General features: G+C 31.8%; 108 protein-coding genes, 8 pseudogenes and 1 riboswitch (2 of these 117 only partly in view). Of the genes and pseudogenes, 89 read left to right on the top strand and 27 right to left on the bottom strand.

Annotation, left to right across the window (positions count from 1 at the left end; genetic code table 11):
• The 5 genes from B9N53_RS09590 to B9N53_RS06505 all read right to left on the bottom strand — a co-directional run.
• Nucleotides 1–1,242, bottom strand: the 5' portion of a protein-coding gene (locus B9N53_RS09590; RefSeq protein WP_094204212.1) for a Y-family DNA polymerase. It extends 177 nt beyond the left edge of the window; the window shows 1,242 of its 1,419 coding nt (coding positions 1–1,242); its start codon is at nucleotides 1,240–1,242; its stop codon lies off the left edge, out of view.
• 10 nt (nucleotides 1,243–1,252) lie between these two features.
• Entirely contained in the window at nucleotides 1,253–1,714 is a 462-nt protein-coding gene (locus tag B9N53_RS06520) for an ImmA/IrrE family metallo-endopeptidase (RefSeq protein ID WP_242432431.1), read from the bottom strand.
• Nucleotides 1,715–1,835: 121 nt separating this feature from the next.
• Nucleotides 1,836–2,669: an IS3 family transposase gene (locus B9N53_RS06515; protein WP_094204211.1), complete on the bottom strand. Its 834-nt coding sequence runs from the start codon at nucleotides 2,667–2,669 to the stop codon at nucleotides 1,836–1,838.
• Nucleotides 2,670–2,692: 23 nt separating this feature from the next.
• Nucleotides 2,693–3,286, bottom strand: coding sequence for a helix-turn-helix domain-containing protein (locus B9N53_RS06510; RefSeq protein ID WP_094204210.1), 594 nt, complete (start codon nucleotides 3,284–3,286; stop codon nucleotides 2,693–2,695).
• A 121-nt stretch (nucleotides 3,287–3,407) separates the two neighbouring features.
• Nucleotides 3,408–3,812 (bottom strand): helix-turn-helix domain-containing protein, encoded by a 405-nt coding sequence (locus B9N53_RS06505; RefSeq protein ID WP_094204209.1) that lies wholly within the window; start codon nucleotides 3,810–3,812, stop codon nucleotides 3,408–3,410.
• Between the two features lie 178 nt (nucleotides 3,813–3,990).
• Between B9N53_RS06505 and B9N53_RS09500 the strand changes: the two genes are divergently transcribed.
• A complete protein-coding gene (locus tag B9N53_RS09500) occupies nucleotides 3,991–4,116 on the top strand; it encodes an LDCC motif putative metal-binding protein (protein ID WP_002839787.1) in 126 nt (41 codons plus the stop codon).
• Between the two features lie 328 nt (nucleotides 4,117–4,444).
• Nucleotides 4,445–5,098, top strand: coding sequence for a hypothetical protein (locus tag B9N53_RS06500; protein WP_094204208.1), 654 nt, complete (start codon nucleotides 4,445–4,447; stop codon nucleotides 5,096–5,098).
• A 39-nt stretch (nucleotides 5,099–5,137) separates the two neighbouring features.
• On the opposite strand, the gene B9N53_RS06495 is transcribed toward B9N53_RS06500, so the two are convergent.
• Together B9N53_RS06495 and B9N53_RS06490 are read right to left on the bottom strand one after the other, a co-directional pair.
• Nucleotides 5,138–6,496, bottom strand: coding sequence for a YjiH family protein (locus B9N53_RS06495; RefSeq protein WP_094204207.1), 1,359 nt, complete (start codon nucleotides 6,494–6,496; stop codon nucleotides 5,138–5,140).
• Nucleotides 6,497–6,689: 193 nt separating this feature from the next.
• Nucleotides 6,690–7,946 carry a hypothetical protein gene (locus B9N53_RS06490; RefSeq protein WP_094204206.1) on the bottom strand — a complete coding sequence of 419 codons (1,257 nt, stop codon included), beginning with the start codon at nucleotides 7,944–7,946 and terminating at the stop codon, nucleotides 6,690–6,692.
• A 134-nt stretch (nucleotides 7,947–8,080) separates the two neighbouring features.
• Between B9N53_RS06490 and B9N53_RS06485 the strand changes: the two genes are divergently transcribed.
• From B9N53_RS06485 to B9N53_RS06445, 9 genes are all read left to right on the top strand, one after another.
• Nucleotides 8,081–8,842 carry an AIM24 family protein gene (locus B9N53_RS06485; protein WP_094204205.1) on the top strand — a complete coding sequence of 254 codons (762 nt, stop codon included), beginning with the start codon at nucleotides 8,081–8,083 and terminating at the stop codon, nucleotides 8,840–8,842.
• A gap of 323 nt (nucleotides 8,843–9,165) precedes the next feature.
• Entirely contained in the window at nucleotides 9,166–9,447 is a 282-nt protein-coding gene (locus B9N53_RS06480; protein WP_094204204.1) for a hypothetical protein, read from the top strand.
• A gap of 15 nt (nucleotides 9,448–9,462) precedes the next feature.
• Entirely contained in the window at nucleotides 9,463–10,638 is a 1,176-nt protein-coding gene (locus tag B9N53_RS06475) for a hypothetical protein (protein ID WP_094204203.1), read from the top strand.
• An 87-nt stretch (nucleotides 10,639–10,725) separates the two neighbouring features.
• Complete coding sequence (gene moaA / locus B9N53_RS06470) at nucleotides 10,726–11,673, top strand: GTP 3',8-cyclase MoaA (RefSeq protein ID WP_094204202.1); 948 nt, start codon at nucleotides 10,726–10,728, stop codon at nucleotides 11,671–11,673.
• Nucleotide 11,674: 1 nt separating this feature from the next.
• Nucleotides 11,675–12,589 carry a cyclic pyranopterin monophosphate synthase MoaC/MOSC-domain-containing protein gene (locus B9N53_RS06465; protein ID WP_094204201.1) on the top strand — a complete coding sequence of 305 codons (915 nt, stop codon included), beginning with the start codon at nucleotides 11,675–11,677 and terminating at the stop codon, nucleotides 12,587–12,589.
• Between the two features lie 19 nt (nucleotides 12,590–12,608).
• Nucleotides 12,609–12,703: riboswitch (TPP riboswitch) on the top strand.
• 66 nt (nucleotides 12,704–12,769) lie between these two features.
• Complete coding sequence (gene thiC, locus B9N53_RS06460; RefSeq protein WP_094204200.1) at nucleotides 12,770–14,071, top strand: phosphomethylpyrimidine synthase ThiC; 1,302 nt, start codon at nucleotides 12,770–12,772, stop codon at nucleotides 14,069–14,071.
• 157 nt (nucleotides 14,072–14,228) lie between these two features.
• The gene (locus B9N53_RS06455) at nucleotides 14,229–14,705 is read left to right on the top strand and encodes a MarR family winged helix-turn-helix transcriptional regulator (protein ID WP_094204199.1); all 477 of its coding nucleotides are present in this window, start codon (nucleotides 14,229–14,231) and stop codon (nucleotides 14,703–14,705) included.
• Entirely contained in the window at nucleotides 14,680–16,440 is a 1,761-nt protein-coding gene (locus B9N53_RS06450; protein ID WP_094204198.1) for an ABC transporter ATP-binding protein, read from the top strand. Before B9N53_RS06455 ends, B9N53_RS06450 begins: the two co-directional genes overlap by 26 nt.
• Complete coding sequence (locus B9N53_RS06445; protein WP_094204197.1) at nucleotides 16,433–18,229, top strand: ABC transporter ATP-binding protein; 1,797 nt, start codon at nucleotides 16,433–16,435, stop codon at nucleotides 18,227–18,229. The genes B9N53_RS06450 and B9N53_RS06445 overlap by 8 nt, the downstream gene beginning before the upstream one ends.
• A gap of 46 nt (nucleotides 18,230–18,275) precedes the next feature.
• On the opposite strand, the gene B9N53_RS06440 is transcribed toward B9N53_RS06445, so the two are convergent.
• Nucleotides 18,276–19,133 carry a DUF6544 family protein gene (locus tag B9N53_RS06440; RefSeq protein WP_094204196.1) on the bottom strand — a complete coding sequence of 286 codons (858 nt, stop codon included), beginning with the start codon at nucleotides 19,131–19,133 and terminating at the stop codon, nucleotides 18,276–18,278.
• Nucleotides 19,117–19,584, bottom strand: coding sequence for a hypothetical protein (locus tag B9N53_RS06435; protein ID WP_094204195.1), 468 nt, complete (start codon nucleotides 19,582–19,584; stop codon nucleotides 19,117–19,119). The genes B9N53_RS06440 and B9N53_RS06435 overlap by 17 nt, the downstream gene beginning before the upstream one ends.
• 175 nt (nucleotides 19,585–19,759) lie before the next feature.
• Here B9N53_RS06435 and rlmD point away from each other — a divergent pair, with 175 nt between their 5' ends.
• The 4 genes and pseudogenes from rlmD to B9N53_RS09380 form a co-directional block, all read left to right on the top strand.
• A complete protein-coding gene (rlmD, locus tag B9N53_RS06430) occupies nucleotides 19,760–21,250 on the top strand; it encodes a 23S rRNA (uracil(1939)-C(5))-methyltransferase RlmD (protein ID WP_094204194.1) in 1,491 nt (496 codons plus the stop codon).
• Between the two features lie 147 nt (nucleotides 21,251–21,397).
• Nucleotides 21,398–23,407, top strand: a complete 2,010-nt coding sequence (locus B9N53_RS06425) for an Eco57I restriction-modification methylase domain-containing protein (RefSeq protein ID WP_094204193.1) — start codon at nucleotides 21,398–21,400, stop codon at nucleotides 23,405–23,407.
• Complete coding sequence (locus B9N53_RS06420) at nucleotides 23,404–24,093, top strand: hypothetical protein (protein WP_094204192.1); 690 nt, start codon at nucleotides 23,404–23,406, stop codon at nucleotides 24,091–24,093. The genes B9N53_RS06425 and B9N53_RS06420 overlap by 4 nt, the downstream gene beginning before the upstream one ends.
• Nucleotides 24,094–24,289: 196 nt before the next feature.
• A pseudogene (locus tag B9N53_RS09380) lies at nucleotides 24,290–24,559 on the top strand (transposase); the annotation flags it as partial.
• A gap of 185 nt (nucleotides 24,560–24,744) precedes the next feature.
• On the opposite strand, the pseudogene B9N53_RS09585 reads toward B9N53_RS09380, so the two are convergent.
• A pseudogene (locus tag B9N53_RS09585) lies at nucleotides 24,745–24,819 on the bottom strand (relaxase); the annotation flags it as partial.
• 17 nt (nucleotides 24,820–24,836) lie between these two features.
• Nucleotides 24,837–25,193 (bottom strand): plasmid mobilization protein, encoded by a 357-nt coding sequence (locus B9N53_RS06410; protein WP_000370325.1) that lies wholly within the window; start codon nucleotides 25,191–25,193, stop codon nucleotides 24,837–24,839.
• Nucleotides 25,194–25,714: 521 nt separating this feature from the next.
• On the opposite strand from B9N53_RS06410, the pseudogene B9N53_RS09525 reads away from it, so the two are divergent.
• The 25 genes and pseudogenes from B9N53_RS09525 to B9N53_RS06290 all read left to right on the top strand — a co-directional run.
• Nucleotides 25,715–25,819, top strand: a pseudogene (locus tag B9N53_RS09525) (TetR/AcrR family transcriptional regulator); the annotation flags it as partial.
• Nucleotides 25,820–25,927: 108 nt separating this feature from the next.
• Nucleotides 25,928–26,326, top strand: a complete 399-nt coding sequence (locus B9N53_RS06405; RefSeq protein ID WP_223420581.1) for a hypothetical protein — start codon at nucleotides 25,928–25,930, stop codon at nucleotides 26,324–26,326.
• Between the two features lie 171 nt (nucleotides 26,327–26,497).
• Nucleotides 26,498–27,091, top strand: coding sequence for an MptD family putative ECF transporter S component (locus B9N53_RS06400; protein WP_005957903.1), 594 nt, complete (start codon nucleotides 26,498–26,500; stop codon nucleotides 27,089–27,091).
• On the top strand, nucleotides 27,092–27,778 hold the full coding sequence (locus B9N53_RS06395; protein WP_094204190.1) for an energy-coupling factor transporter transmembrane component T family protein: 687 nt from the start codon (nucleotides 27,092–27,094) through the stop codon (nucleotides 27,776–27,778). It begins immediately after the preceding gene.
• A gap of 12 nt (nucleotides 27,779–27,790) precedes the next feature.
• The gene (locus B9N53_RS06390) at nucleotides 27,791–29,206 is read left to right on the top strand and encodes an ABC transporter ATP-binding protein (RefSeq protein WP_094204189.1); all 1,416 of its coding nucleotides are present in this window, start codon (nucleotides 27,791–27,793) and stop codon (nucleotides 29,204–29,206) included.
• A 3-nt stretch (nucleotides 29,207–29,209) separates the two neighbouring features.
• Nucleotides 29,210–30,922, top strand: coding sequence for an ABC transporter ATP-binding protein (locus tag B9N53_RS06385; protein WP_094204188.1), 1,713 nt, complete (start codon nucleotides 29,210–29,212; stop codon nucleotides 30,920–30,922).
• A gap of 1 nt (nucleotide 30,923) precedes the next feature.
• A complete protein-coding gene (locus B9N53_RS06380) occupies nucleotides 30,924–32,666 on the top strand; it encodes an ABC transporter ATP-binding protein (RefSeq protein ID WP_094204187.1) in 1,743 nt (580 codons plus the stop codon).
• A 467-nt stretch (nucleotides 32,667–33,133) separates the two neighbouring features.
• Entirely contained in the window at nucleotides 33,134–33,271 is a 138-nt protein-coding gene (locus B9N53_RS09205) for a hypothetical protein (protein WP_192867306.1), read from the top strand.
• Nucleotides 33,272–33,326: 55 nt separating this feature from the next.
• The gene (locus tag B9N53_RS06375; protein WP_094204186.1) at nucleotides 33,327–35,081 is read left to right on the top strand and encodes a recombinase family protein; all 1,755 of its coding nucleotides are present in this window, start codon (nucleotides 33,327–33,329) and stop codon (nucleotides 35,079–35,081) included.
• A gap of 175 nt (nucleotides 35,082–35,256) precedes the next feature.
• Nucleotides 35,257–35,727: pseudogene (locus tag B9N53_RS06365) on the top strand (GNAT family N-acetyltransferase).
• A 194-nt stretch (nucleotides 35,728–35,921) separates the two neighbouring features.
• A complete protein-coding gene (locus B9N53_RS06360; RefSeq protein ID WP_094204185.1) occupies nucleotides 35,922–36,539 on the top strand; it encodes an SAP domain-containing protein in 618 nt (205 codons plus the stop codon).
• Nucleotides 36,540–37,006: 467 nt separating this feature from the next.
• Nucleotides 37,007–37,360, top strand: coding sequence for a recombinase family protein (locus B9N53_RS09370; protein WP_335341177.1), 354 nt, complete (start codon nucleotides 37,007–37,009; stop codon nucleotides 37,358–37,360).
• A gap of 186 nt (nucleotides 37,361–37,546) precedes the next feature.
• Nucleotides 37,547–37,912 (top strand): recombinase family protein, encoded by a 366-nt coding sequence (locus B9N53_RS09365; protein WP_242432430.1) that lies wholly within the window; start codon nucleotides 37,547–37,549, stop codon nucleotides 37,910–37,912.
• A 15-nt stretch (nucleotides 37,913–37,927) separates the two neighbouring features.
• Complete coding sequence (locus tag B9N53_RS06350; protein ID WP_094204184.1) at nucleotides 37,928–38,536, top strand: DUF6037 family protein; 609 nt, start codon at nucleotides 37,928–37,930, stop codon at nucleotides 38,534–38,536.
• A gap of 365 nt (nucleotides 38,537–38,901) precedes the next feature.
• A complete protein-coding gene (locus B9N53_RS06345; RefSeq protein ID WP_094204251.1) occupies nucleotides 38,902–39,609 on the top strand; it encodes a hypothetical protein in 708 nt (235 codons plus the stop codon).
• Between the two features lie 849 nt (nucleotides 39,610–40,458).
• A complete protein-coding gene (locus B9N53_RS06335) occupies nucleotides 40,459–40,827 on the top strand; it encodes an EXLDI protein (RefSeq protein ID WP_094204183.1) in 369 nt (122 codons plus the stop codon).
• Between the two features lie 649 nt (nucleotides 40,828–41,476).
• Nucleotides 41,477–41,734 carry an AbrB/MazE/SpoVT family DNA-binding domain-containing protein gene (locus B9N53_RS06330; protein ID WP_044567017.1) on the top strand — a complete coding sequence of 86 codons (258 nt, stop codon included), beginning with the start codon at nucleotides 41,477–41,479 and terminating at the stop codon, nucleotides 41,732–41,734.
• Complete coding sequence (locus B9N53_RS06325; protein WP_094204182.1) at nucleotides 41,731–42,849, top strand: alpha/beta fold hydrolase; 1,119 nt, start codon at nucleotides 41,731–41,733, stop codon at nucleotides 42,847–42,849. The genes B9N53_RS06330 and B9N53_RS06325 overlap by 4 nt, the downstream gene beginning before the upstream one ends.
• 406 nt (nucleotides 42,850–43,255) lie before the next feature.
• Nucleotides 43,256–43,717, top strand: a complete 462-nt coding sequence (locus B9N53_RS06320) for a flavodoxin (RefSeq protein ID WP_094204181.1) — start codon at nucleotides 43,256–43,258, stop codon at nucleotides 43,715–43,717.
• Between the two features lie 293 nt (nucleotides 43,718–44,010).
• Entirely contained in the window at nucleotides 44,011–44,631 is a 621-nt protein-coding gene (locus tag B9N53_RS06315; protein ID WP_242432429.1) for a DNA-binding protein, read from the top strand.
• A gap of 306 nt (nucleotides 44,632–44,937) precedes the next feature.
• Nucleotides 44,938–45,132 (top strand): annotated as a pseudogene (locus B9N53_RS06310) (DNA-binding protein); the annotation flags it as partial.
• Between the two features lie 18 nt (nucleotides 45,133–45,150).
• Nucleotides 45,151–45,288, top strand: a complete 138-nt coding sequence (locus tag B9N53_RS06305; protein ID WP_094204179.1) for a glycine zipper family protein — start codon at nucleotides 45,151–45,153, stop codon at nucleotides 45,286–45,288.
• A gap of 32 nt (nucleotides 45,289–45,320) precedes the next feature.
• Nucleotides 45,321–45,593, top strand: coding sequence for a hypothetical protein (locus B9N53_RS06300; protein WP_094204178.1), 273 nt, complete (start codon nucleotides 45,321–45,323; stop codon nucleotides 45,591–45,593).
• Nucleotides 45,594–45,609: 16 nt separating this feature from the next.
• Complete coding sequence (locus tag B9N53_RS06295; protein WP_094204177.1) at nucleotides 45,610–46,323, top strand: ABC transporter ATP-binding protein; 714 nt, start codon at nucleotides 45,610–45,612, stop codon at nucleotides 46,321–46,323.
• Nucleotide 46,324: 1 nt separating this feature from the next.
• Complete coding sequence (locus B9N53_RS06290; RefSeq protein WP_094204176.1) at nucleotides 46,325–47,074, top strand: hypothetical protein; 750 nt, start codon at nucleotides 46,325–46,327, stop codon at nucleotides 47,072–47,074.
• A 143-nt stretch (nucleotides 47,075–47,217) separates the two neighbouring features.
• On the opposite strand, the pseudogene B9N53_RS06285 reads toward B9N53_RS06290, so the two are convergent.
• Nucleotides 47,218–48,553 (bottom strand): annotated as a pseudogene (locus B9N53_RS06285) (relaxase/mobilization nuclease domain-containing protein).
• 1 nt (nucleotide 48,554) lies between these two features.
• On the bottom strand, nucleotides 48,555–48,911 hold the full coding sequence (locus B9N53_RS06280) for a plasmid mobilization protein (protein ID WP_094204175.1): 357 nt from the start codon (nucleotides 48,909–48,911) through the stop codon (nucleotides 48,555–48,557).
• A gap of 677 nt (nucleotides 48,912–49,588) precedes the next feature.
• Between B9N53_RS06280 and B9N53_RS06275 the strand changes: the two genes are divergently transcribed.
• The 7 genes from B9N53_RS06275 (at nucleotide 49,589) to B9N53_RS09200 (ending at nucleotide 57,007) form a co-directional block, all read left to right on the top strand.
• On the top strand, nucleotides 49,589–50,170 hold the full coding sequence (locus tag B9N53_RS06275) for a TetR/AcrR family transcriptional regulator (RefSeq protein ID WP_094204174.1): 582 nt from the start codon (nucleotides 49,589–49,591) through the stop codon (nucleotides 50,168–50,170).
• Between the two features lie 13 nt (nucleotides 50,171–50,183).
• Nucleotides 50,184–50,789 (top strand): MptD family putative ECF transporter S component, encoded by a 606-nt coding sequence (locus tag B9N53_RS06270; protein ID WP_199797386.1) that lies wholly within the window; start codon nucleotides 50,184–50,186, stop codon nucleotides 50,787–50,789.
• Nucleotides 50,786–51,484 carry an energy-coupling factor transporter transmembrane component T family protein gene (locus B9N53_RS06265; protein WP_199797385.1) on the top strand — a complete coding sequence of 233 codons (699 nt, stop codon included), beginning with the start codon at nucleotides 50,786–50,788 and terminating at the stop codon, nucleotides 51,482–51,484. The genes B9N53_RS06270 and B9N53_RS06265 overlap by 4 nt, the downstream gene beginning before the upstream one ends.
• Nucleotides 51,469–52,950: an ABC transporter ATP-binding protein gene (locus B9N53_RS06260; protein ID WP_094204172.1), complete on the top strand. Its 1,482-nt coding sequence runs from the start codon at nucleotides 51,469–51,471 to the stop codon at nucleotides 52,948–52,950. The genes B9N53_RS06265 and B9N53_RS06260 overlap by 16 nt, the downstream gene beginning before the upstream one ends.
• A gap of 3 nt (nucleotides 52,951–52,953) precedes the next feature.
• Nucleotides 52,954–54,669, top strand: coding sequence for an ABC transporter ATP-binding protein (locus B9N53_RS06255; protein ID WP_094204171.1), 1,716 nt, complete (start codon nucleotides 52,954–52,956; stop codon nucleotides 54,667–54,669).
• Nucleotides 54,669–56,405 (top strand): ABC transporter ATP-binding protein, encoded by a 1,737-nt coding sequence (locus B9N53_RS06250; RefSeq protein ID WP_094204170.1) that lies wholly within the window; start codon nucleotides 54,669–54,671, stop codon nucleotides 56,403–56,405. Before B9N53_RS06255 ends, B9N53_RS06250 begins: the two co-directional genes overlap by 1 nt.
• Before the next feature lie 464 nt (nucleotides 56,406–56,869).
• The gene (locus B9N53_RS09200) at nucleotides 56,870–57,007 is read left to right on the top strand and encodes a hypothetical protein (protein ID WP_192867071.1); all 138 of its coding nucleotides are present in this window, start codon (nucleotides 56,870–56,872) and stop codon (nucleotides 57,005–57,007) included.
• A gap of 235 nt (nucleotides 57,008–57,242) precedes the next feature.
• Here the strand turns inward: B9N53_RS09200 and B9N53_RS09245 are convergent, their stop codons facing one another.
• Complete coding sequence (locus B9N53_RS09245; protein WP_275542211.1) at nucleotides 57,243–57,518, bottom strand: IS110 family transposase; 276 nt, start codon at nucleotides 57,516–57,518, stop codon at nucleotides 57,243–57,245.
• A gap of 261 nt (nucleotides 57,519–57,779) precedes the next feature.
• Nucleotides 57,780–58,310 (bottom strand): IS110 family transposase, encoded by a 531-nt coding sequence (locus B9N53_RS09235; RefSeq protein WP_199797382.1) that lies wholly within the window; start codon nucleotides 58,308–58,310, stop codon nucleotides 57,780–57,782.
• A 191-nt stretch (nucleotides 58,311–58,501) separates the two neighbouring features.
• Between B9N53_RS09235 and B9N53_RS06240 the strand changes: the two are divergent.
• The 8 genes and pseudogenes from B9N53_RS06240 to B9N53_RS06205 all read left to right on the top strand — a co-directional run.
• Nucleotides 58,502–58,990 (top strand): annotated as a pseudogene (locus B9N53_RS06240) (terminase TerL endonuclease subunit); the annotation flags it as partial.
• Nucleotides 58,991–59,039: 49 nt separating this feature from the next.
• On the top strand, nucleotides 59,040–59,660 hold the full coding sequence (locus tag B9N53_RS06235; RefSeq protein ID WP_094204169.1) for a DNA alkylation repair protein: 621 nt from the start codon (nucleotides 59,040–59,042) through the stop codon (nucleotides 59,658–59,660).
• Nucleotides 59,661–59,959: 299 nt separating this feature from the next.
• Nucleotides 59,960–60,574, top strand: coding sequence for a TetR/AcrR family transcriptional regulator (locus B9N53_RS06230; RefSeq protein ID WP_094204168.1), 615 nt, complete (start codon nucleotides 59,960–59,962; stop codon nucleotides 60,572–60,574).
• A 110-nt stretch (nucleotides 60,575–60,684) separates the two neighbouring features.
• Nucleotides 60,685–62,451: an ABC transporter ATP-binding protein gene (locus B9N53_RS06225; RefSeq protein ID WP_094204167.1), complete on the top strand. Its 1,767-nt coding sequence runs from the start codon at nucleotides 60,685–60,687 to the stop codon at nucleotides 62,449–62,451.
• Nucleotides 62,451–64,172 (top strand): ABC transporter ATP-binding protein, encoded by a 1,722-nt coding sequence (locus B9N53_RS06220; RefSeq protein WP_094204166.1) that lies wholly within the window; start codon nucleotides 62,451–62,453, stop codon nucleotides 64,170–64,172. The genes B9N53_RS06225 and B9N53_RS06220 overlap by 1 nt, the downstream gene beginning before the upstream one ends.
• A 30-nt stretch (nucleotides 64,173–64,202) precedes the next feature.
• On the top strand, nucleotides 64,203–64,793 hold the full coding sequence (locus tag B9N53_RS06215) for an MptD family putative ECF transporter S component (protein ID WP_044566331.1): 591 nt from the start codon (nucleotides 64,203–64,205) through the stop codon (nucleotides 64,791–64,793).
• Nucleotides 64,793–65,521, top strand: a complete 729-nt coding sequence (locus tag B9N53_RS06210; RefSeq protein ID WP_094204165.1) for an energy-coupling factor transporter transmembrane component T — start codon at nucleotides 64,793–64,795, stop codon at nucleotides 65,519–65,521. Before B9N53_RS06215 ends, B9N53_RS06210 begins: the two co-directional genes overlap by 1 nt.
• On the top strand, nucleotides 65,518–66,909 hold the full coding sequence (locus B9N53_RS06205; protein WP_094204164.1) for an ABC transporter ATP-binding protein: 1,392 nt from the start codon (nucleotides 65,518–65,520) through the stop codon (nucleotides 66,907–66,909). Before B9N53_RS06210 ends, B9N53_RS06205 begins: the two co-directional genes overlap by 4 nt.
• Nucleotides 66,910–67,081: 172 nt before the next feature.
• Here B9N53_RS06205 and B9N53_RS06200 read toward each other — a convergent pair whose 3' ends face one another.
• Both B9N53_RS06200 and B9N53_RS06195 read right to left on the bottom strand, forming a co-directional pair.
• Entirely contained in the window at nucleotides 67,082–68,404 is a 1,323-nt protein-coding gene (locus B9N53_RS06200) for a Na+/H+ antiporter NhaC family protein (RefSeq protein ID WP_094204163.1), read from the bottom strand.
• Complete coding sequence (locus tag B9N53_RS06195; protein WP_094204162.1) at nucleotides 68,391–69,464, bottom strand: uroporphyrinogen decarboxylase family protein; 1,074 nt, start codon at nucleotides 69,462–69,464, stop codon at nucleotides 68,391–68,393. Before B9N53_RS06195 ends, B9N53_RS06200 begins: the two co-directional genes overlap by 14 nt.
• 382 nt (nucleotides 69,465–69,846) lie before the next feature.
• Here B9N53_RS06195 and B9N53_RS06190 point away from each other — a divergent pair, with 382 nt between their 5' ends.
• The 13 genes from B9N53_RS06190 (at nucleotide 69,847) to B9N53_RS06130 (ending at nucleotide 82,514) form a co-directional block, all read left to right on the top strand.
• On the top strand, nucleotides 69,847–70,725 hold the full coding sequence (locus B9N53_RS06190) for a GTP-binding protein (RefSeq protein ID WP_242432428.1): 879 nt from the start codon (nucleotides 69,847–69,849) through the stop codon (nucleotides 70,723–70,725).
• The gene (locus B9N53_RS06185) at nucleotides 70,718–71,500 is read left to right on the top strand and encodes a uroporphyrinogen decarboxylase family protein (RefSeq protein ID WP_094204160.1); all 783 of its coding nucleotides are present in this window, start codon (nucleotides 70,718–70,720) and stop codon (nucleotides 71,498–71,500) included. Before B9N53_RS06190 ends, B9N53_RS06185 begins: the two co-directional genes overlap by 8 nt.
• 1 nt (nucleotide 71,501) lies before the next feature.
• Nucleotides 71,502–72,155: a corrinoid protein gene (locus B9N53_RS06180; RefSeq protein ID WP_094204159.1), complete on the top strand. Its 654-nt coding sequence runs from the start codon at nucleotides 71,502–71,504 to the stop codon at nucleotides 72,153–72,155.
• 7 nt (nucleotides 72,156–72,162) lie between these two features.
• Nucleotides 72,163–73,191 (top strand): MtaA/CmuA family methyltransferase, encoded by a 1,029-nt coding sequence (locus B9N53_RS06175; protein ID WP_094204158.1) that lies wholly within the window; start codon nucleotides 72,163–72,165, stop codon nucleotides 73,189–73,191.
• Complete coding sequence (locus B9N53_RS06170; protein ID WP_094204157.1) at nucleotides 73,172–74,749, top strand: ASKHA domain-containing protein; 1,578 nt, start codon at nucleotides 73,172–73,174, stop codon at nucleotides 74,747–74,749. The genes B9N53_RS06175 and B9N53_RS06170 overlap by 20 nt, the downstream gene beginning before the upstream one ends.
• A gap of 2 nt (nucleotides 74,750–74,751) precedes the next feature.
• Nucleotides 74,752–75,198 (top strand): DUF4430 domain-containing protein, encoded by a 447-nt coding sequence (locus tag B9N53_RS06165; RefSeq protein WP_225559912.1) that lies wholly within the window; start codon nucleotides 74,752–74,754, stop codon nucleotides 75,196–75,198.
• Nucleotides 75,198–75,707: a hypothetical protein gene (locus B9N53_RS06160; protein WP_002835680.1), complete on the top strand. Its 510-nt coding sequence runs from the start codon at nucleotides 75,198–75,200 to the stop codon at nucleotides 75,705–75,707. The genes B9N53_RS06165 and B9N53_RS06160 overlap by 1 nt, the downstream gene beginning before the upstream one ends.
• Nucleotides 75,708–75,799: 92 nt before the next feature.
• Entirely contained in the window at nucleotides 75,800–76,543 is a 744-nt protein-coding gene (locus B9N53_RS06155) for a YdjY domain-containing protein (protein WP_094204156.1), read from the top strand.
• 12 nt (nucleotides 76,544–76,555) lie between these two features.
• Nucleotides 76,556–77,740, top strand: coding sequence for a TVP38/TMEM64 family protein (locus B9N53_RS09580; RefSeq protein WP_242432427.1), 1,185 nt, complete (start codon nucleotides 76,556–76,558; stop codon nucleotides 77,738–77,740).
• A 185-nt stretch (nucleotides 77,741–77,925) separates the two neighbouring features.
• The gene (gene brnQ, locus B9N53_RS06145) at nucleotides 77,926–79,221 is read left to right on the top strand and encodes a branched-chain amino acid transport system II carrier protein (RefSeq protein WP_094204154.1); all 1,296 of its coding nucleotides are present in this window, start codon (nucleotides 77,926–77,928) and stop codon (nucleotides 79,219–79,221) included.
• A 156-nt stretch (nucleotides 79,222–79,377) separates the two neighbouring features.
• Nucleotides 79,378–80,316: an ABC transporter ATP-binding protein gene (locus B9N53_RS06140; protein ID WP_094204153.1), complete on the top strand. Its 939-nt coding sequence runs from the start codon at nucleotides 79,378–79,380 to the stop codon at nucleotides 80,314–80,316.
• A gap of 1 nt (nucleotide 80,317) precedes the next feature.
• Nucleotides 80,318–81,415: an ABC transporter permease gene (locus B9N53_RS06135; protein ID WP_094204152.1), complete on the top strand. Its 1,098-nt coding sequence runs from the start codon at nucleotides 80,318–80,320 to the stop codon at nucleotides 81,413–81,415.
• Entirely contained in the window at nucleotides 81,402–82,514 is a 1,113-nt protein-coding gene (locus B9N53_RS06130) for an ABC transporter permease (RefSeq protein ID WP_094204151.1), read from the top strand. Before B9N53_RS06135 ends, B9N53_RS06130 begins: the two co-directional genes overlap by 14 nt.
• 48 nt (nucleotides 82,515–82,562) lie before the next feature.
• Here B9N53_RS06130 and B9N53_RS06125 read toward each other — a convergent pair whose 3' ends face one another.
• Nucleotides 82,563–83,828, bottom strand: a complete 1,266-nt coding sequence (locus B9N53_RS06125) for a GntP family permease (RefSeq protein WP_094204150.1) — start codon at nucleotides 83,826–83,828, stop codon at nucleotides 82,563–82,565.
• Between the two features lies 1 nt (nucleotide 83,829).
• Nucleotides 83,830–84,960, bottom strand: a complete 1,131-nt coding sequence (locus B9N53_RS06120) for a glycerate kinase (RefSeq protein WP_094204149.1) — start codon at nucleotides 84,958–84,960, stop codon at nucleotides 83,830–83,832.
• A gap of 103 nt (nucleotides 84,961–85,063) precedes the next feature.
• Here B9N53_RS06120 and B9N53_RS06115 point away from each other — a divergent pair, with 103 nt between their 5' ends.
• Nucleotides 85,064–86,146, top strand: a complete 1,083-nt coding sequence (locus tag B9N53_RS06115) for a CdaR family transcriptional regulator (protein WP_002835670.1) — start codon at nucleotides 85,064–85,066, stop codon at nucleotides 86,144–86,146.
• A gap of 257 nt (nucleotides 86,147–86,403) precedes the next feature.
• On the opposite strand, the gene B9N53_RS06110 is transcribed toward B9N53_RS06115, so the two are convergent.
• The 3 genes from B9N53_RS06110 to B9N53_RS09360 are packed head-to-tail and all read right to left on the bottom strand — an operon-like array spanning nucleotide 86,404 to nucleotide 89,159.
• On the bottom strand, nucleotides 86,404–87,258 hold the full coding sequence (locus B9N53_RS06110) for a YihY/virulence factor BrkB family protein (RefSeq protein ID WP_094204148.1): 855 nt from the start codon (nucleotides 87,256–87,258) through the stop codon (nucleotides 86,404–86,406).
• A 3-nt stretch (nucleotides 87,259–87,261) separates the two neighbouring features.
• Nucleotides 87,262–88,725 (bottom strand): alpha/beta hydrolase family protein, encoded by a 1,464-nt coding sequence (locus tag B9N53_RS06105; protein WP_242432426.1) that lies wholly within the window; start codon nucleotides 88,723–88,725, stop codon nucleotides 87,262–87,264.
• Complete coding sequence (locus B9N53_RS09360; RefSeq protein ID WP_242432425.1) at nucleotides 88,722–89,159, bottom strand: hypothetical protein; 438 nt, start codon at nucleotides 89,157–89,159, stop codon at nucleotides 88,722–88,724. Before B9N53_RS09360 ends, B9N53_RS06105 begins: the two co-directional genes overlap by 4 nt.
• Before the next feature lie 384 nt (nucleotides 89,160–89,543).
• Here B9N53_RS09360 and B9N53_RS06100 point away from each other — a divergent pair, with 384 nt between their 5' ends.
• The 5 genes from B9N53_RS06100 to B9N53_RS06085 all read left to right on the top strand — a co-directional run bounded on the left by B9N53_RS06100 (nucleotide 89,544) and on the right by B9N53_RS06085 (nucleotide 94,342).
• A complete protein-coding gene (locus tag B9N53_RS06100) occupies nucleotides 89,544–90,143 on the top strand; it encodes a hypothetical protein (RefSeq protein WP_094204147.1) in 600 nt (199 codons plus the stop codon).
• A 105-nt stretch (nucleotides 90,144–90,248) separates the two neighbouring features.
• Nucleotides 90,249–91,997: an ABC transporter ATP-binding protein gene (locus B9N53_RS06095; protein ID WP_094204146.1), complete on the top strand. Its 1,749-nt coding sequence runs from the start codon at nucleotides 90,249–90,251 to the stop codon at nucleotides 91,995–91,997.
• A gap of 103 nt (nucleotides 91,998–92,100) precedes the next feature.
• Nucleotides 92,101–93,084, top strand: coding sequence for a GspE/PulE family protein (locus B9N53_RS06090; RefSeq protein WP_242432424.1), 984 nt, complete (start codon nucleotides 92,101–92,103; stop codon nucleotides 93,082–93,084).
• Nucleotides 93,085–93,105: 21 nt separating this feature from the next.
• Nucleotides 93,106–93,261, top strand: a complete 156-nt coding sequence (locus tag B9N53_RS09355) for a hypothetical protein (RefSeq protein WP_242432423.1) — start codon at nucleotides 93,106–93,108, stop codon at nucleotides 93,259–93,261.
• Nucleotides 93,251–94,342, top strand: a complete 1,092-nt coding sequence (locus tag B9N53_RS06085) for a type II secretion system F family protein (RefSeq protein ID WP_094204145.1) — start codon at nucleotides 93,251–93,253, stop codon at nucleotides 94,340–94,342. Before B9N53_RS09355 ends, B9N53_RS06085 begins: the two co-directional genes overlap by 11 nt.
• Nucleotides 94,343–94,507: 165 nt before the next feature.
• Here B9N53_RS06085 and B9N53_RS06080 read toward each other — a convergent pair.
• From B9N53_RS06080 to B9N53_RS06070, 3 genes and pseudogenes are all read right to left on the bottom strand, one after another.
• Nucleotides 94,508–95,374, bottom strand: a pseudogene (locus B9N53_RS06080) (IS3 family transposase); the annotation flags it as partial.
• Nucleotides 95,365–95,904 carry a helix-turn-helix domain-containing protein gene (locus B9N53_RS06075; protein WP_094204144.1) on the bottom strand — a complete coding sequence of 180 codons (540 nt, stop codon included), beginning with the start codon at nucleotides 95,902–95,904 and terminating at the stop codon, nucleotides 95,365–95,367. The pseudogene B9N53_RS06080 and the gene B9N53_RS06075, both read right to left, overlap by 10 nt.
• Before the next feature lie 58 nt (nucleotides 95,905–95,962).
• On the bottom strand, nucleotides 95,963–98,863 hold the full coding sequence (locus tag B9N53_RS06070) for an insulinase family protein (RefSeq protein WP_094204143.1): 2,901 nt from the start codon (nucleotides 98,861–98,863) through the stop codon (nucleotides 95,963–95,965).
• A 173-nt stretch (nucleotides 98,864–99,036) separates the two neighbouring features.
• On the opposite strand from B9N53_RS06070, the gene B9N53_RS06065 reads away from it, so the two are divergent.
• From B9N53_RS06065 to B9N53_RS06030, 8 genes are all read left to right on the top strand, one after another.
• Nucleotides 99,037–99,798, top strand: coding sequence for an exodeoxyribonuclease III (locus B9N53_RS06065; protein ID WP_094204142.1), 762 nt, complete (start codon nucleotides 99,037–99,039; stop codon nucleotides 99,796–99,798).
• A gap of 9 nt (nucleotides 99,799–99,807) precedes the next feature.
• The gene (locus tag B9N53_RS06060) at nucleotides 99,808–100,653 is read left to right on the top strand and encodes an SDR family oxidoreductase (RefSeq protein WP_094204141.1); all 846 of its coding nucleotides are present in this window, start codon (nucleotides 99,808–99,810) and stop codon (nucleotides 100,651–100,653) included.
• A gap of 36 nt (nucleotides 100,654–100,689) precedes the next feature.
• Entirely contained in the window at nucleotides 100,690–101,955 is a 1,266-nt protein-coding gene (locus B9N53_RS06055; RefSeq protein ID WP_094204140.1) for a dicarboxylate/amino acid:cation symporter, read from the top strand.
• A gap of 86 nt (nucleotides 101,956–102,041) precedes the next feature.
• Entirely contained in the window at nucleotides 102,042–102,725 is a 684-nt protein-coding gene (locus B9N53_RS06050) for a TVP38/TMEM64 family protein (RefSeq protein ID WP_094204139.1), read from the top strand.
• A gap of 290 nt (nucleotides 102,726–103,015) precedes the next feature.
• Nucleotides 103,016–103,408: a hypothetical protein gene (locus tag B9N53_RS06045; protein ID WP_094204138.1), complete on the top strand. Its 393-nt coding sequence runs from the start codon at nucleotides 103,016–103,018 to the stop codon at nucleotides 103,406–103,408.
• A 2-nt stretch (nucleotides 103,409–103,410) separates the two neighbouring features.
• Nucleotides 103,411–104,160: a hypothetical protein gene (locus B9N53_RS06040; protein WP_094204137.1), complete on the top strand. Its 750-nt coding sequence runs from the start codon at nucleotides 103,411–103,413 to the stop codon at nucleotides 104,158–104,160.
• 532 nt (nucleotides 104,161–104,692) lie between these two features.
• On the top strand, nucleotides 104,693–105,643 hold the full coding sequence (locus B9N53_RS09140; RefSeq protein ID WP_148131324.1) for a hypothetical protein: 951 nt from the start codon (nucleotides 104,693–104,695) through the stop codon (nucleotides 105,641–105,643).
• Complete coding sequence (locus B9N53_RS06030; protein ID WP_094204135.1) at nucleotides 105,631–106,272, top strand: ABC transporter ATP-binding protein; 642 nt, start codon at nucleotides 105,631–105,633, stop codon at nucleotides 106,270–106,272. The genes B9N53_RS09140 and B9N53_RS06030 overlap by 13 nt, the downstream gene beginning before the upstream one ends.
• Nucleotides 106,273–106,311: 39 nt before the next feature.
• Here B9N53_RS06030 and B9N53_RS06025 read toward each other — a convergent pair whose 3' ends face one another.
• Both B9N53_RS06025 and B9N53_RS06020 read right to left on the bottom strand, forming a co-directional pair.
• A complete protein-coding gene (locus tag B9N53_RS06025) occupies nucleotides 106,312–107,676 on the bottom strand; it encodes a UDP-N-acetylmuramoyl-tripeptide--D-alanyl-D-alanine ligase (RefSeq protein ID WP_094204134.1) in 1,365 nt (454 codons plus the stop codon).
• A 2-nt stretch (nucleotides 107,677–107,678) separates the two neighbouring features.
• Nucleotides 107,679–108,731: a D-alanine--D-alanine ligase family protein gene (locus tag B9N53_RS06020; RefSeq protein WP_094204133.1), complete on the bottom strand. Its 1,053-nt coding sequence runs from the start codon at nucleotides 108,729–108,731 to the stop codon at nucleotides 107,679–107,681.
• A gap of 172 nt (nucleotides 108,732–108,903) precedes the next feature.
• Here B9N53_RS06020 and B9N53_RS06015 point away from each other — a divergent pair, with 172 nt between their 5' ends.
• The 7 genes from B9N53_RS06015 to B9N53_RS05985 all read left to right on the top strand — a co-directional run.
• Nucleotides 108,904–111,282 carry a glycogen/starch/alpha-glucan phosphorylase gene (locus tag B9N53_RS06015; protein WP_094204132.1) on the top strand — a complete coding sequence of 793 codons (2,379 nt, stop codon included), beginning with the start codon at nucleotides 108,904–108,906 and terminating at the stop codon, nucleotides 111,280–111,282.
• Complete coding sequence (locus B9N53_RS06010) at nucleotides 111,269–111,601, top strand: thioredoxin family protein (protein ID WP_094204131.1); 333 nt, start codon at nucleotides 111,269–111,271, stop codon at nucleotides 111,599–111,601. The genes B9N53_RS06015 and B9N53_RS06010 overlap by 14 nt, the downstream gene beginning before the upstream one ends.
• Before the next feature lie 12 nt (nucleotides 111,602–111,613).
• A complete protein-coding gene (corA, locus tag B9N53_RS06005; RefSeq protein WP_094204130.1) occupies nucleotides 111,614–112,663 on the top strand; it encodes a magnesium/cobalt transporter CorA in 1,050 nt (349 codons plus the stop codon).
• A 15-nt stretch (nucleotides 112,664–112,678) separates the two neighbouring features.
• Complete coding sequence (locus tag B9N53_RS06000) at nucleotides 112,679–113,233, top strand: hypothetical protein (RefSeq protein WP_094204129.1); 555 nt, start codon at nucleotides 112,679–112,681, stop codon at nucleotides 113,231–113,233.
• Nucleotides 113,233–113,721, top strand: coding sequence for a dihydrofolate reductase (locus B9N53_RS05995; protein ID WP_242432422.1), 489 nt, complete (start codon nucleotides 113,233–113,235; stop codon nucleotides 113,719–113,721). Before B9N53_RS06000 ends, B9N53_RS05995 begins: the two co-directional genes overlap by 1 nt.
• Nucleotides 113,722–114,023: 302 nt before the next feature.
• Complete coding sequence (locus B9N53_RS05990; RefSeq protein ID WP_094204127.1) at nucleotides 114,024–115,202, top strand: zinc ribbon domain-containing protein; 1,179 nt, start codon at nucleotides 114,024–114,026, stop codon at nucleotides 115,200–115,202.
• Between the two features lie 8 nt (nucleotides 115,203–115,210).
• On the top strand, nucleotides 115,211–115,343 hold the 5' end (the start) of the coding sequence (locus B9N53_RS05985) for a 1-phosphofructokinase family hexose kinase (protein ID WP_094204126.1). The gene runs 782 nt beyond the window's last position; the window shows 133 of its 915 coding nt (coding positions 1–133); it begins with the start codon at nucleotides 115,211–115,213; its stop codon lies beyond the right edge, outside the window.

The following is a 115,343-nucleotide window of genomic DNA, read 5'->3' as shown; positions in this document are numbered from 1 at the left end:
GTCTTCGAAAAGTGAAAATGATATGCACGCTTCGTCCACCAAATTTTCATAACTTACGCCAAGTCTTCTCACAGATCCTCCCTGATATTTCTTGTGAAACAAATCCATAACATGAGCTGTTAGTCCTGCTGTTGATTGGGAAGGGGGGATGGTTTTTTGTGCGTGGATGGATTTTTTGTTTTCCTTGTAGGAATATCCAACATAAATCGACACCACAGTCGCTTTCTTTCTGATTCTTCTAATTCTTATAGCAACTTGTTCTGCGATTTCTTTGATAACTATTTCGATTTCACTTTTCTTGGAGTAATCTCTGGGAAGAACTTGTGAATTGCCCAGTCCCTTGGATTTTTCTTTGTAAGGTTGTGTGACTTTGGATTCATCTACGCCGTTCGCGTGAAACCATAACTGCACGCCCATAATTCCGAATTCTCGTTTCAAAATATCTGGATTGGAATTTGCGAGATCTCTCACCGAGAAAATACACAATTTATTCAGCCTTCTTTTCGTTCTTTCGCCGATTCCCCAAAAATCTGTTAAATCAGGAATGTTCCACACTTTTTGTTCTACATCTTCGTAAGACCAATTCGCCCTCATATTCACAGTTTTCTTAGCTTCGTTGTCCAGCGCAAGCTTAGCCAACAGAGGATTGGAATTACTCATTCCAACTGTAGAGTACAAACCAGTTTTGTTTCTGATTTCGTTTTGGATTCTAGAAGATATCAAATCCAATTTGTCCTTACGCGAGATTGTTGTGTCGGGAACGAAATAATTTAAACTAGTAGTCAAATCGATAAACCCATCATCGATAGAATAGGGAAGAATCTCGTCTTTCGCTGCGTAATTCATAAAAATCTTCTGGATTTTCAAATTTTCTTCAATGTACAAGGCCATTCTTGGAGGAACGATGACGGTGTTTTTCGCCCGCGTTTCGATGTAATTGATATATGAATCAGTTATTGGTAAATTCTGTCTGAGAGCTAATTGGAAGTTAAACTTCCTATCATGGATATGAAAAGGCAAATCAAAAGCCCTGCCGACATTCTTCTTTCCAAAAACTTTCTTGAAAGTGGGAGAACTTGCAAGAATTAATCCACTCGCATTGTCGGAATTACTCATAACGCAGAGAGAAGTTGTCAAGGGATTCAGATTTCTCTTGACGCATTCAACACTCGCGTAAAAACTTTTGATATCCACAAAAGCAATATCAGATTTTGGCTCCAAAGAGTAATCTATAAGTCCCATAACAACCTCCTTACTCGTCATCCAACGGACTGTAATCTTCCAAAAAAGTAGATTTTGGATTTTCAATATAGCCAATATCAGAAGGAAACTTGTTCAGCTTCACCATTTCAGATATTTTCAAATTCAACAAATTAATATCCACACCCAGCTTGTATGCCGTAGTCTTGTCGTCGGTGTACTCGCGCATAGTTTTAATCAAATCTTCATCAAAAATCAAAAGATGAGCCGCGAAAATATTCGCCTCATTTTCAAAAACATCCGTAGGATTGAACACCTTGTTCTCATGAAAAGCGTGACCATCAATGCAGTATTTCCTGTGGAGTTGGTCGTGGCCAATCTCGTGAGCCAGTACGATTTTTTTCAAACTTCCGATGTTATTCGCAATCAAAATAACCCTGTTTCGAAGAATTACCTGATACACACCAAAAAGTTTGGACGGACTATCGATATAATGAAGCTTAATTCCCAACAAATCCAAAAACTCCTCGGGATTTTAAAGTGACCCCAAAAAGTTGGACTTTGTACCAGAGACATTTAAAAATATTTGTCTCTGGTTTTTTTGTTCTAAAGATTTCCACTAGGGGAAATCGAAGCTAAGCCGCATTTAATTTTCTATATTCTACTGGTGATAAATATCCTAGTTTTTCTTTTATCCTTTCTTCATTGTAATATTTTATGAAATCTTCTATTGTTTGTTTTAAGTGTTCGTATGAATAGAATTTATTTCCGTAGTATACTTCTTGTTTTAATATTCCAAAGAAGTTTTCCATTGGAGAGTTATCTAAGCAATTTCCTTTTCTTGACATGGATTGAGTGATACCGTTAGATTCTAGTTTTGATGTGTATTGATCTATTTGGTATGCCCAGCCTTGATCTGAGTGAAATATTCTTTTTTCTTTTGTTTTGTTAGTTATTTCTATGGCTTTGTTTAAGGCTTTTAGGATTGGTTCTAGAGTTGGTTGTTTCGATATTTCATAGCTTAGTATTTCACTGTTGTACATATCTAAATATGGATTTAGATAAAGTTTCTTTATTTGGTAGGTCCCTGATTTATCTTTTTCAAAATACTTGAATTCTGTTGTGTTAGTTGTTATTTGTGTATATGGTTTTTCTACTTTAAAGTTTCTTTTTATTTTGTTGTCTGCTACTTTCCCTACTTGTCCTTTGTAGGATGAGTATTTTCTTGATTTTCTTGAAAAACTTTTTACTTGAAGTTTTAGATTTTGAACTAATCTTTGTACTTTCTTTTTGTTTATTTTTAGTCCTAATCTTTTTAACATCGCAGTTATTCTTCTGTATCCATAGTTTGGATTTTCTTTTCTAATTTTGAGTATTTTGTTTTCTATTTCCATATCTTTATTTGGGCTATTTATGCGTTTTTGCCAATACATATATGTTGATTTTGGAAGATTGAAGTATTTTAACAAGTCTTTTAATTTGTATTTATTTCTTAAAATCCCGATTGTTTCAGTAATTGTCTTATTTCTGCATCTGTCATTTGAGACAATTCTATCTTTTTTTTAATTGCATCATTTTCTAATTGAAGCCAATAGTTTTTTTCTTCTAATTTCTTTATTTTTTCTTTTAATTGTGCCTGTGTTAATGAATTATCTTCTAAATTAGTTAATTTTTCTGATGAATCTACTTTGATATCTTTTGATTTATTTGTTGACTTTGGCATTTTTGAAGGTCTTCCTCTCTTTTTGGGTTTTAGTCCTTCTATTCCTTGTTTTCTAAAGTCATTTACCCATCTTGTTATTATCGCTGGATTGCTTATCTTTAATTCGTTTGCAAGGCTTTGATAGGACATTTCTCCTGTTAAGTACAAGTTTACTACATTCAACTTGAATTCCAAAGGGTATTTGGTATTTTTTCTTTTTACTTTTAGTCCTTCTATGCCTTGAGATTTGTATGCGCATACCCATCTTCTTATCATGCTTTTATCCGGTATACAATATTTATTTACTAAATTTTGATATGAACTGTTAGATTCTAAATATTCTTTTACTATTTTCGTTTTGAATTCTGTGCTATATTTTGCCATTAAAAAACTGACCTCCTTAAGTTAGTTTTTAGGTCTAACTTTTGGGGGTCAGTTCATTTCTGGTGTGGTATTTTTCAACCAAATTATTTACCTTATCGTATATCCATCTATTGTACATAAACTACCTTTTATTCTTGTGTTTTCCGTATTTTTTATTCTCCAACTTGGCTTCGTAATAGGCTTCAGCAATCGCGTTGAAAAGTTTGTCCTTGTCCTCTTCTGGAAGAGAACCACCAGCGAAAAGCCTCGACAAATTATCCACCAAATTCTCAGCATCCTTCTTACCAGAATACCCGAATTTTTTAGCAGAATCCAGCACGAAATTATCCTCGACAGTCAACAAAAAATTGATGTCGACATTGAAAAATTCCGCAATTTTCTTGTACATATCTTGCGTGCGTGGGCGAGTGCCCTTCGTTTCGTAGTTGCTTATAGTCTTCAAAGTCACGCCAAGCTTGTCTGCAAGTTCCGTCTGCGTAAGACCTCTGTCTTCTCTGAGTTGTTTTAATTTAGCACCAAAGCTCATTGATTTCCTCCATAAATGAAATTAGAAGTTCAAATACAAAATATGAACTTTAACTACTAATATTATAATTTAAACTTCCAATCACGTCAAATTTTTGTGGGATTTGAAAATGAAACTCAATAGATGTATAATATAAATGTAAAAAAGTTGACATTGAAACTAAAAAGGTAGTGATCAAATGAAAATTTTTAATAAAATAAAGAAAAATTTTGAAGAATTTTTGAAAAAATTGGGCAACGAAAATAAAAATACTTTTGGAGAAGAAAGATTGGACTGTTGCACAATGAACAAAAAAGACAAATAGAACATCACGAATCGGATTTGATAATTCAAGTCCGATTTTTATATGTGAATAAATGAATAATTGAATTTCATAAATTAAATTATGCACAATTAGAACTAAAGGGATCAAACTTTTGCTTTATTTTTTGCAGAGATAAAATAGTGTAATTCTGAATAATAATTTTTTTGGTATAATAATGATTAAGAAGATAGGATGAATATATGAAATTATTACTGAATCTTATATCTAACGAGAAATTTATTAACAAAAGGAGATTATTATGGAAAGGACTATTCACGTAAAGGAAAAAGGAAGAGACTGTTACAATTAAGTGGATAATAGAATAAATATGAATCATACAAAAGAAGTAACGAAAAAAATATATATGTTATCTGGTTTAGGATGTGATACATCAAACGTAAATGAGCTTGAAATTGAATTAAATAAATTCAGTTATACTATTGAATATATCAATTTACCTGGACAATTTTCTAATATAGATGTGAAGGTAGAAAACGAAGAAGATTTTGAAAAATGGATAGAAACTCAGATACCGAAAAATTCTATAGTTATTGGATATTCACTAGGTGCAGATTTATTGGTTAGAAATATTGAAAGGATAAAACCAGATAAACTAATTATTTTAGATGGCGCAATAATTACGAATGATTTCACGAAAACAACAGTTGAAAAAGAAGTTGAATTTAGTAGAAGGTATATAAAAGAAAATAGTCTTGAGATGAATGCTGACACAATTTCTAATTTACTTTATATAAAGTTCAAAGAAGATAAGGATATTTTTGATATGGATATAAAAGTAAAGACGCTGTTGTTATTAGCCGATACACCAGATGATTTATATGAATATAAGAAAAACAAGATAGAGAAAAATAATAATCAAGAAAATATAAAATCATTATTTATCCCAAATACATCACACAATTTTCACACTGAAAAGCCAGTTGAAATAGCCGAATGTATTGATAAATTTTTAAATGAATAAATCAAAAAAACCAGAGAATCATTCTCTGGTTTTGTTTATTTAAAACAACAAATGTGCGATTGGGACTACGATCAAAAGTGAGATTATTGTTCGTTCGATAAAAATGACGAATAATTCGAACAAATTAACTGGGATTGATGAAGCGAGGATTAGTCCACCGACTTCTGATAGATAGATCAATTGTGTTACGGAGATTGTCGCTACTATGAACTTGGTCATTTGTGATTGAATTGTGCTTGCAGCGATGATGGATGGTGTGAACATGTCGCTGAATCCTACAATCATTGTCTTAGAGGCTTCCAAACTTTCTGGAACTTTCAGAAAATTCAACAGTGGCAAGAAAGGCTTGCCCAAGATTTCAAAAACTTGCGTGTTGTTTGCAAGTACAAGTGATGCTGTTCCGATTATCATAACAATCGGCATTACTGAAAACCACATTCCAAATGCGTTTTCGATTCCGTTTTTCAAAAATTCTCCGATTCCTTTGTGAGACTCTGCACGTTTGATTGCCAAATCTAGTCCGTATTGTACCGATGAAGAATAATTCTCTGCAATATCTTCGTTATCATGATTAGAGTCTACAACGTAGTCGTCTTTTTTGAGTGATAATGGTGGAATTCTTGGGACTATAATCGCACAGACAATTCCAACTAAGCAGACCAAAAGGTAGTACACTCCGAAATAGTCGACCATGTCAACTTGGGATAAAACGATAAGGCTGAATGTGATGGAAACTGCAGAGAAATTCGTAGAAATAATTGCAGCTTCTTTTGCAGAATAATATCCAGATTCGTATTGGTTTGAAGTCAGCATGACACCCAATGTTCCATCTCCAATCCAACTTGTGATGCAATCTACTGCGGCACGTCCAGGAATCAAAAATACTGGGCGCATTATTTTTGTGAAAATCGCACCGATAAATTCCAAAAGTCCGAAATCTAATAAAAGTGGAAGAAGCATGCTTGCTATTACGAAAATAATTACAAGTGATGTCAACAAATCGTTGAGTATAAATGTCGCAGATTCATCGGCAACTATCATATCGAAAAACGGCCCAAGGTTAAGCTTGTCCTTTAACACAACCATCCACACGACTATAAATCCTAGAATTCTAAGTACTAGCCAGACAGGCGTTACAGAAAATGTTTGATCTAAAAGTTTGTTTTTCTTGATGAATTTTACATTGAAACTTGCCAAAACACTCATTACAAAAGATATCGTAATTATTATTGTGCAAAGTGCTGGCAGATAATCGCCGATGGTTTTGGCTATAAAATCAGCGAAAATTTTGACAATTATAGTCCATTCGCCATCGAATTTTACGGGAATCATGAAGATAATTATCCCGATAATCGATGGAATCAGAAAATTCAGTAGTGATTTTTTGTTGGTTTTCATATTATCTCCTCGCTTTAAAATATTTCAACTAGTATAACACTTATGAAAATATGATGCAAGAAAATAACAAATAAAATTAATTAGGAGAAGCAAGAAATCATATGGCACGAAGAATTAGAAAAATCCTCTAGCACGAATATCTAATCTACAAAATCTCCAACAAAAAAAGGCTACCGATATAGTAGCCCGTAAATTATTCTTCAGTATCTTCTTCATCATCATTTGATTGATTTTCTTCAGCCATTGTTTCCATTTCTTCTTTCAAAACTTTGTTGTCCAAGTTAGAATCTTCAATCATGGATTTTACTTTTCGTTCATCTTTTTTACTGTAATGTTGATCGTCGTCATATTTCTTTTCCAATAAATCCAAGATTTTGAATCTTCTTTTGGATTCTTTTTTGATTTTTTGGAAATCTCTAATGTATGCGTAAATCAAGAATATTATCAAAATTATTCCGGCGTAACCAATTATAGGGTATGTGATGCTGATAAGTTTTCTGAATCCTAAAAAGCTTAGGAAAAATCCTATCGTTACAAATCCAATCAAATACATTTTGTATTTTGTAGGATTGTCCTTGGAAGCTCTTTTAGCTAACGAATAATACAAGCCGATAGCTGTGTTGAAAATCATTCCAAATATTACAAAACTCATTATCAAACCTAAAACTGGATTGATTTCTTCGATTAGAGTTTGTGTTGGAAGATCTGCATCTTTTAATATATCGACTCTCATGAATAGTACAACTGCCAAAAGAGCTGTTACTGTTCCTGTGATAAATCCTCCCAACAATCCACTAATTTTGGCCTCTTCTGATAAAACGTGATTGCCACCGATTGCAAACGCCGTACTTAAACCAACCATCATACACAATGAAAAATAGTTCACTACAGAAAGCCAAGGATTGCCGAAATTTTTCGGAATAGTTCTTGCAATTGGATCTAATTGGTCAAAACTTCCGTCAAATTTTATAATTGTATAGACCGATGCGATTAAAATTAACGCAACGATAATTGGCGTGAATGCTCCGATAATTCTTGTAACTTTTTCAAAATCCATCATTCCCACGAAAATTACAAGTAGTGCGCAAATCAAAGACCCTATCCATGGAGCTAGTCCGAATTGTTGGTTGAGATTGGATCCTGCACCTGATAGCATTACGAATCCGATTATAAATCCTGTCAAAATAAGTAAAATGTCGAAAATTCTAGTGAATTTTTTGGATGCTATCTCGTCCAAAACATCGCTGTGTTCATCTGCAAAATAATACGAACCCAACTCTAAAATAATCGCTCCAATAAATGTATGCAACAACAAAACAAATAGCGCAGTCCACAAACCAGATTTGCCATAAGCTGTGAAATATTGCAAGATTTCTTGTCCACTTGCAAGGCCAGCGCCAGTTAGCACTGCGACGTATGCAAGGGATGTGCTTAATATTTTCTTTTTCATAGTTCTCTCCTTCTTTTGTAAAATTATATAATAAAATTTAAAAATAGCCAAGATGTAATTATATAACAAATTTTACAAAAAGCAAATTAGCGAATTGAACAATATGGTATAATATTCATGAAAAGAGGTGCTATATGTTTAAAGTTAAAAATTTTGAAGATAATGATGATGTCATAATCAAAGAACAAAATGGAGCGTTTAAAGTTGTAGAATACAAGAGGGATTTGTCGGTTGATTACGAACAAGCACAAAGCTCTTACTTTGCATCTGAAATGAATGTCAGAAGAAGACAATTGGTGTGTGATGTTTCCAAATCAAACATAACTGTGCAAGCAGGTGCTATGCAATGGATGCTAGGAAATGTCAGCTCAACTACTGGAATAAAAGGAGCTGGAGATTTCTTCAAAAAAGCTTTGCGTGGTTCTGTAACGGGTGAAGGTGCCATAAAACCAGAATACACAGGAGACGGGCTTTTGGTGTTGGAACCGACATACAAGCACATTTTATTGTTGGATGCAGATGATTGGAACAACGAAATCATAATAGAAGATGGATTGTTCTTGGCTTGTGATTCTGAATTGGAACACAAAGCTATTATGCAATCTAATATTTCATCGGCTGTTGCAGGTGGCGAAGGTCTATTCAACTTAGGATTACATGGAACGGGAATTGTCGCGTTGGAATCTTATGTACCAAGAGAAGAATTGATTGAAATAACGCTTGAAAATGACGTGTTGAAGATAGATGGAAATATGGCGATTGCTTGGAGTGGCTCATTGAATTTTACAGTTGAAAGAGCTGGAAAATCATTGATAGGTTCTGCGACAAGCGGCGAAGGACTTGTGAATGTGTACAGAGGAACTGGAAAAGTTCTAATGGCACCAGTTTTGGAATAAAATGGTGAGTATTTAATAGCAAACCGTTAATGCTAAGAATATCATACGGAATAAATTGTTTTGATTTCAAATCGAAAAAATCCGTCAAAATCGCATTTGCGTAAGCGTTAGCGTGCTTACGATTTTAGGATTTTGAGATTATGAAATCTTCAATTTGTGTAGTCTAGATATTCGTGCATTAAGGTTTGTTATTTACTTTGTATAGAAAAAATCGTGAAAGTTTGCAAAAATTTTCGCGTTTTTTTATTCGGACAAAACGAATATGGTATAATAAAGAAAAGTATATTCAAAGTAATGTAAAGAACATCTTGGGAGGCACTACTATGAATAAATTGAGAAACAAATTATACAAATACGAATTTAGGACGATTATTGTGGGTGTAATTCTATTTATTATGGAATTGAAACTTAGAATGAGTTATCCGAAACTTGTAAGCGTTTTGATATCACCGTTATCAAGCATTTTCATCTATGCTTCTATAGCTATTGTGTTGATGTTGATGGTTTTGGAGATGTTGGCAGCGATTAAAAATAGAGATTTCGATATTTTGTTTTTCATTTTAATCATTTTAGCGGGACTTTATTTGATGTATCGTATTATTTAAAATTTGGAGGATATTATGGGTATATTTGATAAATTAAAAAGCGTTTTTTCTTCAGAAGAAAAGGAAACTAACAGTCAAGCTCACAAAAATGATTGGTATGTTTTTGAATGGAGTGTAAAGGACACTGGAGAAATCTTCTACGTTGGTTATGGTTATGGTGAGGATTCTAAGTCTTTCGGATTTGAAAGTTATCACGGAGAAAGAATCAAGGAAAAATTAGATGTGGAATCGAAAATCATCAAGGACAACTTGGAAGAAGATGAAGCTCGCGATTTGCAACAAGAAGAATTGAAGAGAGTGTTGAAAGAAACTGACAATGTGATTATCAATCGTGTGACTCCTAATATGATTACTAGAAAATCGGGATTGTTAAAGTCAGAAACTACACCAAACTATAGATTTGAACAAGCACCGGTGTTATATGTTGCTGAATATGAACAACATTATTTGGATATGGATTATGATGATTTCGAAAAAGTTGACTTGGATAATTTGAAGTCTGTGTACTTAGTTGAAAAGGGCGTTGATGATGAAATTATCGCGAACATTTACAAGGATGATTTGGATAAATATTTGAACCAAACAAAATCTTTGTTGGAACACGAAAACATTAAAATCGTCGATGACCAATTTGCAAATGATGTAACTGCTTGGATTTACATTGGAGATGATTCCATTGCAAAGGTTAAGGAATACGAAGATAAAGCCCAAGAAAAACTTTCTAAGAAAATTCCTGTATATCACATGATGGATGTGTTGAAGAAATTAAAAGAAAAGAACAAGGATAACTTGGATGAGATTTTCAATAAAATCAAGACTACAAAAGAAGTTGTAATTCACCCACACAACAGTAGGGTTGCTGTGTTTGATATCAAAAATTTGGACGATCCAGCGAAGGGTGCGAAGGAAGGTTTGAGATATTGGAACGAAGGAGAAAAATTCAGAAAGGATTCTCACTTCCAATCTGCAATCAAAAATTACGACACTGCTCGTGAAAACGGATTGTGTACTCCTGCACTTTACAGCTCTTATGCCAGTGTGTACAGAAGCATGAAGGATTACGACAACGAAATTGATATTTTGCAAGAAGGTATCAAGAGATTGTCCGATCAAGATAACGTGTCTGAATCCCACATCAATTCTATGAAAGAAAGATTAGAAAAAGCAAAGGAACTTTTATTAAAAGAATAATTTGAACGAATTTCCCAATTTGAGAAATCAAGTTGGGGAATTTTTTACCCTTAAGCGTTATATGATATAATATACAAAGGTGGTAAAATGAAAGACGCTCTCGGAAGAAAGATAGATTATTTGAGAATTTCGGTGACTGACAAGTGCAATTTGAGATGCAAATATTGCATGCCAGAAGAAGGAATCACGCATTTGAATCACGACGAAATTCTAACTATAGATGAAACTTTGAAAATCGTAGAAGTTTTCAAAGATTTGGGAATAAAAAAAGTGCGTTTAACTGGAGGAGAACCTCTTGTTAGAAACGGAATATTGGATTTGGTAAAAGGCATCAAGGACATGGGAATTGAAGAAATCTGCATGACTACCAACGCCATCAAATTGTACGACATGGCTGACGATTTAAAGGAAAGTGGCGTGGACAGATTCAATATTTCGCTGGATACTTTGGATGCGGATAAATTTCGTGACATAACGCGTGGTGGAGATTTGAAAAAGGTACTGAAATCCATCGAAAAATTAAAACAAATGGATATGAAACCAATTAAAATCAACACCGTTGTGATGAGACATTTCAACTACGATGAGATAGAAGATTTTGTGAAATTCGCAGAGAATGGTGTGATTGTAAGATTTATCGAACTGATGCCAATTGGTGAAGCGATTGGAAAATCTGATGATTACGTGTCAAACGAAGAAATTATCAAAAAAATCGGCAATCTTCAAAAAATTGACACCGATTCAAAAAAATCGAAGGTTGCAGAATATTACACCAATCCAAATGGTGTGATTGTGGGATTTATCAATCCGATTTCTCACAAATTCTGCTCAGAATGTAACAGAGTTAGGTTGGATTGCAAGGGCAATTTGCTGATGTGTTTGCATTCTAATAAGTCGATTAATTTGAAAGATTGTATTCGAAATGATGAGGATATACGACAAATTATTACACAAGAAATATACAATAAACCAGAAAGACATTATCTCGAAGAAGGTAACTTCAACAAAAGGGATATGAATACTATAGGAGGTTAATGTGGATTTAACTCATTTTAACGAAGATGGTTTGCCAAGAATGGTGGATGTATCTGAAAAGGAAACTACTAAAAGAGTTGCTGTGGCTCATAGTAGGATTTATATGAAAAAAGAAACTATGCAAAAAATCACAGAAAAATCCATCAAAAAAGGCGACGTTTTGAGTGTCGCACAAACTGCTGCGATTATGGCTGCGAAGAAAACATCGGAAATTATTCCAATGTGTCACAATATTTTCATCACAGGTGTTGATGTTAAATTCGAATTAGCAGATGATTTTATAGATATTTTCGTCCAATCAAACACCGAATCAAAAACAGGAATTGAGATGGAAAGTTTGACGGCTGCAAGTGTGGCGGCTCTTACGATTTACGATATGTGCAAGGCTATTGACCGTTCAATGCGAATTACAAATGTTGAGTTACTTCACAAAGAAGGCGGTAAAAGCGGCGTTTACAACAGAAGTGTCGACAGTGATGAGGCGGTTGTAATCGATGTGAATATCAGTGAGAAAAAAGGCGCTGTGAAAACTCCTGTAGAATTTGCAGAACTTAGAGTGGATCACGGATTGGCTGGAGATGCACACGCTGGAAATTGGCACAGACAAGTGTCGCTTTTGGCAGAAGAATCCATCAATAAAATGCGAGAAATGGGTCTTGATTTGAAAGACGGAGATTTCGCTGAAAATATTACAACGAGAAACATTGAACTATTTACACTTCCTGTCGGTCAAGTGTTGACGATTGGAGAATGTGTTCTAGAAGTTACACAAATCGGAAAAGAATGTCACAAAGGTTGTGCGATAAAACAAAAAGTCGGCAATTGTATTATGCCAACGGAAGGAATTTTCTGCAAAGTTTTAAAGGGCGGAATTATTAAGAAAAACGACAAAATCAAGCTTGTAGAATTAAATTAAAAGTTTGTGTTATAATATATTCGGAGTCTGGGGGTGCTTTACGCTGAGATCTTTTTAGAAACCCTTATACCTGCTCATGATAATGCATGCGAAGGGAAGAACTTAGAATGTTTTTTGCGGATACATGGGTTATGTATCCGTTATTTTTTTCCAGTCTCCAAATCAACATAGGAGGTATTTATGGAATATACAACTCAATTAGATGCTGCAAAAAAGAAAATCATTACAAAAGAAATGAAAAGAGTAGCGGAAAAAGAAAATATAGACGTAGAAATTCTTAGAGAAAAAGTTGAAAAAGGATATGTGGTTATTCCTGCAAACAAAAACCACAAATCATTGGATGCTCACGGTGTTGGTGAAGGTTTGAAGACTAAAATCAACGTGAACTTGGGAATTTCAAAAGATTGCTACAACATTGAAAAGGAAATGGAAAAAGTTAGAGTGGCAATCGACATGGACGCAGAAGCGATAATGGATTTGTCAAATTACGGAAAGACTAGACAGTTCAGAGAAGAGCTTATAGACTATTCTCCTGCAATGATTGGAAGTGTTCCGATGTACGATTGCGTTGGAATGTTAGATAAAGAATTGAAGGATATCACTGAAGAAGAATTCTTACAAGTTGTGGAACAACACGCAAAAGACGGTGTGGATTTCATTACAATTCACGTTGGACTTACAAGAGATATCGCTGAACATTTGAAAACAACAGACAGAATTACAAAAATCGTATCACGTGGTGGATCATTATTATTCGCGTGGATGATTGCTAATAACAAGGAAAACCCACTTGTAACAAGATACGACGATGTACTTGAAATCTGCGAAAAATACGACGTCACACTTAGCTTGGGAGATGCTTTAAGACCGGGTTGCATCAATGATGCGACAGATGATTTGCAAATTCAAGAGCTAATCAATTTATCCAGAATGGCAAAAAGAGCCTACGAAAAAAATGTCCAAGTAATGATTGAAGGACCAGGCCACGTTCCAATCGACCAAATCGAAGCGAACATGAAAATCGAAAAAACAATCTGCAACAATGCACCATTCTACGTGTTGGGACCTTTGGTTACAGACATTGCACCGGGATACGACCACATCACATCAGCAATTGGTGGTGCAATCGCAGCAAGTACTGGAGCTGATTTCTTGTGCTATGTAACTCCGGCAGAACATTTGAGACTTCCTAACTTGGAAGATATGAAAGAAGGAATCATCGCTACTAAGATTGCAGCCCATGCTGGAGATATCGCAAAGAAAATCCCTGGAGCAAAAGAAAGAGACGACGAAATGAGCAGAGCCCGATTCAACTTGGATTGGGAAAAAATGTTCGAACTTGCAATTGACAGCGAAAAACCAAAAAAATACAGAAAAGAATCTCAACCAATCGAAGAAGATAGCTGCACAATGTGCGGCAAAATGTGTTCAATGAGAACTGTGAAGAAAGTATTGAACGGGGAAGATGTCAATTTAATTTAGAAAAAATTGATTTAGATAATTTTATGAATTCAACCATCAAGAATATCTTGGTGGTTGTTTTAAATTTGAACGAAATAAAAAAATATTCGAGAAAATCATTGACAATGGTTATTGTTAAGCGTATAATTCTAATAGTATTAGGTAAAAAGGTGATATTATGAATGAAAAATTAGCAAAAGAAGTTATAAGATGCGTGCACAGTATTGGAAAACACCATCCTCACAAACAAATCAACGATTCTGTCAGAGGAGAAAAAATGGCTTTGGGATTTATCAAATCGGAAGGCGGCTCGACTTATCCCAAAGATATTGAGCTTGCTATGGGAATTTCCAGCGCGAGAGTTGCAGCTATTATTAAAAAACTGGAACAACGCGAACTTGTAACAAGAACTGGAGATAAAATCGACAGAAGAAAAACTTTGGTAAGTTTAACTGAAAAAGGAGAAAAAGTCGCCCGAGAAACTGAGGACAAGATAATGTATGCTCTTGGTCAAATGTTTGATGTTTTGGGAGAAGAAGATTCTGAAAATTTCGTCAGAATAATCGACAAACTTATTAAAAATCTGCCAAGGATTAGTAAAGACTGCGAAGAAAAATTTAAAGAAATGGATGATAGTTTTGATAAAAATAATTAGATATTTGAATAAAAAACAATGGATGCAGATACTTTTGAGTTTTGTGTTTATCGTTACTCAAGTGTATTTGGATTTGAAAATTCCGGATTATATGTCGAAAATCACGATGTATGTAGAAAGTCCAGGTCACAGTGTAAGTGATATTATCGGCGAAGGAAAATGGATGCTATTGTGTGCATTCGGATCTTTGATTTCAGCAATTATCGTAGGATATTTAGCGTCGAAGGTATCGGCGTCATTCTCCAAAGATTTGAGGTCTAAAATATTTTCGAAGGTGGAAAGTTTTTCCATGAAAGAAATCAACGAATTTTCCACAGCAAGTTTGATAACTAGATCTACGAATGATATTACTCAAATTCAAATGGTAATAGTGATAGGATTACAAATTTTAATTAAAGCTCCAATAATGGCTGTGTGGGCTATCACGAAAATCTACAACAAGGGATTTGAATGGACAATGGCAACGGCTGTCACTGTGTTGATTTTAATAGTTTTTGTGGCTATTCTTATGATTTTGGTTATGCCGAAATTCAGAATAATGCAAACTTTAACAGATAATATCAACAGGATTTTGCGTGAAAACTTGACAGGACTTGCAGTTATAAGAGCGTATAATTCTGAAGAATTTAGAGAAGGAAAGTTTGAAGAAGCAAATGTTGAATTGACAAATACTCAACTGTTCACAAGTCGTGCAATGAGTACGATGTTTCCTGCGATTAATTTGGGGATGTCTGTTCTAACTCTTGTGATTTATTTTATAGGAGCAGGACTCATCAATGCTGCGAATATGATGGACAAATACGTTTTGTTCTCAAACATGGTTGTGTTCAGTTCGTATGCAATGCAAGTTATCTTGTCATTTATGATGATGAGTATGATATTCATAATGATTCCAAGAGCGAAAATCTCTGCCAATCGTATCAACGAAGTGTTGGATACAGAGCTTTCTATAAAAGATGGAGATGTTGATAGCTCAAATGAAGATTACGAATATGAAATTGAGTTTGACAATGTATCATTCAAATACACAGATTCTGAGCAATATATTTTAAAGGATATTGATTTTAGGGTGAAAAAAGGAGAAAAGGTAGCTATAATAGGTTCCACAGGCTCTGGTAAAAGCACTATCTTGAATTTGCTTTTGAGATTTTATGATGCAACTGAAGGCGTTGTGAAAATTCAAGGAATCGACATTAGAAAGTATAAGCTTAAATTTTTGTACGAAAAAATAGGAGCCGTTTTCCAAAAATCATTCTTATTCAAAGGAAATGTAAAATCGAACATTTCATTTTCAGAAGATGGTATGGATAATAAAAAAGTAGAACAAGCGGCAGATACTTCACAATCTATAGAGTTTATCGACAAATTTGACGAAAAATTTAATCACGAAATCGCACAATTAGGTAAGAATGTTTCTGGGGGACAAAAACAGAGATTGTCCATAGCTAGAGCAATCTACAAAAAGCCAGATATTTTTCTGTTTGACGACAGTTTCTCGGCACTTGATTTCAAAACAGATAGCGAACTTAGACATCAATTGAGAGAAAAAAGCCCATACGCTACAACTATTATTGTCGCTCAAAGGGTTGGTTCGATAATGGATTCAGATCAAATAATCGTACTTGAAAACGGAGAAATAGCAGGAATAGGTAAACACAAAGATTTATTGAAAAATTGTGAAGTGTACAAGGAAATAGCCTACTCGCAATTAACAGAGGAGGAATTAAATGCCTAGACAAACTGTAAATGAAAAACCGAAAAAATTCAAAAAAACATTAAAAGAAATGGTAAGGTATTTGAAGCCTTATTTTCCATTGATATTGATAGCAGTTGTGGCAAGCGTAATAGCGACAATTTTGCAAATAATTGGACCTGATAAATTAAAACTAATCACAGATGAAATCACAAAAGGACTTCCTAAAATTGTCAAAGGAAAACCCGTTGTAACTGCGATTGACATGGATAGCGTAAAATCAATATCGTTGATGCTGTTGATATTTTATCTATCTTCACTTGTGTTGAATTTGTTGCAAAGATTTATCATGGCAGATGTTACACAAAAAATCTCCAAATCATTCAGAGAAGAGATAGCAAAAAAAATCAATAGATTGCCATTTAGCTATTTTGACAACACAACTTTTGGAGACATTCTAAGTAGAGTAACAAATGACGTAGACACAATCAGCCAAAGCTTGAACCAGTCTGTTGGAGCATTGTTAACAAGTATCGTAATGCTTATTGGAACTGTAGTGATGATGATTTATAATTCGGGAATCTTGACGATAACGACGATTTTGTCATCGCTTGTGGGATTTGTGTTCATTACAATAATAATGAAAAAATCACAAAAATATTTCAAAGAACAACAACAAAACTTGGGTGATATCAACGGCCAAATCGAAGAAGTATACACTGGTCACAACGTCATCAAAGCTTACAACGCAGGAGCAAGAGCCGTAGGTGAATTCGAACAAACAAACACGAAACTTTACACTAGTGCATGGAAATCACAATTTTTGTCAGGACTTATGATGCCAATCATGCAATTTGCCGGAAACTTTTCATACGTAATGGTCTGCATAGTCGGAGGAGCATTGGCAATCAACGGCAAAATATCATTCGGAGTTATCGTAGCTTTTATGATTTACGTTAGACTATTTACAAATCCTTTGGCAGATATCGCACAAAGCTTCAACACTTTGCAAAGAGCTGCAGCAGCAGGAGAAAGAGTGTTCGAATTTTTGAATGAAGATGAATTAGAAGAAGAAAACGTCACAGAAAAATTAGAAAAAGCAAAAGGCGAAGTTGAATTCAAAAATGTTAGGTTTGGATATAATCCAGACAAAATCATCATCAAAGATTTCAGCGTAAAAGTAAATCCAGGAGAAAAAATCGCGATCGTTGGTCCAACTGGAGCCGGTAAGACTACGATTGTAAATCTATTAATGAGATTTTACGAAATAAACGACGGACAAATATTGATAGACGGAATTGATACGAAAAACTTATCCAGAGAGAATTTGAGAGACCAATTCTGTATGGTACTTCAAGATTCGTGGGTATTCGAAGCAAGTGTCAGAGAAAACATAACATTCGGAGAAAAAGATATAACTGACGCAGAATTGATAGACGTGTGCAAACGCGTAAACTTGGATCACTTTATCAGAACACTTCCAAATGGATATGACACTATTTTAAACGACAAACAATCATTGTCTCAAGGACAACTTCAACTACTCACAATCGCACGTGCAATGGTAAGTCACGCGCCAATGTTGATACTAGATGAAGCCACAAGCTCCGTGGATACAAGAACTGAAATAATCGTTCAAGATGCAATGGATGAACTTGCAAAAGGAAGAACATCATTTGTAATCGCACACAGATTGTCCACAATCAAAAACGCAGATTTGATACTTGTAATGAAAGATGGAGACATCATAGAAAAAGGAAAACACGACGAATTATTGGCACGAGACGGATTCTACGCACAATTATACAACGCGCAATTTGAAAGAAAATAGCGGTAAATTAAAATAGAGATTGGGAACAGGGAGTCCCAATCTTTTTTTATCTATATTCAAAATTTTTAATAGTGCCTTTAAAATAGACCAAATCATTTTCTGGATAATTCCATACTGCTTCTAAAATTGTTGGTAATTTAATTCCATTTTCGTAAATTTTATACTGGCCACATCTAGCAGTCCATGGTATGTGTTCTATAGAACCATCGGATTTTACAACTGCGCGGTCTTTTGTATAGAATTGAATCATTTCAAACTTATCATTAAAAGTAAAAATACCACTAGCGCTATTTCCATTATAATTTATAGTGGCTCTAATGTTATAAAGATCGATTTCTTCAAAAACTATATTATTTTCCAAAAGAGATGTTGGAATAAATAAAGCTTCTGCTAAATAAGTGCATAACGATGCTTTATCCATTTCAAGTCCTTTTTCGTTGAAAAGGGTAATATTCTTTGCGATAATTCCTGTCATTCTACCTTTAGCATTCATAAAACCATCATAACCTTCAAAAGGTATCCCGTAGAGAGAGCTATCAATAAATGCAATTCTCGATGGATTCTTGGCAAAATTATACTGGTTGTAGTCTATTTTTAACTTTGGCTTTTTTGTATCCTGAATAAAATCAGCGTTCTCGAAGAAAATATTCATATATGACATTTTACTCTTGCCGATAAATCCACTATTTTTGACAAAATTTTTAATTGCAGTTGGATATTTTTCAAAATCGTCATTAGAAATTAAACCATTTTCGATTGATGATTTTTCAATTAATGATTTCAAATCGTGATTAAATGTCGATTTAAGAGGAGAATATGACAAGTTAAAATAGACGATTAAAACTCCTACTAAAGAAATAATAATGCCTATTATGATCATTAACGGTTTATAAAATATATTCATTAGTGCTGTCTCCATATTTTTCAACTTCTTGTAGTCCGGATTCCAACTTATTTAGTAAAACAAAAAAGCTCTGAATATCTGAGTCACTAAAATCTCTAAATAAAAGATTTAATGTATTCAAATGAGAATTATTCATAGTCTCGAAATACTTGTAACATTTATCTGTAAGAACTATTTGCACCGAATTGTTATTTCCTCTTAAAAAATTTATATAACCTTTATTCTTTAGAGGCTGAGCAAGCTTTTTAATATTTTGTCTAGAGCAACCCATCAATTTTCCTATTTGCGTTAAGCTTTTTTTTTCATTTGTAGACGAAGAAATCGCGAGCATTAACCATTGCTTCATTGTTATATCTGTTTGTATTTTTTCGCAAGCGGTTTTTAAACGATTAGAAATAATAAAAATATTAGCAAATATAAACTGCTGTTTTTCAAGTGTTTCCATTGGCATAAATCCTCCTTGGTTCATGTAGTAACTAGTTACTACAATATTAACAAAAGTCATTATAGATGTCAATTATTAAAATTAAAAAAGAAACAAATTTTTAAACTTACAATAAAGTTTTTACTTACTGGGATATTCTAAAATAAAATTTGATATAATAAAAAGATAAAGAGGTGATTAAATGAAACTTGAAATAATAGACATGATAGATGACGGAAGATGTGTCGCAAAATACGAAGGAAAAACAGTGTTCGTGGATGTAGGAAGCGTAGGAGAAATAATCGAAGCAAAGAAAATAAAAGAAAAAAAGAATTTGATATTCGCTACAAAAACAAAAACAATACAACAATCACCTCATAAACAAGAACCGCTTTGCCCACATTTCTACGAATGTGACGGATGCAGCATGCAAGACATTACATATGAAAAAGAATTGGAAATCAAAAAAAATTCCGTACTCAATAAATTGCAACGAATCGCGAAACTAGATATAAAAGATGTCGACATACTCACAAACGCGGAGTATTATTACAGAAACAAAGTAGATTTGAAAGTGGAAAATGGAAAACTTGGATATTACAGCAGAAAAACACACAACCTAACACAAATATCCACTTGTAAAATCGCATCAAAAGCAATAAATGAAATGATAAATTGGTTGGAAAATCAGGATTTGAATGGAATTTCGGAAATCAAAATCAGATCCAATTACAACGACGAAATCCAAATCTCCATGGATTATTTATCAGATGAAATTCTAGAAAATTTAAAATCTGTAGAAAGCATCGTAGAAATTTATACGAAAAATAAAAACTTTGATTTGATTTATAGGAAGAAACAATTTGTGGATAAAATTGGAGACTTATCATTCATAATAAGCCCCAAATCATTCTTCCAAGTAAATAAATATAACACAAGTTTACTCTATGACACAGCAAAACAAATGATGAATGCAAAAGCAAATGACAGAATATTGGACCTTTACTGCGGCATAGGAACAACAACAATGTACATTGGAAATGGCAACAACACAATAGGAGTCGAAGTAGTAAAAGATGCAGTAAAAGATGCCAACCAAAACAAAAAACTGAACAATCTTCAAAGCATTCAGTTTATTGAAGAAAAATCAGAAAACGTCGTAGGAAAACTCACAAAAGAGCACTTCGATATAATACTCGCCGACCCACCACGAAAAGGAATGGACGAAAAAGTCATAGACGCAATAATTAAATCCACCGCAAAAAAACTCGTCTACATCTCCTGTGACCCAGCAACACTATCCAGAGATTTGAAGATGTTAACAGAAAACGGATTTGGAGTTAGAGATGTCAAATTGGTCGATATGTTCGCGAAGACAATGCATGTGGAGACGGTAGCTCTGTTGTCCAAACTAAATACAGAACATCATTTAGATATAGAAATAGGGGAAGATGAATTATCTGAAATTGACTTTTCAAAAGACGCAACTTATGGAGAAATTAAAAAGTATGTGTTAGATAAATACGGACTAAAAGTTTCAAGCCTATATATTGCACAAATAAAAAGGAAACATGGTCTAATAGAGAGAGAAAATTATAATTTTAGTAAGAAAGAAAATCAAAGAGTGCCAAATTGCCCAGAAGAAAAAGAAAAAGCAATCGAAGATGCTTTAGAGCATTTTGGAATGATTTAAATAATATCTAAGATTAAAATTTTTAAAATTAAGACTTAAAAACTTTAAGATTAAAAAGATATGTACTTCTTATATAACCTAAGAAGATTAATTGAAAATCAGGGGAACGATGATGGTAAAATAAAAAATTTTAACAACTAAAGAAGAATTAGGCATTATTGCCAAAGAGGTTTTTATGAAGTTAAAAATACTGAAAAAGACTTGTTAGAATTGAAAATTTTAGATCATTGTGCAGGTTCAGGGGTATTTTTAGTTGATAGTTACCGACGTATAGTAGAAGAAAACTTAAATGGAAAAATGTATTGTGATGATGATAATTTACTTAAATCTCTTTTAACTGATAATATTTATGGTATAGATATTAATGAGGAAGCAATTGATGTTACAATATTTTCTCTTTATTTAACTGTTTTAGACTACAAAGATCCAAAATCATTATCAACTTTTACTTTACCGAATTTAAAAGGAAAAAATTTATTTGTTAGTGATTTTTTTGATGAAGAGAAACTTAGATGGTTAAGCCACATTAACTTTGATTTTGTTATTGGTAATCCACCTTGGGGTAATGTAAAAACAGGTCTTCATTTAGAATATTGTAAAAAAAATGGATACTTTGACAAACAACAAAATAATGAGATTTGTAGAAGTTTTGTTTTCAGAGCTAAAGACTTTTGTAAAGAGCATACTGTTTGTTGTTTTATTTTACATTCTAAATTATTGTATAACCAAAAGAAACCTTCAAAAAGATTCAGGAAATTTTTGCTAAATAAAACTAAAATTCATAGCATAATTGAAATGTCTTCGGTAAGAAAATTAGTTTTTGAAAATGCCGATGCACCCGCAGTAATAATTTCTTTTAGTTACTCAGAAGAAAACAACTTAGACAATATTATAAATTATACATCTATAAAGCCAAATATCTTCTTCAAGCTATTTAATGTTATTGTCATTGAAAGATATGATATAAAGTATGTAGCACAGAATATGCTTATGAGATTTGATTGGGCTTGGAAAACTATTGTATATGGGTTTTCAACTGATTTGACTCTGATTATGAAACTTAAGAATCGTTTTTGTACAATTTCAAATGCTATCGAAAAACAAGAACCTCCTATTATTATGGGGGCAGGAGTAGAATATCAAGATGGTGATAAACAAGACGCTTCTCATTTACTAAACAAAAGGCTTCTTGATTCGTATAAAGGAGTAGACCACTTCTTTGTGAACTCAAATAAAACTACATTGTTTTCGAAATCTAAAGTACATCGTCCTAGGGAAAAAGCGTTGTTCTCTCCTCCTTATGTATTAACTCCAACTGGAGTGAACTGCAATAATTATAAATTACGAGCAGCTTTTAGTGATGAAACATTTGTTTGTAAAAAGACCATGTATATTATTAAAGGAAGCGAGGAGCAAAGACCATTCTTTATGAACTTGGTAGGATTGCTAAACTCATCATTTTATTCTTATTTGAATCTAATGCTTGGAACTTCAATAGGAATAGAACGAGAGCAGCGATTTATGGGGGAAATATTAGAATTTCCTTATATTTTTTCTGAAGATATTGCACATAAAACAGAGCACATTCAGAGTGAAAAAAAGAAAGATGAATTTCTGTGCTTATCAGATTTAGATTCTGAAATCGAAAACCTGGATAATTTAGTATTACAGGAGTTTGGATTGAAAGATAATAAATTTATTGACTATGCAATAAAAATCCAGATACCGGAACTTACGAATAAAGACATTGAGAATATTTACAGAAAGGTATCTGCCGAGGAATTAGTTGATTATAGTGAATGTTTCAAAAAACAATTTACTGCTATCTATAAACGTGTAGAAAAACATATTGAAATTAAATTGTATCATAATGTATTAAACAGATTTTCTATATTTGAGCTGGCCGTTTTAGACGGAAAATCTGATACCACTATTGATTTGGTCGACAATATTGATGATGATAAAGTACTTTTATCAAGATTTTGTGTGTTTTCTCACAATGATAAGTTTCATCAAATTAGAGATGTCATCCACTTTTCTGATAACTCATTTTTTATCATAAAGCCTAATTTTTATAAGTACTGGCATCCTGCAATTGCGGAACTCGATCTTTCCGATGTTATGGAACAAATAATGGAATCGGGAGGTGATGAATGATGGGAGGTTTTAAGCAAAAGTCAATAAATGAAGATTTTCAAAATGGTTTTTATTCTAATATTATTGAAATCATTGAAAAATGTTGTAGCTTAATGAAGCAAAATTGTATTTCTTTAGGGCATAAAATTGATAATAATGAGGTAAAAATACAAAACCATCTATTTCATTATTATTTGGATAATAATTTTACTTTAACTCAACTAGGTTGTGGAAACTTTCCTGTATCATTCCAAATAGAAACACCAGAATCATTTGATGAAAACACAGACACATTTATAGGAAGATGTGATATTAAAGTGACATCAAATAATTATTGGATAAATAAAAACAAAAAAGACTATTTTATTATTGAATGTAAACGAGTTGATGGCAGTAAAAGTCTTAATAAAAAATATATTAATGAAGGTGTCAGTCGTTTTGTTGAGGAGCCTCCTAAATATCCGTCACATCACAATAAGAATATTATGTTCGGATTTGTTGTGAAAAGCATTGATATTTATAATAATTCGATTAAAATTTCTAAAATAAATAGAGAAAAGTTTGGAGAAATATGTCAAGGAAATTTGATTATGGTAAAAGAAAATACAAATGAAGGGTTGCATGAATATATAAGCAACTATAATTTATCGAGAAGCTCATTACAATTGCTTCATATCTTTTTTGATTTTTCATCTATAATAAAGTAGTCTTGATTAAAGATTAAATTTGTGAATTAAAATAATTAATAAATAAATTGAGTGAATTTGTTTTATGTTCTATATAAATACATACAAGAAGGTGAAGAGTGGATAGGTTTGTCTGCTCTTTTTCATGGTAGGGTCAAAAAAATGTATCCAATACTTGACACAAGGGTGGGATAAAAAATATCCTATGTGCATAAGCTCTTGGAAAAACAACTGAGCAGAACTATCGACATATTTCAAATATCCAGAAGGAATAAGAAAGCTAATATATACAACTAATGCCATAGAAAACTTCAATAGGCAACTAAGAAAAGTAACCAAAAATAAAACCATATTTCCAAATGATTATACTTTACAAAAAAGTTTGTATTTAGCAATGGTAGATGCATCAAGCAAATGGACCAATAGAATACGTGGCTGGGATCAAATTTTATCCCAATTATCAATATTTTTTGAAGGGAGGTTTTAAAAATCGAAATAGATAAATAAGTATAATCAGCTGCAAATTTTCATGGAAATTTGACAGTTTATTAAAGTTGTGTAAAATTAAGACAAACTCCATTCCTAAAGGAATGGACTAACATCAATACATAAAAAATGTATTGACCCTTACCCTTTTATCAGGATTTAGGTTGATACACAAAATTATTTACAGACCCTTTCATCAGTTTTTTCACTCTTAGTTATATAATCTATTGCCAAATTTAGAGTTGATTTTATAGGATGTATTTTTTATAATTGCCATACTAGTCACCAGAACTTTCTTTCGATTTATTAAGAAGTAGGGAATGGATCTGCCATATTTCTCTTGATAATTTTTCTATCTGTTTATTCATTGATTCAATTTCATTTTTGTAAATAACACCAGTTGTATTAGTAGCTTTTGCAATCTGGTTTATATTATTTGTTGCATTTGAAAGTAGCCATTGTAGGTTTCTAAATGGTTCTAAATCTACAACATAAATCTCTTTTTCCAATACACATTTTCTAAGAAAGTGGGACATAGTTTTGCAATTTGCAAGTTTCATTTTCTTTTCAAAAATTTCCTTTTCTTCATCTGTTAAATATATTTTTAGTTGATTATTTCTTTTTCTATTATCCATAGTATATCTCCTTATCATAAATTATTGGGGTCTTAGGGTTCTCCCTAACAAGGTAAAATTGATAAAAAAAGAAGCAGTCCATAAAGGTTCTGCTTCATCAATTTTTCGTAAGTGGGTACTCACTTACTGTGCTTGCTATTAAAGTTATAAGCGTTAAGCGTTTATTCAGTTCTATTAATTATACCGCACTTATAGAAGCTAATAAACAACATAGAATAGATTTCAAGGAATATTTCAATATTAACCATATATTCTAAAAATGACAATTGTTTATTCTGCTAATCAGTAATGGAATCAGCTAAGTTGTATAAATCTAAAATAGTTGTTTTAGACAATGTGTGTCATGATTGTATGGTTGATCTAGAAAGGAGATTAGTAGCAGACCTAACAAGACAATTTATAGAGAATTAAATAAAATGTTATCATAAAAAAATATATTTGATAGTGATTATTGACTTCGTTAGTTTCTTTATGCTAAAATATAGTAAACAGTGTTATCTTAAGTTGGGAGGTGAAACTTACTGAGAAACAAAGATGTTACAATAAAGAAAATATTAAAAAGTGCAAAAAGCGAGTTTACAGAACATGGATTCGAAGAGGCTTCTATTCGTACTATTGCTAGAAACGCAGGAATTACACCTGGTGCAATATATAAACATTTTAAGTCTAAAGAAGAAATTTTTAAGGTACTTGTAAGTCCTACACTTAATCACTTATACAGAAGAAGTAAAGAATTGACAAATCAAGCGATTGAAGAAATTAAAGTAAATGGTTTACAAGCTTTTGGAGAAAAATCTGATGATAGTAATAGGGAATTATTGGAATTTATTTACCAAAACGATCCTATAGTTAATCTTCTGTTTAACTGTTCTCAGGGTACGGAATTTGAATCAATTCGTCATGATTTAGTGAATCTCGAAGTGCAGGGTGCTAAGAAATTAATTGAGGTTCTTAAAGAAAAAAAAATAGAAGTAAATGATTTGAATGATGATGAACTTCATGTTCTTTATACAATGGCATGTACGCCTTTATTTGAGGTAATCACACATAGGTATCCATATAATGAAGCCTTAAATTTTATCGATATGATGGAGGCAGCAATGAATTTTGGTTGGAGGAGGATTATTAAATGAAAACATAATATAAAATTAAAAAATAATATATTTTGAAATCGGGTTAATCCCGATTTTCTGCGTTTTATGGAAAGTAAACAAAAATAAGAAAAATTTACCAGTAAAGATTATTTTGAATCAATCATATTGCAACTGGTAAATAAATATAAAAATTTAAATGGAGGTATTCAAATGAATGAAACAAAATTAAAAACAAAAGATTTAGTTAACATCGGCATTTTTTCAGTGATATACATGGCGTTATCAATGGCGGTAATGTTTATTCCTGTGTTTTCTCCGATACTTTGGTTATTATGGCCAGCAATGACAGGCATAATATGTAATTTTATTTACATGTTGCTGGTCTCTAAGGTGCCAAAACCAGGAACGGCTTTACTTTTGATAGCAATTACAGGGATTATATATTTTGCTATAGGAGAATGCACTTTTACGATTGTCATAACTTGCGTTATTGCAGGGGTTTTAGCAGAAATTACTAGAAAAATTTTGGGATATAAAAGTCAAAAAAGCGTAATAGTATCTTCAGGATTGATTTGCATTGGGTTGATTGGCTCACCATTGCCTATGTGGTTGTTCCAAGAATCTTATATGAAATCTATTATTAAAATGGGAATGAGTCCAGAATATGTAAATAAATTACAAACTTTAATTTCAATTCCAACACTTATCGGGATGATCATTACTGCATTTATTGGAGGAGTCATTGGTGCATATATAGGTAAAGCAATGTTCAAAAAACGTTTTGAGAAAGCTGGAATTATGTAAATGGAGGGTATTGTAAGAGGCATTATAAAGCTAAATCCACTAACTGAAATCATTTTTTTGATTTCAGTTAGTATTATTAGCTTTGCAAATAATAGCTTAAAATTAGATTTTTTTATTCTTTTAATGGTTGCTATTATAGCGTTATTTATGGGACTTGTTAAAATATCTTTAAAGGCATTATCTATGTTTGTATTATTACAGGGATTGAAATATTTTGTTTTGCCGATTCTACCAGATGTCATATCAGCACATTTTGGATTATTGGTGATTCATGCTCCTAAGTTAATACCGATTTTTTTAGTTGGTCAAATTCTTGTAAAAACTAATCCTATACGAAATATTATGTATGCCTTAAAAATGATGCATTTTCCAAAAAGCCTAATTATTTCTCTAGCAATAGGCATCAGATATTTTCCATCTTTAAGAGAAGAAAAAATATTAATCTCAGATGCAATAAAAATAAGAGGCGTGACTGGATTTAAAAAGATACAATTAGGACTAATATCTTTAATAGTTACAGCTTCTAATACCGCAGATGAATTAGCTCAGGCTATTACAGTAAGAGGGATAGAAAATCCTGCAAGAAAGACTTTTATGGATGATGCAGGATTTAACATTTGGGATCTAATAATTATTCTATTATGTATTCTGATATTCTTTAATGTAAAGTTCAAGTTATTTTTATAAGAGGTACGAAACATGATTAATATAAATGAAGCTTCATATTCCTATAAGAGAAGCTTAGAAGACCAGTTAAAGAAAATTTCAATAAAGATTAATCAAGGAGAAGTTATCTTATTATGCGGAAAATCTGGTTCTGGGAAAACAACTATAACAAAATTAATCAATGGATTGATTCCTCATTTTTTAGAGGGAAATTTATTAGGAAATATTTTTATAAATGGGATAAACACAAAACAAATGAAGATATATGAAATTTCTGAAAAAGTGGGAACAATTTTTCAAAATCCCAAAACACAGTTTTTTAATTTAGATTCAGATAGTGAACTAACATTTGGATTAGAAAATTTAGGTGAAAACCCTGATAAAATAAAAAGACAAGTTTTTAAAGTAGTACGTGATTTAGGAATTGAAAGATTAAAAAATAGAAATGTTTTTATGATGTCAGGTGGAGAAAAGCAATTACTTGCTATTGCATCTATTTATGCTACCAATCCAGATGTATATGTGTTTGATGAACCTTCTGCAAATATTGATGAGTATGGCATTGAAAGAATAAGAGAGATGCTTATAAATCTTAAAGCTCAGGGCAAGACAATTATTATTTCTGAACATAGACTCTATTATTTAATGGATTTAATTGATAGAGCTATTTATTTACAAGACGGAAAAATAAAATATGTTTTTTCAAATGTGGAATTTTCTTCAATTAGTGATGACTCACGAAAGAAACTAGGACTTAGAACTTTTGTAAGAAAGAAAAATGATGATTTTGCAAATCCTGTCACATTTTGTGAATCTGATGACTTTGTAGTTTCAAATTTAGAATATGAAAATAAGAAACAAAAAATTTTAGATAAGATAAATATTTCCGGAAACAAGGGAGATATTATTGCAATAACAGGTAAAAATGGTCAAGGAAAAACAACATTAATGAGAATTTTGTGTGGACTGTTGAAAGAAAACGAAGGAAAAATAAGCTTTAAAGGAAGTCCCATAAAATATAAAAAACGAAGAGAACTTTGTTATATGGTTATGCAAGATGTAATTCACCAGTTTTTTTCTGAATCTGTAAGAGATGAATTTAGTTTATTTGATTCTAAAATAGATGAAAAGCAAATAGATAATATTCTAGAAAAATTAGATCTTAAAAAATTAGATAATCGTCATCCTATGTGCTTATCAGGAGGTCAAATGCAGAGACTTTCTGTAGCATTGGGGATGTTAATTGATAGAGAAATTATTATTTTGGACGAACCAACGAGAGGACTTGATTATACAAATATGCTCGAAATAAGCAAAGTCATTAAAGAATTTTCAAATAATAAAATTATATTTATTGTTACGCATGATAATGAATTGATTGATAGTACATGTAATAAAATGTTGGAGATTTGCGATGGCAGAATAAAAAGATTTTATGAAAGAAGGTAAAAGATGGATATCTTAAAGGGACATAAAAGCAAGATTTTCGCAGCTGTATTCATTGCGATAATAGGAGTAGGATTTGGTGTAATACCTTATTTTTCTGTAGCAGCCATTATTAATAACTTGGTTGCAAAAAATACAAATTTAAATAATTATTATCCATATATTATTGCTGTATTTCTGGGATTTATGGCAAGTATATTATTTCATGAAATATCTACTATTATTTCTCATAATCTTGCTTACAGGATTATTGAAGATAAAAGAAAGTTATTAGCTGACAAATTAAGTAAAATTTCTATGGGAGAAGTTGAAAGAAAAAGCAGTGGACAGTGGTCTCAATTTATGGTGGAAACACTTGATAAAATGGAAAAACCGATTGCTCATGTGATTCCAGAAGTTATTGCTAATATATTCATTCCTATAGTATTGGTCATAACAATTTTTATAATGGACTGGAGAATAGGAATTGCAAATTTACTTACAATTCCATTGGGATTATTGTTTTCAATGTTAATGATGCGAGGTTATGAAGAAAAATCTAAAAGATACCAAGAAGCAGCTAAAGCTATGAATACGACAATGGTTGAATATGTAAATGGTATTAAAGTTATAAAAGCATTTAATAAATCAGCATCATCATTTGGGAAATTTAGAAAGACTGTTGAAGAAAATAAGAACGCAATGCTTGATTGGTACTTGAGTGTTTGTTTTTCAATGACAGCAACTATGGAAACTATCCCGTCAACTATGGTATTCGTTTTACCAGCTTCCTTGTATTTCTTTATGAAGGGTAGTGTTGAAGTAGGGACTCTTATCATGTGTATATTGCTATCATATGCTTCATATAAACCATTAATAAAAGCTATGAGTCATATGGAAACAATAGCAAATATAAAAGTTGTATTTGAAGAAATAAAAAAAATAATGGAAATTCCTAACTTAAAAAGAGGAGAAGAAGTAAGAGATATAAAATCTTATGATGTAGAGTTTAAAGATGTTACATTTGCATATGAAGAGTCAAAGAATGTATTAAATAATATTTCGTTTAAAGCAAATGAAAATGAGTTAACTGCAATTGTAGGAAATTCAGGTGGTGGAAAGTCTACTATTACAAAACTAATCGCAGGATTTTGGAATGTTTCTAATGGAGAAATTTTAATTGGAAAAACAAATTTGAACGAATTGCCATTAAAACAGAATATGGAGCTTGTTAGCTATGTGTCGCAAGAAAACTTTCTTTTTAATAAAACAATATTAGAAAATTTAAAGATGGCGAAGGAAGATGCGAGTATGGATGAAATTGAAGAGGCTTGTGAAAAAGCGAGTTGCTATAATTTTATAAAGGGACTACCAAATGGATATGAAACTATTGTAGGGAAGGGAGGAGCAAATCTTTCTGGAGGAGAAAAGCAAAGAATTGCAATAGCTAGGTGTTTTTTAAAGAATAGTCCTATTGTACTACTTGATGAAGCAACAGCATATTCTGATCCTGACAATGAATCAGTTATTCAACAGTCTATTGATAAGTTAATTAAAGATAAAACAGTGATTATGGTAGCTCACAGGTTATCTACAATTGTAAATGCAAATAAAATAATTGTGGTGGATAATGGAGAAATAATTGAAGAAGGCACTCATAAACAATTACTAGAGTTAAATGGGAGATACAAAAAAATGTGGGATGTATATACAGAATCTAAAGAAATCGAGGTGATATAAAGTGAGAGAATTGATAAAAACTTTATATGAGGTGTCAGGGTCATATTCAAATAAAATAACAAAAATGCTTATTTTTGATGTATTTAAGGGAGTATTTGAAGGAGTTTCTTTAGGTGCAATTCTATTATGTTTGACCAAAATTTGTGAAAATATATTCACGAACCAAAGCATTTTAATAAAAGATGTGTATACTGTTTTTATTATTGCAGCTATAAGTGTGGTGGGAAAAATTATATTTGGATATCTGGCTGATAAAAACAAATATATTGCTTCGTACAATTTAGGAGCAGAAAATAGATTATATATTGGTGATCGTTTAAAAAATGTAAACATGGGATATTTCAGCACAAATTCTTTAGGGAATATAGCAGGAGCATTGTCAACTGTTATAGGTGAACTTGAAACAATAGGAGTTTTTATTATTGAACAAATGCTTGTAGGAACAATACAGACACTAATTATGGTTATTTTCATACTACCTTATGATTTTGCAACAGCTATAATTATATTGTTGACTTTGATTGTTGGAACCTTAGTAAACTTATTCACACAAAAAAGCACAGATCAACTAACAGAGAGATTGTTAGGACTTAAATTGGATTTAAGTGAAAAAATGCTTGAGTATGTAAATGGGATAGGAATAACTAAAGCATTTGGAAAAGATCAAAATACAGTTAAGGAACTAAACGAAAGTATTACAAAAAGTCGCAAAGGTTTCCTTGCTGTAGAAAAAATTTTAGTTCCAACACAGTTTTTATTCTTGTTAGTATTTAAACTTGGTATTTGTGTGATAATTTTTAGTTCTATAATAAGATATTTATCAGGGGATATTGAAGTTACTAAAGCTATTATATTAATTGTTATGAGTTTTGTTGTTTTTTCTGGATTTGAATTAGCAGGAAGTATGCAGAGTATTAAGGGTGTTGCCGTACGAAATCTTAATACTGTTATAAATTTAAGAAATTTGCCTGTAATTGAAGAAGGTGAAATGACAGAAGTAGATAAAGCAGAAATATCAATGAATAATATTTCATTTTCTTATGGAAAAGAAAATCTTTTCAATAATTTAAGTATGCTTGTTCCAGATGGAAAAACTACTGCTCTTGTTGGATTTTCAGGAAGTGGTAAAACAACACTTTGCAATTTAATGGCGAGGTTTTGGGATGTAAATTCTGGCGAAGTAAAAGTTGGAAATCTAAATATTAAACAGTACAAGTATGATGAATTGCTTTCAAATTTTAGCTTTGTTTTTCAAGACGTGTATCTTTTTGATGATACCATAAAAAACAATATTAAGTTTGGTAATCCAAATGCAACAGATGAAGAAATGATAGATATTGCCAAAAAAGCTCAGTGCCATGATTTTATTATGAAATTGCCACAAGCTTATGAAACGGTTTTGCAAGAAGGGGGGTCAAATCTATCGGGTGGTGAGCGTCAACGAATTTCTATTGCAAGAGCCATGTTAAAACCGAGTAGGTTTGTAGTTCTTGATGAGGCAACTTCGAGCGTAGATCCAGAAAATGAAAAAGAATTATTGATTGCTTTGAAAAACTTATTAAAAGGCAAAACCGTTATTGTAATTGCACACAAGCTTTCTACTGTAAAAAATGCAGATCAGATAGTTGTTTTAAAAGATGGTGTTATAAAACAAGTAGGAACACATAGTGAACTTGCATCTAAACATGGAATATATAAGGATTTTATTGAAATCAGAAAACAATCTGAAAAGTGGAAGATTTAAAAATGGGTTCATTTGAAACAAAATTAAAAAGATAATTAATAATTAGTTTAAGAACGGTTTTAAAAGAATGGAGGTAAAATATGCAAAAAAATATAATTAAGATAAACTTACCTTTTTTCTTTGGTTTAAGCTGTTTACAAGTTAGATAACTCAGTTAAAAAATTAAATATAATTCTTATCAGAGAGAGTTTCTTTTATTTTAGAGGATTTATGCCTAATAGCATAAGTCCTCATTTTTTTATGCTCAAATTAATCATTGAAACTCAAAAATACTATAAAAAATAAAAACTTTGGTTGCCAAAGAGGGCAAATTTCACTTTATAAAGTGAGGGGTATTTTGTCATCTTTTTATAAAAATCCAAATACTTTGAAGTGTGAAGATTCTTGAAATTGATTATGTGAGATTAGCATATTTCAAATTTAATTCACTTACAAAGGTAAAAAAATAACTTACATAGGAGGTTAAAATGCAAGCAATAAAGATTTATAGTATGAGAGTTGCTATGTTATGTAGACTTTATGATCTTAAATTAATTAATGATATGGAATATACAAAAATTAAGAACAGGTTAGAAAATGATTATAAGAAGATGGATAGAAAGTAATTGTTCTTGTGATATAATAACACTGTAGAAAGATACAAAATGGGAAGGAGGTAAAATGAATACTAAAGTAAAAGTAATAAAAGCTTCAAATACAGGAGCAAGAAATAGAAATGCACTACATTTAGATTTAAAACGTGTTGCAGCATATTGTAGAGTAAGCACAGATAGTAAAGACCAACTTGAATCATATAAATCGCAAGTTGATTATTATACAAATCTAATAAAAAATAATAAAAACTGGATTTTAGCTGGTATATACGCAGATGAAGCAACTACAGGAACAACTGCTACTAAAAGAGCAGACTTCATGAGACTGATTAGTGATTGTCAAAATGGAGATATAGACATGATAATTACTAAATCTATATCAAGATTTGCTAGAAATACATTAGATACCTTAAAGTATGTAAGACTATTAAAGGAAAACAATGTTGGTGTAGTATTTGAAGAAGAAAATATAGATACTTTGACAATGGATGGAGAGCTATTATTAACAATATTAAGTTCAGTAGCTCAACAAGAAGTAGAAAATACCTCAGCCCATGTTAAAAAAGGACTGAAAATGAAAATGGAAAAGGGGGAGCTTATTGGTTTTCAAGGTTGTCTTGGCTACGACTATGACCCTATAACAAAAAGTATCTCTATAAATGAAGAAGAAGCCAAAATTGTCAGATATATCTTTAAAAGATATTTAGAAGGCAATGGTGGTTCGGTCATTGGTAGGGAACTAGAAGAACAAGGATATCTCACCCCTAGAGGTAAAACAAAATGGTCAGACACTACAGTGTTAGGAGTAATTAAAAATGAAAAGTATATTGGCGATATACTAATGGGAAAAACTTTTACAGTTGATCCCATAACAAAAAGAAGACTAGCAAACTTTGGTGAATCTGATAAATATCACATCGAAAATCATCACGAGCCAATTATATCAAAAGAAGACTTTGAAAAGGCACAAGAGATTAGACTCAGGAGAGCACAAAATAGAAACACCATTGCTAACAAGGATAGGAAGAGAGAAAAACTATCAAGACAATACGCTTTTTCAAGTATGCTGGAATGTGGATTTTGTGGAGAGATACTTTCAAGAAGAACTTGGCACACCAGTTCCATTTACAAAAAAATTAACTGGCAATGTGTAAAGTCAACAAAAAAAGGTAAAAAATATTGTCCTCATTCAAAGGGGATACAAGAAGCAGCGATAGAAAAAGCTTTTGTTGAAAGCTACAGACAATTATGCCAAACAGATTCAACAGTAATAGATGACTTTTTAAAAATTGTAGAAGAAGAAATAAATGATAATACTTTAGTCAAAGATTTGAAAAAGATAGAAAACCAATTAAATAGAATCATTGGTCAAGAAAGAAAGTTAGTTAATCTTCATTTAGAAGATAGTATAGATGAAGAAGTTTATGCTAAAAAGTATAAAAAACTTACAAAACAAAAAGAAGAATTACTTGATGAAAAGAAAACACTAGAACTAACGATAAAAGATGAAAACTCTATTAAAGAAAGACTAAAGCAATTTAAAAAAGTCTTAGAAAATAAAGAAATTATAGAGGAATTTAACAGAACAGTATTTGAAAGTATAGTGGATAAAGTCGTGGTTGGAAGAATTGACAAAGACGGAACAGTCCACCCATATGACCTGACATTCTACTTCAAAACAGGAGTTAAAGATAGTCAAAATTCTAATAAATTCAAAGATAAAAGAAAAAATGCCAAAGACAATGACATTGATAAATTGTGCTCCTACAAAAATGACGAGGATGAAAAATTATGTTACCAAGCAAAAGACAACGCACGTTGAAGCCCTAACCCTGCTTTCACGCGATTAACACAGTTAATCGATGTGAAACAGCGGTAGGTGCCATGCCAAGAATCTCCAAGAGAAGTGTCTGTTGAAGAGCTTCGATTGGCAATATTCGACGGCGGAGGCTCTAGTATTGATGACAAGAATAAATTAGAGTTTGTGGAGGACTAGATTGAATATAAAAGTAAAAGAAATTGAGAATAAACTAGAAAAGGAATTTGTATCGAGAGAAGTATTGTATGATCTTCAAGAATGATTTGGAATGCCAGAAAGTACAGAAGAATATATTCAAGATTCACAGGAAAAGCCTTTTCTTGCTTGTTATATTAATGATAAACTTGTTGGGTTTATTGTGTTAAACGCAACCAGCAAGGATTGTGCAGAGATTTTTGTGATGGGTATAAAAAGGAAATTCCATAGAATGGGAGTTGGCTCGGTACTTAACAAAGCATACGAAGCTATGGCAAGTAAGATGGGTTACACATACTCACAGGTAAAAACTGTTCAGATGGGACACTACAAAGAATATGATATTACAAATCATTTTTATATCGCGATGGGATATAAAGAATTGGAATGTTTTCCAACTTTATGGGATGAGTGGAATCCGTGTCAAATATATATTAAATATCTAGGAGTGTGAGAACTCTAAGTTTATTTGCTTGAAACCTTTTAACGATAGGCAGAGATAATTGTTAAAAGGTTCATGGATATGTTTCTGCATACGAACATGTCGATAAGACATACCTAGTGTTTACTCGTTTAATGTGAGCTGCGGCGGACGCTCTAGTATTGATGACAAACGAATAGAAAAAAAAGAGAATTGAGGGAAAGTGTATGTTAGAAAGTAGACCTGAATTTAAAGATATAAAATCATTTGAAGAATTCAACAGATATTATTGGTATCGAGAGGAGTTATCAAAAGTTTGTAAGTCTCTTGGATTAGAATATAGAGGAACAAAAAAGGAACTGAATTATATTATAGAAGAATATTTTAAGGGAAATAAAATAAAAAAATCTTCAAGGAATAAAAATAAAAAGATAACTGATAATATAACATTAAATACTCCATTACTAGAATGTGGATTTTCATTCAATCAAAAATTTAGAGACTATTTTTCAGAGCAAACTGGAATTAAGCCATTTAAATTTAATGCGAATATGGCAGAATCTTGGCGAAAAGTAAAAAGAAAGAACGACAAAAATTTTACAATTAAAGATATGCTTGATGTATATAATGGAGACTCTGATTACGCAAAATATGATAATTCTACTAACCAATGGAACCAGTTTGTAAAAGATTTTAACTTAGATGAACGTAGTGATAAATTTTCTAATAAGATGAAAGTTGCTGCAATTCTTTGGAACGAAGTGAGAGAATCTAACCAAAGTAAAGTATATTCAAAAGAGCTTTTAAGCAAATATGCAGATAAAATAAAAGGATATTGTAAATGAGTAAATTCTACATTATATAATGTGTATTATATATCAAAAACATAAAACTCGATATGCTTCCAAATACGTACTAGTATAAAAAACCCTATGATATGTTTACCAATACGAGGAAAACATTAAAAAAAGTCAATGATATGTTCGCGGAAACGAAAAAATGAACTTTTTATCCATAGTGTCGACTCCAGGCATGTTGAGAGTGTAGTATTGATGTCAAGAAAATAAGATAAGATGTCATAAGACTGTTGAAATCAATGGCTTTTAGGATTTTAAAAGAATTCTTAAAAGCCATTTTTTATTTGAAAAATATCTTGTTGGAATATATCGATAGTAAAAAGCATAGGGGTGTGTAGACACTATGTATATTTTAGGTGGAGTGAACAGAATGAATAACATCAGGTTACTTATCATATAATAAAAATGATATAATAGTAATTAGGTTGAATTAAGGAGTTCAATATGAATAAAAAATAAATCTGATATTACCTAAAAAACAATTCCAAATCCAGCGAGTAGGAATCTATGCACGAGTCAGCACGACAGATAAAGACCAGTTAAATAGTTTGGTGGCACAAATATCTGCTTTAACTAGACTTACATCACATTACTCTAATTGGAAACTTGTAGATATTTACATTGATATTGAATCAGGAAAAACTAAATCAAGTAGAAAAGAATTCTTAAGAATGCTTGAAGACATAAAGAAAGAAGACGTTAATATAATCGTTACAAAGAGCGTGAGTCGATTTGGTCGAGATACAGTAGATGCTTTAGAGGCATTAAAAGTAATAAAGCAAGCCAGCGCAAGAATTATCTTCGAATAAGAAAATCTAGATAGCCAGGAAGGTGATACAGATATGATCATATCCATTATGGAATTTTTAGCATAATCAGAAAACGAACAGCGAAGTGAAAATACAAGATGGGGTCTAAAACAAAGAGCGGAACAAGGCACATCAAAACTTTATAATCGAAAGTGCTATGGCTATGATCATGATGAAAATGGAGAGTTGGTTATAAAATTTCAGCAAGCAAAAATAGTCAAGAAAATATTTAATTGGTATTTAGATGGAAAAAGTGTCATAGGCATTGTCAAAGAACTTGAAAAAGAAAATATTAAATCTCCAACAGAAAAAAACAAATGGCAAAAAAGAAGTATTGAAACTATGTTAGAAAATGAAAAGTATACAGGCTCTGTGAAACTCTTAGATTCAGTAAATAAAGAAAACTATTATCTTCTAAGAGATAATCATGAAGCAATTATTGCAGAGGATGTATTTAATAAGGTTCAAGAAGAAAAATCAAGTAGGAGTAACCTTGATGAGGACAATGTTAGGAAGAGTAGAAAATATAGTTCAAAAAATCTATATAAATAGCAGGAGGTATCTAATATGCTTAAAAATCTAAAATTATTAAAGGATGATATGAAAAATAAGGGATGGACAATTTGTAGTTTTATTTTCAGTTATAAAAACACAGAATACATTGTTTTAGTTAAAAGATTTGTTGTGACTGAAATCCGAATCAATAAGTACGCTCTTGTAAAGCTTAAATTTATGAAAGAGAGTGATTTGAATGATTCTTTAGAGATTGAAGCCAATAGTAATAAGCTAATTGTAGATGCACAAACATTGAGAGAATATTTTGGCATTAAGTATTGCGATAATATTGGTGATGTACTAAAGCAGTTTACTTCACAATTGGGAAATTCAATTCCAATTGAAGTTAAAGATGAAATTTCAAAGTTGGAAAAAGAGGCCATGGTTCATTCATTAAGCTTAAGTGATTCTGAGGATCCAGAAAAAATATACTGCACAAAAGTACGAAGAAATCCACAAGGGCATAAGAGGAGTGAGTTTAATTCTGATAAAACCAAATTACTTAGAAGAAGTTTGTTTGAACATTTTAAAGGTGATGATAGTATAAGTTTTTGTTATTCTAAAGAAAAAAATAATGAAAAAGATGATGCTACTATATTAAAGAACTTTTCGATGCAATAGGTAAAAATATAAATAATAGTTTGAATAACGATGGAAAATAGCCTAACTAAAAAAATACGTGAGGCAATAAAAATATTGAAAAAATCTGAAAGTTCAGCGGATTTAACCGAATAGATAATTTTAGATATAGCCTAACTATCACACGTGGAGAATGTAGTATTGATGTCAAGATTGAAGGGAAAAGTGGGACAATACTATTTTTTTACAATCTGAATAATAATTCAATTGATAAAAATAGGAGATATTTAAAAATAGATTATTAATTAATCAGTCCATAGGTAGTTAGTAAGTATAATATTATTGAGGTGATTTCCATTAAATATGTAATAAATAATATTGAATTTGTTATTTCTACATGTATATCAGTGCTAGCTATAATTGTTTCAGCAGTTGTCGCTAAAAATATACTAAAAAAAGAATTGAAAGAAAATAGAAAATTAGAACTTGAATTGAAAAATTCAGAAATTTTACAGCAAGTAAGAAATTATAAAAATACATTAGTAATAAGACAAATAGATAACATGATAGAAATTTCTTTTGAAATAATTTATTATTTGAATGAAATTGAAAGCTTAAAGTTGTCAAATAAACTCTTTTATTTATTAGAAGACATTTCAAAAATTCCAACCATGATTAAAAGGTACGATCTGTTTAGGGAATTTGCCGCTGATTATAGATTAAATACTATTAATAAATACGAATATCTTATTAAAAAAATAAATACGAAGAAACATAGGTTTAAATTGTTAGAAAATACTATTGAGTTTAACAAAGTAAAGATATCTATTGAACTTCCAGATTTTGAAGAATTAATGGATGATATAATACAAGATACTAAAATTTGCCAAAATATACTTTTAGAAACAAATAAGTTGGAGGAAAATCCATTAACCACTGATGATGACAGAATAAATTACATGAATAGAAAAATTGAAGGTGAATTAAAAAGTATATTTTTTTCAGAAAGAAATAGTTATGAGGTCTTATATAATCAAATGTCATACGCAATAAGTTCATTATATAAATTGCAACCAGTGATATCTGAATTTATTATTGACTTTGAGGAAGACTAGAAATATATATGAGCACTTAATAATTTAAAGGTTTAGGAAATATTAGTGGCTGGATGCAGTTTCAATTTTATTATAATCAAGACTATTATATTAAATTATGATATGAAAACTTTTGAAATAAATTCTTAAAGATTTATGGATGTTTTATTTAAACATTTGATTTCAAGCATATGAACAACTTAATTTCAAGCAATACTAACTTGATAATAATAAAATGAATGAAAGACATTTGTAATAAATATTTGTAATAGTAATCAATCAACATATATTTTATAACGGAGAATTAAAAGAAATAATAAAATAGAATATAGAAAAAGCCATCACAGGTGAAGGAAGTGGAAGGATTGAAGAAATAGATAAAGAAATGTTAAAGGTTCAAGAAAGCTTTTAAAAGTAGCTAATGCCAATAAAGACTACACATACCTTGCAAACAAGGTAGAGGAGTTAAGGAATGAAAAAGAAAAGATGCTCCTAGATATGGCGGTAGAGAAGAGTGAACAAAGCAGGCTAAAGTAATTAGAAGAGTTTTTAGAAAATCAGGAGTTAGAAATAGAAAGCAATGATGAAGAATTGGTAAGGAAACTAGTGGAGAAGATAGTTGTATATGACGAATATTTAAAAGTAGTACTTAAATCTGGACTTGAGGTTGAGATAGAAAATTGACAAGGATAAAAAGTAAATATACAATATAACTAACAGTACCCGACACACCTCTTAACAATGCGAACCATGTGGGGGGGTATTGTTAGAAAATCTGCAAGCTTAAAAATTATAATTAGTTTGTAATAATCAATTTACATTGTCTGTGTTGATAATATGGTAAAATTGATTAAAACAAGGAGGTATTTTATGAAGTATGAAGATATTAGATTAAATGTTTCAAATGATACTATTAGTGATTATAAAGTATTCAAAGGAATAAAATTATATTCTGAAATGTTTAAAGCAGAAGATGGGAAAAAAATCATTAATAAAAGAGTGTTTGTAACTCCAAAAAGAAATTATGTATATTATGAAAGGACAGATATAAATTGGAATTATTGGTCAGATAAAACAAAATATGACTCGAGTTTTGATTTAAGTGATAAAAATCATAATACAATATTTGAAGTAACATCTGAATTGGATGATTTCTCAAAATACTTAGATGAAGAAGTAATCAAAAAAATTATAATGAAAGAAAAAAGAGAAGAGATAGTAGAAGTACTAGATATTTGAGACTGTGTAAAATTCTGTGTATAGAAACCTCCTGATTATGGTTAAGAAAAACTAATCAGGAGGAATTTTTATGCCATAAGAAAGCGATCAGAAACAAAATCTCTAAGATGTTAATTGAAGAATATTAACAAGAAACAGCACAAGATTTACAAGATGCTCTAAAATACCTTTTAGGTAATACAATGGAGCATTTGTTGAAGAATATGAAAATGCATTAGTTTTAAATAAAATGTTAAAAGAATTTAGAAATAATTGAGAATAAATATATTCCCACATACGAGATTTCTCTAAAATATTAAATATTATTCATACTGACCACTCAAGCCAGGTAGATTACTGAATACACTGAACGTCCGGTCAGACGACTTAGTGAAAAGATTACGGTTTACGATGAGAAATAGGCTGTGGAATTCAAATCAGGCCTTGCGATAAAAGGAGATGGATGAAAAGAATATATTAAAATAGGGCACCTCGTCAGGAAATGGCGGGGTGATTTTTTGTAGGAATACTTTAAACATAAAAAGCATATGAAATTGCTACGGCATTGTCGAGTCGGTATTAACATATTTTTACTTGACAAGGCAATAATTCATGATATAATTAGTATGAAATGTATAACAAAGCATACTAACTCTCAAGGAGATAAAATATGAAAAAAAGCAAGCAATATCATAGTAACTTGGAATATGAGAATAAAACTGAGAAAAACGAACAGGGGCTTTATGCTTGGACTGCAAAAGTTGGCTCAAAAGGACAGATTGTAATTCCAAAAGAGGCAAGAAATTTGTTCCATATAGAAAGTGGTGACACAATTCTCCTGCTGGGTGACCAAAATCAGGGAATAGCATTGATAAGTGGTGATAAAATGGCTGAGATGCTACAGGCAATTAAAGGAAAGATATTATGAAACGATTAAAAATTATTATGGTTATTTTGATTGTAATAGTTGTGATTCTAGTGGGTTTTGCATATCGAACGCTTCACTTTGATTATGGAAATGATCGGTTTATGAAGAAAAAGGGGAAGCAATTAGGATTTACAGAAAAAGTGTACAAGACGACTGATGGCAGTGAAATAGCATACTTAGAAGGACCTGATAATGGGGAGCCGCTTTTACTAATTCACGGTCAGATGGTATCAAAAGAAGATTATGCGAAGGTTTTACCGAAACTATCGAATCGTTTTCACATCTTTGCAATAGACTGCTACGGACATGGAAAATCGTCTAAACATCCTGATAAGTATCAGCTAATTCCTATTCGTGATGATTTGATCGACTTCATGCGTGATGTGATTGGTGAGAAAACATATCTTTCAGGACATTCCTCAGGTGCTTTGATATCAGCGGCAATAGCTGCAAAGGAAAAGGAACAGGTAAAAGGGCTTCTCCTTGAAGATGGACCTTTCTTCTCTACAGAGCCTGCTAGAGCAGAAAATACTTTTTCTTATCTTGAGTTTAAGACAATCCATGATTTTCTGTCGCAGCAAGCGGAGAAGAGTTATACGAGATATTATCTTGATCATACTTACATGAAATCACTTTTTAATAAAGATGGAAAAGATAACTGGGACTTTATAGTTAAAAATCCTTTTTCCAAGAGAATCAGAGAAAATAGTAGCAAAATGCCAATTGTTTGGTATTATCCTCCTGAAATCGGTTTGAATGGATTGATATTCTTAACGAGAAATATGCAGGACGGAACAGGGAACTATGATCTTCGATTCGGAGAGGCTTTTTACGATTTTTCCTGGTTTTATGGAGTTGACCAGAAAAAGATGTTGAGCGAAATAGAATGTCCGACAATCATTCTTCATGTTGCGCCTTTAAATGAAACCGCGCCGAGCTATTATGATAATAATGGAATACTGATATCTGCCATGGATGAAAAAGACGCAGAAGAAGTGCATGTGTTAATTAAAAACAGTACTCTTAAATCAGGCTATGAATCAAGCCACAATATTCATGCTGACTTACCGGAACAGTTTGTTCATGAAATGATGGAGATGAAGCAGCAGAAGTAGTGTATATTCTAATTGAACGGGCATTGACATTTACCCGAAAACATCATTTTTTTTGCCAACTTCTATCGTGCAACGAGCGTGGAGGCTCTCTTCCTGATGTATCGCTATCGTCAGAGTGGTCTTGATACATGTTAAGACTAATTATAGTATTGATGTCAAGAAATTAGGATAATGGTCAATAAAACTCTTGAAACAGTTGGCTTTTAAGATCTCTAGAAGAAATCTTAAAGGCCATTTTTCTATTTGGAAAACACCTTGTGGGAACAGTTTGAGTGTAGATTATAACAGGGTATGTAGACGCTATGGTATTTTAGGAGGGAGTGAACAGGGTGGATAATTTTAGGATACTTATCATATAATTAAAATGATATAATAGTAATTAGGTTGAATTAAGGAGGTAATTATAATGAGTCCTTTAGTTGTATATTATTCATATTCAGGAATAACAAGAAGATTAGCAGAAGATATTGCGTTGATTACTGATGGAGATTTGAGAGAGCTGAAGCTACAAAAGCCTTATTCATTCTCATATAATACAGCTGTAAAAGAAGTGAGAGAAGAAATTGAAAAAGGATATTGCCCACCTCTTATTCAAGGGGCGGAAACTATTGAAAATGAGGAGGTGGTTTTTATTGGTTCTCCTAATTGGCTTAAAACTTTTGCCCCACCCGTGCTATCGTTTTTAAGAACGGTTGATTTAAGTGGAAAGACAATTATTCCGTTTTGCACGCATGGCGGAGGTGGTTTTGGGAGAATGATTGAAGATTACAAAAAGGAATGTAAGAATTCAATTATTAAAGACGGAATAGCGTTAAAAGGAGATTACAGTTTTGATGAACTAAAAACATGGTTAGATAGTAATTTATGAATCCCAGTTTATTAAACTCAAATAACCAAATAAAAGATACAAGATAGCAATTCACGAAGCAGTAAATCAAATTGGTTTACTGTTTTTTTATTGCTCAAAATCAAGAAGAAAGGACAAAGAAAATAAAAACATAGAAAAAAATTTTAATGGAAGAAGAAATCAAGCAGTTACAAAACAAAAGAAAAAACTCATCAGTCAGCAGAAAGAGGAAGCACGAAAAAAGAGAGATAGACGACTTTATGAAAAAGAAGGAAATTATGGAATAAAAAGATATTAGAGAAAACTTAGAAGAAATGATGAATGATAACTACAAGGATTTTATAAAAGCACTTGTGAGCATAGAAAAAGGTGTTAATGATGAAAAGGCACTTGAAGAAGTCTATGTCTTATATATGAACAATGACACAACAGGTCTACTAAGTGATGACTTTGACTATATGATTGATGATATGAAAGAACAAGGTAAGATTGTTGAAAATGTAAGTGATTTTGAAGAAAAAGATGATCTTATAAATCTTGTGGGTAATATAGCAGGTCAAGTAGAAAATCTAGAAAGAGAAAATGCTAATGGAGAAAAGTTCAAGGTAAGCAACTTTTCAATTGTTTCAAAAGATGACGATGGGAATAAAGTTTATACCAATTGTTCAGCCTATGGAGATAAGACAAAAGATTTAGAGAACCTAAAACAAGGAGATTTTATTAAAATATTTGGTCAAGTAAAAACAAGCATTGACAACAACGGAAAGGAACATAAAAATGTTCGTATTTTGTCTTCTAAGCTCTTAAAAGCAAAAGAACAAGTAAAGAGTCAAGACAAGGATAAAAAGTCAATATTAGGGCAAATAAAAAGCTTTAAGACAGATGACAAAACTAAGTCAAATAAGAAAGACCATAGCAAAGGCGCAGAGAGATAAATATCGGCAGTCTTCGGACTGCCTTTATTTTTTTGATCAGTTTAACGCAGTAAATCATATAATTGAAAGGAATCTGTGTTATATGCTATAATTAGGTAGTTAATCTATATATTTAGAAAGGTAAAATATAGAATTGGAGAATGATATGGAAGAATAAAAGAAGAAGGAAGCTTTGACAAGCTTATGTCGATGAAGGGTGAGTTTTATAAATTATATTCTACTCAAGCAAATAAGTATAAAAAATAAATATTAAATTGAGTATTTGTAAAATAATAGTAAAGAAGAATGGGCTTAATAAGCACTATTTTTGTTAAAATCTTTGGACAAGTAAAAACAAGTATTGATAACAACAGGAAAGAACTTAAGAATGTTCGTATTTTGTCTTCTAAGCTCTTAAAAGCAAAAGAACAAGTAAAGAGTCAAGATAAAGATAAAAAGTCCATACTAGTGCAAATAAATGATTTAAAAAGTAAAGATAAGAAAAAGACAAAAAAGACATGATTTGCAAAGGAGGATAAGATGGGAAAATGGATCGGTATAGGTCTGATACTAGGAACAGCTATCGGTGTAGCTACAAAAAATATAGGACTTGGCGTAGGTATTGGACTAGTACTGGGAGCTGCTATTGGAGCTTCAAAACAAGAAAAGAAAAAGTAATAAATCTATTTATTAAATGCAGGAGTATTTAAATGAAAAATAATTTTACAGACTTTGTAAGAGAATCTGTGATCAGCAAAGGGCTAAATTTACAAATAAACACTCCCAAAAAATATTTGCTAAATTTTAATATTGATGACTTTTATTATATAGACTTATTTAGATCAAAATTAGATTTGCTAGTTCGTAAAATAAGTAAGGAGAATTTTAAGTATTACAATAAGAACATTATGGTCGGCATCTCGGGTTTGTATTATTGGAAAATGTTAGATTGGGATATGCAAGAAAAATTAGACATGATATAAAGGAGGATTCATTATTATGAATGAGTATATTATAGAAATCGATGACTTAAGTAAAAGCTATAAGAGTAAAAAAGCTTTAGATGGGATTTCCTTAAATATTAGTAGAGGAAGTATAACAGGACTATTTGGAGAAAATGGTGCTGGAAAGACTACTTTAATGAAATTACTAACAAACCAAATAAAGCCAGATAAGGGTAGGATTATTATCAATGAAGAACCATTGGTTTTTAATTCGAAAATTAACTCAAGTATAGGCTGTCTATTAGAAAAACCTTCATTATATCCATATTTAACAGCTCATCAACATTTATTGTTATTTAATATATTAAACTCTGACAATCAAGAATCTTTTATAAAAGAGCTTATGGAAGCATATGGCTTAAATGAATTTAAAGATGTAAAGGCTAAAGAATATTCCCTGGGTATGAGACAAAGACTAGGGCTTGGACTAGCTGAGTTATCTGGTAGTGAAATATTAATACTTGATGAGCCCTTCAACGGCTTAGATCCGGTAAGTGTAAATAAGTTTAGAGAGCGTATCTTATATTTAAAAAGTAAAGGAATGACCATAATATTATCTAGTCATTTGATTAGAGAACTAGATGACCTTATAGACAATTTGGTGATTATATCAAAAGGCAAATTGCTAAGTGCAATAAGTTTAGATGATTTTATGAAAGATAAGGAAAATTCTCTCGAAAAAGAAATTTTAAAAATTATGGAGGTTTGATATGGGAAATTTATTTAAATTTGAATTATTTAAAATTAGCAAACAGAAAAAATTGCTGGCTATGGTGGGATCAGTTTTAATTTTTCAACTAATAATGGCGATCTTTATAAAATACAATGAAGATTTTATGTCCTATGAAAAAGGTGTACAATATTCATTTCTTGGTCCGATTTTATTTAATGTAAACATAATATTTTTAACTTGTACTATGTTTGCCGAAGATTTTGAATATTTGACTATAATTCCTATCAAAACTAAATATCCAAATATTTCTAAACTTATATTAGTAAAATTAATAGTGATATTCTTAATGCATGTAATCCTACTATTTCTTTGTGCAAGCTTCACTATGGTTTTATCTTTTGTTTTACTAAAATATAAACCTAGCTTAGATATGATTAAGAGTGTTTACCTTTATAATTTTTCGATGATTGTACCCATATCTATTGTTGTTATGTTGTCGTCAATTGTTATTATGATAACAAAAAAAGAAAAAACTGGCTTAGTTTTAGGTTTGCTGATTTACATGTTCTATGGATTTGGAACTGGATTTAATTTTTTAATTATAAAGAAATTTCCAATCTTTAAGTATGGCGTAATAAATCTTTTGAATTTACCAAATCAACTAATAGATTCACAATATACAAATTTAACTCAACTAAGTATTTCTAATATGATTCTTACTTCACTAATCTGTTTGATTATTGAAAGTTTAATCTTATATAAAATATCAAAAGAAAAAGAGGTTTAGTTTGACCTGAACCCCAAAATCTGGAATGCGGATAGAGGGGTTTTTCATGCCAAAATACACAAAATTATTTACAGAGCCTAAATTTCATATTCTCGAAAAATGCTTAATCTTAATAATTTAAGATTTGCTGGATTTGTATATAATTAATTATATCTTTCTAACTCACTTATATGATAATTCTCATAGTTTTTCCTATACTGAACAAGGTCTGAAAATTGCTCTTTATTCAAAGAATACTCTTGCATAAGGGTGTTCTTTTTTTCTTGCAATTTATCGAGTTTGGATAGTATTTTTTTGTATTTGGTAGCTTTTTATAGTTTTCTAAAATTTCTTTAGCGGCTATTTTATAAACGGAAAGTTCGCTATAATATTCTTCTGCGAATTGTTTGTCCTCAAGATTTTTCTTTTGGTATTTATATATTTCACGATACTTATTTATAGTATTTATATTTTCCATATCTTGGGATAAACTCTTCATTTCACTTTCAATTTTCTTTATTTTATCTAATAAGTCTTGTCTATCATCAGCAGATTTTTGATCAGGTCATCGAGTTGAGTAATTGAATTAATTCCTTGTTCTCTTAATTCAATTATTGAATCAGCCATTGTTTTGATATTGTGTTTTCTTGCCCAGACTTCGTAACCTTTAGAGGATTGTGCTTTTTCATTAGTAGATATATCAATAACATTTCCTATACGCTTTTTAGTAGGATTAGCTTTATTTTTAATTGCTAAATCTATTCTTTCTTTGATTTTTTCTTCGGTATAATCTTCTCCGATAGTCTTCGCTCTTGTAAATCTTTGCTTATCTTTATGACGAAAAGAAATGTGTTTGCCAAACTTAATTTCATAATCAAGAGATTCCATATTTTCTAAAAATTCTTCCCAAGATTTAGATTTATTAATCATTCTATCTATATCAAATTGTAGTTTAGACTTCCAAGATTTTCCTTTCTTGTTTTGGTCATATTCGTACCACGATTTACCCGCAGTTTTATATTTTCTTTTGTAAGCTTCATAGTATTCATCAATGACTGAAAGCTTATTTTCTTTACATAATTTGTCACTTTGAAACCTGATTTTATGGTATGTTTTTTTGTTAGATTGGTAGCATTTACCAATCTTGTAATTAACATTATTAAAAATAATATGGTTATGGATATGTCCTCTATCTACATGAGTTGCAAGAACAAATTCATAATCTTCTTTTAAAATTTTTTTACATAATTCCATTCCAATTTCGTGTGCTTTTATAGGATTAACCTCTCCTGGTAGAAAAGATTGGATTAAATGTCTAGCCAAAACTGTACCCTTAGTATCATTATCTTCTCGAGTTTTCAAAAATTGAATATGGGCAGTAGATGGATGACATTTAAATGAAGATACCAACATTTTCTCATCAGTTTTTTCACTCTTAGTTATATAGTCTATTGCCAAATTTAGAGTTGATTTTATAGGATGTATTTTTGTAATTGCCATACTAATCACAAGAACTTTCTTTCGATTTATTAAGAAGTAGGGAATGGATCTGCCATATTTCTTTTGATAATTTTTCTATCTGTTTATTCATTGATTCGATTTCATTCTTGTATATAACTCCAGTTGTATTAGTAGTTTTTGCAATCTGGTTTATGTTATTTGTTGCATTTGAAAGTAACCATTGTAGGTTTCTAAATGGTTCTAAATCCACTATATAAATTTCTTTTTCTAACACACATTTTCTAAGAAGGTGGGACATAGTTTTGCAATTTGCAAGTTTCATTTTCTCTTGAAAAACTTCTTTTTCTTCCTTAGTTAGTTTTATTTCTATTCTTTCATTTCTAAATCTATTTGCCATTTTATTCTCCTTTATAAAATATATTTCGGGGTCTTAGGGTTCTCCCTAACAAGGTAAAAATTAGCAGTAGACTTCAACCAATCGCTAACTATATTAGCTCTTGGGAAGTCCTTGCATAGCACCTACCAAACACTCAAGTAAACTTTCGTGTGGTTAGGTGCGTAAAAAATGGAGCAAGCCGTTAAGGTCTGCTCCATTAATTTTTTCATAAGTGTCCGTACACTTACTGTGCTTGCTATTAAAGTTATAAGCGTTAATCGTGTATTAAGTTTTATTAATTATACCGCATTTAAGGAAACTAATAAAGAAGCACAAAGGAAGTTTTAATAGATAGCTAAAAAAGTTTTTGAAATTTCGAAAGATTATTTATTAAAATATAATATTGTTTATGAGTTATCAAGAGATAAATATGAAACTACAATTAAAAAGCTGAAAACATAGAAATGGAAAATAAAATCTATTATATAAATTAAGCTGATGATAAGTTTGAATTGACTTTTTAATTGGAAATAAAAGTAGATATTGATAGATAGCAAGTATATCTTAGATAATTTAACCTAAGCAAAATTTTTATCTAAATTTATGCGAGATTTTAAGTTTTACTATTGACAACAGTTATCAATACTGATAAAATTATTATCGAGGATACAGTCGATAATAATAGGAGGGGAATAAATTTGACAGGAAAGAGATTATCGAAAGAAGAAAGAGAAAGACAGATTCAAGAAGCTGCAAAAGGGATAATTTTAGAAAAAGGTTATGAAAACGCCACAATGGATGATGTTATTGAGAAATCTGGGATGTCAACAGGTGGAGTTTATCATTATTATAAAAGTTTATATGAAATCTTCTATGATATTATGTTTAACGGCTTAAATTATGGAGAAAGGAGGAATTTATCAGGTGCAGATAAAAATGTACAAACTTTAGTAGAGTATCATTTATCAAAAATATACGATGATAACGAGTATAAGTCATTGTTTGCTATTTTATTACAAGGAGTTGCGAGGAATGAAGAGTTAAGAAAGATGTATGTAGAATTAAATTCGATATATGAAGAAAAATTATATTCTGATTTTGAAAAGAGTGAAGTTTCTAAACGTATGCTTGGTGATAAGTTTTTATTATTTTTAATACATTCACTTATTTTAGGATATGAAACTTTTGAACCATTGGGTTCAAAAAAAGTATTTAATGAGAACGAAGATTTTATTAGAGAAGTGATTATTTTATACTTAAAAAAATTTAATGATAATTAGGGAGGGATTTAAATTGAAATTAAAATTAAAAGATGTAATTATTGTGAGTTTGTTAGGCGTTGTAGGATTTATTATAAGTATGATTTCATCCACAATTACTCAAATGTTTGGTACCTACGGTGTTTTTGTTCATGTTTCCATTGGAAGTTTTCTTTGTGCACCTATTTATTTTGTTATGTGCCACAAGATTCCAAAACATGGTGTAGTTTTTATTTATTATCTGTTAGCAGGAATAATATACTCAATCATGGGCTTTGTTCCGATGCTTCTAATAATGATAATTGCAGGTTTATTAGGTGAGCTTTGTATTGGAAGCGGGGAAAATTTTGAAAATGATAAAAATATTAGTATTTCATATGTTATATCTCAGTTGATATATGCACTTCATGGATTCTTTTTTATTTTAGTGTTTGGAGTTAATGGTTTAGTAAAAACATTTCCTAATTTATTTACGACAGAAAAGGCGCAAATGATTAAGGATACATTTTTCAATCCTAAGAATATGTTAATTATATTATTGGTGGAAATTATAGCCGCTATTTTAGGAACGATTTTGGGGAAATTTATATACAATAAATTCTTCAATAAAAACACAAAAAGAAAAGAAATGCTATCTTGAATATTTTAGATAAGATAAGATGCAATGTGAAAATAAATCCAAATTCAATTGGTATTCTTATGCTTATATATACAGGCATCGTGTTTTTTAGTACGATGCTTGTATATTGGCTGATGATATTGTTTAGCTTTATTTTACTTATTGCTGTCAATAGAGAAAAGTTTATATCATTCTTTCTTTTCTATGTGAGTTTGTTTGGCTTGGTTATAGCGATTTTAAATAAATTTACAATTTCAGGATGGGTAGGTTCACTTTACACAATGGCTCTGATTATTATTAAGCTTTATCCTTTGTGGATTTTAGCAGGGATATTATCAAGCTTTAGGACATCAACGATGATATATTCTTTAAGGCGATTTCATGTGCCAAATTCTATTTGTATTGGAGTAGCGATTTTTCTTAGGTTTATTCCAGAATATAAAGAATATTTATCAGAGATAAAAGAAGGGATTAAGGCAAGAAATATAAAATTAAGCCTTCTAAAACCAATTCGTAGTATAGAGCTTTATTTAGTACCTATGATTTATAAAGCTTTTGAAACAGGTGAAATTTTAAGTTGTGCCTTAGTAACAAAAGGCTTTGAATATGATTGCGAAAAGACTTCATACGAAGATCTATCTTTAACGAGTAGTGATTATATCATTATTTTAATAGGATTATTATTTGCGGGGATTACAATATGGGAAAAAGTATAGAAGTTGATATAGAAAAATTTTCCTATAATGAAAAAACTATTTTAAAAGACATCAGATTTGCTGTGAACCAAGGAGAATTTATTGTAATTACAGGTTTATCAGGATGTGGAAAAACAAGTTTATTAAGATTATTAAATGGCTTGATTCCAAACTTATATGACGGCGATTTTATTGGAAATATAAATATATTAGGAAAGTCAATTTCTAGTTATAGTAAAGGAGAACTTGCAAAATATATAGGCAATGTATTTCAAGATCCAAATGATCAATTTTTTTCGAAAGAAGTTGAAAATGAAGTAGCTTTAATTGGAGAAAACATGGGAATGAAACGCCATCTCTTGCATAAAAGAGTTGATTCTTCCTTACAAGAAATTGGTATTACTGATTTAAGAAATAAAAAAGTAAGGGAGATTTCTGGAGGGCAGAAACAAAAAGTAGCAATTGCTTCGACTTTAGTATTTGATAGTCAGATTATTTTTTTAGACGAGCCTTCAGCAAATTTGGATTATAAATCAACAAGAGATCTTGGAAACATATTAAAACATCTCAAGGAAGAAGGTAAGACCATCGTTATAGCAGAACATAGATTATCATATTTAAGTAATTTACTGGATCGCCTTATCATTCTAAAAGATGGAAGAATTGAGGCGGTTTTTTCATCGAAAGAATTAAATGAAGATGTAGCAAAGAAGCATGAATTAAGATGTTTTCGAGATATAAATTTAAAATCATGTATGGGAAAGCAATATGATGAAAAACTAGTTACTGTTGATAATATTTATCTATCCAATAAAGCTTATAGCTTAGACTGGCCAATTAATTTTATTCTAAGTCGTGGTGAATGCATGGCTTTAATAGGAGAAAATGGAATAGGGAAAACTACACTGGCTAAGGAATTGACAGGTCTTCTTCCTATAAAAAAAGGAAAGACATCTTATGGGGACTCTGCTAGCATGAGATTATCTAATGTGGCGATTAGTCTTCAGAATTGTAGTAATATGTTTTTTCATGAAACGGTAGAAAGGGAATTAATTCCTAAAGATAAATATCAAGATAAAGATTATTTATCAAAAGTTAAGAATTATCTTCTGGACTTGGAATTATGGGATAAGAGAATGCTAAATCCTCACGACTTATCAGGTGGAGAAAAGCAGAGGTTAGCACTTTTGATTGCTTTACTAAAAGATGCGAAGGTGTGTATTTTAGACGAACCTACAGCAGGTTTGGACTATAGGAGAATGTTACTTGTATCGAATGCAATTAAAGAAAAAATTAAAAAAACTCCAATTATATTAATAACACATGACATAGAACTATTATTTCAAACGTGTAATACCGCTTATTTGATGTCCAAAAATGGAAGTGAAAAAATTAATGTTGATGGGAATGAGGATAAAATTTTAGATTTTTTTAATTGTATTGGAAATAAAAGTATAAATAGAATTCGAAAAGGGAGGATTGATTAAATTATGGATTTAATAAAGAAATATGTGAAAAGAAGAAAAGGATCATATTTTTTATCAATTATATTAGCCATAGTCGGCGTAGTTGCAGGTCTTTTTGCATATGTATATATGGCAAAAGTAATAGTTAATTTAATAGAAGGTGTGGGTGATCTAAAAGTCTACACACCACTTTGTATAAGCATTTTACTAATGTTTGTAATAAAAGAAGTATCAGCAGGGATATCAACGAATATATCCCACACTGCGACATTTAATTCTCTTGGTGAGATAAGAAATGATATTTCTAAAAAACTATTTAAAATGCCATTAGGAGATGTATTATCTAGATCATCTGGAGAGTTGAAAAATATTATAGTAGAACAAGTTGATAGTATGGAAACTTCACTTGCCCACTTAGTTCCAGAATTTACTGCAAATTTAGTTGGACCTATATTATTACTAATTTATATGCTTATGCTAGATTGGAGACTTGCCCTTTTATCCTTAATTCCATTTGTAGTAGGAATGTGGATTATGAAAAGCGTTATGAACGAGCATTATAAAGAAATGTTTAAAAAGTCTGTATCAATTGGTCAGAATATGAATAATTCAGTAGTTGAGTATATAAATGGAATAGAAGTTATAAAAACTTTTAATCAAAGTGAAAATTCATATAAAAAGTATGCTAATGCAGTTTACGATAATGCAAATTTCTATTATAACTGGATGAAAGAATCTATGAACAAAGTTGCAATAGGAAGACTGTTATCACCAATGGGAATTCTTACAATTATACCTTTTGGAATTCTATTTTATCTAAAAGATAGTATCAATACTGCAAATCTTATTACATTAATAGTTTTATCATTTGCTACTGTTTCAAGCGTTATCAAAGTTATGAACTATATGGATGATTTGTCTAGAATATCAACTATAACTGGTGAAATAAGTAAGATTTTGGATGCTAGAGAATTGGAAAATATTGAAAAGTCAAAAGAAATAGAAAATTATAATATTGATTTTCAAAATGTAGATTTCTCCTATGATGGAAACAATAAAATAATTGATAATTTGACGTTAGAAATAAAAGCAAATTCAGTGTCTGCTTTGGTTGGCCCATCTGGATCTGGTAAATCGACAATAGCAAAATTAATTGCTGGATTTTGGAACATAGATAAGGGAAGTATAAAAATCGGAGGAGTAGATACAAAAGATTTATCACTTGAGAGATTGTCATCTTTAATATCATTTGTTTCTCAAGATAACTACCTTTTTGATATGTCTATCAAAGATAATATCAGGCTGGGAAATAAGAATGCTAGCGATGAAGAAATAATAGAAGCTTGCCAAAAATCTGTTTGTCATGATTTTATAATGAATTTATCAGATGGATATGACACAAGAGTTGGAGAAGGTGGTGGACACCTGTCTGGAGGAGAAAGACAAAGAATTTCTATAGCTCGTGCTATGCTAAAAGATGCGCCTATAGTAATTCTTGACGAAGCTACATCATATATAGATCCTGAAAACGAAGCTTTGATTCAAAATGCGCTTGCAAATTTAGTAAAAGGAAAGACGCTAATCATAATTGCTCATAGGCTAAAGACAATTGTTAGCGCAGATGAAATATTTGTCATTAAAGATGGCAAACTTGATTCTCAAGGTAAACATGGCGAATTATTGAATTCATCTTTAATTTATAAGAATATGTACGAAGCTAATCTAAGGGGTGATAATTAATGTTAGAAGTATTTAAAAAAATATGGAATTTTTCAGAAGAAGAACAAGGTTATATAAGAAAATCTATTGTAGCAGGATTAATTCATGCAATATTTAACCTTTTGCAATTTGTTGCAATTTACTATATGCTAGTTAATATTTTTGAAGATACTCTAGAGTATAAAGATGTATTTATTAGTTTTGTGATTCTATTAATATCTCTGATAGGTAAAGTAATAACACAAAAATCATCGCAATTAGCACAGACTCGTGCAGGATATTTTATGTCAGCTCATAAAAGAATTGAAATTGGTGAAAAGATAAAAAAAGTACCAATGGGATTTTTCTCTAGTTTTAGTCTTGGAAGATTAACTACGATTGCTACAACTAGTTTATCACAAGCAGAACAATGGGTGCCAATGCTATTGGTTTTAGTATTAGGTGGAGTTTTAAATACATTTGTATTTGTCTTAGGAACACTTATATTTAATTATAAGATTGGAATAGTTGCAGTGGTGGGAGTAATTGTATTTTTTATAGTTACATCAAAAATGGAGAAAAAATCTTCAGCTAATGCTGAAAATATGATAGAAACTCAAACAAAGCTTACAAAAGAGGTTTTATCTACACTTAAAGGTATGCAAGTTATAAAGAGCTATAATCTTGGTGGTGAAAACAATAGGGAGTTAGAAAATTCTATAAAAGATACAGCAAAAACATTTTTAAATCTTGAAAAATCAGTGACTCCATACACTGTTATTCAAAAAATTGTTATGGGAATAACAACAGTATGTATGATTTTTCTTTCTATAAAATTAAATTTAAGTGGTGAACTTCCACTTGCTCAAACTATTCTAATGATAATAGCTTCATTTATAATATTCGAAGGACTTATAGGTGCAGGATCTAATATGGCTATACTAAGATCTTGTGAAAATGCTATAGATTCCGTTAGATTTATAGATGAAATGCCAGATATGAAAGAAGGAAAAATCAATAAACCCATTGAAAATTATGACATAGTATTTAATAATGTAGGTTTTTCTTATGATAAAAGAGAGATATTAAAAAGCATATCCTGCAAGATAAAAGAAAAATCCATGACGGCAATCGTAGGCCCATCAGGTTCAGGGAAAACTACATTTTGTAATCTAATATCAAGATTTTGGGATGTAAACTCTGGTGAAATTTTAATAGGTGGAGAAAATATAAAAAACTACAAAATAGAAAATCTAATGAACTCAATTTCAACAGTATTTCAAGATATATATCTATTTGAAGATACTATTGAAAACAACATAAAATTTGGCAAACAAAATGTAAGCCATGAAGAAGTAATAAAAGCAGCAAAAAAAGCAAGATGCCATGACTTTATAGAAAGCCTTCCTAACGGATACCAAACTATAATCGGAGAAGGGGGAGCGAGTCTATCTGGAGGGGAAAAGCAGAGAATATCAATTGCAAGAGCCATGCTAAAAGATGCCCCAATAATTATCTTTGATGAAGCAACAGCTAGTATTGATCCAGAAAATGAAGATAAACTAAAAGAAGCTATTGAATCATTAACAGAGAACAAAACAGTAATAATGATAGCTCACAGACTAAAAACAATAAAAAATGCAGATCAGATTTTAGTCTTAAAAGATGGTAAAATTGTTGAAAGAGGAAATCATGAAGAACTGATTAAAAATAATGGACTTTATTCAGACTTGATTAATGCAAAAGCTAAGGAAGAATCATGGAGATTAAATAATTAATAGAAAAAAATATTTAAAGCATTTTAATAGGAAAATTTTGAATAGTAACAGCTTTAACTAAGAGAATGGAGGTAGAATATAAAAAAACATAATTAAAATAAATTTACTTTTTTTCTTTAGGTTACTCTGTTTACAAGCTATATAATTCAGTTAAAAAATTAAATACAATTCTTATTAGAAAGACTTTCTTTCATTTAAGAGGATTTATGCCTAATAGCATAAGTCCTCATTTTTTATGTTTAAATTAATCATTAAAACTCAAAAATACTACAGAAAAATAAAAATTCTGGTTACCAAAGAGGGCAAATTTCACTTTATAAAGTGAGGGGTATTTTGTCATCTTTCTATAAAAATCCAAATACTTTGAAATGTGAATATTCTTGAAGTTGCTTATGTGGGATTAGCATATTTCAGATTTAATCCACTTATCAAGTTAAAAAAATCAACTTACATAGGAGGTAAAAATGCAAGCAATAAAGATTTATAGTATGAGAGTTGCTATGTTATGTAGACTTTATGATCTTAAATTAATTAATGATAAGGAATATACAAAAATTAAGAACAGATTAGAAAATGATCATAAGAAGATGGATAGAAAGTAATTAATCTTGTGATATAATGACACTGTAGAAAGATATAAAATGGGAAGACTAACTATATGAAGTCAATAGTAAAATGAGTAAAAAACAAAAGACAATTAAATAAAAATAAGCATGGCAAACAAGCCTAAGTAAATTAGGCAAAATTGAATAAAAATGATTTAATTCTGAGCAATAAATTTAGAATTAGTTTTTAAAAGCTTAAAAATAACCCTAATTAGTTTTTTAGCAACATGAGTTAAAGCAACATTATGGTGTTTACCCTCAGCTCTTTTTTTTGGTAATAGTTTTTAAAACAAGTATCTCTCATAGCTACAGTTCTAGCTGCAGTAAGTAGAGCCCATCTTAAATAAGGAGACCCTCTTTTAACCATAGAGACATCCTTAGCAACAAACTTACCAGATTGATGAGTAGCAGGATCTAAACCTGCAAAATCTTGAAGCTGACTAGGAGTATCAAATCTATTAATATCGCCAATTTTAGCCATTATGATTGAAGCTAAAGTAAAAGAGATCCAGGAACAGATAAAAGAACAGAATCCGTATCTATTACAATTTCCTTTATCTTATCTTCTAACTCATTAATCTTAGAAGAATAAAAATTAATAATATCAATAGTTTGAACAAGCTCAAAACTAATAGCATCAGAACCAGTACCAATAGAATTAATAGCAGAATCTTTAAATAAAATAGCCTTATCCCTACCATACTTGCCATTAGAATTGTTTTTTAGAACATTAGTCAGTTTAGTAAGATGAGCATTAGCAATACTTTTTCTAGAAGGAAACTGAGAAAGCAAGAGTAGACTTTTGATTAATAGAATAAACACAATTCTGAAGCTCAGGAAAGATAATATCAACAATTCTGCAAAGAGAAATTTTAAAGATAGCTAACTGTTCTTTCAACCTAGAACGATATCTAGTTAGTGACTTAAGCTCCACTAAATGATATGATGAACGTAAGTGGGGTTTAGCATCACTGGAAGAAAGCATAGAAGCAATTAACTTAGCATCGGTTTTCTTTCTAAGCGTATGAGATTTTCTGAAAAGATTAACCTGTAAAGGGTTGAAAACAACTGGATTATAACCACAATTTACAAGAAAATTGTTTAAGTTTAAACTATAGTGTCCAGTAGCTTCAAATTCCACTTTTAAATTTTCAGAAGGATTAGGAATGGAAGATCTTAAAAAATTAAACCCCGCTAAATCATTAGAAAAAGTGAAGACATCCTTAACAACTTCACCATCAGAATTAAAGACAAAACAATCATGCTTATCCTTAGCAACATCGATACCAACAAAAAACATAAAAATCACATCCTTAAGAAAAATTGGCTGTGGCATCCACAAAAACTATGTATCGTATCCTTGCTCGAGATAAAACGTCTAGCGTTATCTAACTCATAAACAAATAAACATAGAATTGTGGTTGGAGCCTTTAAAAAATAGTCTAAGCTATAGGAGAAATAACCAATCCACAAGCCTATGATTATCATATAGTAAAAAGAGACAATGTAAACTATAATTTATGAAAAAAACAAGGATACATTCAAACGACAGAAGGTAATGTAGTCCACTATGGTTTTATAGAAAAATTTATAGAAGACTTAGGAGAGATTTATAACATTAGAGAAATTGCCTTTGACAGGTGGGGAGCAGTTCAGATGGTTCAAAACTTAGAAGGAATGGGATTTACTGTAGTTCCTTTTGGCCAAGGATTTAAAGATATGTCTCCACCAACAAAAGAATTAATGAAACTAACACTCGAAAGAAAAATAGCCCAAGGAGGTAATCCAGTTCTAAGGTGGATGATGGATAATATTTTTATCCGAACAGATCCTGCAGGGAATATAAAAGCAGATAAAGAAAAATCTACAGAAAAGATAGATGGAGTAATTGCTTCAATAATGGCTCTTGATAGGGCTATAAGGTGTAGTAATGATACAAGTGAATCTGTTTATGATGATAGAGGGTTAATAGTATTTTAATGAGGGTATAATATCAATAACTAATACTTGTTTTTTGAGGTGAGTTAATTTGAATGAATATATATCTAGTTTAGAAGAAGAATTTTCTTTGATAGAACACGGATTCAAAGAGGAAGAAAAGAGAGCACTAGAAGATTATAAGTCTAGCGATAATCAATACATTAAAAAATTAGCATTGTTAGCGTATAAATCTAATGTATATCAAGTGAGAATGTACGGCGTATTTCTATTAGGTCACCTATCAGATGACGATGAAATCTTAAAATTTATGAGAGATGAAGTTTCCAAAGATGACAATTGGAGAGTTCAGGAAGTATTGGCAAAGGCATTTGATGAATTTTGCAAGAAAATAGGATATGAAAAAGCACTCCCAATAATTGATGAATGGTTAGAAAATGAAAATCCGAATACGAGGAGAGCAGTAACGGAGGGGTTAAGGATATGGACAAGTAGACCATATTTCAAAGAAAATCCGAATGAAGCTATTGAAAGATTAGTCAATTTAAAAGAAGATTCGAGTGAATATGTAAGAAAATCGGTTGGGAATGCTTTAAGAGATATCAGTAAAAAATTCCCTGAGTTAATTAAGAATGAATTGGTTAATTGGAACTTACAAAGTAAAGAAATTAATCAAGTGTACAAGTTAGCAAGTAAGTTTATTGACTTATAAATCGGGTATGTCCCATGTTATGTACAGATTACATTCCGCTTAAAAGATTATTAAATTATTCCGTGTTTACGGGTTCAGATCAAAGGTCTGCTCCATTAATTTTTTCGTAAGTGTCCGTACACTTACTGTGCTTGCTGCTGCTGTTAACTGCTGTTAAAGTTATAAGCGTTAAGCGTTTTATTTATAATAAATGAATTATACCATACTCAGAATATAAATTAAGGACACTATTGACAAAAATATAAGAAAATGATATTCTATATTAATAGAACGAGTGTCGGTCAATAGGTGGTGATGTTTTGGTAAAGAGAAATGTAAAAGATCCAGAAGAAAGAAAACAGGAGCTTATAAATATAGCATCCAGACTTTTTGAAAAGTATGGGTATGAGAAAGTTTCGGTACGAGATATTCTCGAAGAAGTTAATGGCGCTCCGGGAATGTTTTATTACTATTTTAAATCAAAAGAAGATATATTCTTGGCATGCATGGAAACATATTTTGATGATAAATTAAAAAGTAAGTTAGATATACTTCAAAACAAGGAAATAGATTACGAAGAAAGAATAAAAATCTTAAGAGAACTTATAGTAAAAGATATAGGTCAATTTACAAAAAAATATAATTTTTCTCTCAATAATTCAATAACAGATAATTCGTATAGGCTTTGGGAGTTAACTCACTATATTGGAAAATTTATAGATGTCTATTCTGAATTTATTATTGAAGGAATCGAAGATAAAAAAATAGAAAACAATATGGGAATAGATAGAGAAAATGTAAAAAGTTTTGCAGCTTTTATTTTATATGGGGCTGTTGGAACAATATATACTGACTCAATCAATAAAGGAGAAAATAAAACAAACTCAAATGGAGCCTTTGAAGTGATTAGCGAACTTTTTCCAAGACTTCATTAGATAAAAACAAAATATAAGTATTTTACAAGGGAAACATTGAGTATGTTTTCCTTGTATTAGTTTTAGGGTAAATGAACGAACTCGTTCTAAGAAAAGGAGGAATATTATAGATGAAAAAAAAGAAATCTATTGGAGATATTATTTCCTACAGTGAAGTAAAAAAAGGAAGACTTATCAGTGGAATAATATTTGTTAGTTTGGGAATGTTACTAAGTATATGCTCAATCTTAGTAATATATAAGGTTATTAAGTCTCTGTTTTTATATGGAGCATTAGATAAAAACACAATAAACCTTTGTATTTATGGACTTGTAGCTGTAATTTTAGCTTACCTTTTAACCTACGTTGGCAGCATCTTATGTCATAAATTTTCATATATCTTAATAGCAAATTTAAAGAAAAAAATATTGAATCACGTTGGAAAGTTATCATTAGGATTTTTCACTGGAGATAATAAGTCTAAAATAAGGCAAGTGTTAGGTTCGGATATGAATCAAATTGAAGGATATTTTTCTCACCAATTACCAAATCTTATTTCGACTTTAACAATAATTTTAGCGATGATTGTTGTCATGTTTAAGATGAATTTGTTGTTAGGATTTATAACATTGTTAGTTTTACTTATAGGACTTGGAATTCAAATTGCGATTATGGCAAAGATTATAAAGTCAGGCGGACTTGCTGAAAATTTTAAGATTCTTGATGACATTAATTCTGCAACTACTGAATATGTAAAAGGTATGCCAGAAGTTAAAATATTTAGTTCTGGTGTTAGGTCATTTAAAACTTTTTCGAAATCTGTAAATGATTATAAAAATTTTACAAGTTCTATGACTTCAATGATAAGACCGGGTTTTGTGTCTTTTAGAGTGTTCATACTTTCAGTAGCAACATTTATAGTATCTGTTGGGATAAGCTTATTATCAAAAAATTATAGCTTAGATTTTTTAACTACTTTTGTTTTCTTTTTAATAATTGCCCCAGCTATGAGTGTACCTCTTTTGAAACTTAGAGATTTTGCAGAAGGAATGAATTTGTTAAATGAAGTTGTGGCTAGAATATATGAGCTTATATATGAAAAAGAAATGTTAAGCGGAAGTAACGATAAAGATATATTAGACTACAATCTTGAATTTAAAGATGTAAGCTTTGCTTATGGAGAAGAAGAGGTTTTAAAGAATATTAGTTTTTGTGCAAAACAAGGAGAAGTTACTGCATTAGTAGGATATTCAGGAGCAGGAAAATCAACAATAGGGACTTTAATACCAAGATTTTACGACCCATTAGAAGGTTCTATTGAAATTGGCGGAGTAAATATAAAAAGTATTTCAATAAAAGATTTAATGGACAATATTTCTTTTGTTTTTCAAGATAGTGATCTTGTTACAGACACAGTTTTTAATAATATTGCTATGGCGAAGAAAGGAGCTACTAAAGAAGAAGTTATAAGAGCAGCCCAAAAAGCAAGATGTCATGATTTTATTAAACAGCTTCCTCATGGATATGAAACTCGTTTAGGAAAGGAAACTTATTTATCTGGAGGAGAGAAACAACGTATTGCTGTGGCAAGAGCAATCTTAAAGGATTCACCTATATTGGTTTTAGATGAAGCTACAAGTTTTGCAGATTCTGAAAATGAATATCTTATGCAGGAAGCTTTATCGGAACTAGTCAAAGATAAGACAGTTATTATGATCGCCCATAGGTTAAATACGATAGAGAAAGCAAATCAAATTTTAGTAATATCTGATGGAAAACTTGTAGAAAGAGGAAAACATGAAGATTTAATCTGCGTAGATGGGATTTACAAGAGGCTTTATGATATCTATAAAAAAACAAATATTTGGCAAATGGATATAGAAGGGAGTGAGAGATAATGATAAAAAATATTACCTTAGGAAAGGCAAATAATATAAGAAAATCTATTGTTCTAAACATTTTAGCATCTATTTCTAACCTTATACCATTTATTGCACTAGCTAAAATTGTAGAAGCATTATTTCTAAGTAGAAATACAGGAAAAATAGACACGAATCTTTTATGGAAATATTTTGTGATAATGGCAGTATTTTTCTTTGTAACAATTTTCTTTGAGAATTTAGCTACAAAATACACCTACGAACTTGGATATAAAGTGGCAGCAGATGGAAGAATAGAATTAGCAGATCATATAAGAAAACTGCCTATAGGTTATCTTTCAGGCAAAAGCTCAACGGAGATTTTAGATACTCTTATGAATGACTTTTTTAAAATAGAAACAGCAGTGACTCATCAATTGCCACAGTTTTTTAGTGGTATATGTGTAGCTATTGTTTGCTCAATTTTATTTTTGATAATTGATGTAAAAATGGGAATAGCAACTTTTATTGGTTTACCAATTTCTATTTTACTGTTAAGACTTATGCAAAATTTTCAGAAAAAAATCTATTTAAGAACAAAAAAGATAAAAATAAAAGAAGATGAGGATATAAATGAATATTTAGATACGATAAAAACACTTAAAGCTTACAATAGCTTAGAAGAAACATTAACTAAACTTGAAAGAGATATTGAAGATTCTAAAGATGCAAATATTAAGAATGAGAAAGGTGTAGGCTCGTTAACTACTATAGCAAGTATGATTTTAAGAATAGGGCTTCCTTTGATGAGCTTAGTAGGTTCTTATTTATTTTTAAATGGAAACTTAGAAATTGACACATTTTTAATGTTCTTATTTGTAGGTACAAGAATTTTTGATCCTTTAGAGCTTGCACTTGTAAATTATAATGGGTTACAAATAGCATCAGTGTCAGGAGAAAATATCCTAAGATTGTTAAATGCAGAGCCTATGAAAGGTGAAGAAGACTTAAAAGTAAGCAATAACATTGAAATTCGAGATCTTTCATTTTCTTATAAAGAGTCTAAAGTTCTTGATGATGTCACATTGGATATCAACGAGAATGAATTAACAGCTTTTGTAGGATATTCTGGTTCAGGAAAATCTACACTAATTAAGCTGATATCAAGGTTTTACGATCCTGATGAAGGAACAATAAAAATTGGAGGAATAGATTTAGCTAAAGCAGATCCTTACAAATTAATGGATAAATTTTCTGTGGTATTTCAAGATGTATATCTTTTTAAAGATACTATTTATAACAATATTAAATTTGGAAATGAAGATGCTAGTAAAGATAAAATCATAAATGCAGCAAAAATGGCAGGGGCATATGACTTTATAATAAAAAAGGAAAATGGATTTGATACTATGATTGGTCAAGGAGGAGCAACTTTATCTGGAGGTGAGAAACAAAGAATATCCATAACAAGAGCGATCTTAAAGGATGCTCCAATAATATTACTCGATGAAGCGACATCTTCGCTTGATCCCGAGAATGAACTTATCATACAAGAAGCAATTTCAAATTTAATTAAAAATAAAACGGTGATAGTTGTAGCTCATAAGCTAAGAAGTGTTATGGGTGCAAATAAAATAGTTGTTTTAAATAAGGGAAAAGTAGAAGAAGTAGGAAAACATGAAGAACTAATTAAAAATAACGGTCTGTATAAAGACTTATGGAATTATCAAGAGAAGTCAAAAGAATGGAAGATTGTATAGTAACAATCAATTTTAAAGGAGAAAAAGAAAATGAAAACACAAAAGAAATCATCAAAAAATGCAATTACAGCAGGTGTTTTAATAGCACTTTATTTTGTAACTTATTTAGTTATAGGAGCAATATCTATGCCTGTTCCTGTATTATTTTTACTAATGCCTATGCTTGTAGCATTACTTGCTGCACCAACCTATCATATGCTTCTTGCAAAAACAAAATCAGGTACGGCAATTGTAATTGCAGCTACTCTTCCAAGTATATTGTTGGTTGCAACAGGACATATCCCAATTGCTCCTTTAGTTGCAATACCAGCTGGAATAATAGCTATGCTTATAGCAAAAGGTGGAGATTATACTAATTTTAAGAAAAACACAATTAGTCATATGTTTTTTTCTCTAAACTTATTTGGTGGGTTCTTACCAATTTGGATTATGAGAGAAGCATTTTTTGAAAGTGTAATAAAAGGTGGCTTAGATCAAAGCTTTTGTAATACTGTAAGGGCTTGGACACCAATATGGATGTTACCAGTTATGATTATTGGAACATTTATATTTTCTTTGTTAGGTTCTTACTTTACAAAGAAAATACTAAATAAAAAGCTTAAATCCGCAGGAGTATTATGATGGATGATGCAAAGTTTGTTCTGGGGTCAAAATATGACCTCAGGACAAAACTTATTTTGCTTATAGTTGCGAATATTTTAATTTTTTTAGGATTTGGTTTAATCTATCAAAGTCTAATAACATCATTTTTTCTTGCAATTATTATTAGCGATGGCTATAAAAAATCAGCCTTACGATATATTCTGTTTTTTGTGATAAGTGTAATTTTAGAGAAATCATTAGTACATTTGAACATAAATTTTCTCATAAACCTACTTTTATTTATTTTTGCAATTGGAAGGAAGTTTTTACCTTGTATTATTGTTGGAAAATGGATCTTAAATTCTACATCTGCCTCTCTTGCAGTATCGACTTTGCAAAAATTAAAATTTTCAAAAGACTCTCTCATAATGATTTCTGTATTATTTAGATGTTTTCCTACAATTAGGGATGAATGGAGTCACATTAATATGGCAATGAAAACTAGAGGAATCAATTTTAATTTAAAGAACTTATTAGAAAAACCTACTCTGATTATGGAGTATTTTTTTGTCCCTCTTTTTGTAAGTGTTATAGAAATGGGTGATGAGTTATCTCAGTCGGCTATTGTAAGAGGACTTGATGCGCCTGTTCAAAAAACAAGTAGATACCTAATTAAGTTTAGAAAAAATGATATTGGTGTTTTAGCTCTTATGATTTTGATTTTATCAACAGTAATATTTATGAAAGTTTTAGGGTGGGATTTATGATTGAAATTCGAGAATTAAGCTTTAAATATAAGGGTGGAGCTAATTATTCATTAAAAGATATAAACTTAAAAATAAAAAAAGGAGAATGTATTCTTCTGTGTGGTAAGAGTGGATGTGGAAAATCTACCCTATTAAAGCTTATTAATGGAATCATTCCTGAATTTTATGATGGGGATATTTGTGGAAGTGTTAGAGTAAATGGCATTAATACCTTTACAACTGAAATACATGAATTATCCAAATTTGTAGGTTCAGTTTTTCAAAACCCTAAAACTCAGTTTTATACAACTAATACTACAGATGAGATCGCTTTTGGTTTAGAAAATTATGGTATAGATACGGAAACAATTAATAAAAGAATTACAGAAGTTGAAAAAGACCTTCGCCTTGAAAGACTAATGAATAAAAATATATTCAACCTTTCAGGAGGCGAGAAGCAAAAGATTGCCATTGCAAGTACTTACGCTTTAAGTCCTGAAATATTTGTACTTGATGAGCCATCTTCAAGTTTAGATATCAAATCAATGAAAGAGCTATCACAGACAATTGAAAATCTTAAAGCTATGGGAAAAACTATAATTATTGCAGAACATAGATTGTGGTATTTAAAAGACATAGTAGATAGAGCAATCTATATGGAAGATGGCAAAATTATTAGAGAATACAATATGGAAGAAATTGAAAAGTTAAGTGAAGATGAACGTTTGAAAACGGGACTTAGGCACTCTTCTTATAAAGATATAAACCTAGTTAATAATGAGGAGAGTTTCAATGAGGAATCCTCATTAGAAATAAGAAACTTGATTTTTAAAAGAAATGCTAGAACAATTTTATCTATTGATAATCTTAAATTTTCTTATGGCAATATAATTGGAATTGTTGGGGAAAATGGGATTGGTAAATCTACATTTGCAAAAATTGTATGTGGACTATACAAAACAAACGATGAAGAGATTTTAAAGGATAATAGGCGATTTAATAGAAGAAATAGGATAAAAGAAAGTTTGCTTGTTATGCAAGAAGTAAACTATCAACTATTTACTGACACTGTGTTTGATGAAATATTATTAACATCAAAAATTAGAGATAAAAATATCGTAAATACTTACTTAAAAGATATGGAACTTGAAAATATTATTGATAGAAATCCACACACTTTATCTGGAGGACAAAAACAAAGAGTGATTATTTTATCTGCCTTGCTATCTGGTAAGAAGATTTTATTTTTTGATGAACCAACCAGTGGATTAGATTATAGAAATATGAAAATAGTCGCTAAGAATATAAAAAAAGTAAAGAAAAAAGATAGACTAATTTTAATAATATCACATGATATTGAGTTTTTAGAATCAGTTTGTGATAAAGTAATTGATTTCACTTATTTATGAAAATGCACATATTAGTAAATTACAAGAGGGACATATGATAAAAACACAAGAAAAACGAGAAGTTGTGAATAGTATTTTTTATAATACTCAATAATATAAATTTTATAATTTTTTTAATTTAGAGGAGGGTGTATCAAAATTTAATCATTCTGACACACCCTCTTGTTTGCTATTAATCATCTGCAACTTCTGTGGCAGGATCTGAATTTGTTCCAAATCTTGTGATGATTGTTAGGATCATCATTGCCAATAATACGTATTGGTTAACTAGGAATGGAATGATATCTGTTGGTGCAACTTTTCCTGCAGTAAGTCCAGATGCTATTAAGATTTGGGCTCCGTAAGGGATAATTCCTTGGATAACGCAGCTTGTTGTATCCAAAAGTGATGCAACACGTGATGGTTTTACATCGTATTCTTTTGTAAGTTCAGATGCAACTTGTCCAGTAATCAAAATAGATACTGTGTTGTTTGCTACGGCTACGTTTGTAAGTCCAACTAATGCTGCGATTGCAGCTTCGGCACTTTTTGTACCTTTAACTTTGTTTTTAACTTTCATAATGATCCAATCAATACCGCCGTGTTTTCTAACCATGTAAGCAAGACCACCAGTGAACATTGATAGTAAGAAGATTTCTAATACTCCTGTGAATCCTTCGAAAATTGTTTTTGACAACATAATTGTGTCGAATTTTCCGTAAATCATTCCGATGATTCCGGCTAGTAATGTACCAGAGAATAATACCAATAATACGTTCATTCCCATTAATGCTGTTACGATTACTAATAGATAAGGAATTACATAAACTAAGTTGTAGCTTTCTTTAACCATTGTGATTGTTGTTTCTGGTCTTCCAATGATTGCGAAAATAATTGTAGAAATTATAATTGCTGGGAAGGCAAATTTTGAGTTCATTACGAATTTTTGTTTCATTCCTATATTTTGTGTTCTTGTAGCTGCGATTGTTGTATCTGAGATCAATGACAAGTTATCTCCTGCCATTGCTCCACAAATCAAAGCTGCAAGCATAAGTGCTGGGTTGATTCCTACTTTTTCTGCAACACCAAAAACGATAGGTCCCAATGCTACTACTGATCCTACTGATGAACCAGTTGCAATTGACAAGAATGTAGAAATCAAGAAAATTCCTGGTACCAAGAAGTTTACAGGAACGATTGATAAACTAAAGTTTACAACAGATTCTACTGCGCCACTTGCTTTAGTAACTTGAGCGAACGCTCCAGCTAATAAGTAAATAATACACATGATTATTATGTTTTCATCGCCGCAACCTTTTACGAAATCGTCGGCTTTTTCGTTGATAGTTCCTTCAAAAATAATGAATGCTACAACAACACCAATCATTATAGAAATAGGTGAAGGAATTTGATAGAATGGCATTTCTACTCCACGAAGTGATAGTACTACACCTGATAATACATAGAATAGCACGAACACTACAAGTGGAAGAAGTGCTTTTTTACTTGGTTTCATTTTTTAGCTCCTTTAATCTTTTATAATTTCCGAATTCACGTCCGTATTCCATGAACGCGTCGATATTTTCCATTTTTGTTCCTTTTGGAATTTGACAACCTGTTGACAAAACATATCCACATGGAGAATCGTAACCGATGTCGATACATTCTTTTACAGATTTTTTAACATCTTCAGTATTTCCTAAGTACATAACATCTACTGGAGGAACATTTCCTGTGATAACAATGTCGTTACCAAGAATTTCCTTAGCTTCCAATAAACTTTCGCAGTTGTCCAATGAGAAGTTACCAATTCCTGAATCTTTTAATAATGGCCACAAATCTTTTGAGTCACCACAAATATGCAAACCTGCAGAAGAACCGCAGTATTTTTTAACGTCTGCAATGTTTCTCTTTAAATATGGAAGTGAAAATTCTTCGAATTGTTTCTTACGAATCAAAGTAGTACTTGAAACTGGATCGGCAAAGCCCATTCCGAATCCTCTACTGCCAACTTCCTTAATATATTCTCCGTTGTTAATAGTAATGATGTCCATAATTTTATGAAGAGCATCCTTTTTCTTAACCATCCAACGAAGTAAAGTTTCAGTTCCCAAAACACTTGCCGCAACAGAAAATGGTCCAGTCATTGCAGCACCGATTGATGCAACATCACCGACTTGGTCTCTGATTTTTTCCAATGCTTCGATCAACACTGGTAGCTTTCCATCTTTTAATGGATTGATGATTTTTAATTTTTCGATATCTTCGACCTTTTTCACAACTGGTTCTTTTAATTGTGAAATACCATCTTCTGGATACCAAATTTCAGTTCCCATGGCTTCTGCCATTCCTCTTAAAGTAGTGGACACGCTGATAGAATCGTGGTAGAACCTTTTGAACAAAGCTACTTCCGTATCGGCGATTACATCAGAATTTGAATAATAATCCCAAGTCTTATATCCCAAATAGTCACTCATAGTAACGCCCATATCAGGAACAACTGGAATTCTGTCCATTTCTTCACCTTTTGAGAAGGCCTCCATTCTCTCCTTTGGAGTCATCTCATCTTTGAACATATAAATCCTCCTTTTTTGATTTTTTAAATAAATAAATTTATTGTTATAAATTGCATTATAATTTTATCATAGAAAAATTCAGTCATTTATTGAAATATTTTATAAGTAGTATTTTTTATTCATTTAAATTTAATAAAAATTTAAATAAATGAAAATGAAATTTCTTATTAATAAAATTGAAATGAAACTGAATCTATTTTTTTAATAATGATTTCCTATATGACAAATCAAATATTAAACTACATTTAATCATAAAAATTTATCTAGCAAAAGTATTTACTTTAGAAAAAACGAAAAATTGATTTATTTGATTATCCAATAAGTCATTATTATTTGGGCAATATTCAATATCAAATATGTTAAAATAAAAATGGGTGATAATATGAAAACAGTAATAGTGTCGGGCTTTTTAGGTTCAGGCAAGACAACTTTTATCAATCACATTTTGGGATTCAACAAAAATACTTTGGTATTGGAAAATGAATTTGGAGATGTGAGTATTGATTCAATGTTGATTAAAAACGACGATATAATTGAAATTAATTCGGGATGTATTTGCTGTGGATTGAAAAGCGATTTTAAGGAAATTATTCACAAAATCGACAAAGACCAATTTGAATACATCATAATTGAGCCTACAGGAGTTGCTAAATTAACGGATATATTGGAAGTTTTAAAAGACGAAGAGAATTTGCAAATCCAAAAATGCGTGACAATTGTTGATTGCGACAGTTACATTTGCTTTCACGATGATTTCGGAGAATTTTTCAATGATCAAATCAAAAATGCTGATATAATATACATAACGAACGTTGAAAATTTGGAAGAAGAAAAAATCGAAGAAGTGAAGAAGTCAATCGAACAATTTAACAAGAATGCAATTATTCATAAGGAAGACTTCAGAAAAATGAATCCAGAAGATATTGTGAGTGAATTTGCTGACAACAAGAAAGAAGACAAACACGAATGTTGTTGTCACGGTCACGGTCACAAATGCTGTGGCAAACATCATCATCACGAACACGGTGAACATTCTCACGAAGATTCCAAATTTAAGACCAATGTTCAAAAGAAATTGAAATTCAATTCAAAAGATGATTTGGAAAAGTTTTTGGATTCAAAAAGTATCGTGAGAGCCAAGGGAAATGTAGAGATTGCAGATAAGAAAGTTTTCGTTAGCAAAACTTTGAGTGGATTGGAAGTATCAGATTCAATATCTGATAGCGATGATTTTGTAATAATCGAGGTGAATAATGAGTAAAGTTGGAACTTATAATTGTATTATAATGGAAACGACGCCCATCACTGATCCGGGATTATTTGAAGATGCGGATTGTTTGGTAGAACATTTTAAGGACAAGGATTATGCAAGTATTCCTATGTCTTCGACACTAGAATCAGAAGCCATGGGTGCTGTCGCTGAACTTGGTAAAGTCAGCAAGTACAAATACGATAATGTGGATGATATTGTGATTGATTTTGATTACAATCAAAAACATGTGAAAGCTTTGTTTGAAGCGATCGATAAAATGAAGGACGAAAAGAGAGTTATCGTGGAGGTTGCCGGTCCATTGGTTATATTGGATAACTTGGCAAGCTCTGAGGTTGTTTTTAGATCTTTCAGAAAAAAACACGACAAAATCGTCGAGCTTTACGATGAAATCAGAAAAGCTTTGGTTGAATACATCGAAAAATTAGTCGACAGTGGTATTAGATTGATTAGTTTTTCCGACAGTTTGGCGGGTGCTGATATTATTGGTCCGAAACAAATGCAATTGTATGTGGATGAGTTTTTGATGAAGTTTTTGAAAGATATCGAAAACATCGACAAACCATTCAAATTTCACTTATGTCCAAAATCCACGATGGCTTTGATTAGTTTGGACAAGGCAGAGTTCAGACCAATTGAAAAAGACGAAGAACAAAGATATGTTGATTTCTTATTTGAAGGAGAACATAAGATTTTCGGCGATAGATGTATGAATTTGTCAGATAAGAAATTTAAGAAAATAAATGAGATAATAATTAGGAGGTAGTATGAATACACAACAAGAATATTTGGATAAAATGGCAGAAATGGTAGTAGAAATGGAAGACGAAGACATCGCTGAGGTGTGTCAAGAATATATCGACAAGGGATTCGATGCTAAGCAAGGTATCTTCGACGGACTTATCAAAGGTATGCAACAAGCAAGTAAGCTTTTTGATGAAGAAGAATATTTCATCACAGATATTTTGCTTTGCAGTGATGCCATGTATGCTGGTTTGGACGTTTTACAAAAATACGTAGAAATGAACGACGACGATATTCTTGGAGTTGGAGTAATCGGAGTTGTTGAAGGGGATACTCACGATATCGGCAAAAACTTGGTTAAATTGATGATGCAAACTGCAGGATTTAAGATGATCGATTTGGGTCGTGATGTTAAATTGCAAAACTTCATCGATGCAGCAGTTGAAAACGACGCTGATTTGATTTGTATGTCAACTTTGATGACAACTACTATGGACAACATGGGTAAAGTTATCGAAATGTTAAAAGAACAAGGACTTAGAGATAGATTCAAAGTTATGATTGGTGGAGGTCCTATTTCTCAAACATTCGCAGATAAGATTGGCGCAGATTCTTACACTGAAAATGCTGTAGAAGCTGTGGAAGCTGCTAAGAAATTAGTTGGTAAAGATAAGTAGGATAGAGATGATTAACGAAAAAGATAGATTAAAAAATGCGTTAAATCATATTTTCATCGATAGAATTCCTGTGATTTGTCCGGGTGGAATGATGAATATGATATCCAAGGAGCTAATGGAATTGAAAGATATTTACCTTCCGGAAGCTCACTTGGATTCTAGGAAAATGGCTGATTTGGCGAAAGCTATCTACGACGAAAAAATTTTCGAAAATATTGGAGTTCCATTCTGCATGACGATTGAAGCTGAAGATATGGGTTCAGTTGTCGATTTTGGAAATGAAATTTACGAACCACATGTTATCGAATACGCATTCGATAATATCAAAGATTGGGAAAAAATCAAAGATTTCAAGAAAGAAGATTCCCGAAGCGATATCGTGATTGAGGCTATTAAAATCTTGAAGGACGAAGAAAAAAACGCCCCAATTATTGGGAATATCACAGGCCCTGTTAGCACTGCGTCATCAATAATGGATTCTGTAAAATACTACAAGGCTCTTAGAAAAGACCCACAAAGAGTTCACGAATTTATGGATTACGTTACAGATCATTTAATAGAATTTGCCAATAGACAAATAGACGCAGGAGCAGATGTGATCGCAGTTTCAGATCCTTCTGGTACTGGTGAAATTATGGGACCAAAATTTTTCAAAGAATTCACTGTACAATATTTGAATAAGTTTTTGGATGGAATCAAAGACGTTCCAAAAATTGTCCACATATGTGGAAGAATGACTCCTGTACTTGATTTGTGCAATGACATTCACTCTGATTGCTTGAGCTTCGATTCAATCGTTTCATTGAAAGATGCAAAGAAAGTTTTGAAGCATCACGTGTTGATGGGCAATGTGTCGACTTATGCGCTTGAATATTCAGACAGCGAAAAAATCGAAAAATTGGCAAAAATATCAGTAAACAACGGATCAAATATTCTATCTCCAGCTTGTGGAATAGGTATGAGATCGCCACTTGAAAATTTGAAATCAATAATAACAGCATCTAAGAATTACGATTATGAAGATAAGAATAAATAATTTAAACAGAACAATTGAATTAGAAGACGACAAAAGCTACAATTTGATGAATGCTTTGCTTGAACATGACGTCTACATCGACAACTCATGCAATGGTAAGCTAACTTGTGGTAAGTGCAAGATTAAAATCATAGAAGGAAATGTCAACGAAATCACTGATACCGAAAAAAGACTTCTTAAAAAAGAAGAAATCGAAAATGGTATTAGGCTTTCTTGTGCAGTTACAATGAGTGGCGATGTCATAGTGGAAACTTTGAGCGAAAACAGCTCCATAGATGTGCTTGACTCAGGAGATATGCCAGAGTTTGAAAAACAATACAGGGACGGCTACGGAATTTGTGTGGACATCGGTACTACAACTGTGTGCATGAACTTAGTAGATTTGAAAACTGGAGATATCATTGCGAAAAACTCTGCACTTAATGCGCAAACAAAGTACGGCCTGGATGTGCTTACGAGAATTACGTTTGAGTTTGAAAATGAAAATGCAGCGAAAATTCTTCAACACAGCATTGTAAGTTCTATGAATAAATTGATAGACAAGATGATTGTCGAATCAAAAATCGACAGAAAAGATATCAAAGAAGTGGACATTGCGGCTAACACTACAATGGTTCACATGCTTTTGGGAGTGGATGCAAGAAGCTTGGGGAAATTCCCTTACAAACCAGTTTTCACTGAAGCAAAGAGTGTGATGTGCGAAGATATTGGACTGAATTTGGACGCAAAGTTGTACACTTTGCCAAATGTTTCAGCGTATATCGGAGCAGACATAGTTGCTGGTGCTTATGTTACAGATATGAGAAACAGGGAAAACACACTGTTTATTGATATCGGTACAAACGGCGAAATAGTTTTGAAGACTAATGACAAATTGTATTGTTGTTCTTGTGCAGCTGGTCCTGCACTTGAAGGTATGAATATAAAATGTGGAATGAGAGCAGAACAAGGAGCTATTGAAGATGTTGTAATCGACGGGTCAGATGTCAAATTACAAACAATCGGCGACAAACCTCCAAAAGGAATTTGTGGTAGTGGTATTCTTTCTGTAATCAGCGAAATTGTTAGAAATAAAATCGTCAACAAAAGAGGAAGAATAATCGATCCAAACTCTGTCGATGATTTTAGAAAAGATTTGGTAAGAATTGTAGATGATAAAAGAGAGTTCATGATGACTGATGAACTTGTTATCACGCAATCTGACATCAGACAAGTACAACTTGCAAAAGGAGCGATACTTTCTGGTTTTATAAAACTTTTGGATGAAGAGGGATTGGATATTTCTGATTTGAACGAATGTATTGTCGCAGGTCAATTCGGAAGTCATTTGAAACCATCATCAATCGTAGGTGTGGGAATTCTGCCTTACGAAATTGAATCCAAAATAAGTTATGTAGGTAATTCATCTTTAATAGGAGCGTACATGTGTTTAATGAATGATAAAATAAAAGAAGAAATGTCCACTCTTGCTGAAGATATGAATTATATAGAATTATCAATGACAAAGGACTATGAAAAAATATTCGCTAAGGCGATGGAATTTCCAAAGGAGAGATGATTATGAAGAAAAAATTATTGGTATTGATGATGCTTGTGTTCTCATTGACAGCTTGTAACGCTGACAAAGATAAGGCCCAAGAACCACAAAAAACAGAACAAACACAAGAACAAGCAAAAACAGACGAAAACAAAACAGAAGAAAAAGCATCTGAGAGTGAAGCTACTAAGGTTTCAATCGTTGTAATGGATGAAGTTAACAACAAAGAAATCTTAAAAGAAGATGCAGAAATCAAAAAAGATGAAAACTTGCAATCTTACCTTGAAAAAAATCACAAAGCAGTTTTTGAAAAAGGTATGATGACTGAATTGGAAGGCGTAAAACAAGATCCAGCTAAGAAACAATACTGGATGTACTATGTTAACGACAAGATGGCAGAAGTAGGAATCGGCGATTACAAAGTTAACGAAAACGACAAGATAGAATTCAAATTTCAAGAAATGAAATAATGAAGACTAGTGATTTGACTAGAATTGCAATATTATCAGCAGTATGCATCCTGACAAGAATATATTTGAATATAATTCCGAATGTAAAAATCTTGTCGGATGTCATACTGATACTTGCAATTGAAAAAAACCTAAAAGAGTCACTATTTGTAAATGCAGTCACGATGGTAGTCACAAGTTTTGTGCTTGGGTTTGGAATATGGGTTTTGTTCCAAGTGGTAGACTTTTTCATCTTGGCTGTATTTAACTATGCAATTTTTAATGTTTTTAAATTGAAAAAAACATTGGTAACGAAAACTATCGCATTATCTGTGTCGGGATTTTTGTATGGACTTATAATCACGTTGATGGAATGCATGACTGTCATGGGAATGAATGTATTCATTGCAAGATACATGACATCAATTCCTTTCGACATTAACCACATGATTGGAAATGCGGTTATATACATTTTTCTGATATACAAGTTGGAAGATTATATTACCGGCAAGAAAAAAATTATGAACTAAAAATGCGATAAAAATTTATTAAATTTAAAATTATATACAAGATTAAATCTATATGATATAATTAAATCACTTTAATAATGGAGGGATGAATTATGAATTTAAGAAAAAAATTAGTAGCTGGATTTTTATGTCTAGCAATAGTAGGATTAGCTGGCTGTTCACAAAAAGCAGACGATAAAAAAGAAGAAACAAAAAATACTCAAACAACTGAACAAGCTAAAGATGATTCTAAGAAGGAAGAAAACAAAGAAGAAAAGAAAGCAGATGACGAAGTAAACGGCGTTTCTTTGAAAAACCCAATCAAAGTTGACAAAGAAGCTAAGAAAATTACAGTTTTATCTTCTGTAAATGGTAAATATTTTACAGAAGCAACAAGACACGCATCTGTAAACACTGACGGAAGTAACGGAGCAAAATCAGTTCTTACTGCTTATGCTACTCCAGAAGAATTCTACAATGCATTAATCGAAATCGGTGCAAAACCTGGTGAAAATATGAACCCAGACAACGCTACAACAACTCACGTTGAAGGATCAAAAATTGGCGCTACTGTAACTTGGGAAGGCGCTGGAAAAGATTATGATATCAACGAAGTAATCAAAGATAGCAATGGAAAGAAAATTGATTTTAGATTTGGTGGCAACTTAGAAAGAGCAAAAACTAAGAAAACAGGTTGCTTAACTTGCTTGGATTCTTGTCCAGTAGGAATTATTTCTAACACAACATACACTTATGGTGCTGTAGAAAAGAGAAACGAAGTTAAATTTACTGGTAATCCAGACGTTCTTCCAGAAGATGGAACTTATGTAGCAGTAACTTACACTCTTGAAGATTAATAGAGGTATCAAGTGAAAAAGTTAAGGGCGATATTTTATTATTTAACTACGGGCGTAGCCATCGGGGTTTTATGTTGTCTACTATTATTATTCAACGTAAACTACGAAATGATGGTTAGTCAGCAGCTAGTAATGTTTATCTTTACGGCTTTTGGACTGATACTAGGAATTGCTTATACAAATATCAACAGATATGTATTCTTCGCTTTGGAAGCAGCGATATTCTTAATTGCACTTATAGGTGGGAAAACTCAAAGTCTTATCTACATTGTAAAAGAATTTGTGATGTATCATGGACCGGTTAAGAATATTTTTATTCCTACAATTATAGTTGTCGTTGTGATTAACTTAATCAACCTTTATATAGTTCTTACTCAAAAGAAATACCAAAAATTCTACACTAGAGAAGAACGTAAAGCAATGAAGGAAGAAGAAGTTAAACTTAGCGATTTAAGAGAAGAAAAAACACCAGAAGAAATAGCAGAACTTAAACACAAGAGAAAAATCCAAAGAATTATCGCTTTAATTATTCTTGGAGTGTTGTTGGGATTATATTTCTTCGTACCATCAATCAAAGCAAAAACTAATGAGGCTTTCTCTACGATTTCAAAATTAGACACTGATGTAGTAGTAGCATATTTGAGATCTTACGGAAAACAAGCAGCAGTCGTATCATTTGTTTTAATGATATTACAATCAATCGCGGCCCCTATCCCAGCATTCTTGATTACTTTATCAAATGCTGCAATATTTGGATGGGTTAAGGGAGCTATGCTTTCTTGGTCATCAGCGATGGCAGGAGCTGCACTTTGCTTCTTCTTAGCCAGAGCTTTGGGAAGAGATGCTGTTGAAAGACTTACAAGCAAAGGTGCGATGGAAAGTGTTGACGTATTCTTCGAAAGATATGGAAAATATGCAATTTTAATTTGTAGACTTTTACCATTCGTTTCATTCGACTTTGTAAGTTATGGAGCAGGTCTTACTAACATGGGATTCTGGCCATTCTTCATCGCGACTGGAATTGGTCAATTACCGGCAACAATTGTTTATTCATATGTTGGAGGAACATTGACTGGTGGAGCGCAAAAACTTTTCTTGGGACTTTTGACATTGTTCGCATTATCAATCATGATTGGTATAGCTAAGAAAGTTTACAACGATAAACAAAAGAAAAAAGGCGGAAAAGTAGTAGAATAAAATTACAATCATAGGTCATTGATTTGGCCTATGATTTTTTTTTGCGAAATTTTATTCTGATAATAAAAATTCTACACTTTATTTTGATAATGGAATAAATAAATTTGACAATAAAACTTTTTAGAATTAAAATTTAATTATGAAATCATTTTCTATAACGATATAGAAATACATAGGAGGATATTTTGAATAAGAAATTTAAGGACGTCATTATCGTAGGATTTGCATTGTTTGCAATATTCTTTGGCGCAGGAAATCTGATTTTTCCACCTTATTTGGGTGTGCTTTCGGGAACTGAGTACAAAAAGGCAATGCTGGGATTTTTATTGACAGACCCTGTACTACCGATACTTGGGGTAATTATCACAGCTAAACTTGGTGGAGGAGCAGAAGATCTCGGAAAAAGAGTTGGGAACAAATTTGCTAAGATTATTGGAACCGTTACCATATTGACCATTGGACCGCTTTTTGCAATTCCTAGAACTGCAGCGACAACTCACGAAGTTTTTGTTTCGAAAGTTTTTCCAGGAACTCCAGAATGGGTAACTGCGTTAATATTTTTCGCATTGACTGCGATTTTTGTGTTTAATGAAACGGGAGTTATCGACAAAATCGGTAAATATTTGACGCCGGGATTGGTAATTATTTTATTAGTTATTATCGGAAAATGCATAGTAGATCCTATTGGTGTTATGAATATCGCTACAGAAAATCAAATATTCTTGAAGGGATTTGCTGAAGGATATCAAACTATGGATGCTCTTGGAGCAGCACTTATGACGGGGATAGTCGTTTCGGATTTAAAGAGAAAAGGATATGTCAACGACGAAGAAAGACTAAAGCTTGTCAAATGGGTTGGACTTGTGGCATTTGTTTTATTGGCGATAATTTACGGTGGATTGATATATGTTGGAGCGACTGCATCCAAGATTTACACTGTTCAAAACACAAGAGTGGACATACTACTTGGAACTGTGCAAAATATTTTAGGTTCGGCCGGTAAAATTGCGATAGGAATTGCAGTGTCATTGGCATGTTTGACTACATCGGTTGGGCTAAGTGCGATTGCTGGAGATTTCTTCTCAAATATCACTAAAGACAAATTGGGTTACAAGCCAATTGTTTTGGCAACAGTTGTGATTTCTGGTGTGCTTTCACTTGTTGGAGTTGAAGCGCTTATTAAAGCAGCAGTTCCAATTCTATCGACAGTTTATCCTATAATTATGGTACTTATATTTTTGGGAATTTTTGAAAAACATATAAAATACGATTTGATATACACAGGGGCAGTACTTGCGACATTTGTAGTGAGTTTCGTGGAAGTTTTAAATCAAAATTTCAAAATTTTACAAGGTTTTACAGATGTAATCAAAACTCTTCCTCTAAGTTCTGTTGGATTTGAATGGTTGCTACCGGCTATCGTTACAGGAGCAGTGTTCGGAATGATTGCGTATATCCAAGATAAAAAGAAATTAGCATAGACTATAAAAAATCGGCATAAAGTTGTTCTTTGTGCTGATTTTTTTGGACAAATTTGCAGAATTTAGAGATTTTATAATTAATTTTGCGATTTGTTTACAAACTTTTTACACATTAATGATATACTATAGATAGAAATAAAATTTATGGAGGATCTTATGGGAAACCTTATAGAGGTCAGAGGTCTTGTGAAAAAATACAAGGAACTCACTGCGGTCGATAATTTGGATTTGGACGTGAAAAAAGGAGAAATTCTAGGACTGCTTGGTCCAAACGGTAGTGGTAAATCCACGACTATCAATTGCATATTGTCGCTTTTAAAAAAAGATTCTGGAAGTGTGAAAATTTTCGGAAAAGAAATGTCTGCTGATGCTTATGATATCAAAAAAAGAATCGGCGTGGTGTTTCAAGATGTGGCAGTGTATGATGAGTTGACTGTTTACGAAAACATCGACTATTTCTGCGGATTATACATACAAGACAAATCTGAGAGAAGTAAGCTTGTGAAAAGAGCGTTGGATTTGGTGAGCCTGAATGATTTTGTAAAGTTTAAGCCGAAAAAATTATCGGGAGGTTTACTAAGAAGACTGAACATAGCATGTGGAATTGCACATAAACCAGAGATAATTATCCTAGATGAGCCGACTGTTGCTGTCGATCCACAATCTAGAAATAGCATTTTGGAAGGAATAAAAAAATTAAATGAAGATGGTTCGACGATAATTTACACATCACATTATATGGACGAAGTGGATTTCTTATGTGACGACATCGTGATTATTGACAAGGGCAAAGTCATCGCAAAAGGTTCATCGGAACAACTCAAGAACATGATAGAAATGAATGAGAAGATAAGCTTCACAGCGAAAGAATTAAACGAAGATGTCATAACTCAAATCAAATCTCTTCCACATTTGATGAGTTTTGAAAACAAGGACGAAAATGTTAAGCTGAATTTTTCACATGGAGATGGATATTTGATGAAACTAATCAAACTTTTGGACGAAAAAAACATTCAGTACAGTTCTTTGAATGTCGAAAAGCCAAGTCTTAACGATGTTTTCTTGGAATTGACGGGCAAAGATTTGAGGGATTGATATGTTTCTACATTCATTTAAAAATACTTTTAAGCTACTTTTGAGACAAAAAGCGATGCTTTTTTGGGCGTTGTTGTTTCCGATTGTTCTGGGAATTTTCTTCAAACTCGCATTTGGAAATATCAATGAAAACAGCAAATTCAAAACCATTGATGTAGCTGTTAATGAAACTCTTATGCAAGATGACAATTTCAAAAACTTCATGAATGAGATGGAGGATGAGAAATATTTCAAGGTTGTGGAATCAAAAAACGAAGATATATTGAATACTAACGAAGATGTAAAAGCTTACATTGATTCATTAGACAAAATCTACACGAAAAAATCTGGGATTTCTGAGACAATCGTCGAAACTATCATGAATTCATATTCTCAAAAAGTATCCATGATAACTAAGATTATGCAGAAAAACCCTACGGCTGATATCGGAAAAATCTTAAATGTAGACGATCACATCAAAGACATTTCAAGAAAAAACATGGATCCTGTGAATGTGTTTTTCTATACGCTTTTGGGGATGACGACGATTTACGGATATATGTGGGGGCTTTTCGTTAGCTTCCAATACGAAGCGAACTTGTCTACAAATGCGAAGCGTAACGCAGTTTCTCCAACCAAAAAAAGCGTCATGCTTTCTGCATCAGTGCTAGTAAGCTGGATAATCAATTTTGCAATCACAGTTTTATTTATTGCGTATTTAAAATACGCACTTGGAGTTGGATTTGGAGATAGGATAGGTGCGCTGATTGGACTTGCAAGTATTTCATCTCTTTGTGGAGTTGCGTTTGGAATATTAATTGGAGTGTCCAACAAAGCAAGTCTTGATACAAAAATCGGAATGGGAATTGCAATAACTATGTTGATGTCTTTCTTGGCGGGAATGATGGTTCCAGAAATAAAAGTAATCATCGCCGAAAAGCTTCCAGTTATCAATAAAATAAATCCTGTTGCAGTAGTTACAGATGCGATGTATTCGTTGTATTATTACGATTCAATGACACGATTTAACAAAGACGTTATTAATCTTTTGATAATTACGGTTGTATTTGTTGTAGCGTCACTATTTTTCATGAGAGGTAAAGAGTATGAGAGTCTTTAAAAATTATTTTAAAATCGCATGGGCACACAAAACTCCTATACTTTTGTACACGATAATTTTCTTCGTGTTGATGAGCTTTGCTACGAAGAACACTACTCAAACTTCTTACAAACCAGTTGATGTAAATATTTATGTGCAAGATAAAGCAAACACAAAACTGTCCAAATCTCTGTACGATTATTTGGACAAGAACGCCAAGATAAAAACAATGGATGAAAAAATCGTAGATGACAAACTTTTCTACGATATTATCAACGCGGCTGTAATTATCCCGGAAGATTTCGATAAAACAAGGGAAGTTTTGTACAAAGTCGCTCCGAATAATGCTTATGCGATGGATATCAAAGAAAAGATCAATATTTATCTAAGCCAAGTTAGTTCCTATGAAAAAAGTGGATTTACTGAAAATGAGGCTATAAAAAACGCAAATGATGATTTGGATAAAAAAATTGATGTTAGCATTAAAGAGGGAAGTGTAAATTCCAAAAAAGATAAATCCAAATTCTACTTTAACTTTTTAAACTACCTGCTACTTGCACAAGTGATATTAGTCGTTTCGAACATCGCTTTGGTTTACAAAAAACAACCAATTCTTATGAGAAACAACGTGTCACCATGTCCAAGAACTAGGATTAATATGGAGTTGATGCTTGGTCACATCGTCACAGGACTTGTGTTTTGGTTAATATACATGATACTATTCTGCGTTTTGTACAAATACGATTTTACGAAGACTCACATCAATCTTATGATGCTTAATTCGTTTGTATTTACGATATCTGTGGTGTCGATGGCAGTGATGATATCAAGTGTAATCAAAAATTCTAACACAGTTCAAGGAGTAATGAACATCGTCTCACTCGGATCGTCGTTTTTGTGTGGAGCATTTGTTCCGCAAGAATTACTAGGGAAAACCGCTTTGACTATAGGTAGAATTTTCCCAGGATTTTACTACATTAGTAACAACGAAATTTTAGAAGAATTTCCAGAAATCTCGAAAATTCTTCCTAATCTTTTGATAATATTGGGATTTAGCGTGGTGTTTATCGTGATTTCTGTTTTGGCAAAGCCAAAGGGCAATGATAATATCAACAAATAAAAATAAGGCTATGAGTTGTGTGCTCATAGCCTTTACTTTTGAGAAAAATTATTTTGTAATTAAATATACTAGTACTGATGCGATTGTAGTTGTCAAACCTACGGCTGCTTCGTAAGGAATGATTTTTAATCTGTCAGCGATAGACATTTTGACAGATCCACCAGTTGCGTGGAAGAATGATCCGTGAGGAAGTGAGTCGATAACTGTAGCACCTGCATGAACCATAGCACCAGCATTTAGTGCAGTTACATTTGCATCGATCAATGATTTGGCGAATGTTTGTGAAGCTATTGTACTTCCTGCAGTTGTACTTGCTGTTGCACCACCCATTAAAATACCTGCTACTGGAGCAAGAATGAATGCTGGTAAATTAAATGCAGTAATCAAATTAATCATATCTGTTTGTAGTGTTGAATTTTTGATGATTCCTGCGATTGTTCCCGTACCGATTAAAAGCGCACAAACTCCGATTATTTTTGAGAAACCGTAGTTGACATATTCTTTGGTATTCTTAGTTTCTTTTGTAGCCAATAAGCACACGAATCCTCCCAATGGAAGTGCAATCAACGGGTCGATTGTGATTTTCGCGATTGGTCTAAGTGCCAATAAAACAATTACAGTAACAGGCCCTATAATTGATGCGAAGAAACTTGGCAAGTTTGTTCTTTCAGAAGCTTCCAAATCACTTGAATCTATTACATCAGTTTTCTTTTTTGCTAATGCCATTGCGATAATAATCGTAACGATTAATGCACAAATTGCTGGAATTATGTTCACATACATCAATGATGTAAGATTTAGTTTGAAGCCTTCAGCAGTTGCAATAGTGTTTGGGTTAGGGCTGATTACGTTACCCGCTTTTCCTCCACCAATCATAGCCAATAAAATGCTTGATTTGGAAAGATTTGTTTTCTTACCAACAGCAAGTGCGATTGGCGCACAAGTGATAACTGAAATGTCGATGAAAACTCCGACAGCACAGATAATCATCGTAGAAATCGCGATAGCAATCAAAGCTTTTTGTTCGCCTAATTTTTTGATAATCGTGTCGGCGATTTTTTCTGCGGCGCCCGTTTTAACCAAACAGCCTGCCAAAATACCACTTGTCATAATTCTTAGAACTGAACTCATCATTGATTCAGAACCTTTTACCATAGCAGACACTGTTCCCACAAGTCCGCCTCCACCGATAAGTCCACCAACCAAAGCCCCTATGATAAGTGCGTAAGTTGCGTGGAAGTTTTTGATGATTAGAAAAATTGATAACGCTAAGCCGATCAATGCTCCAATCGTTGAAAATGTTACGTTGTCCATACTACCTCCATAAATTTATTAATTTCATTACTTGGTCAACACTTCTGTACAAGTTTTCTTCTGAAACTTTTTTGTCCATAGCTTCGTTTGTGCTCATACATTTATTTAAAATAGGGAAGAATGCATCGATTCCTCTATCGTTAACAGAGACTGCATCGTTATCGCAAACGCCACAAAAAGCGATGACTTTTTTATTGTATTTTTTCGCTGCATTTGCAATTCCTACTGGAGTTTTTCCCATAGATGTTTGGAAATCCATCTTGCCTTCACCGGTGATAATCAAATCGGAATTTTTGATTAATTCATCTGCGCCAAGCATTTCTAGAATTATTTCAATTCCTGGTTTCAATTCTGCATTCAAATAATTTTTAAAAGCGTAACCCAAACCACCAGCAGCACCAGCTCCTTCAATCGTATCATTTGCATCTGGAATAACTTTTTTTGTAACTTCGTGATATTTGCCCAAAAGTTTATCCAATTCTTCAACTTGTTTTGGAGTTGCACCTTTTTGTGGGGAAAATACTCTTGCCGAACCGCGTTCTCCACACAATGGATTGTCCACATCACAAGCTATTTGGAATGTACATTCTTTAAGCCTTACATCGAAATTATCCAAATCAATTGTTTCCAAATCTATAATTCCTATTGGACCGTTTGAGATTTCGATTCCGTCTTCGTCAAAAAATCGTGCTCCCAAACTTCGAAGCATTCCCATGCCACCATCTGTAGTTGCAGAACCGCCGATTCCAATGATAAATTCTCGGATATTTTTATCCAAAGCGTCCTTTATCATATCTCCAACTCCAAATGTCGTAGCATTCATCGGATCCAAATTGTCTTTTATAAGCGTAAGTCCGCTGGATTCACTCATTTCCATAATCGCAAGTTTATCATCTACGATTAAATATCTAGCTATGTGATGTTCCATCAAAGGATTATGTACATCGACCTCAACTATTCTAGCGTTTTTAATATCCTTTAATGAATCAATAGTTCCTTCTCCACCATCAGCAACAGGTTTTACTATTACCTTGTTTGAAGGATCTTGTTCACAAGCTTTTTTGATGATTTCTCCTGCCTCCAAAGAACTCAAACTTCCTTTAAAAGAGTCTATCAATACTAATATATTCATAACAACCTCCTACCTCAATTTTATAACAAACGATTGCACAAATGTATGTTTTATGTAATAATAATGTTAAATGAACAAATAAATTTATTATTATGGAGAACAAATGAGAATTTCTGATCACACTGCAAAAATGATTGTCGAAAAATTAAAAGATGTAATTGATTACGATTTGAACTTTTTCGACCAAGAAGGATATATTATTTATTCTACAAATTCAAATAGAATTGGCACTTATCACGAAGCTGCGAAGGAATGCGTAAAGCAAAACAAAACGATTTTTGTTGATAATGAGAAAGAATACGTCGGAGCAAAGAAGGGAATCAACATTCCCGTTACAATCGACGGAGAAATCATCGCCGTTATCGGAATCACTGGAAACAAAGACGAAGTTATGAAATACGGTAACATCATCAAAAAAATGACCGAAATACTAGTCAAAGAACAACTCGTTGAGAAGAACAAACTAAAGAAAAAGGACATGAACAAGTATTTGTTTGAAAGTTTGATAAATGAGTTGGACGATTACGGATTGTACAGATATTTGGAAAGTGAAGACGAAAAATACGTTATCGTTGGAAAAAATTCCGAAAGCAGATTTTTGTTGAAAGATTCCGATCAAATTTATAAAATATTGGAGAACAATCTGTCTAATAATTTCGTATACAGCGTTTTTTACGGAGAAATTGTAATTCTTGCCAACAATGTAGACAAGATTATCATCAAGAAAAAGCTGGATAAAATTAGAAACCAAATTCACGATGCTATCGATAGTAGGGTGTATTTTGGTATTAGCGGTTCATTCAAAATGATTAACCAATTTAAGAAAAATTACGACAATTGCATGGTTGCATTGGATTGGTTAGATAATTTGCAAAGAAAAGACTGCGTTGTTGATTATTCCACGTTGGATTTGGGAATTTTGCTTGGAAGTATCAAAAAAGATAGAATCAAAAAGTTCAAAGAAGTCGTATTGAAAGATATTTCCGACGAAGATTACAATATTTACAAAGATTTGATAAAAATTTATGCGACAAATAATCAAAGCATAACAAAATGTGCGGAGGATTTGTTCGTACACAAAAACACCGTTCAGTACAGACTGAATAAACTCAGGGATATTACAGGACTTGACCCTAGAAATGTAGAAGATTTTATCAGGTTGTATTTGGCTTTTATATTGAATTAGAAAATGTAGTAAAAAGTATAAAACAGTAGAAAACTCTCATGTTTAGAACATCATACGGAAAAAATTGATATAATTTCAAATCGAAAAAATCCGTCAAAAATCGCACCGCGTAAGCGTTAGCGTGCTTGCGATTTTAGGATTTTGAGATTTAGAAATTAACAATTTTTGTAGTCTAGATGTTCGTGCATGAGAGTTTTGCTGCTTGTTTTTCCATTTTAGCCTGATGGGTTCCTACTCTACGAATAATTTTCCAACAACTAAGTTGAATATATAACTCCTCTTTTAACTTGGTCGTAGTTGGCTGTGATTTCTGCTGAAATCAAAATTATTTGCGAGGATAAATTAATCCACACAAAAAGTGCGAATACGCCGACCAATGGACCGTATGTCAATGACATATTCGAAATGTTGGAAACGTAGAACGAATACAACACTGTAATCAAAAGCCATCCGATAGTTGCGATTGTTCCTCCTAGCATTGCCGATTTCCATTTGATGCTTCTTGTAGAATCAAAATCAGGTGCGAATTTGTATAGCAATGTGAACCCAAAAATCATGGACACGATAGGAATTAAATATCTGAAAAATTGTGCGAAGTATGGTATTCGTATTTTCATATATTGCTCAATTAGATTTAAAATCAATCCACCAAATGCGATGAACACTAATGTCACAATCAACAATAAAAGCAACACCACTGTGAAGAGAATGCTTTTGAGTTGGGTTTTCAAAAATCCGTTTTCACTTCTCACATCAAATGCTTTGTTCATAGCTTTGATTAAAGATTTCAAAGCTTTGGAACTTGACCACAATGCCACCAACAACGAGATGGAAAGTACAGATGAAGATCTATTACTTATAATCGTGTTGATTAATGTCATTAGTATATTTCTCGTTTCAGAGGGAATTACTTCCATCCATTTGAAAATCAAGTCAATTTTACTTGCAGCAACCATCAACACAATATTTAATAAAACTATTAGAAATGGCACCAAGCTCATTATAAAATGATAAGTAGTCTGTGCACTCAATAATGGGATTTGGTCTTCTTTTATTGATTGTAATAATTTTTTGAAGAACAAATTCTTTTTTTCTTTTTTCTGTTTTTTCATCGTTTACCTCAAATATTCATCAAACCAATCGCATATTTCTTTTAATCTTCGGATTCTGTTTTTAGGTTTTCCAGAACGTGAAAGCTCATGGTTTTCTCCATAAAACATCACAAATCGACTTTGCGTGTTGTTAAGTTTTAAAGCTTGGAACATTTGCATTCCTTCAGACACTGGACATCTATAATCTTTTGTAGAATGGATAAAAAGTGTCGGAGTATGGGCATTTTTTGCGTATTTTAGTGGAGATTTGTCCCACAATTTATCATAATCATTTAGCACTGTTTCAGTGTGGTTTTGATCTGTCCCAAAATAATAGCCAATATCTGAGATCAAACTGAAAGAAATCCAATTTGAAATCGAACGTTGACTTACAAAACAATCAAACCTGTCAGTGTGAGTCATCATCCAATTTGCCATGAATCCTCCGTAAGATCCACCAGTGTAGCCCAATTTGTCGATAGGGTATTTGTCCATAACGATGTCTGTGAACTTCATCAAATCAGAATAATCCACATCGCCGTATTTTCCTCTTATATCCATGAATTCATTTCCATATCCGTCACTTCCGCGTGGATTTGTGTAGAAGACAAAATATCCTTTTGCAGACAATAATTCCATTTCGTGAAACAAAACTTCGCCGAAAACAGTTTTCGGACCGCCGTGTACGGACAAAACGCCCGGATATTTTTTGTTTTCGTCGTAATCTTTTGGATAAATCACCCAGCCTGTGAATGAATTTCCTTCATTTTCGAATGTAAACTTGTCTTTTTTGCTTATGTGATATTCGTCATTGTTCAAATGAGTTAGTTGTTCTCCGTTTAATTTGTAGACTTCTTGTCCGTGATTTTCAGTTATCAAAACGTAATACACATCATCATCGTTTTTCGCAGAAATCATATTGATAGAATTATTTGTGGATAAAATCTTATCGAATTTGTAATTCTTATCCATCCTCAAAATTGCGCTTCCATATCCTTCCAAAATCACAAAATACATGTAGTCGTCAGTTTTTTCGATTTGACTTCCGGAAGAATACTTCAAATCACAACCTATGGAATTGTAAAAGCAGTAGTGATCTTCGTTTAGTTTAATCGCTTTGTAGTCTACAACTTTGTATATTTCACAGTCTTGGTTCAGTCCATGTTCTTTTCCATCTGTAGCGAGAATTACGATATCGTCGTTGAAATATTTCGCAGACATTATCATAAAACCTTGTAAAATCACAGACTCTTTTCCAGATTTCAAATCGTATTCAACTAATTCATCTTCGATTTTCATAACATTTTCGTAAGAATTTCTCACGAAAACAAGTTTTGATTTGTCATCATTGATGTCGACAGATGAAATATTCGAAAATTCGTCTGTTAGAATATCCATTTTGTCGATGCTTGGGAAATACCTTGCAAGTCTCGTTCTTTTTTTGTCGGTAAATCCAACTGCATTTTCAAAATAGGGAAGTTCTGTCAAAACTTCGATATCTTCGTTTTTTCTTCTTCTGTGATTTTATTCATTTCGTTGTGTCTGTCGAATTCGTATTTTACGATGAAAGAATCTTCCAATTCGAAAAGAATTTCAGCGTTTTTTAAATCGATGTCGAATTCATTTACAGCTTCTCCACCATTAGTAGGAAGTCTGTAAAAAGATGATGTGTCAGAATCTTCTTCTTTTTCAGAATTTCTAACAATCAATAAATCTCCATCACTCAATTCAAAAAATGAAGAGTCCTTGTTGGAACTTGTGAAGTTTTTATTGTCTCCGATTTTGTGAATATTTGAATCGTATTTGTTCTCTTTTATATTAGCTGTGGTAGTAACACAGAAAATATCGTCTGAATTTTTTAAAGCTTTTAACTTTGAAATAAATGTAAAGTCTTTAAATGAATCGTAATCGAAATATTTCATATAATTCTCCTTCATTTATATATTAAGATAATTATAACATAATCGACTGCTACGATATACTTTAGGAAAAGTAATACATTGAAAATTAATTGAATTTTAATGTAAGTATTTTGAAAGTTCGATTATATTTATTAACTGAGTGTTAAATAAATTTAGTGAAAATACATTTCAAATAGGTTATACAAATCTTTTCCACATAAATTGATGATAATTTGTGCAAAAAATTTGGCTTATTTTGAGATATCCACAAAGTTATCCACATTATCCACATTTATCCACAAAAACTTACCAACAATTTGGGACAAATTATTGTGAATAATTTTTGAATATCATTTGAATAATTTATAGTTTTTTTATGGTATTATATATGAGAGGTGAAAACGGATGAAATTGGATGAAGATTTTTCAGATATAAAACAAAGAATTTTGATAAATTTAAAGACGAGAAACCTGTATTTTAAGACGTTTAGTGAGTGCGAAAAACTTTTAGATATTGATTTGATGCAGTTGCAAAAAAATAACGCGATTCCTACAGAAGACTTGTACAAATCAGAACTTCGAAAGGTCAACAACTACATCGAGGATTTTTCAAATGTAAACATAGTGAATAAATTAATGGAGCTTGTGTATTACTTTTTGTTGATAACTTCGGTGGGACTTGTTACCAATCTAATTAGAAATTTCTTGGGATTGGAATTTAAACAAATTTCAGTATCAGCAGTTATACTTTATTTGACGATGTTTGCTGCTGTAATTGCAACTCCGATTATAATTTCCAGAAAAGAAAAGAGATTTCACGACAATAAATTCAGATACATTTTGATTGCAATATCCGCGATTGGAATTGTTTTGTTTTCATATTTTTCGATTTTTTCGGGGCCAGTGAAGCAAAATTTGTTCACTCTCAATATTTTTATTTACATTTTAATATTAGTAGGATTTTTCGCAATTACAATATTAATGAAGAAATTATCCGCAAAATAAATTGACCGCCATTTTGAAATCAAATTTCATCGTGGCGGTTTGTTTTTAAAAAAAATAATGTGCTATAATTGTTGTATTGATTAATTTTAAAGAAAGGAAAGAAGCATGAAAAGAAATCTTAATCTGATAAAAAGGGTTATGCCTTATTTTAAAAAGTACAAATTCATTTTGATGTTTGATTTGTTCTGCGCGGCGCTTACGACACTTACAGATATGGTGTTGCCGATGATTTTGAGAAGACTGACAAATGCAGGGCTTGGAACATATACTTTGACACGAGAAATGATTTTCAGAATGGCAGGTCTTCTTTTGGTTATGAAGATAATTGATTTGTTGGCGGGATTCTACATGACAAAAACAGGTCACATAATGGGAGCGAAGATTGAAACAGACATGAGATACGATGTCTTCCAACATTTGCAAAAACTTTCCGATTCGTATTTTAATGAAACAAAAGTCGGACAAATTATGGCAAGAATCACATCGGATTTGTTCGATATTACAGAGTTTTCACATCACTGCCCAGAAGAATATTTCATTGGACTTATCAAGATAATAGTTTCATTTGCAATTTTAGTTAGATTGAACACATTGTTGACAGTGATTTTATTCTTATCAATTCCACTTATGATTGTGTTTGCATCCAAATACAACAGAAGAATGAGAAAAGGGTTCAAAGAACAAAAACGTCATATCGGAGTGTTGAATGCAGACATCGAGGACAGCTTGCTTGGAGTTAAAGTTGTAAAATCATTCGCAAATGAAGATGTAGAAATCGAAAAATTCCAAAAAGGAAATAAAAAATTCTTGGATATAAAATCAGAAACTTACGCATCAATGGCTGGATTTAACACGATCACAAAAGCTTTTGATGGAATAATGTATATTATCGTGGTTTTATTCGGAGGACTTTTCCTAGTCGAAGGAAAGATGAGTAGCGGGGACATCGTGGCGTTTATCCTATACGTTCAAACGCTACTTACAACAGTCAGAAGAATCGTAGAATTTACGGAACAATTCCAACGTGGAATGACTGGTATCGAAAGATTTACAGAAATCATGGATCAAGATATCGAAATTTTCGACGACGAAGACGCTGTGGATTTGGAAAATGTCAAAGGCAAGATCGAAATCAAAGATGTAAGCTTCAAATACAATAATAACAGCGAAAATGTGTTGAACAATATTTCATTTACGATAAATCCTGGACAAAAAGTTGCATTGGTTGGACCTTCTGGTGGAGGAAAAACGACGTTGTGCAATTTGATTCCAAGGTTTTACGATGTAGAAGACGGAGAAATTTTAGTGGAAGGAATTGACGTTCGCAAAATCAAACTTCAATCACTTCGTTCAAACATCGGAATGGTGCAACAAGATGTGTATTTGTTCAGTGGAACTGTCAGAGAAAATATTTTGTACGGAAAACCAGATGCGACAGAACAAGAAGTAATAGATGCAGCAAAAGCAGCGGGAGCGTACGATTTTATAATGAACTTGGAAAACGGATTTGACACTTATGTTGGAGAACGTGGAGTAATGTTATCAGGCGGTCAAAAACAAAGAATTTCAATCGCGAGAGTTTTCTTGAAAAATCCACCGATTTTGATATTAGACGAAGCGACATCAGCACTTGATAATAAGAGCGAATTTATCGTGCAAGAATCGTTGGAAAACTTGGCAAAAGGAAGAAGTTCACTTACAATTGCCCACAGACTTACAACAGTTCAAAACGCAGATTTGATTTTGGTGTTGACTGAAGACGGAATAATCGAACGAGGAACGCACCAAGAATTGATGGAACAAAAAGGATATTATTATAATTTGTACACACAAGGTGGCAGATTATTGGTGTAAATAGGGAAGATATCAACTGCAATGCAGTTGGTATTTTTTGTTTGTAGATTGATTTAATTATTTTAATGATATAATTAAATTAGATATATACAAGGAGATAACAATGGAAATCAACGATAATATTTTATTTGTAAATTCTATAATTGATGATGCAATTAGGAAAAATTCCAGCGACATTCATATCGAACCATTCGAAGAAAATGTCAGGATTAGATTCAGAATCAATGGGAGTTTGGTGGAATACAAAACTGTGGACAAGAGTATGCATTCGAAAATAATTACTAGAATTAAAATAATGAGTGAGCTTGATATCGCAGAAAAGAGACTTCCACAAGACGGAAGAATTACATATACTTACGAAAATTCCAAGATTGATCTTAGAATTAGTATTATCAACACAATTCACGGGCAAAAATGCGTTATCAGAATTTTGAACCCGGAATCTTTTAAAATCGGTATGCAAAATCTTGGGATTTCTGAAAATGAACAACGAATGATTGAAGGATTTACGAAATTTGAAAATGGAATGGTGTTGATTTGTGGACCGACAGGAAGTGGAAAAACTACGACGCTTTACACAATGCTAGAACGTGAAAACACGATCGACAAAAATATTATCACAATTGAAAATCCAGTTGAGTACAATATTTTTGGCATCAATCAAATTCAAATAAACGAAAAAATCGGGCTGAGATTTGATAATACGCTGAAGTTTGTGCTTAGACAAGACCCATCGGTAATAATGGTCGGTGAAATCAGAGATTTGGAAACAGCGAAACTTGCAATCAGAGCGTCAATCACAGGACACAAAGTTTATTCAACAATTCACACAGACGATTGCTATCAATCGATTATCAGGCTGATGGATATGGGAATCGAAGATTACATGATAAGAGCGTCCCTCAAAGTTGTCATCGCGCAAAGATTGGTGAGGAAATTGTGTCCTCATTGTAAGAAAAAGATCACGCCAACGCCTGAGCAAATGGAAGTTTTCAGATCAAACGGATTAAATCCAACTGAAATTTATGAGCCAGGAAGCTGCGATGAATGTAGTTCCGGTTACGACGGGAGAATGGCTGTCATGTAAATATTAAAAATCGACGATGATTTGAGAAACCTAATCAAAAAAGATATGAATTTGAAATCTTTGAAAAACTACGGCGAAGAAAATAACATCGACAGTTTGTTCAAAAAAGCCTTAATTCAAGTAGCTCTTGGAAACACTTCATTTGACGAAGCGATGAGGTTGTACAATGAAAATTGACAGTTTATTAAAAGAAGATAGCATATTAAAAAAAGAAATAAATCTCAAAGTTTCGAAGAAAAAACTGTTTTTGTTTTTGAGGCAATTTTCAATTCTTCTGAACGCCAAGATTCCAATCATCGAAATAATTAATTTACTTAAAGAACAAAAAGAATTCAAACAACTTAAACCAAGCTTGGACAAAGTTTCTGAGAATTTGAATAACGGAATGAGCGTGTCGGAAAGTTTCGCAAATGACAAAAACTTTGATATGTTTTTTACTTCAATGATTAAACTAGGAGAAGAAAGTGGAAGGCTGGACAAAGTAGTCTACGATTTGAGCAAATACTACGAGAGAACTTATGACATAAACAAAAAAGTTCAAAACGCTATGATTTATCCGATAATTTTAACGGTCACTGGGATTGTAATGCTGATATTTATGCTCAAAAACGTCATTCCTACATTTGTCGATTTGTTTGAAAGCTCTGACATGGTGCTACCATTGTCTACAAGAATTTTAATTTCCGTATCCACTGCGATAAATGAAAAAGGATTATTAATTCTAATGATTTTAGTTTTGATAATAGTAGGGCTTATAATCGCATATCGAAGGACTAAATTTGGATATTACCTGGACAAATTCAGAACGACCAAATCAATTTTTGGGAAACAAAGAAAAATCGTAATCTCATCAGAAATTGCGAGAAGTTTGAGCATAACTCACAAAAACTCCATGACGATTTTGGACGGACTGATTATAATTCAAAAATCCATGAAAAACAAATACTACAAACAAGAACTTTCCGATATTTTCAGAGAAATAGAATCTGGAGAATATACGCTTGAAGAAGCATTCAATAAAAGAAAAATCACTCCGCAAGTATTCAACTCCATGCTAAAAGTTGCAGAAAATACGGGAGAATTGGGAGATATTTTCGAAAAATTGTCAGAATTTTACGATGGAGAAGTGGAATATGCAATCAAATCATTCATAAGTATATTAGAGCCAATGCTCATAATCATCATGGCAATAATCGTTGGATTTATCGTAATATCCATCACAATTCCGATGTTTGATGTGATAAATTCGTTTAATTAACAAACTGTGATATAAAATATTAACACTCATGCACGAATATCATAGTGAAGTCTAGATATTATTTGCATGAGCGTTGAATATTTTAATCAAAAAGCGTTGAATATTCGCACCAAAAAAGAGGGCATATGACCTGAACCCGTAAACACGGAATAATTTAATAATATTTTAAGCGGAATGTAATCTGTACATAACAGGAGACATTCCGTTTAATTTTGTCTTAATCCTATCCTCATTGTACCATTTGATATATCTTTCGATCTCATTAACTAATTCATCATAACTTTTAAATTCCACTCCATAATACATTTCTTGTTTTAATATCCTAAAGAAGTTCTCCATTGGAGAATTGTCTAGACAATTTCCTTTTCTTGACATGCTTTGTGTAATTTTCAATTTTTCTAACTTATTTGTCCAAGTACTATGTTGGTAATGAAATCCTTGGTCTGAGTGTATTGTTAAATTTTTAATGTCTTTATTTTGATCTAATGCTTTTTCTAGCATTTTATTGGTTAAGTTTATTGTTGGGTGATAACTTAGGGTATAGCTTATTATTTCACTGTTGTATAGGTCTAATATTGGTGATAGATAGATTTTTTCTTCTTTGCCTCTCAATCTAAATTCTGTTACATCTGTTAACCATAATTGATTTGGTTTAGTAGCGCTAAATTGTCTTCTTACTACATTATCTGCGACTTTTCCTATTTGTCCTTTGTATGATGAATATTTTCTTGATCTAGTTTTGAATTTAGTACATAGCAAGGATTCTTCTCTCATTATTCTTAATACTCTTTTATGGTTGATATTAAAGCCTTTATTTTTTAATACCATAGTTACTCTTCTGTAGCCATATCTACCTTTTGATGTCTCTATTATTGTTTTAATTTCACCTTTAACTTCTTTGTCTTTGTCTTTTGGATTTTCTAATTTTATCTTCCATTCATAGTAGGATGATTTTGGTAACTTAGCTATTTCTATCCATTCACTTACCTTGCTTTTTGGATATTCTTTTTGTAGTTTGAGGATTATCTTTGTCTTTTCCTTGCTTCTGCTTCCTCTTCCAGTAGCAAGGCTTGTAGCTTTTTTTCGTAGATTATCTTCATTTTGAGAAGTCTATTTTCTTCTCTTAGTCTTATTAATTCTTCTCTTTCGCTTTCTTTTATTGGAGTATTATCCTTTGAATTCTTATTTAATTTAGTCATATATTTTCTAGGCCTTTCTCTTTTATCTTCTAATCCAGATAGACCGCGTTGTTGATATCTTCTCTCCCAGTTACATATTACTGATCCATTACTGATATCAAAATATTCTGCGGTTTCTCTGTATGATAGATTATTGATTTGCCTATATTGTATTACAGATAGCTTAAATTCACTAGTATATTTAGATTTACTTTGCTTTTTAGTCAAACTATTTAATCCTCCATAGTTGTACTTAAATATCCATTCTCTTAATGTTGACTCTGGTATTTTATGCTTGTTAGTAAGTAAACATTGACCACCATAGGCTCCTGATAAGTATTCCTTTACTAGTCTGATCTTAAATTCTTTTGTATATTTTGGCATGAAAAAACCCCTCCATCCGTATTCCGGATTTTGGGGTTCAGGTCATATGCCCTCAATTTTATTCAACGTTTATTATTTTGTCGAAAAGATTTGCATCTTCGTCGATTTTTGTATCGTTACCTACAACTACTAGGTGGTTTTCTTTCATTGCTTTTTTGATTATTTCAGCAAATTGTTTCAAATCATCCACAGTTGTGTGTAGCATATTTTCAAGATAATTTTCATAATCTTCTATCGATCTTCCTGACAAATACATGTTAATCGAACGGCTTCCTTTTGTGAATGTAGTCATCGGTGGGTTGAATTGGTTCACAGTTCCAATGATGAATTGTTTCATTTCTTTTTCATCGAAGTTCATGTTTTCAACGAATTTATCGATTTGATCGTAAATTGTGATTGTGTTTTTGATGTTAGGATCTCTGTAGGAATATACGTACAATATTCCATTCAAGCTTACGCTCATTCCAACTCCATAAGCGCCGCCTTTTGCACGGACTTCGTTGTATAAGAATGAAGTGTTAAGTATATTTGTCAACACAGTTATTTTGGAATTGTATTCAAATCCATATTTTTTCAAATCAGCTGATTTGACAACGTAATTCACATTTGAAGATGTCTTGTAGGCTTCTTTTAATTTGAAGAATTTTGTTGGAGAAGATTTTATTTCGATGTCTTCTGTGTTCATTTTCGCAATCAACGATTTTTGTAATTTGTCGAAGAATTTATTTGCAGAATCTTTCTCGTTGATTATGCTTACTATCATATCGTTTGAATTCACGATTTTTTCGTAGTAGTCCTGTAATTTCTTCAATGTGATGTCTGCTTTTTCGTCGAAATCATTTAAAACATCGCACAATTTTTCGTAGTAGCTAATTCCTGAACATTCATCTTCTAACACGCTTTTTTCTGAGAATGATGCCATAGATCGTGTCAATGCGAATTGGTTTCCAGCTTCAAGTATTCTCGTTTTGTATTCTTGTTTTAGGTTTTGAAGGATGTTCTTGAATCTATTTTTGTCTTCGAATTTCACATTGAACAAGTATTCTTCCAAGATTTTGATACATTCGTCTTCTGTTTTTTCTATAGTTTTGAAACTGAACACAAATTTGGATTTCAAATCTTGACCATTTTTTGTATTGTTCAAATGAATTGCAGTGAATATTCCGCCTGATGCAAGATATGTTTGAGTGTATAATTTTTTGTAGTCGTAATTTGTAGTGTCGCTTAGTCCAATATAATCGGATAAAAGTGACAAATAGAAGTAATCTTTTTGAGAGAACTTCGACAAATCAAACATAAATGATGCGTAGTGAATGTTTGATGTGAATAGATTTGGATTTAAGAATGTGTAGTTGTCGATTTTCTTTTCAATTCTTTCAACATCTTCAAGTTTTGCGTCAATATCGGAAAGTTCCAATGTTGGAATAGTGTCTTTTTGTTCTTTTGTGTCTTCTTCTGATTGGAATTGTTCCAAGTTTTTGTTCAAATCTACTAATTCATTCAATTCTTCATCAGACAAGCTTTCCTTGTATTGTTTTAATTTTTCCTTAACTTCGTTGTCTTTTTTCAAATTAAGACCTGGTGTTGCTTTCAATGATAGTATCAATTTAAAATTGTTGTTTAACAATTTTTCTTCGATGAATTTTTCGTAGTAATCTGTATCGATCAATTTTCTGCATTCTGCAAGTGTTTCTGAGAATTGTAATTGGTCGTAGTAGCTATCTGAGTACATGAAACTTAGAGCAGATTTTAAGAAATAGATAACTCCTTTTGTGTGGAAACTTCCAGCCTCTTTCAAATCGTATTCTAATTTGTTAAGAGTAGAAGTAAGTTCGTCCTTGTCGATTCCGTTTTTTACGATGTTTTCTAATTCTCTTTTAACCAATGCTTCAAATTTTTCAGTGTTTTTGACATCTGAGTTCTCAGCGATAACACCCATTGTGATTTCCTGTCCGTAAGATGATACGCTCTCTACAGATTCACAGATGTTTTCTTGCAACAATTTTTCTTTAATTATTGCAGATTCGTTGGAGAACAATACATCACTTAAAATAGTTGAAACAAATGCATCTTTTACATTTGTGATGTGTCCGACATTTGCAGCGTAAACCAATACATCTTTTCCGTCTGGCTTTTCGTCTTTTGATATATTGTATTCGACTTGGACTTTTTTAGCTTCCTCAAATGGTTTTTGGTAAGGAATGTCTGAGTCGATTTTTTTGTAATCATATTCATCCAAATATTCTAACAAATGATCCAATTCTTCTTCGATATTTCCATTTCCGTAAAAATAAATAAACGAATTTGATGGGTGGTAGTATTTGTCGTGGAATTCCAAGAATTTTTCGTAAGTTAAATCTGGAATGTTGTAAGGGTTTCCGCCCGATGAATGTGCATAAGTTGTGTCTGGGTACAAATATTTGAACAATTCATCGAAAATAATCGTATAAATTGAACTGTAAGAACCCTTCATTTCGTTGTATACTACGCCATTGTATTTGATATCATCATCGACATTTTTTATTTCGTAATGCCATCCTTCTTGATAAAAAATGTTTTTCTTTTCGTAAACAATTGGATTGAAAACTGCATCCAAATAAACGTCCACGAGATTTTTGAAATCCTTGGCGTTACGACTTGCTACAGGATAGCAAGTTTTATCCGGATAAGTTATCGCGTTCAAAAATGTTTGTAGCGATGATTTTACCAAATCCATAAATGGTTCACGAGTTGTGTATTTTTTGGATCCATTTAATACAGAGTGCTCCATTATGTGAGCAACCCCTGTACTATCTTGAGGAATAGTCTTAAAAGCAATTGAAAATACTTTGTTTTCATCATCGTTAGAAAGCTTCAAAACTTTCGCTTTCGTTTTTTCGTGTTCGAAAAGAAATGCAGTAGAATTGATATCAGATAATTCTCTCGTATCTATTAATTTAAAATTTTTATAATCTTGCATAAAAATCTCCTTTTTTCTTTTTAATATATTATATCAAATTGCGAAAACTTAACAAAATCACAAATTTATTAAATTTTTGTTTATTTGGGTATAAATAATTGTTAGCTACATTCACAAATATCAGTTTTTAAAACTGTATATGATATAATAAATAACAAATAAGAGGTGAGAATATGAAATTAATATCATGGAATGTTAACGGATACAGAGCCGTTATGAAAAAAGGATTTAAGGAAGCATTTGATAATTTGAATGCGGATATTTTTTGTTTACAAGAAATAAAAATGAAAGAAAATCAAATGACTGAAGAAATGAACATTGAAGGTTATCACAGATATTCCTATTCAGCTAACAAGGCTGGCTATTCTGGAACTTTGGTTTACACAAAAGTTGAGCCAATTGGAGTAAGTTTCGGGATTGGAATTGATGAACACGATACTGAAGGACGTGTGATTACTTGCGAATACGAGGACTTTTTCTTGGTTAATGTCTACACTCCAAACTCTAAACAAAAACTAGAACGCTTGGATTACAGAATGGTGTGGGAAGATGAATTTCACAATTATTTGAATATTTTAAGAGATAGAAAACCTGTAATTGTGTGTGGAGATTTGAATGTTGCTCACAATGAAATTGATTTGAAAAATCCACAATCAAACAGACGTTCAGCAGGATTCACCGATGAAGAAAGAAACAAAATGTCACTTTTATTAAATGACGGATACATCGATACATTCAGATATTTTTATCCCGACAAAACAGATGAGTATTCTTATTGGTCGTACTTTGCAAAAGCGAGAGAAAGAAACGCTGGCTGGAGAATTGATTATTTCATAGTAAGTGATGATTTGAAGGACAATCTTGTGGATGCGAAAATTCACCAAAGTATAATGGGCTCAGACCATTGTCCAGTTGAATTGGAGATTAATTTTTAAGGAGATATTATGACTAGAAATAGAATTTGGATAAGTGGAGCAGATGGAAAAATCGGGAAAGTATTACAGAAATATTTGGATCCTTTGGAAGACGAAGTCTTAGCAACGGATAAAGACATTGTAGACATTGTAAATTCTGAAGAAACTTCTATATTTGCTAGAAGAAACAGACCGAATATAATCATAAATTGTTCTGCGCTTACAGACCCTGTAGCTTGCCAAGAAAACCCAGATGAGGCTTTCAGGGTAAATGCGTTGGGTGCAAGAAACATGGCGGTTGCAGCGAACACTGTGGATGCAAAAATAATTCACATGTCAGCAGACGATGTGTTCAGTGGACAATCCAGAAGTGCATACAGAGAATACGACACTCCACATCCTACGACAATGTATGGTAAAAGCAAATTGATGGGAGAAAATTTCGTAAGGGAATTTAGCGTGAAACATTTTATTTTGAGAACAAGTTGGTTATTCTCTCCGGTAAATCACAGGGTTGAAGATATTATAAAAGAAGCAATTCAAACGGGAAAAGTTTACGTTCCTAAAGCACAATATTCTTCTCCGACAAGCGCATATCAATTAGCAGAATTTATCGTGAAATTGATGGATACGTACGATTACGGAATTTATCATGCATCATGTGAAGGAGTTGCTAGTAGAAAAGATTTTGCAGAAGAAATTTTGAAGATAAAAGGAATTGATGCAGAAGTTATCGAAGATGAAAACTTGAGAATAGAAGGTCACAGACCAGATTTTACAGCTTTGGAAAACTTCTTATTGAACACTTCTCAAATTTACAAATTCACAGATTGGCAAACTTCTCTTCAAAAATATATCGAAAAAAATAATTTATAATTTTAAAAATGAATTTATAAAAAAGGAAAGATGTTTATGAAAAAAAAGAAAAAAAGAGGACTGACAACTCAAATATTCATTGGATTATTCCTGGGGTTGTTGGTAGGAATAGTTTTTAATCTATTTGTCCCTTCATCATATATAAAAGATACCATTTTAGTTAATGGGATATTCGACGTATTGGGGCAAGGATTTATCAGATTAATGCAAATGCTCGTTGTTCCATTGGTGTTTTTCTCATTAGTAACTGGTGCGATGAGCATGGGGGATACTAAAAAATTAGGAAAAATCGGAGTCAAAACACTTGTGTTTTATTTGTTCACTACGGCTTTGGCGATAACTTTGGCGTTATTATTGGCATCATTTATAAAGCCTGGAGTTGGAATTGATCTTAGCAAAGTGAGCCAAGCGGCACAAGCAGACCCTGCGAAGGCAGTTTCAATAAAAGATACTGTGCTCAATTTGATTCCTACAAATCCAATTAAAGCTATGGCTGAAGGAAATATGTTGCAAATAATTTTCTTCGCGTTGTTAGTTGGAATTATTTTGGCGAATTTGGGAGAAAAAGCACACAATGTAGCAAATATTTGCGAAGAATTCAACGACATAATGATGGATATGACTATGATTGTCATGAAGTTTGCGCCAATAGGTGTATTTGCTCTTATCACAAAGACTTTTGCAACTTTAGGATTATCTGCAATATTCTCTATGTTAAAATACATGCTCACAGTAGTTTTAGGATTGGGATTGCAACTTTTATTAGTTTATATGGTTTTATTGACGATTTTTGCAAAAGTAAATCCATTCAAATTCTTGAAAAAATTCTTCCCAGTGTTGGGATTTGCGTTCTCCACATCATCTTCAAATGCAACGGTTCCAATGAACATCAACAAATTGGAAGAGCTTGGAGTTAGCAGGAAAATTTCTTCGTTTACTATTCCACTTGGAGCGACTATCAACATGGACGGAACAGCAATCATGCAGGGAGTTGCGGTGGTATTTGCAGCGAACGCCTACGGAATGCAATTGACTCCACAAAACTTCTTGACAGTAATTGCTGCAGCGACACTTGCATCAGTGGGTACTGCAGGAATTCCTTCAGTTGGTTTGATAACTTTATCCATGGTGTTCAATTCAATTGGACTTCCGATTTCTGCAATAGCGATGATAATGGGAATAGACAGAATTTTAGATATGATTAGAACAGCGATAAATATCACAGGAGATGCGGTATGCACAGTTATCGTCGCAAATAGTTCTGGCGAAGAGTATTTTGATAGGGAAAAATTTAATTCGTAAATTTTAATAAATGATAAACACTTATAGAAAATTTCAATAAGTGTTTATTTTTTTATCTGATATAATAAATATAAGGAGGGATAATTTTGAAATTAGAAAATAAACATATCAAAAAAATCATCGTTATTCTTGTAGTGGTTCTTGCATTTGTATTTATCAAACCACTTAGAGAAGGATTAGGAAACATGTCAAAAGCGTTTCAAAACCTCGAAAGTGTAAAAGCGTACATCAGATCATTTGGGAAAACTGCAGTTGTAATATCATTTTTAATGATGATAGTGCAATCAGTTGCAGCTCCAATCCCAGCTTTTTTCATTACATTTTCAAATGCAGCTATTTGGGGATGGGTTAAGGGAAGCATATTGTCTTGGACATCTGCAATGGCAGGAGCAGCTCTTTGTTTTGGAATTGCAAGATTTTTGGGAAGAGATATCGCAGAAAAATTTGCCACAAAAGGAGCTTTGAAAGAAGTAGAAGGATTCTTCGACAGATATGGTAAAAATGCTATTTTAGTTGCAAGATTATTGCCATTCGTTCCATTTGATCCAATAAGCTATGCAGCAGGATTAACTCCAATGGGATTTTGGGAATTTTTCATTGCTACAGGAGTTGGACAACTTCCAGCTACTTTGATTTATTCTTATGCAGCAAGTAAATCCACAAATCCATCTACATGGGTAAAAGGCCTTATAATTTTATTCGGAGTTTTCGCTTTAGGAATGTTGATGAAGAGAATTTATAACGACAAAAAAGCAAAGAAAAATATATAAAAAAGAAAGCCTCAAACTTTCCTAGAAATAAACAAGCCCTTATGCAAATTTTTACATAAGAGCTTGTTGTTTTTATATTATTTAATATTTTGATGTTAAATTTCTTTTATTTGTTCGACTAATTTATCAAATTGCATTGCATGAGATGCTTTTACTAAAACTAATGTGTAACTTGTATTGAAAAGAACACTTTAAGATAATTTAGAAATTATATTGACAATGAAGATTAAAAACATTACAATTAAATTGAAATCGATGATCGATTTTAATTTAATTGTTATGGAGGAAATATGAAAGTTAAAAAATTAGCACTAGGAGTTTTATTGTCAGCACTAGTAGCTACGGGTTCTGTTTATGCTGGAAGTACTTATCAAGGATTTGATGTTACTATTGGAAAACTTGCAGGTAATGTGGCGACAGGAAGTCAAACAAAACAAACAGGTGGAGCAAATGGAGCATTAAAATCTACTTTTAATGGTGGTGGATACTATTATAGTGCAAGAATGGAAAAAACGAATGGAAGTGCAGCAGGGGCATGGGCTAGAAAAATAACAAAAGGGAAAACAGTTACATTGCCAGGCAATTCTTCACAATACAAAAATAGTAAAATTAGAGTTAAAATGCAAAGTCAGTGGAACCAACCTGTTAATTTTACTGTTAGAGGTCAATGGAAGAGTAATTAAATATGAATAAAAATATTTACAAAAGGACAATTTCACAACTACTAATACCGTTTTTTTTAACGGTATTAGTTGGAGTTGTTTTCACTGTGTTTATGGGTTTTACAGAAGGACAAGTGGCAGCTTACAAATATAAAGTTGGAGTGTATTTGTACAGTACTACTTATTTAGATTTTTTAGCACCTATTTTGTTTATTGCACCATTTGTATGGCAAATTTTTTACGAAAAGAAAAATAAGTTTTATGATTTGGAATGTATGAGGATATCTTCTAAGCAATTAGCTATTTCAAAGGTTGCATCAATATTGAGTGTAGTTTTTTTGGCTGTAGTTGCTTCTTATTTTATTTCTGCTTTGATACTTATTAACTTTGTACCAATTAATACCATATCAAAAGAATCTACAATAAATAGCAAAATTTTTATTGATTTGATTATTGGGAAACCAATATTTTTTTCTTTTATTTTGAGTTTATGGAAGGGAGTAATTATGTCGTTAATAGCTTTAATTTCCATTCAATTAAGTTATAGAATAAAAAATATACTACTTATTTCAACTATACCATTTTTTGGAATACTTATTACTGGATTTTTGCTTGGATCATTGAATTTAGGAGCCTTTTCCTATCAAGGATTTTATGTGTTTGAAGCTATTGCGTATGATGGAATATTAAATTACTTAATAGGATTATTTTCGTTAATACTTGTTAATTTTTTTGCATATATTTTCATGATTAGGAGAAAATCTTATGAATAAATTTATAAAGTCTGAGGTATATAGATGTTTAAAAAATCCCGTGGTGATTTTTTTATGTGTTCTATTTACATTTTACTCTTTCTTTATAGTTGATAGTACAAGCTCTTATAACTTGAATTATATAGAATGCATCATAGATATTTTTAATAATCATTATTATTTTAGATTTTTATTTTTTCCGATGATAGTTCTGATATGTATCATTGATAAGAATAAGATTTATAACTATAGTGCTATAAGATTTAGGAACAAAGTAGATTTTATATTATTAAAACATATAGCAAAGATGGTATCTGTTTTAGCTATATTAATATTAAATCTAATTACGGCATTTATAATTTGTGCTATATTCAAACCTGTTAGTTTCAAGTATAGTTATGATGTTTTAAAAGTAGCAGAGGATAAGGAAATTATTTTTAATGTTTTTAGGAATTTTAGCGAGTATCCTGTTATAAGTCTGATTTGTATATGTTTATTTTTGCTTGCAGGGACGAACTTATTAATTTTTATTATATGTTTTCTTGAACAAAAGATGAATAGAATGTATGCTGTTGGGTTTATAGCTTTTTTTTATATAATTCAAGGGATAAATGATTTGTTTTTTGACATTAGTATTCTAAGAAGTCAAGTTTTGTTTGATTTTTACATGTATATTTTATCAGATAATGTTACGAAATTTATTGTGGGATTTTTGATGGTTTTGCCAGTCGTTCTCAGCGTTAATAAATTTTTAGAATATAGGTCAAACTTATCGATATTTAGAATTAATAGGTATAATCATATTATTCCTATGACATTAATAATGGTTTTGATAACTTGTATATATAATTTTTCCAAACTTATTGGTAAAAATAATTCCGTAGCAGATGTCTTGTTCTTGAATGCTTTTCATCCTTATATTAAAGACTCATCAGCTTTTATAATTATGTATAATGAAATTATTTTTCTGTTAGTGGCTTATTCTGTGTTGGCTTCTTTAGAATATATTAAGGAAAATTTATCATCATTTGTAAAGGTTAGATTCAGAGATAAGAGAATATATAATAGGATGCTTTACGCAAGTGCGATTAGATTTAGTTCTATGTATTTTATGGTTTATATGAGCATTATTTTACTTGCATGTACTATTCAATATTTTATTTCAGGGAAAGTAAAGTTAACAGATGAAATAATTCAAGGCTTGATGATAAGAGACTTTAATTATATGAGTATATTTGGAATATATGTAATCAATTATTTACAGATTCTTCTTGTGATTACAGTATCTGTATTTTTGTCAAAATATATTAAGCCTGTGATTGCTTCGGGGATAATTTTTGTATTGATATTTTTATCTTACTTTAAGGAGATTAACTTAATTTTTGTTGGGGTTCAAGATTTTTTAAATTCTAGTTATAGTGAATTGATATATATAGTTGGATATATTTTAACAATATGGATTATTAAAAAGGTAATGATAGAGGGAGATTTATGGAAAAGATAATAAAATTATCAAATGTTAGCAAAAAATTTGGATCTAAAGAAATTTTTAGAGATTTAAATTTGGAGATATTTGAAAATGAAATAGTTGGATTTGTAGGGGAAAATGGTATTGGTAAATCTGTATTATTTAAAATTATTGCTGGATTAGAAAAACCTAATGTAGGTAGTGTAGAAGTATTTGGTATTCAGATAGGGAAAGATAGAGATTTTGCACCTAATACAGGGATATTAGTAGATTCTCCGGGATTTATTGAATATTATGACGGTTTTACAAATTTAAAAATGTTGGCAGAAATAAACGACAAAATTTCGGATAATGATATTAAGTCTATAATGAAAAAATTAGGCTTAGATCCTGAAAATAAAACTAAATTAAAAAATTATTCATTAGGAATGAAACAAAAGTTGGGGATTTGCCAAGCTATTATGGAAAATCAAAAGCTTATTATGCTAGATGAACCATTTAATGCACTAGATGAGGAAACTAATAGAATTATGATTAATTTAATAAATAGTTTAAAAAAAGAAGGAAAAACGATACTTATAATTAGTCATCAATTGCAATCTTTGAAGGAAATAAGTGATAGGGTGTTTATTATTAAGAATCAAAATATTAGTGATTTTAATTAAAAAAATGTGAACTAAGAAAACTTAGTTCACATTTTTATTTTATATTTCTTTTATTTGTTCGACTAATTTATCGAATTGCATTGCATGAGATGCTTTTACTAAAACTAATGTGTTGTCCACGATTAATTCTTGCAATTTTTCTAGCAATTCTTCTTTTGTTTCAAAGTAGAACACTTTGTCTTCTGCAAAGTTTGTACGTGCTCCTTTGATTATGTTTTCTGCTAATAATCCAGTTGCTAATACGTAGTCGATTTTTTCTGGATTGATTGATTTACCGATATTTTTGTGAAGAGTTATTTCGTTGTCTCCAAGTTCTAGCATATCTCCTAATACGGCGATTTTTCTAGAATAGCCGTGCAATCCGTAAGCAGTTTCTAGGCAGCTTGTAAGTGATTGTGGATTTGATTTGTAGCTGTCGTTTAAAATATGGAATTTATCTAGTAGGATAAGTTCGTTTCTCATTCCCGTTAATTCGATTTTTTTCAGCCCTTTTGCTACATCGGAATAATCTAATCCCATAAGTTCAGCTACTATTATTGACATTGTAGCGTTGTACATTTGATGATGTCCCAACAATTCTATGTTGAACACGTGATCGTTGATTGAAAAAGTGGATCCTGTTTCATCAGCTTTAATCATTTCCATTCTATAATCGCTGTCTGGTTTTATTCCAAAAGTTATAGTTTTTTCTGGTAATTTGTATTCTTGTTTTACTTCTCTAAGAATTGTATCGTCATTATTTAAAATAAATATCCCGTCTTCTTTTAATCCTTCAAGGATTTCGAATTTCGCTCTTGCAATGTTTTCTTTTGTTTTCAAATTCAATAGGTGACTGTCGCCAATGTTTGTAATCATTGCGATGTCGGGATGCGCGATGTTTGTCAATTGTCTGATTTCTCCGAAGTTTTCAGTTCCCATTTCAAGGACAGCAACTTCAGTATCATCATCTATGTCAAATATCGTCTTGGATAATCCGATTTCGTTGTTGTAATTTTTTTGTGTTTTAACGACTTTGTACTTTTCTTTTAATAAAGAACTCATTATATCTTTTGTAGTTGTTTTGCCGTTAGACCCTGTGATGGCGATTACTTTGCAATCCAAACTGTTGATGTATCCTCTAGCTAAATCCATCATAAATTCTTTTGTATCATCTACTTCGATTACTGGATAATCGTTGATATTTCTGTAATCTCTGTTAACTACACAGCAAGATGCCCCCTTTTCAAAAGCCATCTCTATGTAATTTTGTCCATCGAAATTATCTCCTCTAAGAGCGATGAACATGTTGTCTTTTTGAATAGTTCTTGTATCTGTGGAGATACCTTTTACCATTACATCATGGTATTTTTCATTTATAATCGTGTTAGTAAGTTCTGTTATTGTTTTTAAATTTCTTGTTAACATATTTACCTCTCTAACTTATATGCTTTATTTTTTTCGTATTCTTCAACAGCCAAATCAATCAAGTTGTCGAATACTTCTGAAACGCTCATATCGTTAGTGCATTTCCACAAAACTGGAAACATTGAATGTGGAGTTAGTCCTGGAACTGTGTTGATTTCATTCACCCAAAGCTCATTGTCTTTTACGAACATATCAACTCTTGAAAATCCTGACAAACTCATTAATTTGTACACTTTTTCTGCCAAATGTCTTGCTTTTAATTCTAACTTTTCATCCATTGGAAATGGTGTAAGCATTTCTGTTTTTGAATCGTTATATTTTGCATCGTAATCGAAAAACTCTGCATCGTGTATTTGGTATACACCCGGACGTGATGCAACTGGATTGTCATTGCCCATAACTGCTATCTGAAGTTCAGGACCGATGATTTCTTCTTCGACCAAAATTCTTCTGTCGTAAAGAAATGCGTTTTGGATTGCTTGTTCCAATTCTTCTTCTGTTTCTGCTCTCATAACACCAACTGATGAACCAGCGTTACATGGTTTTACATAAACTGCCTTGGATGTTTTTTCGAAAATTTCTTTCAAATTGTATTCATCGTTTTTGCAAAGCACCACGTATTTTGCTTGAGGAATTTTGTTCAATTCGAAAATATCGTTAGTGTATCCTTTGTCCATGCAAAGTGCAGAACCCAAAACGTTACATCCTACAAATGGCAAATCCAAAACTTTTATGAAACCTTGGATTGTTCCATCTTCGCCGTAACTTCCGTGAATTGCTGGAAATATTACGGTGTTTTCAGGATTGATTTTGCTGATACAATCGCTGACAGATTCTATTACTGAAAGCTCAGTGTCAAACACCAATTCGTCGTCGGATTTTATTTCTTCAGTTATGTTTTCTTTCATAATGAATTTTTTATCGCGGCGAACGAAAATCGCACTTACGTTGTATTTTTCTTTTGATAAATTATTTATTAATGTTCTAGCACTTGTAATACTTACTTCGTGTTCAGTACTAGGACCGCCATATAATACATATATATTTTTTTGCATAATTTTTGTCCTTTCTTGTGACTCATTAATATATTACTATAACTAAATCATTATATCAATAAAATAGAAAAATGTATCCTTTTTGTTGATTTTAAGAAAAAACAATACAAATTTAATAGGACTATTTCACAAATGTGGTAAAATATAGTTGAGCTAAGAATGGGAGGATTTTATGGAAAAGGAAGAATTTTTGTTGCAATTTGAAAAAAACTTATTTAATATGTTTGGAAAAGATTTACAAACTTCAACTGAAAAAGAAAAATATATAGCTTTTTCTAAAATAATAATGAACGAATTAGCAGAAGACTGGAAGAAAACTTCTGACAAACACAAAAATTCACGAAACGCCTACTATTTTAGCGCAGAATTTTTGATAGGAAGATCTTTGGGAAACAATTTGTTGAATATGGGTTTGGACGAAAAATATTCACAAATTTTAAAAGAATTAGACATAGATATCAATGATTTGGAAATTCAAGAAGAAGATGCAGCTTTGGGAAACGGTGGCTTAGGAAGACTTGCTGCTTGCTTTATGGAAAGTGCGGCTAGTTTGGATTATCCGTTGACAGGTTATGGCGTGAGATATCGCCAAGGACTTTTTAAGCAATATTTTCACAACGGATTTCAAATGGAAGTCGGAGATAATTGGACTTTGGACAAAGACCCTTGGTCAAGACGTGTTGAATCGGAATCCAAAATCATTAGATACAAAAACCAAGTCGTAAAAGCAGTTCCTTATGATATGCCTGTTGTCGGCTACAAAAATCACGTAGTAAACACTTTGAGATTGTGGCAAGCAGAATGTGATGACGGATTTGATTTTCAAAAATTCAATAATTTTCAATACGACGATTCTGTAAAAGAAAAAAACAGAGCAGAAGACATCACTAGAGTTTTGTATCCGAATGATATCCAAAGACCTGGCAAAGTTTTACGACTTAAACAACAGTATTTTTTCTGCAGTGCATCGATTCAAGATATAATTGAAAAATATACGAAGAATTTTCCGAATGATAAGGATTTTGAAAATTTTGCAAAATACAATACTATCCAATTAAACGATACTCATCCTGTTATGGCTATCCCTGAAATGATGAGAGTGTTGATGGATGATAAAAAACTTTCTTGGAAACAAGCTTGGAATGTTACAAGCAATGTGTTCAACTACACTAACCACACGATTTTACAAGAAGCTATGGAAAAATGGAGCGTTGATGTTGTAGAAGAAGTGAGTCCTAGAATTATGGATATTATCGCTGAAATCGACAGGAGATTCGTCAGCGATTTGGTGGGATTGTATTATTCTGCGGATAGAATCGACAACCTTCGAATCGTGAAAGACGATACTGTTAACATGGCTCATTTGGCGATATTAACAGCCGTAAAGATTAACGGTGTTGCGAAAATACACACAGAAATTTTGAAAAATGAGACATTAAAACCATGGCACGATTTGTATCCAGATAAATTTGTCAACAAAACAAATGGAATTACTCCTAGACGTTGGTTATTTTACGCAAACCCAGAGCTAACGAAGTTTATCACAGAACTTTTGGGAGAAGATTGGAAGACTGATCTCACAAAATTAAAAGAGCTTGAAAAATACCAAGACGATGAGAGTGTTTTGGAAAAATTAATGGAAATCAAACTTCACAACAAAATCAGACTGAAAAAATACATCAAGGAGCATGAAAACATCGATGTAGATGAGAACTCTATTTTTGATATACAAGTGAAGAGACTTCACGAATACAAGAGACAATTGTTGAATGCTTTTCACATTTTGAATTTGTATTATAAAATCAAAAACAACGAAATATCCGACATTCCAAAACAAACATATATTTTCGGGGCTAAGGCAGCGCCGGGTTATTTCAGAGCAAAAGCTATTATAAAATTCATAAATGAGGTTAAAAATCTCGTGAACAACGACGATGTTGTGAACAAATACATCAAGGTTGTGTTCTTGGAAAACTTCAACGTATCCATCGGAGAATTGGTGTATCCTGCAGCGGATGTGAGTGAGCAGATTTCAACTGCGGGAAAAGAAGCTTCGGGGACAGGCAACATGAAGTTTATGTTAAACGGAGCGTTGACTGTGGGAACTTATGACGGCGCGAACATTGAGATTTTCAATCACGCAGGTGAAGACAACAACTTCCCGTTTGGAGCGACTGTTGATGTGTTAAATTCCATCAGAGACAGTTACAGTCCAGTTGAGTATTATTATAAGGATGAGAATATCAAACGCGTTGTGGATACTTTGCTAAGCGATTTGATCAACGATAGTGGATCGTTTATGTTCTTGGACATTTACAACTCACTTGTAAACAGAGATTCGTCATTTAAATTAGACGAATATTTTGTGTTAAAAGATTTTAACGATTATGAACAAATTCACGAAAAGATTTTACAAACTTATTGTGATAAGAAAAAATGGGCTAAGATGAGTTTGATGAACATCGCTAATTTCGGAGAATTTTCATCGGATAGAACTATAAAAGAATATGCAGAAGAGATTTGGAGGATAGTACCAAATGAAAAAATTTAAAAAGAGCGACATTAACTCTAAGGTATTTAACAAAGGAAACAAGGTTTTGTTTTTCCACGCTGACGGGATTTGTCCGTGCATTCCAGCGAAAAATGATTTGGAAGATATCGAAAAATCATTCCAAGGAGAAATAGAATTTTACGAATATTTAGCTAAAAAAGTTAGAGAAATTGACAAGGACGAGATAATTACGCATTATGAAGCGTTGCCATTACCTACGACTTTATTTATTAGAGATGGTGAAATCGTAGACCGATTAGTAGGAGATAACTCAAAATCAACATACAGAAATTACGCAAACAAATTATTAGACGAATAATAGGAGATAATATTGGCTAATTTATTATTTGAGGAAAGAATCAACGAAATATTAGATACTCTTAGGCTTGAGAACGAACTTGAAAATACCAAAATTACTTTTTGTACTTTTGATGAACATCATTTCGACAAACATCAAACCACAGACATCGATGATATCGAATTGAGAGATGACAGGATAAATTGGATATATATCACAGGATTATCAGATACGGATAATTTCATAAAAATGAAAGAAAAATTCAAAATCCATCCTCTTATAATAGAAGATATGTTGGATGTGGAACAAAGAACGAAACTTGAAGCTTATGATGATTATTTGTTCGTGGTAACGGATACTGTGGATTACGATATGTTCAACAGCGTAAAGGAATTGTCGTTTAACCAAGTTTCTTTTGTTTTAAAAGAAAATTTATTGGTTACTGTTGAACAAAACAAAACCACATCTTTTGACAGAGTTTTGGATAAGTTAGAAAAAATTCCTGTTTTTAGGCCGAAAACTACAGACGGACTGTTGCTTTTGCTAATGGATGCATTCATAGACAATTATTACCAAATTTTTGATATTTTGGGAGAATACATCGACGATTTAGAAGACGCTATGATGACACATAACGACGACGATATTCTCAGAGAACTTTACACCATGAAGAAAAACTTGATATTTTTGAGGAAGACTTTGTGGCCATTGCGTTCAGTTATCAATGAAATTTCAAAGTTCAGAGTTAATCTAGTAAGTCACAACACATCGATTTACATGAGGGATTTGTACGACCACATAATCCAAATGCTTGAATTCATTGAAGTGTATCGCGATATGATTAATTCGATGATAGATGCATTTGACACGAATATTTCCAACAGGACTAATGAAGTAATGATGGTGTTGACTGTGTGGTCGACGATATTTTTGCCGTTGACATTCTTAACTGGTGTTTACGGAATGAACTTTAAATATATGCCGGAACTTCAAGGGAAATACGGATATATTTTGTTCTGGGTTACTGCAGTTGTGATTACTAGCGTTATGATTTATTATTTTAAAAAGAAAAAATGGATGTAATACAAAGGAGATTTTATGGAAAACAGTACTTTTTTGGCATCTGATTATGAAAAAGAACAAATCGATGCTATTAAAAAAATACTGCGCGTGTATTTTAGTGGAGATATTGAATTTAGCAAGAATTTTTCTGGGTTGAAACCAAATATAGATAATGAAAATTTGAAAAGAGTTTTGAATGAATTGGACGATAAAATAAACAGAGATGATTTGATAAGATATGTCAATGATATCAATATAATGGCTTATCATGAAGAAAATAAGCTTTGTTTTATGTACGATGCGAACAGGAAATTCACAAAAGAACGAAAAACTGCGCTTGAAAATTACCCACAAGATAAAAACTATGGTTTTTGTATCGAAAAGTGGATAAACAAATGCGATCGCACCCTTCACGATTCATCATCTGATTTGCAAAATGCGATTTACAGCACTATGCTTGATATTTGCTGTGAAGAAATGGGTATACTTGTAGTAAGAATTTCAGAAGATGATTTTGATTGGACAGACGATCACGCAATGGAAAAATTGAACGAAATTGTAAGTAATATAAGGAAGGGAGATTTTTGTTAATGAAAGTTATACTAGCAGTAGATAGAAATTTTGCGATAGGAAAAGATGGAGATATGCTTTTTTCAATTCCTGAAGATATGCAAAGATTCAAAGAATTAACTACGGGAAATATCGTAATTATGGGAAGAAAAACTTTAGAATCTTTACCTGATTCAAAACCTCTACCAAACAGAACCAACATAATCGTTACAAGTAAAGATTTGGATGGAATGTTGTGCGTAAAAAATGAAGAAGAATTGCTACGTACTCTCAAAGAAATCAACCCAGATCACAAAATGACAGAGTATTTGATAGGTGGGGCAAACACAATTGAATCATTGATACACTTAGTTGATGAATTCGTAATCACTTATGTTGATGCAGAGTTTGAATATGATGCGAAAATCAGAAACTTATTCGAAGATGACGACTTTTATGTAGCGGAAGAATCAGACATCAAAACTTACGAAGGCATGGATTATAGATATATGGTGTTTAAAAGAAAATAGAGCAGAAGAGTATTACACATCCATGCTAAGAATATCATACGGAAAAAATTGCTTTGATTACAAATCGAAAAAATCCGTCCAAAATCGTACCGCGTAAGCGAAGCGTGCTTACGATTTTAGGATTTTGAGATTCAGAAATCAACAATTTTTGTAGTCTAGATATTCGTGCATGATGTGTACTTACTCTTTGAAAAATTGGAGATGTAAAATGTCTCTTTTTTTATTGCTCAAATATTAAGATTTGGCAAAGTTATAATTGAGTATAATGTATTGTGATATAATACGGTTACGGAGGTGAGTAAATGCGTTGTCCTAATTGCAATGAAAAAGTGTTAGATACGGTGAATTTCTGTCACAATTGTGGGTTCAATTTGAAAGAATACCGCGAAAGTTTGAATGAACAAAAAGATATAGAAGAACAACCAAAAGATAGTCACGCATCTACAGACAAGGATTATTCCTATTCAGATGATGTGATGAATATTTTTAATATAAAAAATCGTGAGAAATCTGCTGAGGAACAAAAGGCTGAAGAAATCATAAATAAAAACAAATCTGAGCACAAACCTAAAAGAATTGAAGATATTTTTCAAGTTATTAACAAAAACAAATCTCAGTATGGAAAGTTCAATCCAGACAAAGAAGTTGAGAAGAAGATTAATCACGAAGATGAAAAAGAACCCGAAGAAAATTATGAAAACACGATTTTTATTACCAAAGGTTACGACGAAAATCAAGAAAAAATCAAAAGAGATGAGTCGATAAGATTCACATCTGCAAATGAGTTTACTATCCATAAGATTGAAGAAGAAAATGATGATGAAGACGAATTTATGGATACTTTTGAGGTTAAAACTAAACAAGTGTTTGACAGAATCAATTTGTTTTTCACGAAAATATTGAAGAAAATGATGGGTGGAGCACAACCTTACAGGTTCTCAATGAGAATAGCAGTTGTAATATTGTCAGCGTTGCCGCTATTGTTCTTTTACATGAATTCTACAAATCACTGGACATTTACTCAAAAATCAAAGGCAATCGTGGTTATGGTTTCTGTATTAGTATTGGATGTTTTCCAAAAAGTTTTATCATACAGTATGGGACTTAAACTATCAGGAACGAAATTATATCAACCTATCGACAAGGATTTGAGATATAATATCTCAGTTTTACTTTCGGTTATAGAATCTTTGATATTTAGCTTATTTGGGGTTTTAACAGCAGGTGGACTTGTCGGTTTTAGTTCGTCAGTTTTCACGTTCACATTTTTGGGAGCACATGCTTTTATATATTTAATTTCATTAGTAATATTGATACTATTTGCGACGATTATTTTAGTTGATAGATTTGATTACAAAAATTTGTGGAAAATTTACGGACTTAATGCTGCTGGAATTGTGATAACAAGACTTGTGGTGTTTATGGTCGTTATGACACTTCTTCAAAAAATATTTTTTGGACTTGCTCCGGGATTGATGTAGGTGATTAAATGATTTACACAGTTACTATGAATCCAGCACTTGAATTTGTAAGTGAAGTTTCGGATTTTGAATTTGACAAGAACAATATATCGGATTTTGATTTGATGCTTCCAGCTGGAAAAGGAATCAATGTTTCGAGAG

The organism is Finegoldia magna, assembly GCF_002243175.1.
GTDB lineage: Bacteria > Bacillota > Clostridia > Tissierellales > Peptoniphilaceae > Finegoldia > Finegoldia magna_J.
This window is presented reverse-complemented; position numbering and strand designations above follow the sequence as displayed.

Excerpts from the sequence above, each read along its gene's own strand:
- B9N53_RS06450 (WP_094204198.1), top strand. The coding sequence starts at position 14,680 with ATGATAGTTTTGATAAAAATAATTAGATATTTGAATAAAAAACAATGG.
- B9N53_RS06195 (WP_094204162.1), bottom strand. The coding sequence starts at position 69,464 with ATGTTCAAAGATGAGATGACTCCAAAGGAGAGAATGGAGGCCTTCTCA.
- B9N53_RS06225 (WP_094204167.1), top strand. The coding sequence starts at position 60,685 with ATGAAAAAAAAGAAATCTATTGGAGATATTATTTCCTACAGTGAAGTA.
- B9N53_RS05990 (WP_094204127.1), top strand. The coding sequence starts at position 114,024 with ATGCGTTGTCCTAATTGCAATGAAAAAGTGTTAGATACGGTGAATTTC.
- B9N53_RS06375 (WP_094204186.1), top strand. The coding sequence starts at position 33,327 with ATGAATACTAAAGTAAAAGTAATAAAAGCTTCAAATACAGGAGCAAGA.
- B9N53_RS09205 (WP_192867306.1), top strand. The coding sequence starts at position 33,134 with ATGCAAGCAATAAAGATTTATAGTATGAGAGTTGCTATGTTATGTAGA.
- B9N53_RS06435 (WP_094204195.1), bottom strand. The coding sequence starts at position 19,584 with ATGCCAATGGAAACACTTGAAAAACAGCAGTTTATATTTGCTAATATT.
- B9N53_RS06360 (WP_094204185.1), top strand. The coding sequence starts at position 35,922 with ATGTTAGAAAGTAGACCTGAATTTAAAGATATAAAATCATTTGAAGAA.
- B9N53_RS06210 (WP_094204165.1), top strand. The coding sequence starts at position 64,793 with ATGGATGATGCAAAGTTTGTTCTGGGGTCAAAATATGACCTCAGGACA.
- B9N53_RS06325 (WP_094204182.1), top strand. The coding sequence starts at position 41,731 with ATGAAACGATTAAAAATTATTATGGTTATTTTGATTGTAATAGTTGTG.
- B9N53_RS06385 (WP_094204188.1), top strand. The coding sequence starts at position 29,210 with ATGGATATCTTAAAGGGACATAAAAGCAAGATTTTCGCAGCTGTATTC.
- B9N53_RS06215 (WP_044566331.1), top strand. The coding sequence starts at position 64,203 with ATGAAAACACAAAAGAAATCATCAAAAAATGCAATTACAGCAGGTGTT.
- B9N53_RS06110 (WP_094204148.1), bottom strand. The coding sequence starts at position 87,258 with ATGAAAAAACAGAAAAAAGAAAAAAAGAATTTGTTCTTCAAAAAATTA.
- B9N53_RS06260 (WP_094204172.1), top strand. The coding sequence starts at position 51,469 with ATGGGAAAAAGTATAGAAGTTGATATAGAAAAATTTTCCTATAATGAA.
- B9N53_RS06300 (WP_094204178.1), top strand. The coding sequence starts at position 45,321 with ATGAAAAATAATTTTACAGACTTTGTAAGAGAATCTGTGATCAGCAAA.
- B9N53_RS06015 (WP_094204132.1), top strand. The coding sequence starts at position 108,904 with ATGGAAAAGGAAGAATTTTTGTTGCAATTTGAAAAAAACTTATTTAAT.
- B9N53_RS06510 (WP_094204210.1), bottom strand. The coding sequence starts at position 3,286 with ATGGCAAAATATAGCACAGAATTCAAAACGAAAATAGTAAAAGAATAT.
- B9N53_RS09500 (WP_002839787.1), top strand. The coding sequence starts at position 3,991 with ATGAAAATTTTTAATAAAATAAAGAAAAATTTTGAAGAATTTTTGAAA.
- B9N53_RS06255 (WP_094204171.1), top strand. The coding sequence starts at position 52,954 with ATGGATTTAATAAAGAAATATGTGAAAAGAAGAAAAGGATCATATTTT.
- B9N53_RS06180 (WP_094204159.1), top strand. The coding sequence starts at position 71,502 with ATGAATACACAACAAGAATATTTGGATAAAATGGCAGAAATGGTAGTA.
- B9N53_RS06440 (WP_094204196.1), bottom strand. The coding sequence starts at position 19,133 with ATGAATATATTTTATAAACCGTTAATGATCATAATAGGCATTATTATT.
- B9N53_RS06220 (WP_094204166.1), top strand. The coding sequence starts at position 62,451 with ATGATAAAAAATATTACCTTAGGAAAGGCAAATAATATAAGAAAATCT.
- B9N53_RS06185 (WP_094204160.1), top strand. The coding sequence starts at position 70,718 with ATGAGTAAAGTTGGAACTTATAATTGTATTATAATGGAAACGACGCCC.
- B9N53_RS06320 (WP_094204181.1), top strand. The coding sequence starts at position 43,256 with ATGAGTCCTTTAGTTGTATATTATTCATATTCAGGAATAACAAGAAGA.
- B9N53_RS06020 (WP_094204133.1), bottom strand. The coding sequence starts at position 108,731 with ATGCAAAAAAATATATATGTATTATATGGCGGTCCTAGTACTGAACAC.
- B9N53_RS06390 (WP_094204189.1), top strand. The coding sequence starts at position 27,791 with ATGATTAATATAAATGAAGCTTCATATTCCTATAAGAGAAGCTTAGAA.
- B9N53_RS06350 (WP_094204184.1), top strand. The coding sequence starts at position 37,928 with ATGCTTAAAAATCTAAAATTATTAAAGGATGATATGAAAAATAAGGGA.
- B9N53_RS06205 (WP_094204164.1), top strand. The coding sequence starts at position 65,518 with ATGATTGAAATTCGAGAATTAAGCTTTAAATATAAGGGTGGAGCTAAT.
- B9N53_RS06395 (WP_094204190.1), top strand. The coding sequence starts at position 27,092 with ATGGAGGGTATTGTAAGAGGCATTATAAAGCTAAATCCACTAACTGAA.
- B9N53_RS09200 (WP_192867071.1), top strand. The coding sequence starts at position 56,870 with ATGCAAGCAATAAAGATTTATAGTATGAGAGTTGCTATGTTATGTAGA.
- B9N53_RS06125 (WP_094204150.1), bottom strand. The coding sequence starts at position 83,828 with ATGGACAACGTAACATTTTCAACGATTGGAGCATTGATCGGCTTAGCG.
- B9N53_RS06115 (WP_002835670.1), top strand. The coding sequence starts at position 85,064 with ATGAGAATTTCTGATCACACTGCAAAAATGATTGTCGAAAAATTAAAA.
- B9N53_RS06400 (WP_005957903.1), top strand. The coding sequence starts at position 26,498 with ATGAATGAAACAAAATTAAAAACAAAAGATTTAGTTAACATCGGCATT.
- B9N53_RS06455 (WP_094204199.1), top strand. The coding sequence starts at position 14,229 with ATGAATGAAAAATTAGCAAAAGAAGTTATAAGATGCGTGCACAGTATT.
- B9N53_RS06480 (WP_094204204.1), top strand. The coding sequence starts at position 9,166 with ATGAATAAATTGAGAAACAAATTATACAAATACGAATTTAGGACGATT.
- B9N53_RS06135 (WP_094204152.1), top strand. The coding sequence starts at position 80,318 with ATGTTTCTACATTCATTTAAAAATACTTTTAAGCTACTTTTGAGACAA.
- B9N53_RS06335 (WP_094204183.1), top strand. The coding sequence starts at position 40,459 with ATGAAGTATGAAGATATTAGATTAAATGTTTCAAATGATACTATTAGT.
- B9N53_RS06155 (WP_094204156.1), top strand. The coding sequence starts at position 75,800 with ATGAATTTAAGAAAAAAATTAGTAGCTGGATTTTTATGTCTAGCAATA.
- B9N53_RS05995 (WP_242432422.1), top strand. The coding sequence starts at position 113,233 with ATGAAAGTTATACTAGCAGTAGATAGAAATTTTGCGATAGGAAAAGAT.
- B9N53_RS06445 (WP_094204197.1), top strand. The coding sequence starts at position 16,433 with ATGCCTAGACAAACTGTAAATGAAAAACCGAAAAAATTCAAAAAAACA.
- B9N53_RS06490 (WP_094204206.1), bottom strand. The coding sequence starts at position 7,946 with ATGAAAAAGAAAATATTAAGCACATCCCTTGCATACGTCGCAGTGCTA.
- B9N53_RS09360 (WP_242432425.1), bottom strand. The coding sequence starts at position 89,159 with ATGAAATATTTCGATTACGATTCATTTAAAGACTTTACATTTATTTCA.
- B9N53_RS06065 (WP_094204142.1), top strand. The coding sequence starts at position 99,037 with ATGAAATTAATATCATGGAATGTTAACGGATACAGAGCCGTTATGAAA.
- B9N53_RS06085 (WP_094204145.1), top strand. The coding sequence starts at position 93,251 with ATGAAAATTGACAGTTTATTAAAAGAAGATAGCATATTAAAAAAAGAA.
- B9N53_RS06095 (WP_094204146.1), top strand. The coding sequence starts at position 90,249 with ATGAAAAGAAATCTTAATCTGATAAAAAGGGTTATGCCTTATTTTAAA.
- B9N53_RS06190 (WP_242432428.1), top strand. The coding sequence starts at position 69,847 with ATGAAAACAGTAATAGTGTCGGGCTTTTTAGGTTCAGGCAAGACAACT.
- B9N53_RS06075 (WP_094204144.1), bottom strand. The coding sequence starts at position 95,904 with ATGCCAAAATATACAAAAGAATTTAAGATCAGACTAGTAAAGGAATAC.
- B9N53_RS09235 (WP_199797382.1), bottom strand. The coding sequence starts at position 58,310 with ATGTTTTTTGTTGGTATCGATGTTGCTAAGGATAAGCATGATTGTTTT.
- B9N53_RS06410 (WP_000370325.1), bottom strand. The coding sequence starts at position 25,193 with ATGGATAATAGAAAAAGAAATAATCAACTAAAAATATATTTAACAGAT.
- B9N53_RS06055 (WP_094204140.1), top strand. The coding sequence starts at position 100,690 with ATGAAAAAAAAGAAAAAAAGAGGACTGACAACTCAAATATTCATTGGA.
- B9N53_RS06315 (WP_242432429.1), top strand. The coding sequence starts at position 44,011 with ATGATGAATGATAACTACAAGGATTTTATAAAAGCACTTGTGAGCATA.
- B9N53_RS06280 (WP_094204175.1), bottom strand. The coding sequence starts at position 48,911 with ATGGCAAATAGATTTAGAAATGAAAGAATAGAAATAAAACTAACTAAG.
- B9N53_RS06070 (WP_094204143.1), bottom strand. The coding sequence starts at position 98,863 with ATGCAAGATTATAAAAATTTTAAATTAATAGATACGAGAGAATTATCT.
- B9N53_RS06045 (WP_094204138.1), top strand. The coding sequence starts at position 103,016 with ATGAAAGTTAAAAAATTAGCACTAGGAGTTTTATTGTCAGCACTAGTA.
- moaA (WP_094204202.1), top strand. The coding sequence starts at position 10,726 with ATGAAAGACGCTCTCGGAAGAAAGATAGATTATTTGAGAATTTCGGTG.
- B9N53_RS06120 (WP_094204149.1), bottom strand. The coding sequence starts at position 84,960 with ATGAATATATTAGTATTGATAGACTCTTTTAAAGGAAGTTTGAGTTCT.
- B9N53_RS06010 (WP_094204131.1), top strand. The coding sequence starts at position 111,269 with ATGAAAAAATTTAAAAAGAGCGACATTAACTCTAAGGTATTTAACAAA.
- B9N53_RS06130 (WP_094204151.1), top strand. The coding sequence starts at position 81,402 with ATGAGAGTCTTTAAAAATTATTTTAAAATCGCATGGGCACACAAAACT.
- B9N53_RS06060 (WP_094204141.1), top strand. The coding sequence starts at position 99,808 with ATGACTAGAAATAGAATTTGGATAAGTGGAGCAGATGGAAAAATCGGG.
- B9N53_RS06420 (WP_094204192.1), top strand. The coding sequence starts at position 23,404 with ATGATGGGAGGTTTTAAGCAAAAGTCAATAAATGAAGATTTTCAAAAT.
- B9N53_RS06100 (WP_094204147.1), top strand. The coding sequence starts at position 89,544 with ATGAAATTGGATGAAGATTTTTCAGATATAAAACAAAGAATTTTGATA.
- B9N53_RS06000 (WP_094204129.1), top strand. The coding sequence starts at position 112,679 with ATGGAAAACAGTACTTTTTTGGCATCTGATTATGAAAAAGAACAAATC.
- B9N53_RS06090 (WP_242432424.1), top strand. The coding sequence starts at position 92,101 with ATGGAAATCAACGATAATATTTTATTTGTAAATTCTATAATTGATGAT.
- B9N53_RS06165 (WP_225559912.1), top strand. The coding sequence starts at position 74,752 with ATGAAGAAAAAATTATTGGTATTGATGATGCTTGTGTTCTCATTGACA.
- thiC (WP_094204200.1), top strand. The coding sequence starts at position 12,770 with ATGGAATATACAACTCAATTAGATGCTGCAAAAAAGAAAATCATTACA.
- B9N53_RS06485 (WP_094204205.1), top strand. The coding sequence starts at position 8,081 with ATGTTTAAAGTTAAAAATTTTGAAGATAATGATGATGTCATAATCAAA.
- B9N53_RS06140 (WP_094204153.1), top strand. The coding sequence starts at position 79,378 with ATGGGAAACCTTATAGAGGTCAGAGGTCTTGTGAAAAAATACAAGGAA.
- B9N53_RS06305 (WP_094204179.1), top strand. The coding sequence starts at position 45,151 with ATGGGAAAATGGATCGGTATAGGTCTGATACTAGGAACAGCTATCGGT.
- B9N53_RS09140 (WP_148131324.1), top strand. The coding sequence starts at position 104,693 with ATGAATAGAATGTATGCTGTTGGGTTTATAGCTTTTTTTTATATAATT.
- B9N53_RS06170 (WP_094204157.1), top strand. The coding sequence starts at position 73,172 with ATGAAGATAAGAATAAATAATTTAAACAGAACAATTGAATTAGAAGAC.
- B9N53_RS06500 (WP_094204208.1), top strand. The coding sequence starts at position 4,445 with ATGAATCATACAAAAGAAGTAACGAAAAAAATATATATGTTATCTGGT.
- B9N53_RS06495 (WP_094204207.1), bottom strand. The coding sequence starts at position 6,496 with ATGAAAACCAACAAAAAATCACTACTGAATTTTCTGATTCCATCGATT.
- B9N53_RS06475 (WP_094204203.1), top strand. The coding sequence starts at position 9,463 with ATGGGTATATTTGATAAATTAAAAAGCGTTTTTTCTTCAGAAGAAAAG.
- B9N53_RS06030 (WP_094204135.1), top strand. The coding sequence starts at position 105,631 with ATGGAAAAGATAATAAAATTATCAAATGTTAGCAAAAAATTTGGATCT.
- B9N53_RS06290 (WP_094204176.1), top strand. The coding sequence starts at position 46,325 with ATGGGAAATTTATTTAAATTTGAATTATTTAAAATTAGCAAACAGAAA.
- B9N53_RS06330 (WP_044567017.1), top strand. The coding sequence starts at position 41,477 with ATGAAAAAAAGCAAGCAATATCATAGTAACTTGGAATATGAGAATAAA.
- B9N53_RS06160 (WP_002835680.1), top strand. The coding sequence starts at position 75,198 with ATGAAGACTAGTGATTTGACTAGAATTGCAATATTATCAGCAGTATGC.
- B9N53_RS06250 (WP_094204170.1), top strand. The coding sequence starts at position 54,669 with ATGTTAGAAGTATTTAAAAAAATATGGAATTTTTCAGAAGAAGAACAA.
- B9N53_RS06040 (WP_094204137.1), top strand. The coding sequence starts at position 103,411 with ATGAATAAAAATATTTACAAAAGGACAATTTCACAACTACTAATACCG.
- B9N53_RS06505 (WP_094204209.1), bottom strand. The coding sequence starts at position 3,812 with ATGAGCTTTGGTGCTAAATTAAAACAACTCAGAGAAGACAGAGGTCTT.
- B9N53_RS06200 (WP_094204163.1), bottom strand. The coding sequence starts at position 68,404 with ATGAAACCAAGTAAAAAAGCACTTCTTCCACTTGTAGTGTTCGTGCTA.
- rlmD (WP_094204194.1), top strand. The coding sequence starts at position 19,760 with ATGAAACTTGAAATAATAGACATGATAGATGACGGAAGATGTGTCGCA.
- B9N53_RS06175 (WP_094204158.1), top strand. The coding sequence starts at position 72,163 with ATGATTAACGAAAAAGATAGATTAAAAAATGCGTTAAATCATATTTTC.
- B9N53_RS06025 (WP_094204134.1), bottom strand. The coding sequence starts at position 107,676 with ATGTTAACAAGAAATTTAAAAACAATAACAGAACTTACTAACACGATT.
- B9N53_RS06295 (WP_094204177.1), top strand. The coding sequence starts at position 45,610 with ATGAATGAGTATATTATAGAAATCGATGACTTAAGTAAAAGCTATAAG.